The organism is Edwardsiella anguillarum ET080813 (assembly GCF_000264765.2).
GTDB lineage: Bacteria > Pseudomonadota > Gammaproteobacteria > Enterobacterales > Enterobacteriaceae > Edwardsiella > Edwardsiella anguillarum.
Genome location: NZ_CP006664.1, coordinates 2239331 through 2354141 on the forward strand (window position 1 = coordinate 2239331; position 114811 = coordinate 2354141).

103 protein-coding genes, 4 tRNA genes, 3 rRNA genes, 1 other RNA gene, 1 pseudogene, 1 riboswitch and 1 other annotated feature (2 of these 114 cut by a window edge) are annotated in these 114811 nt (G+C 60.2%); of the genes and pseudogenes, 56 read left to right on the forward strand and 56 right to left on the reverse strand.

What is annotated here, in order from left to right; genetic code table 11:
* On the forward strand, positions 1-79 hold the 3' portion of the coding sequence (gene folB / locus ETEE_RS10075; protein WP_034162833.1) for a bifunctional dihydroneopterin aldolase/7,8-dihydroneopterin epimerase. 287 nt of this gene lie to the left of the window's left edge; 79 of the gene's 366 nt are visible here — the last part of the coding sequence; its start codon lies beyond the left edge, outside the window; its stop codon occupies positions 77-79.
* 48 nt (positions 80-127) lie between these two features.
* Positions 128-946, forward strand: a complete 819-nt coding sequence (gene bacA, locus ETEE_RS10080) for an undecaprenyl-diphosphate phosphatase (RefSeq protein ID WP_034162831.1) — start codon at positions 128-130, stop codon at positions 944-946.
* A gap of 36 nt (positions 947-982) precedes the next feature.
* On the opposite strand, the gene ETEE_RS10085 is transcribed toward bacA, so the two are convergent.
* The 4 genes from ETEE_RS10085 to ETEE_RS10100 all read right to left on the reverse strand — a co-directional run bounded on the left by ETEE_RS10085 (position 983) and on the right by ETEE_RS10100 (position 5139).
* Positions 983-2227 carry a multifunctional CCA addition/repair protein gene (locus tag ETEE_RS10085; protein WP_034162830.1) on the reverse strand — a complete coding sequence of 415 codons (1245 nt, stop codon included), beginning with the start codon at positions 2225-2227 and terminating at the stop codon, positions 983-985.
* A 116-nt stretch (positions 2228-2343) separates the two neighbouring features.
* Entirely contained in the window at positions 2344-2961 is a 618-nt protein-coding gene (locus ETEE_RS10090; protein WP_034162829.1) for a TIGR04211 family SH3 domain-containing protein, read from the reverse strand.
* A gap of 209 nt (positions 2962-3170) precedes the next feature.
* Positions 3171-4436: an inorganic phosphate transporter gene (locus ETEE_RS10095; protein ID WP_034162828.1), complete on the reverse strand. Its 1266-nt coding sequence runs from the start codon at positions 4434-4436 to the stop codon at positions 3171-3173.
* Between the two features lie 22 nt (positions 4437-4458).
* Positions 4459-5139 (reverse strand): TIGR00153 family protein, encoded by a 681-nt coding sequence (locus tag ETEE_RS10100; RefSeq protein WP_034162826.1) that lies wholly within the window; start codon positions 5137-5139, stop codon positions 4459-4461.
* A 150-nt stretch (positions 5140-5289) separates the two neighbouring features.
* Here ETEE_RS10100 and ETEE_RS10105 point away from each other — a divergent pair, with 150 nt between their 5' ends.
* Positions 5290-6594 (forward strand): CYTH domain-containing protein, encoded by a 1305-nt coding sequence (locus ETEE_RS10105; protein WP_095666553.1) that lies wholly within the window; start codon positions 5290-5292, stop codon positions 6592-6594.
* Between the two features lie 79 nt (positions 6595-6673).
* On the forward strand, positions 6674-9511 hold the full coding sequence (gene glnE, locus ETEE_RS10110) for a bifunctional [glutamate--ammonia ligase]-adenylyl-L-tyrosine phosphorylase/[glutamate--ammonia-ligase] adenylyltransferase (protein WP_034162824.1): 2838 nt from the start codon (positions 6674-6676) through the stop codon (positions 9509-9511).
* Between the two features lie 10 nt (positions 9512-9521).
* Here the strand turns inward: glnE and ETEE_RS10115 are convergent, their stop codons facing one another.
* Positions 9522-10451: a Kdo(2)-lipid IV(A) acyltransferase gene (locus ETEE_RS10115; RefSeq protein ID WP_034162823.1), complete on the reverse strand. Its 930-nt coding sequence runs from the start codon at positions 10449-10451 to the stop codon at positions 9522-9524.
* 106 nt (positions 10452-10557) lie between these two features.
* On the opposite strand from ETEE_RS10115, the gene hldE reads away from it, so the two are divergent.
* Positions 10558-11991, forward strand: coding sequence for a bifunctional D-glycero-beta-D-manno-heptose-7-phosphate kinase/D-glycero-beta-D-manno-heptose 1-phosphate adenylyltransferase HldE (hldE, locus tag ETEE_RS10120; protein WP_034162821.1), 1434 nt, complete (start codon positions 10558-10560; stop codon positions 11989-11991).
* 31 nt (positions 11992-12022) lie between these two features.
* Positions 12023-13270, forward strand: a complete 1248-nt coding sequence (gene yjeH / locus ETEE_RS10125) for an L-methionine/branched-chain amino acid transporter (RefSeq protein ID WP_034162820.1) — start codon at positions 12023-12025, stop codon at positions 13268-13270.
* 20 nt (positions 13271-13290) lie between these two features.
* Here yjeH and ubiK read toward each other — a convergent pair whose 3' ends face one another.
* A complete protein-coding gene (gene ubiK / locus ETEE_RS10130; protein WP_034162818.1) occupies positions 13291-13557 on the reverse strand; it encodes a ubiquinone biosynthesis accessory factor UbiK in 267 nt (88 codons plus the stop codon).
* Positions 13558-13772: 215 nt separating this feature from the next.
* Positions 13773-13929: riboswitch (FMN riboswitch) on the forward strand.
* Positions 13930-14042: 113 nt separating this feature from the next.
* On the opposite strand from ubiK, the gene ribB reads away from it, so the two are divergent.
* Positions 14043-14702, forward strand: a complete 660-nt coding sequence (gene ribB, locus ETEE_RS10135) for a 3,4-dihydroxy-2-butanone-4-phosphate synthase (protein WP_034162977.1) — start codon at positions 14043-14045, stop codon at positions 14700-14702.
* Positions 14703-14767: 65 nt separating this feature from the next.
* On the opposite strand, the gene zupT is transcribed toward ribB, so the two are convergent.
* Positions 14768-15535 (reverse strand): zinc transporter ZupT, encoded by a 768-nt coding sequence (gene zupT / locus ETEE_RS10140; protein WP_034162817.1) that lies wholly within the window; start codon positions 15533-15535, stop codon positions 14768-14770.
* A 218-nt stretch (positions 15536-15753) separates the two neighbouring features.
* On the opposite strand from zupT, the gene ygiD reads away from it, so the two are divergent.
* Positions 15754-16539, forward strand: coding sequence for a 4,5-DOPA-extradiol-dioxygenase (ygiD, locus tag ETEE_RS10145; protein WP_034162815.1), 786 nt, complete (start codon positions 15754-15756; stop codon positions 16537-16539).
* 173 nt (positions 16540-16712) lie between these two features.
* On the opposite strand, the gene ETEE_RS10150 is transcribed toward ygiD, so the two are convergent.
* From ETEE_RS10150 to rsmC, 4 genes are all read right to left on the reverse strand, one after another.
* Positions 16713-16799, reverse strand: a tRNA-Leu gene (locus tag ETEE_RS10150).
* 33 nt (positions 16800-16832) lie between these two features.
* Positions 16833-16919, reverse strand: a tRNA-Leu gene (locus tag ETEE_RS10155).
* Between the two features lie 35 nt (positions 16920-16954).
* Positions 16955-17041, reverse strand: a tRNA-Leu gene (locus ETEE_RS10160).
* 176 nt (positions 17042-17217) lie between these two features.
* Positions 17218-18258 carry a 16S rRNA (guanine(1207)-N(2))-methyltransferase RsmC gene (rsmC, locus tag ETEE_RS10165; RefSeq protein ID WP_034162976.1) on the reverse strand — a complete coding sequence of 347 codons (1041 nt, stop codon included), beginning with the start codon at positions 18256-18258 and terminating at the stop codon, positions 17218-17220.
* Positions 18259-18453: 195 nt separating this feature from the next.
* Here rsmC and ETEE_RS10170 point away from each other — a divergent pair, with 195 nt between their 5' ends.
* From ETEE_RS10170 to ETEE_RS10195, 6 genes are all read left to right on the forward strand, one after another.
* Positions 18454-18864 carry a DNA polymerase III subunit psi gene (locus tag ETEE_RS10170; protein WP_034162814.1) on the forward strand — a complete coding sequence of 137 codons (411 nt, stop codon included), beginning with the start codon at positions 18454-18456 and terminating at the stop codon, positions 18862-18864.
* On the forward strand, positions 18824-19270 hold the full coding sequence (rimI, locus tag ETEE_RS10175; protein WP_034162813.1) for a ribosomal protein S18-alanine N-acetyltransferase: 447 nt from the start codon (positions 18824-18826) through the stop codon (positions 19268-19270). Before ETEE_RS10170 ends, rimI begins: the two co-directional genes overlap by 41 nt.
* A 194-nt stretch (positions 19271-19464) precedes the next feature.
* A complete protein-coding gene (gene prfC, locus ETEE_RS10180) occupies positions 19465-21054 on the forward strand; it encodes a peptide chain release factor 3 (protein WP_034162811.1) in 1590 nt (529 codons plus the stop codon).
* 222 nt (positions 21055-21276) lie between these two features.
* Positions 21277-22293, forward strand: coding sequence for a patatin-like phospholipase family protein (locus tag ETEE_RS10185; RefSeq protein ID WP_034162810.1), 1017 nt, complete (start codon positions 21277-21279; stop codon positions 22291-22293).
* Positions 22293-23081: a TatD family hydrolase gene (locus tag ETEE_RS10190; RefSeq protein ID WP_034162975.1), complete on the forward strand. Its 789-nt coding sequence runs from the start codon at positions 22293-22295 to the stop codon at positions 23079-23081. Before ETEE_RS10185 ends, ETEE_RS10190 begins: the two co-directional genes overlap by 1 nt.
* Before the next feature lie 260 nt (positions 23082-23341).
* A complete protein-coding gene (locus ETEE_RS10195; protein WP_174434948.1) occupies positions 23342-24607 on the forward strand; it encodes a NupC/NupG family nucleoside CNT transporter in 1266 nt (421 codons plus the stop codon).
* A 60-nt stretch (positions 24608-24667) separates the two neighbouring features.
* Here the strand turns inward: ETEE_RS10195 and ETEE_RS10200 are convergent, their stop codons facing one another.
* Both ETEE_RS10200 and ETEE_RS10205 read right to left on the reverse strand, forming a co-directional pair.
* Positions 24668-25531: a YjjW family glycine radical enzyme activase gene (locus ETEE_RS10200; RefSeq protein WP_034162808.1), complete on the reverse strand. Its 864-nt coding sequence runs from the start codon at positions 25529-25531 to the stop codon at positions 24668-24670.
* Positions 25503-27053: a YjjI family glycine radical enzyme gene (locus tag ETEE_RS10205; protein ID WP_034162807.1), complete on the reverse strand. Its 1551-nt coding sequence runs from the start codon at positions 27051-27053 to the stop codon at positions 25503-25505. The genes ETEE_RS10200 and ETEE_RS10205 overlap by 29 nt, the downstream gene beginning before the upstream one ends.
* A 473-nt stretch (positions 27054-27526) precedes the next feature.
* Between ETEE_RS10205 and deoC the strand changes: the two genes are divergently transcribed.
* The 6 genes from deoC to ETEE_RS10240 all read left to right on the forward strand — a co-directional run bounded on the left by deoC (position 27527) and on the right by ETEE_RS10240 (position 32927).
* Entirely contained in the window at positions 27527-28306 is a 780-nt protein-coding gene (gene deoC, locus ETEE_RS10215) for a deoxyribose-phosphate aldolase (protein WP_034162974.1), read from the forward strand.
* Between the two features lie 108 nt (positions 28307-28414).
* A complete protein-coding gene (gene deoA / locus ETEE_RS10220) occupies positions 28415-29737 on the forward strand; it encodes a thymidine phosphorylase (RefSeq protein WP_034162805.1) in 1323 nt (440 codons plus the stop codon).
* Positions 29738-29837: 100 nt separating this feature from the next.
* Entirely contained in the window at positions 29838-31061 is a 1224-nt protein-coding gene (deoB, locus tag ETEE_RS10225) for a phosphopentomutase (RefSeq protein ID WP_034162804.1), read from the forward strand.
* A 66-nt stretch (positions 31062-31127) separates the two neighbouring features.
* Complete coding sequence (gene deoD, locus ETEE_RS10230; protein ID WP_012847361.1) at positions 31128-31853, forward strand: purine-nucleoside phosphorylase; 726 nt, start codon at positions 31128-31130, stop codon at positions 31851-31853.
* A gap of 171 nt (positions 31854-32024) precedes the next feature.
* Positions 32025-32411: a cytochrome b562 gene (gene cybC / locus ETEE_RS10235; RefSeq protein ID WP_034162803.1), complete on the forward strand. Its 387-nt coding sequence runs from the start codon at positions 32025-32027 to the stop codon at positions 32409-32411.
* A 6-nt stretch (positions 32412-32417) separates the two neighbouring features.
* Positions 32418-32927: a cytochrome b/b6 domain-containing protein gene (locus ETEE_RS10240; RefSeq protein ID WP_034162802.1), complete on the forward strand. Its 510-nt coding sequence runs from the start codon at positions 32418-32420 to the stop codon at positions 32925-32927.
* Positions 32928-32963: 36 nt separating this feature from the next.
* Here the strand turns inward: ETEE_RS10240 and rnk are convergent, their stop codons facing one another.
* The 12 genes from rnk to ETEE_RS10300 form a co-directional block, all read right to left on the reverse strand.
* Positions 32964-33374, reverse strand: a complete 411-nt coding sequence (gene rnk / locus ETEE_RS10245; RefSeq protein ID WP_034162801.1) for a nucleoside diphosphate kinase regulator — start codon at positions 33372-33374, stop codon at positions 32964-32966.
* Between the two features lie 165 nt (positions 33375-33539).
* Positions 33540-33812, reverse strand: a complete 273-nt coding sequence (gene npr, locus ETEE_RS10250) for a PTS phosphocarrier protein NPr (protein WP_012847365.1) — start codon at positions 33810-33812, stop codon at positions 33540-33542.
* 7 nt (positions 33813-33819) lie between these two features.
* Positions 33820-34671: an RNase adapter RapZ gene (rapZ, locus tag ETEE_RS10255; protein WP_012847366.1), complete on the reverse strand. Its 852-nt coding sequence runs from the start codon at positions 34669-34671 to the stop codon at positions 33820-33822.
* 108 nt (positions 34672-34779) lie between these two features.
* Positions 34780-35244 (reverse strand): PTS IIA-like nitrogen regulatory protein PtsN, encoded by a 465-nt coding sequence (gene ptsN, locus ETEE_RS10260; protein WP_071844090.1) that lies wholly within the window; start codon positions 35242-35244, stop codon positions 34780-34782.
* 119 nt (positions 35245-35363) lie between these two features.
* Entirely contained in the window at positions 35364-35651 is a 288-nt protein-coding gene (hpf, locus tag ETEE_RS10265; protein ID WP_034162799.1) for a ribosome hibernation promoting factor, read from the reverse strand.
* A gap of 21 nt (positions 35652-35672) precedes the next feature.
* Complete coding sequence (rpoN, locus tag ETEE_RS10270; RefSeq protein ID WP_034162798.1) at positions 35673-37142, reverse strand: RNA polymerase factor sigma-54; 1470 nt, start codon at positions 37140-37142, stop codon at positions 35673-35675.
* 123 nt (positions 37143-37265) lie between these two features.
* On the reverse strand, positions 37266-37991 hold the full coding sequence (gene lptB, locus ETEE_RS10275) for an LPS export ABC transporter ATP-binding protein (protein ID WP_012847370.1): 726 nt from the start codon (positions 37989-37991) through the stop codon (positions 37266-37268).
* Positions 37992-37997: 6 nt separating this feature from the next.
* On the reverse strand, positions 37998-38555 hold the full coding sequence (gene lptA / locus ETEE_RS10280; protein ID WP_034162797.1) for a lipopolysaccharide ABC transporter substrate-binding protein LptA: 558 nt from the start codon (positions 38553-38555) through the stop codon (positions 37998-38000).
* Positions 38530-39102 (reverse strand): LPS export ABC transporter periplasmic protein LptC, encoded by a 573-nt coding sequence (gene lptC / locus ETEE_RS10285; protein WP_034162796.1) that lies wholly within the window; start codon positions 39100-39102, stop codon positions 38530-38532. The genes lptA and lptC overlap by 26 nt, the downstream gene beginning before the upstream one ends.
* Positions 39099-39665, reverse strand: coding sequence for a 3-deoxy-manno-octulosonate-8-phosphatase KdsC (gene kdsC, locus ETEE_RS10290; protein WP_034162795.1), 567 nt, complete (start codon positions 39663-39665; stop codon positions 39099-39101). Before kdsC ends, lptC begins: the two co-directional genes overlap by 4 nt.
* Positions 39666-39680: 15 nt before the next feature.
* The gene (kdsD, locus tag ETEE_RS10295; RefSeq protein ID WP_034162793.1) at positions 39681-40667 is read right to left on the reverse strand and encodes an arabinose-5-phosphate isomerase KdsD; all 987 of its coding nucleotides are present in this window, start codon (positions 40665-40667) and stop codon (positions 39681-39683) included.
* Between the two features lie 54 nt (positions 40668-40721).
* Positions 40722-41711, reverse strand: coding sequence for a calcium/sodium antiporter (locus tag ETEE_RS10300; protein WP_034162792.1), 990 nt, complete (start codon positions 41709-41711; stop codon positions 40722-40724).
* Positions 41712-41990: 279 nt separating this feature from the next.
* On the opposite strand from ETEE_RS10300, the gene mlaF reads away from it, so the two are divergent.
* The 7 genes from mlaF (at position 41991) to murA (ending at position 46828) form a co-directional block, all read left to right on the forward strand.
* Complete coding sequence (gene mlaF / locus ETEE_RS10305) at positions 41991-42821, forward strand: phospholipid ABC transporter ATP-binding protein MlaF (protein WP_034162791.1); 831 nt, start codon at positions 41991-41993, stop codon at positions 42819-42821.
* Entirely contained in the window at positions 42811-43593 is a 783-nt protein-coding gene (mlaE, locus tag ETEE_RS10310; protein WP_034162790.1) for a lipid asymmetry maintenance ABC transporter permease subunit MlaE, read from the forward strand. Before mlaF ends, mlaE begins: the two co-directional genes overlap by 11 nt.
* Positions 43594-43597: 4 nt before the next feature.
* Entirely contained in the window at positions 43598-44131 is a 534-nt protein-coding gene (mlaD, locus tag ETEE_RS10315) for an outer membrane lipid asymmetry maintenance protein MlaD (protein WP_034162789.1), read from the forward strand.
* A 20-nt stretch (positions 44132-44151) separates the two neighbouring features.
* Positions 44152-44802, forward strand: coding sequence for a phospholipid-binding protein MlaC (gene mlaC, locus ETEE_RS10320; RefSeq protein WP_034162788.1), 651 nt, complete (start codon positions 44152-44154; stop codon positions 44800-44802).
* Positions 44799-45113 (forward strand): lipid asymmetry maintenance protein MlaB, encoded by a 315-nt coding sequence (gene mlaB / locus ETEE_RS10325; RefSeq protein ID WP_034162787.1) that lies wholly within the window; start codon positions 44799-44801, stop codon positions 45111-45113. Before mlaC ends, mlaB begins: the two co-directional genes overlap by 4 nt.
* Before the next feature lie 140 nt (positions 45114-45253).
* Entirely contained in the window at positions 45254-45508 is a 255-nt protein-coding gene (gene ibaG / locus ETEE_RS10330) for a BolA family iron metabolism protein IbaG (protein ID WP_012847381.1), read from the forward strand.
* Between the two features lie 63 nt (positions 45509-45571).
* Complete coding sequence (gene murA, locus ETEE_RS10335) at positions 45572-46828, forward strand: UDP-N-acetylglucosamine 1-carboxyvinyltransferase (protein ID WP_034162785.1); 1257 nt, start codon at positions 45572-45574, stop codon at positions 46826-46828.
* 81 nt (positions 46829-46909) lie between these two features.
* Here murA and degS read toward each other — a convergent pair whose 3' ends face one another.
* The 3 genes from degS to zapG form a co-directional block, all read right to left on the reverse strand.
* Positions 46910-47971, reverse strand: coding sequence for an outer membrane-stress sensor serine endopeptidase DegS (gene degS / locus ETEE_RS10340; protein ID WP_034162784.1), 1062 nt, complete (start codon positions 47969-47971; stop codon positions 46910-46912).
* Between the two features lie 91 nt (positions 47972-48062).
* Positions 48063-49358, reverse strand: coding sequence for a Do family serine endopeptidase (locus ETEE_RS10345; RefSeq protein WP_034162782.1), 1296 nt, complete (start codon positions 49356-49358; stop codon positions 48063-48065).
* A 155-nt stretch (positions 49359-49513) separates the two neighbouring features.
* Positions 49514-49906 (reverse strand): Z-ring associated protein ZapG, encoded by a 393-nt coding sequence (zapG, locus tag ETEE_RS10350; protein ID WP_034162781.1) that lies wholly within the window; start codon positions 49904-49906, stop codon positions 49514-49516.
* A 215-nt stretch (positions 49907-50121) separates the two neighbouring features.
* Here zapG and zapE point away from each other — a divergent pair, with 215 nt between their 5' ends.
* The 5 genes from zapE (at position 50122) to sspB (ending at position 53803) form a co-directional block, all read left to right on the forward strand.
* On the forward strand, positions 50122-51237 hold the full coding sequence (gene zapE, locus ETEE_RS10355) for a cell division protein ZapE (RefSeq protein ID WP_174434949.1): 1116 nt from the start codon (positions 50122-50124) through the stop codon (positions 51235-51237).
* Positions 51238-51493: 256 nt separating this feature from the next.
* Positions 51494-51922: a 50S ribosomal protein L13 gene (gene rplM, locus ETEE_RS10360; protein WP_005281730.1), complete on the forward strand. Its 429-nt coding sequence runs from the start codon at positions 51494-51496 to the stop codon at positions 51920-51922.
* Positions 51923-51936: 14 nt separating this feature from the next.
* Positions 51937-52329: a 30S ribosomal protein S9 gene (gene rpsI, locus ETEE_RS10365; protein WP_005281735.1), complete on the forward strand. Its 393-nt coding sequence runs from the start codon at positions 51937-51939 to the stop codon at positions 52327-52329.
* Between the two features lie 335 nt (positions 52330-52664).
* Positions 52665-53306 carry a stringent starvation protein SspA gene (sspA, locus tag ETEE_RS10370; protein WP_012847388.1) on the forward strand — a complete coding sequence of 214 codons (642 nt, stop codon included), beginning with the start codon at positions 52665-52667 and terminating at the stop codon, positions 53304-53306.
* Positions 53307-53308: 2 nt separating this feature from the next.
* Positions 53309-53803: a ClpXP protease specificity-enhancing factor gene (gene sspB, locus ETEE_RS10375; RefSeq protein ID WP_034162779.1), complete on the forward strand. Its 495-nt coding sequence runs from the start codon at positions 53309-53311 to the stop codon at positions 53801-53803.
* A 214-nt stretch (positions 53804-54017) separates the two neighbouring features.
* Here the strand turns inward: sspB and nanQ are convergent, their stop codons facing one another.
* The 6 genes from nanQ to ETEE_RS10405 form a co-directional block, all read right to left on the reverse strand.
* On the reverse strand, positions 54018-54494 hold the full coding sequence (gene nanQ / locus ETEE_RS10380; protein ID WP_034162778.1) for an N-acetylneuraminate anomerase: 477 nt from the start codon (positions 54492-54494) through the stop codon (positions 54018-54020).
* Positions 54491-55366: an N-acetylmannosamine kinase gene (nanK, locus tag ETEE_RS10385; protein WP_034162777.1), complete on the reverse strand. Its 876-nt coding sequence runs from the start codon at positions 55364-55366 to the stop codon at positions 54491-54493. The genes nanQ and nanK overlap by 4 nt, the downstream gene beginning before the upstream one ends.
* Entirely contained in the window at positions 55347-56054 is a 708-nt protein-coding gene (locus ETEE_RS10390; RefSeq protein WP_034162776.1) for an N-acetylmannosamine-6-phosphate 2-epimerase, read from the reverse strand. The genes nanK and ETEE_RS10390 overlap by 20 nt, the downstream gene beginning before the upstream one ends.
* Positions 56055-56219: 165 nt before the next feature.
* On the reverse strand, positions 56220-56921 hold the full coding sequence (gene dsbI, locus ETEE_RS10395; protein WP_034162775.1) for a protein-disulfide oxidoreductase DsbI: 702 nt from the start codon (positions 56919-56921) through the stop codon (positions 56220-56222).
* Between the two features lie 16 nt (positions 56922-56937).
* Positions 56938-57609 (reverse strand): thiol:disulfide interchange protein DsbA/DsbL, encoded by a 672-nt coding sequence (locus ETEE_RS10400; protein ID WP_034162774.1) that lies wholly within the window; start codon positions 57607-57609, stop codon positions 56938-56940.
* 62 nt (positions 57610-57671) lie between these two features.
* Positions 57672-59468, reverse strand: a complete 1797-nt coding sequence (locus ETEE_RS10405) for an aryl-sulfate sulfotransferase (RefSeq protein WP_034162773.1) — start codon at positions 59466-59468, stop codon at positions 57672-57674.
* A gap of 396 nt (positions 59469-59864) precedes the next feature.
* Here ETEE_RS10405 and ETEE_RS10410 point away from each other — a divergent pair, with 396 nt between their 5' ends.
* A complete protein-coding gene (locus ETEE_RS10410; RefSeq protein WP_034162972.1) occupies positions 59865-60866 on the forward strand; it encodes a LysR family transcriptional regulator in 1002 nt (333 codons plus the stop codon).
* On the opposite strand, the gene ETEE_RS10415 is transcribed toward ETEE_RS10410, so the two are convergent.
* Complete coding sequence (locus ETEE_RS10415; protein ID WP_034162771.1) at positions 60851-62269, reverse strand: FAD-dependent oxidoreductase; 1419 nt, start codon at positions 62267-62269, stop codon at positions 60851-60853. The genes ETEE_RS10410 and ETEE_RS10415 overlap by 16 nt on opposite strands.
* Before the next feature lie 15 nt (positions 62270-62284).
* Positions 62285-66742, reverse strand: coding sequence for a glutamate synthase large subunit (gltB, locus tag ETEE_RS10420; RefSeq protein ID WP_034162770.1), 4458 nt, complete (start codon positions 66740-66742; stop codon positions 62285-62287).
* Between the two features lie 679 nt (positions 66743-67421).
* On the opposite strand from gltB, the gene mnmL reads away from it, so the two are divergent.
* From mnmL to mtgA, 4 genes are all read left to right on the forward strand, one after another.
* Positions 67422-68327, forward strand: a complete 906-nt coding sequence (gene mnmL, locus ETEE_RS10425; RefSeq protein ID WP_034162970.1) for a tRNA modification radical SAM protein MnmL/YtqA — start codon at positions 67422-67424, stop codon at positions 68325-68327.
* A gap of 150 nt (positions 68328-68477) precedes the next feature.
* Entirely contained in the window at positions 68478-70814 is a 2337-nt protein-coding gene (gene arcB / locus ETEE_RS10430; RefSeq protein ID WP_034162769.1) for an aerobic respiration two-component sensor histidine kinase ArcB, read from the forward strand.
* 375 nt (positions 70815-71189) lie between these two features.
* Positions 71190-71843 (forward strand): isoprenoid biosynthesis glyoxalase ElbB, encoded by a 654-nt coding sequence (gene elbB / locus ETEE_RS10435; RefSeq protein ID WP_034162768.1) that lies wholly within the window; start codon positions 71190-71192, stop codon positions 71841-71843.
* Complete coding sequence (gene mtgA / locus ETEE_RS10440) at positions 71840-72574, forward strand: monofunctional biosynthetic peptidoglycan transglycosylase (RefSeq protein WP_034162767.1); 735 nt, start codon at positions 71840-71842, stop codon at positions 72572-72574. The genes elbB and mtgA overlap by 4 nt, the downstream gene beginning before the upstream one ends.
* A 61-nt stretch (positions 72575-72635) precedes the next feature.
* Here mtgA and dolP read toward each other — a convergent pair whose 3' ends face one another.
* The 4 genes from dolP to ETEE_RS10460 are packed head-to-tail and all read right to left on the reverse strand — an operon-like array spanning position 72636 to position 76245.
* A complete protein-coding gene (gene dolP / locus ETEE_RS10445) occupies positions 72636-73226 on the reverse strand; it encodes a division/outer membrane stress-associated lipid-binding lipoprotein (protein WP_045425275.1) in 591 nt (196 codons plus the stop codon).
* Positions 73227-73236: 10 nt separating this feature from the next.
* Positions 73237-73827, reverse strand: coding sequence for a DnaA initiator-associating protein DiaA (diaA, locus tag ETEE_RS10450; protein ID WP_012847405.1), 591 nt, complete (start codon positions 73825-73827; stop codon positions 73237-73239).
* 46 nt (positions 73828-73873) lie between these two features.
* Entirely contained in the window at positions 73874-74260 is a 387-nt protein-coding gene (locus ETEE_RS10455) for a YraN family protein (protein WP_034162766.1), read from the reverse strand.
* Positions 74218-76245, reverse strand: coding sequence for a penicillin-binding protein activator (locus ETEE_RS10460; protein WP_034162765.1), 2028 nt, complete (start codon positions 76243-76245; stop codon positions 74218-74220). Before ETEE_RS10460 ends, ETEE_RS10455 begins: the two co-directional genes overlap by 43 nt.
* Positions 76246-76305: 60 nt before the next feature.
* Between ETEE_RS10460 and rsmI the strand changes: the two genes are divergently transcribed.
* Together rsmI and rnpB are read left to right on the forward strand one after the other, a co-directional pair.
* Positions 76306-77175 carry a 16S rRNA (cytidine(1402)-2'-O)-methyltransferase gene (gene rsmI, locus ETEE_RS10465; protein ID WP_034162764.1) on the forward strand — a complete coding sequence of 290 codons (870 nt, stop codon included), beginning with the start codon at positions 76306-76308 and terminating at the stop codon, positions 77173-77175.
* 25 nt (positions 77176-77200) lie between these two features.
* Positions 77201-77579: RNase P RNA component class A (gene rnpB / locus ETEE_RS19555), an RNA gene on the forward strand.
* 34 nt (positions 77580-77613) lie between these two features.
* Here the strand turns inward: rnpB and ETEE_RS10470 are convergent.
* Positions 77614-78294, reverse strand: a complete 681-nt coding sequence (locus ETEE_RS10470) for a YtjB family periplasmic protein (protein ID WP_034162763.1) — start codon at positions 78292-78294, stop codon at positions 77614-77616.
* A gap of 106 nt (positions 78295-78400) precedes the next feature.
* Between ETEE_RS10470 and serB the strand changes: the two genes are divergently transcribed.
* On the forward strand, positions 78401-79378 hold the full coding sequence (serB, locus tag ETEE_RS10475) for a phosphoserine phosphatase (protein ID WP_034162762.1): 978 nt from the start codon (positions 78401-78403) through the stop codon (positions 79376-79378).
* A gap of 54 nt (positions 79379-79432) precedes the next feature.
* Positions 79433-80821, forward strand: coding sequence for a DNA repair protein RadA (gene radA, locus ETEE_RS10480; RefSeq protein WP_034162761.1), 1389 nt, complete (start codon positions 79433-79435; stop codon positions 80819-80821).
* 62 nt (positions 80822-80883) lie between these two features.
* On the opposite strand, the gene ettA is transcribed toward radA, so the two are convergent.
* Positions 80884-82551 (reverse strand): energy-dependent translational throttle protein EttA, encoded by a 1668-nt coding sequence (gene ettA / locus ETEE_RS10485; RefSeq protein WP_015870044.1) that lies wholly within the window; start codon positions 82549-82551, stop codon positions 80884-80886.
* Positions 82552-82940: 389 nt separating this feature from the next.
* On the opposite strand from ettA, the gene sltY reads away from it, so the two are divergent.
* Both sltY and trpR read left to right on the forward strand, forming a co-directional pair.
* On the forward strand, positions 82941-84860 hold the full coding sequence (gene sltY / locus ETEE_RS10490) for a murein transglycosylase (RefSeq protein WP_174434950.1): 1920 nt from the start codon (positions 82941-82943) through the stop codon (positions 84858-84860).
* 85 nt (positions 84861-84945) lie between these two features.
* Complete coding sequence (gene trpR, locus ETEE_RS10495; protein WP_012847414.1) at positions 84946-85278, forward strand: trp operon repressor; 333 nt, start codon at positions 84946-84948, stop codon at positions 85276-85278.
* Here the strand turns inward: trpR and yjjX are convergent.
* Positions 85269-85805, reverse strand: coding sequence for an inosine/xanthosine triphosphatase (yjjX, locus tag ETEE_RS10500; protein ID WP_034162759.1), 537 nt, complete (start codon positions 85803-85805; stop codon positions 85269-85271). The genes trpR and yjjX overlap by 10 nt on opposite strands.
* 163 nt (positions 85806-85968) lie before the next feature.
* On the opposite strand from yjjX, the gene gpmB reads away from it, so the two are divergent.
* Positions 85969-86616 carry a 2,3-diphosphoglycerate-dependent phosphoglycerate mutase GpmB gene (gene gpmB, locus ETEE_RS10505; protein WP_034162757.1) on the forward strand — a complete coding sequence of 216 codons (648 nt, stop codon included), beginning with the start codon at positions 85969-85971 and terminating at the stop codon, positions 86614-86616.
* On the opposite strand, the gene robA is transcribed toward gpmB, so the two are convergent.
* Positions 86613-87503, reverse strand: coding sequence for an MDR efflux pump AcrAB transcriptional activator RobA (gene robA / locus ETEE_RS10510; protein WP_034162756.1), 891 nt, complete (start codon positions 87501-87503; stop codon positions 86613-86615). The two genes, gpmB and robA, sit on opposite strands and share 4 nt — an antisense overlap.
* Before the next feature lie 194 nt (positions 87504-87697).
* On the opposite strand from robA, the gene creA reads away from it, so the two are divergent.
* Positions 87698-88186 carry a protein CreA gene (gene creA / locus ETEE_RS10515; protein WP_034162755.1) on the forward strand — a complete coding sequence of 163 codons (489 nt, stop codon included), beginning with the start codon at positions 87698-87700 and terminating at the stop codon, positions 88184-88186.
* A 70-nt stretch (positions 88187-88256) separates the two neighbouring features.
* On the opposite strand, the gene proS is transcribed toward creA, so the two are convergent.
* From proS to metN, 6 genes are all read right to left on the reverse strand, one after another.
* Positions 88257-89975, reverse strand: coding sequence for a proline--tRNA ligase (gene proS / locus ETEE_RS10520; protein ID WP_034162754.1), 1719 nt, complete (start codon positions 89973-89975; stop codon positions 88257-88259).
* Positions 89976-90095: 120 nt separating this feature from the next.
* Positions 90096-90800: a tRNA (N6-threonylcarbamoyladenosine(37)-N6)-methyltransferase TrmO gene (gene tsaA, locus ETEE_RS10525; RefSeq protein ID WP_034162753.1), complete on the reverse strand. Its 705-nt coding sequence runs from the start codon at positions 90798-90800 to the stop codon at positions 90096-90098.
* Positions 90797-91219 (reverse strand): Rcs stress response system protein RcsF, encoded by a 423-nt coding sequence (gene rcsF / locus ETEE_RS10530; RefSeq protein ID WP_034162752.1) that lies wholly within the window; start codon positions 91217-91219, stop codon positions 90797-90799. Before rcsF ends, tsaA begins: the two co-directional genes overlap by 4 nt.
* A 110-nt stretch (positions 91220-91329) precedes the next feature.
* Positions 91330-92145, reverse strand: a complete 816-nt coding sequence (locus tag ETEE_RS10535) for a MetQ/NlpA family lipoprotein (protein ID WP_034162751.1) — start codon at positions 92143-92145, stop codon at positions 91330-91332.
* Positions 92146-92207: 62 nt separating this feature from the next.
* Positions 92208-92861 (reverse strand): methionine ABC transporter permease MetI, encoded by a 654-nt coding sequence (locus ETEE_RS10540; RefSeq protein WP_015460910.1) that lies wholly within the window; start codon positions 92859-92861, stop codon positions 92208-92210.
* Positions 92854-93885: a methionine ABC transporter ATP-binding protein MetN gene (metN, locus tag ETEE_RS10545; RefSeq protein ID WP_034162750.1), complete on the reverse strand. Its 1032-nt coding sequence runs from the start codon at positions 93883-93885 to the stop codon at positions 92854-92856. The genes ETEE_RS10540 and metN overlap by 8 nt, the downstream gene beginning before the upstream one ends.
* A 191-nt stretch (positions 93886-94076) precedes the next feature.
* Here metN and gmhB point away from each other — a divergent pair, with 191 nt between their 5' ends.
* The 5 genes from gmhB (at position 94077) to rrf (ending at position 100030) form a co-directional block, all read left to right on the forward strand.
* Entirely contained in the window at positions 94077-94640 is a 564-nt protein-coding gene (gene gmhB / locus ETEE_RS10550) for a D-glycero-beta-D-manno-heptose 1,7-bisphosphate 7-phosphatase (protein ID WP_034162749.1), read from the forward strand.
* 382 nt (positions 94641-95022) lie between these two features.
* Positions 95023-96566 (forward strand): 16S ribosomal RNA (locus ETEE_RS10555).
* An 83-nt stretch (positions 96567-96649) separates the two neighbouring features.
* Positions 96650-96725: transfer RNA gene (locus ETEE_RS10560), tRNA-Glu, on the forward strand.
* A 190-nt stretch (positions 96726-96915) separates the two neighbouring features.
* A 23S ribosomal RNA gene (locus ETEE_RS10565) occupies positions 96916-99823 on the forward strand.
* A 91-nt stretch (positions 99824-99914) separates the two neighbouring features.
* Positions 99915-100030 (forward strand): 5S ribosomal RNA (gene rrf / locus ETEE_RS10570).
* Together the 16S, 23S and 5S rRNA genes with 1 tRNA gene alongside form the textbook arrangement of a ribosomal RNA operon.
* A 424-nt stretch (positions 100031-100454) precedes the next feature.
* On the opposite strand, the gene ETEE_RS10575 is transcribed toward rrf, so the two are convergent.
* From ETEE_RS10575 to trxC, 5 genes are all read right to left on the reverse strand, one after another.
* Positions 100455-102101 carry a mechanosensitive ion channel family protein gene (locus tag ETEE_RS10575; protein WP_034163054.1) on the reverse strand — a complete coding sequence of 549 codons (1647 nt, stop codon included), beginning with the start codon at positions 102099-102101 and terminating at the stop codon, positions 100455-100457.
* A 108-nt stretch (positions 102102-102209) separates the two neighbouring features.
* The gene (pssA, locus tag ETEE_RS10580) at positions 102210-103565 is read right to left on the reverse strand and encodes a CDP-diacylglycerol--serine O-phosphatidyltransferase (protein WP_034163055.1); all 1356 of its coding nucleotides are present in this window, start codon (positions 103563-103565) and stop codon (positions 102210-102212) included.
* Positions 103566-103699: 134 nt separating this feature from the next.
* Positions 103700-106372: a bifunctional acetate--CoA ligase family protein/GNAT family N-acetyltransferase gene (locus ETEE_RS10585; RefSeq protein ID WP_034163056.1), complete on the reverse strand. Its 2673-nt coding sequence runs from the start codon at positions 106370-106372 to the stop codon at positions 103700-103702.
* Between the two features lie 72 nt (positions 106373-106444).
* Positions 106445-107134, reverse strand: coding sequence for a tRNA-uridine aminocarboxypropyltransferase (locus ETEE_RS10590; protein WP_034163057.1), 690 nt, complete (start codon positions 107132-107134; stop codon positions 106445-106447).
* A 101-nt stretch (positions 107135-107235) separates the two neighbouring features.
* Positions 107236-107667, reverse strand: a complete 432-nt coding sequence (gene trxC, locus ETEE_RS10595) for a thioredoxin TrxC (protein ID WP_034163058.1) — start codon at positions 107665-107667, stop codon at positions 107236-107238.
* A gap of 206 nt (positions 107668-107873) precedes the next feature.
* Between trxC and ETEE_RS10600 the strand changes: the two genes are divergently transcribed.
* Positions 107874-109022, forward strand: coding sequence for a tRNA/rRNA methyltransferase (locus tag ETEE_RS10600; protein ID WP_034163059.1), 1149 nt, complete (start codon positions 107874-107876; stop codon positions 109020-109022).
* A gap of 70 nt (positions 109023-109092) precedes the next feature.
* Here the strand turns inward: ETEE_RS10600 and arcA are convergent, their stop codons facing one another.
* Positions 109093-109809, reverse strand: coding sequence for a two-component system response regulator ArcA (arcA, locus tag ETEE_RS10605; protein ID WP_034163060.1), 717 nt, complete (start codon positions 109807-109809; stop codon positions 109093-109095).
* Positions 109810-109911: 102 nt separating this feature from the next.
* Here arcA and yjjY point away from each other — a divergent pair.
* From yjjY to thrB, 5 genes and pseudogenes are all read left to right on the forward strand, one after another.
* Positions 109912-110054 (forward strand): annotated as a pseudogene (yjjY, locus tag ETEE_RS21885) (YjjY family protein).
* Positions 110055-110457: 403 nt separating this feature from the next.
* Entirely contained in the window at positions 110458-111165 is a 708-nt protein-coding gene (locus ETEE_RS10610) for a tRNA/rRNA methyltransferase (protein ID WP_034163061.1), read from the forward strand.
* 216 nt (positions 111166-111381) lie between these two features.
* On the forward strand, positions 111382-111453 hold the full coding sequence (gene thrL / locus ETEE_RS22335) for a thr operon leader peptide (protein WP_071818548.1): 72 nt from the start codon (positions 111382-111384) through the stop codon (positions 111451-111453).
* Positions 111395-111511 (forward strand) — a sequence feature (Thr leader region). Its footprint overlaps the gene before it by 59 nt.
* A gap of 22 nt (positions 111512-111533) precedes the next feature.
* Positions 111534-113996, forward strand: a complete 2463-nt coding sequence (gene thrA / locus ETEE_RS10615; RefSeq protein WP_034163062.1) for a bifunctional aspartate kinase/homoserine dehydrogenase I — start codon at positions 111534-111536, stop codon at positions 113994-113996.
* A gap of 1 nt (position 113997) precedes the next feature.
* A protein-coding gene (gene thrB / locus ETEE_RS10620) for a homoserine kinase (protein ID WP_015460917.1) crosses the window boundary here: on the forward strand, positions 113998-114811 show its 5' portion. The gene runs 116 nt beyond the window's last position; 814 of the gene's 930 nt are visible here — the first part of the coding sequence; its start codon is at positions 113998-114000; its stop codon lies off the right edge, out of view.

The window sequence follows — 114811 nt, forward strand, 5'->3', positions numbered from 1 at the left end:
GAGCAAGCCGGGCGCGGTCGCCCAGGCGCACAGCGTCGGGGTGGTGATTGAGCGCGGTTGCCGCACGGCAGACATCTAACGTTTTACGGCCCACTGGCCGTCTGTACTAAGAAGAGAATGAGAGTATATGGATCTGCATACGCTGCTTAATGCGTTTATTCTGGGCGTCGTCGAGGGATTGACGGAGTTTTTACCGGTCTCCTCCACCGGCCATATGATTATTGTTGGCCACTGGCTGGGCTTTGAAGGGGATAAGGCGAAAACGTTTGAGGTGATTATCCAGCTGGGCTCGATCCTGGCGGTGGTGGTGATGTTCTGGCGCCGTCTGTTTGGGCTGATCGGGATCCACTTCGGTCGCCCGGTGGCGCGCGAAGGGCGCGGTCAGGGGCAGCTGACGCTGGGCCATATTGTGCTGGCGATGATCCCGGCGGTGGTGCTGGGGCTGCTGTTCCATGATTTTATCAAGAGTCTGTTTACCCCGTTGACGGTGGCCTATGCTCTGGTGGTGGGCGGTCTGCTGCTGCTGGCCGCTGAATGGCTAAAGCCGGCGCAGGCGCGGGCGGTCGGGCTGGATGACATCACCTATCGTCAGGCGTTTATGATTGGCTGCTTTCAGTGCCTGGCGCTGTGGCCTGGCTTCTCCCGCTCAGGGGCGACGATCTCTGGCGGCATGCTGATGGGCGTGAGCCGCTACGCAGCGTCAGAGTTCTCCTTTCTTCTGGCGGTGCCGATGATGATGGGCGCCAGCGCGCTGGAGCTGTACAAAAGCTTGCCCTATCTGTCGCTGGGCGATCTGCCGATGTTCAGCGTGGGATTTGTTACCGCGTTTGTGGTGGCGCTGATCGCCATCAAGACCTTCCTGAACGTGATAAAGCGGATCTCCTTTGTGCCTTTCGCCATTTATCGCTTTATCGTGGCGGCGGCGGTTTATCTGGTCTTCTGCTGATCTCGCGGGCGGATGCGCCCGCTGCCGTTTTCCCCGCTATTCCGCGTTTAAGGCCGCCTCCTGGGCGGCCTTCCAACTTTTGAGCACCTGTAGGCGCCGCGTCTGTAGCTCTTCGCGGATAGCCGCCCCCTGAAAACCGTCGGCGATGACCTCGCGAACGGCAACCTGGGCGACCCGATGGTAGGCGGCGCACAGATAGTCGGCCTGCGGGTAGGGTTGCGCCTCCAGACCGGTGCGTCCGCGGGCGTCGGCCTCGCTGCACAGAATCATTTGCTGCAGACGCTGGGGACGGCGCCAGACGTCAATGGTGTCGAGCAGCTTGAGCAGCGTCGCGGGGCGAAGGCGCTCCACCGTGTGGATCAGATCGTGATATTCGGCGACCAGCAGCGCCAGATCGCGCACCGGGTTTGGCGTGCGCAGGCGCAGGCACATCTCCCGCACCAGGCGCACGCCTGCCGGCCCATGGCCGTGATGGTGGGGCCAGAAATTGGGATTAGTCAGTCCCTTGCCCACATCGTGGGTCAGCGCGGCAAAGCGCACGGCGACGTCGTCGCTCAGATGGCTGGCCATGGCCAGGGTAAGCAGGGTATGGATGCCGGTGTCGATCTCCGGGTGCCACTTGGCGGGGGCCGGCACCCCGAACAGCCGATCGATCTCCGGGAACAGCACCGCCAGCGCGCCGCAGTCGCGCAGCACCTGGAAATAAACCTGTGGCGCGGGGCCGGACAGCGCTTTCTCCGTCTCTAGCCAGACCCGCTCCGGCGTCAGGTGGGCCAGCTCGCCCCGTTGGCTCATTCGCTGCATCAGCGCCAGAGTCGGAGCGGCGACCTCAAAGCCCAGCGGTGCGAAGCGGGCGGCAAAGCGGGCGACGCGCAGCACGCGCAGCGGATCTTCGACAAAGGCCTCGGAGACGTGGCGCAGCTGACGCTGCTGCAGATCCTGCAGGCCGCCGTAGGGATCGATCAGCTGACCCTCATCGTCTTCCGCCATCGCATTGATGGTCAGATCGCGCCGCAGCAGATCCTGCTCCAGGGTAACGTCCGGAGCGAAATAGGTGCTAAAGCCGGTGTAGCCCTGGCCCGCCTTGCGTTCGGTGCGCGCTAGGGCGTACTCCTCTTTGCTGCGCGGATGCAGAAATACCGGGAAGTCCTTACCGACCTGCTGGTAGCCCTGCGCCAACAGCGCCTGCGGCGTTGCGCCGACGACGACCCAGTCGCGATCCTGAGTGGGAAGCTGTAGATACTTGTCGCGCACGGCGCCACCGACCAGATATGTCTTCACGTGCCTACCTCGGTAGAGAGCCGATTAAATGTTAATCTTATGTTATCGCAAGCGTCCATGGACGGCAATCGGCCGCCCCAGAGAAAAAACGCCGCGGGCGGCGGCGTTGTGGGGGATCAGTTCATCCAGCGCTCTTTCCTGCGCCGGGGCAGCAGGCGCGGTAACAGCAGGCCCAGCAGCAGACCGGCACCGGCGACGCCGCCGCCGTACAGGAACCACTGCAGGATAATGGCCCGCTTTTTGTCATCCAGCTGCGAGTTGAGGGCACCGAGGCTTTTTTGTGCGCTGCCTAGCTGTTGACGCAGCTGCTGATTCTCCGCCTGCAGGCGGGCGATCGCATCGTCGCTGCCGGCAACTTTGTTCTGCATCTCCGCGGTTTTCTGCTGCCACTCGCCGTCGATATGGCTGAGCTTGGCCGTCAGGGCTGAGAGCTGAGCCTCCAGCGCCGGTACGCGCGTGCGCAGACTGGGCTGGTTGCTGAGCTGATCGAGGGGAAGCCAGACGCTGCGCCCTTTGGCATCGCGGATCTGGGCAAACTGGCTCTGTTGATTAATGCCCAGCAGCGTGACCGGATCGCCTGCGTTGATCGTGCCGACGATGCGGTACTGGTTACCCGGCCCGCTGTGTACGTAGGTACTGAGCGCATCGGAAATAAAGCGCTGTTCTTCGGCATGGCTCTGAAAGGCCAGACAGAGGCTGAGCAGGGGCAGGAGTAACCGGCGGAATAGGTGCATGGCGATAATCGGTTCGTTGGTTGAGGGAATTGGGCTGATAGTAAGGGGAAGTATAGGGTGAGGCAATGAAAAATCTTAAAATGAGAACTGTCCGAGCTATTTATCGCGTAGCCCCGGCGTCTGGCGCGGTGGCGGTTATCAAAAAACCGACCGCAGAGGGAGACTCTGCGACCGGTTTACTGTTACTTATTGGCGCGATGGGCAGATAATTAGCCGAAAATCGCCTGCAGCAGATAAAACAGGGCAATGGAGAGCGCGGCTCCCGCGGGCAGGGTCACAATCCATGACGCGACAATGTTACGTACCACGTTAAGGTTCAGCGCCGCAATACCGCGGGCAAAGCCGACGCCCAGCACGGCGCCGACCAGCGTCTGGGTGGTGGAGATCGGCAGGCCGGTACCGGAGGCGATCACTACCGTTGAGGCGGTGGCGAACTGGGCGGCAAAGCCGCGGCTCGGGGTTAGATCGGTAATGCCGGTCCCCACGGTTTCCATGACGCGACGTCCCATCAGCGCCAGACCCACGACGATACCGATACCGCCCAGCGGCAGGATCCACCAGACGATGGGGGAGGTGCCGGCCAGCACGCTCGGCTCGCGCACGATGGCGACGATGGCAGACAGCGGCCCAATGGCGTTGGCGACGTCGTTAGAGCCGTGGGCGAAGGCCATGGCGCAGGCGGTGATAACCATCAGCAGGCTGAATACCCGCTCAACGCCGCGGAAGTGATCCTGCTCGTCTGCGTCGTCGGTAAAGGATTTACGCGACAGGTACAGATAGCCGCCGAGCATGACCAGTAGGGAAACCAGCAGCGAAATCAGCCAGGTCTCGCCGTCCGTCAGGTGCAGGCCGACGTGCTTTAACCCTTTTTTGATGGTGACCAGCGAGATAACCAGCGCGGTCAGGAACATATACACCGGGCCAAAGCGGCGGGCGTTAGCGAAGGGGTTTTCGGTGTTAAAAATCAGCCGCTGGGCGCTGAGGAAAATGCCATAGGCCACCACCCCGGAGATCAGCGGTGTGATGATCCAGCTGCCGACGATCCCCTTTACACCGCCCCATTCGACCGCTTCGGGGCCGACGGATACGCAGGCAAAGCCGATGATGGCGCCGATGATGGAGTGAGTGGTGGAGACAGGCCAGCCCATCAGCGAGGCGACGATCAGCCAGATACCGGCGGCCAGCAGCGAGGCCATCATCCCGAAGACCAGCGTCTGGGGATGACCGGCGAAGGCATTGGTATCGATGATGCCGCTGCGGATGGTTTGGGTGACTTCACCGCCGGCCAGATAGGCGCCGGCGAATTCGAAGATCATGGCGATGACGATCGCCTGACGGATGGTGACGGCGCGGGCGCCAACGGAGGTGCCCATCGCGTTGGCGACGTCGTTGGCGCCGATGCCGATAGCCATCAGCAGGCCAAAGAAGGCCGCCACCATGATTAGTAATGAGCCGTGATTGGCAATGATTTCCATCTATTGTGTCCGGGTGTGGTGATTAACTACGGGCCAGCATCAGTTCCAGTCGGGAACCCACGCGCAGCGCTTTATCGGCAAGGCCGCCGACCCACTCAATGATTTGATAGAGAAACATGATGTCGACGGGGTTGAGCTGGTGCTCAAGGGAGAGCAGAGTCTGGCGTAACAGGATCTGCTGATGGTCGGTATCATCCTCAATATGATCCAGCTCCATCACCATCTGCTCGACCAGATCGGCTTCGCGGCCGCGAAAGCCGGTCTCCAGCAGTTCATCCATCTCGTGAATAACCTTGCTGGAGAGTGCGGTCGCATCCAGGCAGCGCTGTAGGTAGCTTACAAAGTCAGCCTGCATGACGGCGGGGATTTGCAACCGGCGGCCGATGACCCGCCCGGCGATGTCCTTGGCGCGATTGGCCAGACGATCCTGTTGGGTAACCAGCTCCAGCATGTCGCCGCGATCGACCGGCAGAAAAAGACCTCGTGGTAATTTCAGTCGGATTTCGCGCTTCAGCGTGTCAGCCTGCTTTTCCAGATTGGAGATCTGTTCACGGATCTTCTGCGCCTGATCCCACTGCTGCTGCGCGGTGGCGGCAAAGAAGGGAACCAGCAGGCTGCAGCATTCGTGCACGCGGCTGGCGTGCTCTTGAAGCGGTTTGAGCGGAGACTTGGCAAACAAGCCTAAAATAGTATTTACTGGCATCACTCATGCACCTTAAATTGATGGTTTTCTGCGCATAGTTCGTCAGAAAGGTGCGCATGGTAACTGATGTGCCCTGCATTGGACACCGTTTTTACATTTTTTACCGAGCAATGCTGAATACCTCGGTAAAACCTTAATATGACAGAAAAAATGACCGTGGAAATTGAACTGAAATTCATCGCCCTCCCCTCCGCTGTACACGCATTGCCCGCGAGCCTGGCCCGTTGGCCTCTTCAGCATACGCCCGCCCAGACGCTGAGCAATATCTATTATGAGACGGCGTGCCAGACTTTGCGCCGCCATGATATGGGACTGCGGATCCGCGGCGGCGAAGGCGCCTATGAGATGACCCTGAAAACCGCCGGTAGCGACGTCGGCGGCCTGCATCAGCGGCCGGAATACAACGTTGCGCTGGATGCGCCGCAGCTGGATCTCCGCCGCTTTCCGGCGCAGGTGTGGCCGGATGACTGCGATATCGATGCGCTGCAGACGGCGCTGCAGCCGCTGTTCTCGACCGACTTTCAGCGGGAGAGGTGGGTGGTGACGTACCGTGAGAGCCAGATTGAAGTGGCGCTTGATCGGGGCGATATTTGCGCCGAGGGGGTGCGTGAGGCGCTGCATGAAATCGAGCTGGAGCTGCTGCAGGGCGAACGGGGCGATCTGCTCGCTTTTGCCGAACAGTTGCTGACGCTGGATGGGATCCGGATGGGGGCCATGAGTAAGGCCGCCCGTGGCTACCGTCTGGCGGCGGGAAATGCCGCGCTGCGGCGGCGGGCGTTCCCGCTGCTGCGGCCCGCGGCCCGCACCAGCGTCGAACAGGGCATGTCTGCCGCGTTGGCGCAGATTCTGGCGCACTGGCAATACCACGAAGAGGCCTGGCTGCGGGGAGACGCGGAGTCCCGGGGCGGGATCCAGGAGGCGCTGGCGGCGCTGCGGCAGAGTCTGACCCTCTTCGGCGGCATCGTGCCGCGTAAGGCCAGCGCGGCGCTGCGCGCCGGCCTGAGCGCGCTGGAGGTGCAGATACAGCAGCCGGCGTGCGCGGCGCAGACGCTGTGCTACGGCCGAGACTCCCTGGCCACCCAGTGGGCACTCACTCGCTGGCTAGCCGAGTCCGGCTGGCGATCCTATCTCGATGCGGCGGGAAGCGCCAAGCTGTCCGGCTCGTTCAAGCGCTTTGCCGACATCATGCTGGGACGCTGCGGCGCTGAACTGAAGGCGCTGTTTGCCCAGGTACGTCATCCTCAGGAGTATCAGGACAAACTGCCGCGTCTGCAGCATCAGATTCTGGCGATACGCCTGCTGGGCGGCGCGTATGGCGAGGCGGCGGTAGACGATTACCTGGCGCCGTGGCAGACGCTGGCGCACGCCATTGCCCATCCCGCCGCGGCGACACCGGAGGCCGCCTGCGCACAGGCGTTGCATCAGCCGGCCTTTTGGCGCAACGGCGCGCATTAATTCGGTGATATCCCGCCGCGCGCGGGCGACGGTCTAACCCAGGCGGCTTTGGCGCCGCCGCATTCTGCAGGGAGTGAATATGTCTGAGACCCGGGCGCTGCCGGCGCTGCTGTACAGTCAGGGAGCGCGTCAGGCCGCGCGGCTGCAGGGCGCGACGTCGGCGGCGCTGCCAGCGCTGGCGCTGAGCGACTTTGCCGCCGACAGTCTGGCCGCTCACCCCGCATGGTGGCAGCAGCTGCAGCAGATGCCGCCGCAGGTGCAGGAGTGGCAGCAGTATGCCGGATGGCTGGCGGAGCGTCTGGCGCCGGTGCAGGATGAGGCGACGCTGATGCAGGCGCTGCGCCTGTTTCGCCGCCACATGCTGACGCGGATTGCCTGGATGCAGGCCAGCGACCAGGCCGACTGTCAGCAGACCCTGCTCCAGCTGAGCGCGCTGGCGGAGACGCTGGTTATCGGCGCGCGCGACTGGCTATACCTCCGCTGTTGTCAGGAGTGGGGCGTTCCCTGCAACGCCGCCGGTGAGGCCCAGCCGCTGCTGATCCTGGGGATGGGCAAACTGGGCGGCGGCGAGCTGAATTTTTCCTCGGATATCGATCTTATCTTTGTCTATCCGCAGTCCGGGGCCACCCGCGGCGGCCGCCGCGAGCTGGATAATGCTCAATTTTTTACCCGCCTCGGCCAGCGCCTGATTAAGGCGCTGGATCAGCCGACGGAGGATGGCTTTGTCTATCGGGTCGACATGCGTCTGCGCCCCTTCGGCGACAGCGGTCCTCTGGTGCTGAGCTTCTCCGCGCTGGAGGACTATTACCAAGAGCAGGGGCGCGATTGGGAGCGCTACGCCATGGTGAAGGCGCGTCTGCTGGGCGAAGGGCAGGATCGCGATGGGCAAGCGCTGTACCGTCTGCTGCGTCCGTTTGTGTTTCGCCGCTATATCGATTTCAGCGTGATCCAGTCGCTGCGCAATATGAAGGGCATGATAGCCCGAGAGGTGCGCCGGCGCGGGCTGAGGGAGAATATCAAGCTCGGCGCGGGCGGGATCCGCGAGATCGAGTTTATCACCCAGGTATTCCAGCTGATCCGCGGCGGACGCGAGCGCAGTCTACAGCAGCGTGCGCTGCTGCCCGCGCTGGCGGCGATCGGCGAGCTGGGACTGCTGACGTCGGCGCAGGTGGCGGCGCTGCGCGACGCCTATCTCTTTTTACGCCGTCTGGAGAATCTGCTGCAGGCGATTGACGATCAGCAGACGCAGACGCTGCCGTCGGACGATCTCAACCGGGCTCGCCTGGCCTATGGGATGGGGCTGACGGACTGGGCGGCGCTGCGCCGGGCGCTCCAGGCGTATATGGCGGCGGTACGCGCGATCTTCAATGCGCTGATTGGCGATGATGAACAGGATGAAGAGGAGGGCGGCGATGACGCGGCGCTGCGCTTTGCGCCGCTGTGGCAAGAGCGTTTGGACGAGAGCGAGCTGGCCGCACTGATGCCGCAGCTGGATCCGGCGCAGCGCCTCCGGCTGCAGCAGACGCTGGAGGCGTTCCGCCGCGACGTGGACAAACGCACTATCGGTCCGCGTGGGCGGGAGGTGCTGGCGATGCTGATGCCAGCGCTGCTGGCGCAGGTGTGCGTGCGTGATGACGCGCTGGTGCTGCAGCAGCGTCTGATGCCTCTGCTGCTCAACATCGTGACCCGCACGACCTATCTGGAACTGCTGATGGAGTTTCCGGCGGCGCTGCATCAGCTGATCCGTCTGTGTGCGGCCTCGCCGATGCTGGCCGAGCAGCTGGCCCGCTATCCGCTACTGCTCGATGAGCTGCTCGATCCTGTCACGCTGTATCGCCCGGTGGATCAGGCGTCCTACCGCGACGAGCTGCGTCAGTATCTGCTGCGTATTCCGGATGATGAAGAGCAACGCCTGGAGGCGCTACGCCAGTTTAAGCATGCGCAGCAGTTGCGCATTGCCGCCAGCGATATCGCCGGCGCGCTGCCGGTGATGAAGGTGAGCGATCACCTGACCTATCTGGCCGAGGCGGTGATCGATGCGGTGGTGCAGCAGGCCTGGGAGCAAATGGTGGCGCGCTACGGCCAGCCGACGCATCTGACTGACCATGGGCAGCGCGGGTTTGCGGTGATCGGCTACGGCAAGCTGGGGGGCTGGGAGCTGGGCTATGGCTCGGATCTGGATCTGGTGTTTCTGCTGGACTGTCCGGCAGAGGTGATGACCGACGGGCCACGCTGTATCGATGGACGCCAGTTTTACCTGCGTCTGGCGCAGCGCATTATGCACCTGTTTAGCGCCCGTACCGCCTCCGGCATTCTGTACGAGGTGGATGCTCGCCTGCGCCCCTCCGGCGCCGCCGGCATGCTGGTCAGCACCCTGACCGCCTTCGGCGACTATCAGCGCAGCGAGGCCTGGACCTGGGAGCATCAGGCGCTGGTGCGGGCGCGTCCGGTTTACGGCGACGCGCAGATGCATCGCCAGTTTGACGCCATTCGCCGCGAGATCCTGTGCCGCGGGCGCGATGCGGCGATGCTGCGGCGCGAGGTGGCCGAGATGCGTGAAAAGATGCGCTCCCATCTGGGCAGCCGTGACGCGGCACAGTTTGACATCAAGGCCGATCGCGGTGGCATCGTGGATATCGAATTTATCGCGCAGTATCTGGTGCTGCGCTACGGCGCTGAACAGCCGGGTCTGATCCGCTGGTCAGACAATGTACGCATCTTTGAGATGATGGCGCAATACGCGGTGATGCCGCAGGCTGAGGCCGATGCGCTGACCCATGCCTATGTGACGCTGCGTAATGCGCTGCACCATCTGGCGCTGCAGGCGCAGCCGGGGGTGGTGGAGAGCGCTCGCTTTGCTGATGAGCGGGCGCGGGTCTGCGAGAGCTGGCAGCGCTGGCTGGGGACGGCGCGCTGAGCGCCTGGCCTCAGTAGCGGGAGGCGACCCCCGGCGGGCAGGTTTTGAAGCGGCGGTGCAGCCACATGTACTGGGTCGGCGCCAGCATGATTTCACGCTCCACCACCCGATTCATATAGGCCGCCGTCGCAGTTTGGTCGTCCAGCGGAACGTCCTGCAGCATCGGCTGAATACGCAGGGTATAGCCGCTGCCGTCCGCGTTGCGCAGCGGCATAAAGGGGAGGATCGTCGGTTTGCCCATGCGGGCCAGGATATAGGTACCAGTGGTGGTCGCCGCCTGCTCTACGGCAAACAGTGGCACGAATACGCTGCTGCGCGGGCCGTAGTCATGATCCGGCGCGTACCAGACGATTTCACCCTCTTTCAGCGCTCGGATCATTCCCTTCACGTCGCGGCGATCGAGCATATATTTGTTGGAGCGCAGCCGGCCCCAGGTCTGTAGCCAGTCGAGAACCGGGTTATCGTTAGGGCGGTAGACGCCGACGCCCGGGTTGTGCATTCCGAAGATGCGCGCGCCCAGCTCCAGCGTAAGAAAGTGCATTCCAATCAATAAAATGCCTTTTCCTGTCTGCTTGGCCTGCCGCATGTTTTCCTCGCCTTCGACCCGGCACCAGCGATGGATGCGCCAGTCGGGCCAGAACCAGGCCATTCCGGTCTCGATCAGCGCCATGCCGACAGACTCGAAGTTCTGCCTGACCCACTCTTCGCGCTGCGCCACCGGCATCTGTGGGAAGCAGAGCGCCAGATTGCGCCGGGTCACCTCTACGCGCTTTTTCATAAAGCGCATCGCCGTTTTTCCCAGCATCTTGCCCAGGCGATAGAGCCAGGGATAGGGCAGCAGCATCACCAGGTAGAAGAGTCCGATGCCCAGCCAGGTCAGCCAATAGCGGGGATGCAGCATGCGGCGCTGAAACTGCGGATAAACGTGATTGTCAGACATGGTTATCGTTAATGTATTCTCGAAAATAGATTTAGATTGCTAGTGTAATTGATATCAGGACGATTGTGATAACATTGCGCCCATCTTGATATGTAGGAGTCTGGGGATGAAAGTAACCCTGCCTGATTTTCGCCGCGCCCAGGTGCTGGTGGTGGGCGATGTGATGCTGGATCGCTACTGGTATGGGCCGACTAGCCGGATTTCACCGGAGGCGCCGGTGCCGGTGGTGAAAGTGGAAACTATCGAAGAGCGTCCCGGCGGCGCGGCCAACGTGGCGATGAACATTGCCTCCCTGGGCGCCAACGCGCGCCTGGTCGGTCTGACCGGCGTCGATGACGCCGCCCGTGCGCTGAGCGCGCGCCTGGATGAGGTGCACGTCGAGTGTGACTTCGTTGCGATACCGACCCAGCCAACCATCACCAAGCTGCGCGTCCTATCGCGTAACCAGCAGTTGATCCGCCTGGACTTTGAAGAGGGGTTCGGTGGCGTCGATCCCGAGCCGATCCTGGCGCGAATTCGCCAGGCGCTGCCGCAGCTGGGGGCGATGATCCTCTCTGACTATGCCAAAGGGGCGTTGGCGTCGGTGCAGGCGATGATCCGCCTGGCGCGCGATGCCGGTGTGCCAGTGCTGATCGATCCCAAAGGAACCGACTTTGAGCGCTACCGCGGCGCGACCCTGCTGACGCCAAACCTGTCTGAGTTTGAAGCCGTGGTCGGGCGTTGTCACAGCGAACAGGATATCGTGGATCGCGGCCTGGCGCTGATGGATCGCTTCGATCTGACGGCGCTGCTGGTGACGCGCTCTGAGCAGGGAATGACGCTGCTGCAGCGCGGCATTGCGCCGCTGCATATGCCGACGCAGGCGCAGGAGGTCTATGACGTAACCGGCGCCGGCGATACGGTGATCGGGATGCTGGCGACGTCGATTGCCGCCGGAACGTCGCTGGACGAGGCCTGTTTCCTGGCCAACGCCGCTGCCGGCGTCGTCGTGGGTAAGCTGGGGACCTCGACCGTGTCACCCATCGAACTGGAGAATGCCATTCGTGGTCGCGCCGATACCGGCTTTGGCGTGATGAGCCAGCAGGAGCTGAAAACGGCGGTTCTTCAGGCGCGTCAGCGCGGCGAGAAGGTGGTGATGACTAACGGGGTCTTCGATATTCTGCACGCCGGCCACGTTTCCTACCTGGCCAATGCCCGCAAGCTGGGCGATCGCCTGATCGTGGCGGTGAACAGCGATGCCTCTACCAGCCGCCTTAAGGGGCCGGAGCGTCCGGTCAACCCATTGGCCCAGCGTATGCTGGTGCTGGCGGCACTGGAGTCGGTCGACTGGGTGATCCCGTTTGAGGAGGATACGCCGCAGCGGATTATTGCGGAGATCCTGCCTGACCTGCTGGTCAAGGGGGGCGACTACAGGCCAGAAGAGATCGCCGGGGGGAAAGAGGTGATCGCCGCTGGTGGTGACGTGCGAGTCCTGAACTTCGAGGATGGCTGCTCGACCACCAATATTATCAATACCATCCGTCAGGGTCAGAACGACTGAGCCGCCTATCGCGTCTTGGCAGGATAGGGCAGTGGCTACGTTAAAACAGGAGTTAGGGCTGGTGCAGGGGGTGGGAATGCTGTCCACCTCCCTGCTGGGGACCGGGGTCTTTGCGGTTCCGGCGCTGGCCGCTCAGGTCGCAGGCGACGATAGCCTGTGGGCCTGGCCATTATTGATCGTTCTGGTTTTTCCCATCGCTATCGGCTTCGCCGCGCTGGGGCGTCATTTCCCCAGCGCCGGCGGCGCCGCGCATTTTGTCGGCAAGGCCTTTGGCCCGCACATGGCGCGGGTTACCGGCTGGCTTTTTCTGTCGGTGATTCCGGTGGGACTGCCCGCGTCGCTGCAGATCGCCGCCGGCTTCTGGCAGGCGCTGTTCGGCTGGCAGGGCGCGCCCCTGCTGGCGGTTGAGCTGATTACGCTGCTGGCCGTATGGCTGCTGGGGACGCGGGGGGCAGGATCCAGCGCCAACCTGCAAACCCTGATCGCACTGCTGGTGGTACTGCTGATTGCCGCTGTCTGGTGGCGCGGCGGGATCTCACCGACGCAGATCCCTTGGCCTGCGCCGTCGCAGCTTTCGCTCTCGCCCCTGACGGGGGCGTTGGCGGTGATGTTTTGGTGCTTTGTCGGTCTCGAGGCCTTTGCCCATCTGGCGTCGGAGTTTCGTCATCCGCAGCGTGATTTCCCGCGGGCGTTGCTGCTGGGGCTGCTGTTGGCCGGGGCCGTCTACTGGGCCTGCAGCGTGGCGGTGCTCCACTTTCACGCCTTCGGCGATGGACGAGCGGCGGCGGCGTCGCTGCCGGGGATTGTGGTGCAGCTGTTTGGCCGCCATGCGCTGTGGGTAGCCTGCGTCATCGGTTATTTGGCCTGCTTTGCCAGCCTGAATGTTTATATCCAGAGCTTCGCCCGGCTGGTGTGGTCGCAGGCGCAGCGGCGACCGCGAAGCCGTCTGGCACAGCTCTCCGCCCGTCAGGCGCCGGTCAACGCGCTGACGGCGGTGATGCTGTGCTGTTTGCTGTGCTCGCTGCTGATTTTCCTCAGCGGCCTGTCGCTGGACGCGCTGATCGTGTATGCCAACGGCGTATTCATCATGATCTATCTGCTATGTATGCTGGCCGGATGCCGTCTGCTGCGCGGCCACGCCCGGCTGATGGCGCTAACGGGCAGCGTGCTGTGTCTGCTGCTGCTGGCGATGGTGGGGGGGAAGAGCCTATATGCGCTGGGGATGCTGCTGGTATTGTATCTCCTGCTGCCGCGCCGCGCGGCCTCGCACGGCGGGTGATCGTCGCGGGGAGGGCGGGATTATGCCTGCCCGTCCTCAGCCTTGCTCAGGCGCGCCTCCAGGGCGGCTACGCGCTGCTCCAGCAGCGCCAGCTTTTCGCGGGTGCGCAGCAGAACCTGCGTCTGGATCTCAAAATCCTCGCGGTTGACCAAGTCCAGCCGGCTGAGCTGTTGTTGGAGGATTTGGCGCACGCGCTTCTCCATATCATCACCGAACTCGCGCAGTCCTTTTGGCATGGATTGATGCACCTGGCGGGCAATCTGTTCAATTTTCTTGGGATCAATCATGGAGCGTTCCTTGGGCTTCAGAGCAGTTATGCGGTAGCAGATACGTTACCGTAGTGTCATGGCGGATGCCAGAGCGGGCCGTAATTATCCCTCCAGGCCGCGGCATAAGAATAAAAAATGCGCGATAACGAGCCTTGATGACCCTGTTTGTGAGCGAACGCCAATAATCGGCAATGATGATTGCCCGCTACCGGCTTTGGCGCTATAGTCGGTCTGCTTATTCTCAGGGCGGGGTGAAAGTCCCTACCGGCGGTAAATTGGTACGCTTCGGCGTCACCGAAAGCCCGCGAGCGCTCGTACGACCGTGCGGGGTCAGCAGATCTGGTGTAATTCCGGAGCCGACGGTTACAGTCCGGATGGGAGAGAGTAACGATATCTGCCGGGATTCACCCGCTCGCGTTATTTTGGCCGCGCCGCCGCGTGTGCCGCTCCTCAAATTTGCCCTGGTTCTGGTAATTCATACGATTATTGATGAGGTTTTTACCATGAATCAGATTCTGCTTTCCGATTTCGGTACCCCGATGGAGCGCGTAGAGCGCGCCTTGTCCGCCCTGCGCGATGGCCGTGGCGTCATGGTGCTGGATGATGAAAATCGTGAAAATGAAGGCGACATGATCTTTGCCGCCGAGAAGATGACCGTGGAGCAGATGGCGCTGACCATCCGCCACGGCAGCGGTATTGTCTGCCTGTGTATCACCGAAGCGCGTCGTCAGCAGCTGGATCTGCCGATGATGGTGAGCAATAACACCAGCCACTATGGCACCGCCTTCACCGTGACGATTGAAGCGGCGGAAGGAGTGACCACCGGGGTCTCTGCGCAGGATCGCCTGACCACGGTACGCGCGGCCATCGCCGACGGTGCCAAGCCGAGCGATCTTCATCGTCCCGGGCATGTCTTCCCGCTGCGCGCTCGCCCCGGCGGCGTACTGGCGCGCCGGGGTCATACCGAGGCGACCATCGATTTGGTTTCGCTGGCGGGTTTCCGCCCTGCCGGCGTGCTGTGTGAGCTGACCAATGATGACGGTACGATGGCACGTGCTCCGCAGGTGATGGCCTTTGCACGCCAGCATGAGATGCCGGTAGTGACCATTGAGGATCTGGTGGCCTATCGTCAGGCCCGTGAGCCGCAGGAGCAGGCCTGCTAATTCGGCAGTCTCAGCGGCTCGGACGTATATATAAAGGGGATAGCCAGCGGCTATCCCTTGCGTTTTTATAGCGGTGTCGCCTGCAGCAGGGCCAGACTCAGTCCCATAACGGTCATGCCGCATAGTACCCCGCGGCTGGGATTGCTGTGCGGATCGATCTCCCGCGCTAGCGGCATAAGCTCATCCACCGACAGCGCGACCATGATCCCGGCGACCAGCGCCATGATCGCAGCCATCCCGACCGGTGACACCGCTGGCCCCAGCAGGGTAAAGGCCAGCAGCCCACCGAGGATCTCCGCCACGCCCGACAGGCTGGCCCACCACAGCGCGCGCAGACGCGAGCCGCTGGCGGCATACACGGGGCCCGCGACGGCCAGCCCCTCTGGAATGTTATGAATGGCTACCGCCAGGGCGATGCCCATCCCCAGCTCCAGATCGGCGCTGGCGGTGACGTAGGTGGCGATACCCTCGGGGAAATTGTGCAGGCTGATACCCAGCGTAAGCAGCAGCGCGGTGCGTTTTAGGCTACGCGGCTTTCGATTCCCCAGTGCGACCATATCGTGGGCGTGCTGGTGGGGCAGCAGGCGATCCAGTAGAAAGTATCCGACCAGACCGAGAATAAACATCGCGTAGCCGAGTAGCGGCGGCATCTGCGGCGTATTCAGCGCCGCGGGCAGCATCTCCATCAGCGAAATCAGTAGCATGATCCCGGCGGCGAAGCCGAGCGAAAAGGCCAGTACGCGATTGGAGGGCTTTTGCCCGATGATGGCCAGCAGAGCCCCGACGGCGGTGGCTCCGCCGGCAAGCAGCGTCAGAAGCAGGGGAATGGACATGGACACGCCTCGTAGTTGATGATAATGATTTTCATTATTTATTAAGTGTGAGCAGAAGTAAATAAATGTGAGCGTGTTATATACAATTCCACCGATTGTCTGTGCCTATTCTATGCTTCTGACTATCAGGCGGGAGGCTGGCGCGTATTCCATGCGCGGAGCCGTTTTTTTATGACAGCCGCGGCGAGCGGCGGGCGATTACGGCGAGGCAATACACTATGAGCGAGGCGACGATGCCGGCGCTGTTTTTAGCGCACGGGAGTCCGATGAACGCCATCGAGGATAATCCGTTCAGCGCCCTGTGGCAGCGCCTGGGACGTGAACTGCCGCGGCCAAAGGCCGTGGTAGCGATCTCGGCCCACTGGTGTACCCAGGGGCTATGGGCAACGGCGATGGCGCAGCCGCGTACCCTGCATGACTTTGGCGGCTTTCCGCCGGCGCTCTCTGCGCTGCGCTATCCGGCGCCAGGTAGTCCTGCATTGGCCCGGGAACTGCAGTCTTTATTGGCGCCGCAGTATACGTTGTCGCTGGATGAGGGTGGCTGGGGACTGGACCATGGCGCGTGGAGCCTGCTGGTTCACCTGTATCCTCAGGCCGATATTCCGGTGATACAACTCAGCCTCGATCCGCGCCAGCCAGCGGCGTACCACTATCGATTGGGGCAGGCGCTCGCCCCGCTGCGGCAGCGCGACGTCCTGATCTTGGGCAGCGGTAACGTGGTGCATAACCTGCGTACGCTGCGCTGGGAGGCGGAGGCCGAACCTTATCCTTGGGCGCGGCGCTTTGAAGACGTTGTCCGCCAGGGGCTGCGTGAACGTGGTGAGGATGCCGCATTGCTGCGGTTTACCGATGATCCGGATGCTGCGCTGGCTAATCCGACGCCGGAGCACTTCCTGCCGCTGCTGCCGGTGCTGGGCTGCTGGGATGGCGCGGAGCCGCTGCGGGTGTTCGAGCAGGGGATCGTCATGGGATCGCTGAGCATGCTGTCGCTGCAGATAGGCTAAGCGTCACGTTGGGTCGGGATGAGGCATACGGGCGCGGCGTTATCGGCGATGAGCGACGAGCGCGATATATCGACGGCGTTGAGCGTCTGTCTGGATAGCGATAGCGGGATAGGTCAACTGCGGGAATCAAGCGGAAACAGAGAGAATGAAGAGATGCAGGACAAAAGCAAGAGTGGTGCGAAGAGAGGGACTTGAACCCTCACGTCCGTTAGGACACTAACACCTGAAGCTAGCGCGTCTACCAATTCCGCCACCTTCGCACACGGGTGTTGCTGATTGTCGCTCGTCGGCTTTGGTGCGAAGAGAGGGACTTGAACCCTCACGTCCGTTAAGACACTAACACCTGAAGCTAGCGCGTCTACCAATTCCGCCACCTTCGCAAGGTGCCGTCAAAGCGCAATCAATCGTGGTTATGTGGTGCGAAGAGAGGGACTTGAACCCTCACGTCCGTTAAGACACTAACACCTGAAGCTAGCGCGTCTACCAATTCCGCCACCTTCGCATACCGCTGCGTTACTGCTGGAGTAACGTAACCACGGAGGCGAATTCTAGAGATTTTCGTCGCGGCGTCAACAGTTATTTCCTGAATTTTCTGCGATCGGTGCAAATTTGGGCGCGTGAGGCGTAATTTAACCGTTTTGCGCTGAAAAAAAGGCCGACGCACGCCGGCCCCGGCGTCTATCGACGGCTGTGCTCCAGCGCCGCCCGGTCGAGAATGGCGGAGTACACCTTGAATTTCCCGGTCTGGGCCACGACCTCATGGCGACCGAATATGGCGTCCAGCACCTGCGGATAGGGCAGGAAGGCGTTGGCGACGATACGCAGCTCGCCGCCCAGCTGCAGGTGGCTGACGGCGCCGCGGATCAGGGTCTGCGCGGCCAGCAGGCTGGTCTGTATGCCATCATGGAACGGCGGGTTAGAGATGATCAGATCGAAGCGGCCGCTGATATCGGAGAAGACGTTACTGGCGAGCACCTCGCCGTCGATTTCATTCTGCGCCAGCGTTTGCCGGCTGGCGGTCAGGGCGGCGGCGTTCACATCGCTCAGGGTGAGATGGGTCTTCGGTGACATGCGGGCGATGGCGGCGGATAACACCCCGGCGCCGCAGCCGACGTCCAGGACTCGTCCTTCCAGGCCGTGGGGCAGCGAAGAGAGCAGCAGATGGCTGCCGATGTCCAGCCCGTCGCGGCTGAATACGCCCGGCAGCGTGGCGATGCGCAGGCTGCCGGTGTCATAGGACATCCACCAGTCGTTCAGATCGAAGCGGGGCGGCTGGGCCAGCTGACCGTGATATAGGCCGCAGCGGCGGGCGCTGTCTATCTTGTTCAGCGTTAGCATATCGGACGCCAGCTCTTCGGCGCTGCGGACGCCGGCGCGGTTTTCACCGACGATAAACACATCGCAGCCGACCGGCAGCTGCGAGAGTAGCTGAGTCAGCTGGAACAGCGCCTCTGGCTTACTCTTGGGCCAGAAGTAGATCAGGGTATCGACGCCGGCGGCGAACTCTGCCGTGATGGTCAGAGAGAACAGGCAGCGCTCGCCCATGGCGGGATGCAGCGCCTGCCAGTGATGGTACTGGGTGGTGTGGGCGCGGACTTCAACGGCGTTAAACTGCGCGGGCAGCGTATCCTGCAGATCGCCGGCGAACAGGACGCGGCGTGGCTCAAACTCTTCGCCGTGGCGAAGCACGACTTCGCTGGCCGGGGTAAAAGCGGACATGGCACAAAACTCCTCATTAGGCTGACCGGTGATTATAGAGCTTTCACCCGCGTTCTGAAACGCACCATTCACCGCGGCGCTGGCGATCCGCTGCACGGTGCGATGGTGCCGTCGCGACGGGTTTGTTAGCATAGTAGCGCAGACAGGTATCACTGGATTCCGCCGCGGCGGCGGCGCATAACCGACAGGGGCAGTATGACTTCGCGACGCGATCAACTTTTACAGCAGCTGGGGATAACCCAATGGGTCCTGCGTCGCCCGGCGCTACTGCGCGGCGAGGTCGCGATTACGCTGTCGGCGCAGACACGGCTGCTTATCGTGTCTGAGGCTCCCCTGTCGCCGGACGATCTGTTACTGTGCGATATTCTACGCGCGTTGTCGCTGACGGCGGAGCAAGCGGTGATCCTGACGCCGGAGCAGTATGAGATGCTCAGCGATCGCCAGCGTTACCTGTGTTGGTGGCTGGGGGAGTCTGCCTCCCCTGAGGTTTGCCTCCGCTCTCCGGCGCTCGGTGCGCTTTACCATAACCCCGGCGCCAAGCGCGCCCTGTGGCAGCAAATTTGTCATGAGCAACATCATTTCTTCTCTGACCCCGGCGGACACTGATGCCGCCTATGCCGTGGAGTGCGCCAGTCACGCATTTCCTTGGACTCATAGCACCTTTCTCAGCAATCAGGGCGAGCGTTACTATAACCTGAAGCTGGAATCTCAGGGGCAGCTGGCCGCCTTTGCCATTACGCAGGTGGTGCTGGATGAGGCGACGCTGTTCAACGTGGCCGTTGCCCCCGCCTATCAGCGTCAGGGGCTGGGGCGTACGCTGCTGCTGCGCCTGATTGACGATCTGACCGAGCGCGGCGTGGTGACGCTGTGGCTGGAGGTGCGGGACTCCAATCGGGCCGCCATCGCGTTGTATCATGCGCTGGGGTTCAATGAGGTATCGCTGAGGCGCGGCTACTATCCGACCGCGGACGGCCGTGAGGATGCTCGTATCATGGCGCTGCCGCTGGGGTAGCCGTCTTTTTCGCACGCCCGCGGCGCGATGGTATTCCCCTGCCCGCGGCAGGACGCCTGAAATTGCGCGTTGTCTAACCTGGATAAATCAGGGAAAATGGCGCGCTGATTACCCATTTACGCCTGTGTTGCCCGCCGATGGACGCCGTTTGCGCGCGTCCGCGGGCAGGGCAGCTCAATACAGAATAGAAAATCATGTCGCCAAGTGAATACGCCCGCGAAGTCGCCAAACGGCGCACCTTTGCCATTATTTCTCATCCGGATGCCGGTAAAACCACCATCACCGAAAAGGTGCTGCTATTCGGACAGGCGATCCAGGTCGCCGGAACGGTAAAAGGCCGTGGCTCCAGCCAGCATGCCAAGTCAGACTGGATGGAGATGGAGAAACAGCGCGGTATCTCCATTACCACCTCGGTGATGCAGTTTCCGTATCATGACTGTCTGGTCAACCTGTTGGATACCCCGGGGCACGAGGATTTCTCCGAGGATACCTACCGGACCCTGACGGCGGTGGACTGCTGCCTGATGGTGATCGATGCGGCTAAGGGGGTCGAGGATCGCACCCGCAAACTGATGGAAGTCACCCGCCTGCGCGATACGCCGATCCTGACCTTTATGAACAAACTCGACCGTGATATCCGCGATCCGATGGAGCTGCTGGATGAGGTGGAGAGCGAGCTGAGGATCGCCTGTGCGCCGATCACCTGGCCTATCGGCTGCGGTAAGCTGTTCAAGGGAGTCTACCACCTGTACAAGGATGAAACCTACCTGTACCAAAGCGGTAAGGGGCATACCATCCAAGAGGTTCGGGTGATTAAGGGGCTGGATAACCCGCAGCTGGACGCCGCGGTGGGCGAGGACTTGGCGGCCCAGCTGCGCGAGGAGCTGGAGCTGGTGCAGGGAGCATCTACCGAGTTTGAAGAGGAGGCCTTCCTCAACGGTCAGCTGACGCCGGTCTTTTTCGGTACCGCGCTGGGTAACTTTGGCGTGGATCATATGCTGGACGGCCTGGTGGCCTGGGCGCCGGCGCCGATGCCGCGGATGACCGATGTGCGCGAGGTCAGCGCCGACGAAGAAAAATTCAGCGGCTTTGTGTTTAAGATCCAGGCCAACATGGATCCGAAGCACCGCGACCGCGTCGCCTTCATGCGCGTGGTCTCCGGCCGCTATGACAAGGGGATGAAGCTACGCCAGGTTCGCACCGGTAAGGATGTGGTGATCGCCGATGCATTGACCTTCATGGCCGGCGACCGCGCCCACGTGGAGGAGGCCTACCCGGGCGATATCATCGGTCTGCACAACCACGGTACCATCCAGATCGGCGATACCTTTACCCAGGGCGAGGAGATGAAGTTCACCGGGATCCCCAACTTCGCCCCGGAACTGTTCCGCCGCATCCGCCTGCGCGATCCGCTTAAGCAGAAGCAGTTGCTGAAAGGGCTGGTGCAGCTGTCGGAAGAGGGGGCCGTACAGGTCTTCCGTCCGGTGGCCAATAACGATCTGATCGTCGGCGCGGTCGGCGTACTGCAGTTTGACGTGGTGGTGGCCCGCCTGAAGAGCGAATATAACGTTGAGGCGATCTACGAGTCGGTTAACGTGTCTACCGCGCGCTGGGTCGAATGTGACGACGCCAAGAAGTTCGATGAGTTTCAGCGTAAGAACGAGCTGCACCTGGCGCTGGACGGCGGCGACAACCTGGCCTATATCGCACCGACCATGGTGAACCTGAACCTGACCCAGGAGCGTTATCCTGAGGTGCGCTTCCGCAAGACGCGCGAACACTGATCGGTCTAGCCCCTTTTGGGCGTTGGCGGGACGATCGCGGCGGGCCTTTCGGCCCGCCGTCTTATTTGCGCCGCATCGTCCGTTAAAGCGGACAGAATGATAATATTTCCCTCCTGCGCTGGACTTATCCCAAAGCCTTATCCAAGGTATGCTTAATCCATGTGAGCCGCCCCGTTTGGCGGGGCAACATAGCGGCTGAGCGCGTTGTCATGAGGTTGTAGAGTGGGATACAGAATACCGATTACGCTGGGCAACATTGAGCCCCTGGCCTATAAACCCTACCATCCTGGCAACATCGCGCTGGTGTGCGAGGGCGGGGGACAGCGGGGTATTTTTACCGCCGGGGTGCTGGATGAGTTTCTGCGCGCGCGCTTCAACCCCTTCGATCTCTATTTGGGAACCTCCGCCGGAGCCCAGAACCTGTCGGCCTTTGTCTGTGGTCAGGCTGGCTATGCCCGGCGGGTGATCACCCGCTATACCACCCGCAGCGAGTTTTTTAACCCGCTGCGCTTTGTCCGCGGTGGGCATCTTATTGATCTGGATTGGCTGGTGGATTGCACCTACCGCGATATGCCGCTGGCTTTCGATCGCGCCGAGCGTATGCTGGGACAGCAGCGTCAGTTTTATATGGTCGCCAGCCGTAGCGATGACTTTAGCGCGGCCTATTTTCCGGCGCAGCGCGATAGCTGGCTGCAGGTGATCAAGGCCAGCAGCGCCATCCCCGGCTTTTACCGCAGCGGGGTGGAGCTGAACGGCGTGATCTACCAGGACGGCGGCATCGCAGACGCCGTGCCGGTGCGCGAGGCGTACCGGCTGGGCGCAGATACCATCGTGGTGATACGCACCGTGCCGTCTCAGATGTTCTACACGCCCCGCTGGGTGAAACGCATGGAGTCGCTGCTCAGTGAGAGCAGTCTGCAGCAGATGGTGCGGATGATGCAGCGCCATGAGAAGAGCTATCGTCGCACCCAGCGTTTTATTGAGCAGCCGCCGGGACGTCTGCGTATCTTTGAGATTTATCCGCCCAAACCGCTGGCGAGCCATGCCTTGGGCAGTACGGTGGCATCACTGAACACGGATTACCATCTGGGACGGCGCTGCGCCCGCTATTTTCTGGCGGCCGTTGGGCACTGGCTGCTGCCGCGTGACCTGCCGGCGCATGCCCATGGCCCGGCGAGGCCGTCCGTGCCGCCGCTGGCGCATGAAGCCGTGCGTCAGCCAGCGGGGGAGACGCTGTGATCGCCGCGGCGCTGATCGACACCCATTGCCATTTTGACTTCGCTCCCTTCTGCGGCGATGAGGCGGCAAGCCTGCGCCGCGCCCGGGCGGCGGGGATCTGCGACATCATTGTGCCCAGCATCGATGCCTCTCGTTTTGCGCCGGTGCTGGCGCTTGCCCATCGCTATCCGATGCTGCATGTGGCGCTGGGGCTGCATCCTCTATACATCGAGCACCATCGGGATACGGATATTGCAGCGCTGGATACGCTGCTGGCCCAGGCCGATCCGGCGGTGGTCGCGCTGGGCGAGATCGGGCTGGATCACTACGGTGACGTCCGCCAGCCGGCGCGTCAACTGAGTCTGCTGCAGGATCAGCTGACTCTAGCTCAGCGCTACGATCTGCCGGTGATCCTGCATTCACGTCGCAGCCACGATCTGCTGGCGAAGACGCTGCGCCAGCGGCGGCTAACGCGCACCGGCGTGGTGCACGGGTTTGCCGGCAGTCTGGCCCAGGCGCAGGCCTTCGTGCGTCTGGGGTATGCGATTGGCGTCGGTGGCACGATTACCTACGCACGGGCGAGCAAGACCCGCGCCGCGGTGGCGGCGCTGCCGCTGGAGGCGCTGCTGCTGGAGACCGATGCGCCGGATATGCCATTATCCGGTTACCAGGGCGCGCCCAATCGCCCGGAGCAGCTGACGCGGGTATTTGCGGCCCTGTGCGCACTGCGCAGTGAAACGCCTGCGCAGATAGCCCAGGCGCTGTATGACAACACGCACCGCCTATTTCACTTCCCCCCGCGCGCCTGACACGCGCCGAATCGCCGGTTTTTTACGCACGTAAACGATTAAGTGATGTGATATGCGTCACTTTTTAACAATTTAACTTGCTTCAAGTTGTATAAATTTGTGAGCAATGCGCGCAAACATCGCGGGAGCCCCGTTATAATCCGCCCGCCGGCGATGGACCCCTCCTGTTTTTTGCCTGGCACCAGGAGACGGCTTGCGCCATTGGGCGTGTAAGCCTTATTAAGACTCACACAACAGGGATAATAACCATGCAACTTTTAATGGGTGTTGTGGGAATGGTCACGCTGATCCTGCTCGGCGTACTGCTTTCCAACAACCGCCGCGCCATTAGGGTGCGTACCGTGGCCGGCGCCTTCGTCGTTCAGGTATGCCTTGGCGCCTTTGTTCTGTATGTGCCCGCTGGCCGCGATATGCTGGGCGCGATGTCTACCGGCGTAGCAAACGTTATCGCCTATGGTAATCAGGGCATTTCGTTCATGTTTGGCGGGCTGGTATCCGACAAGATGTTTGAGCTGTTCGGCGGCGGCGGGTTTGTCTTTGCCCTGCGCGTGTTGCCGGTGATCGTCTTCTTCTCGTCGCTGATTGCCGTGCTCTATTATCTGGGGATCATGCAGCTGGTGATCCGCGTGCTGGGCGGCGCGCTACACAAGCTGCTGGGCACCTCCCGTACCGAGTCGCTGTCGGCGACGGCCAATATCTTCGTCGGCCAGACCGAAGCGCCGCTGGTGGTACGCCCCTATATCGCCACCATGACTCAGTCGGAACTGTTCGCGGTCATGTGCGGTGGCCTGGCCTCCGTTGCCGGTTCGGTGCTGGCCGGCTATGCCCAGATGGGCGTGCCGCTGGAGTATCTGATCGCCGCTTCCTTTATGGCGGCGCCGGGCGGCCTGCTGTTTGCCAAGCTGATCGTGCCGGAAACCGAGCAGACCCACGATCGTGAAGATGCTACCACGCTGGTGGCGGTAGAGGATCGTCCGGCCAACGTGATTGACGCTGCGGCCTCCGGTGCAGCCTCTGGTCTGCAGCTGGCGCTGAACGTCGGTGCAATGCTGCTGGCGTTTATTGCCCTGATCGCGTTGCTGAATGGCATGCTGGGCGGGATTGGCGGTTGGTTTAACTACCCGCAGCTGTCGATGGAGCTGATCCTGGGCTGGGTATTCTCCCCGATCGCCTTCCTGATCGGTGTACCCTGGAGCGAGGCGCAGATTGCCGGCTCTTTCATCGGCCAGAAACTGATCGTTAACGAGTTCGTCGCCTATATGAACTTCGGTGAATACCTGAAGGCGGATGCCGACGTCGCGGCGGCCGGTCTGCAGGTGCTTTCCGGCCATACCAAGGCGATCATCTCTTTCGCGCTGTGCGGCTTTGCCAACCTTTCGTCGGTGGCGATCCTGCTGGGCGGGCTGGGCAGTATGGCGCCGAAGCGTCGTCATGAGATTGCCCGCTTCGGCCTGCGCGCCGTCGCGGCAGGAACCCTCTCCAACCTGATGAGCGCCACCATCGCCGGGTTCTTCCTGGCGCTGTAATCCTGCGCTGCACAAGGTGGTCACGCGCCCTCGCCGTCATTGGCCGGGGCGCGTTTTTATTTATAGGTAGAGCGCCGGGCGGATCACCGCGCCGACGCCGCGGCCCTCCAGCGCCTGGGCCACCCGTTCGATATCGGCCTCTGCGGCGGGTCGCCACGCTGACGCCGGGCCATAGACGCCGTGATGATGGAAGGCATTGAGGCGGACGGGCACATCGCCCAACGACAGGATAAATTCGGCCAGCGCATCGATGTGGGCCAGGTAGTCGCTGTGCTGCGGGATCACCAGCAGGCGCAGCTCCGCCAGGCGTCGCCGCCGTGCCAGCCAACGAATACTGTGCAGGATGCGCCGATTGCCGCGCCCGGTTAGCCAACGGTGGCGCTCGTCGTCCCAGGCCTTGAGATCGACCATCACGCCGTCGCACCACGGTATTAGCCGTGTCCAGCCAGGCTCTGACAGTTCACCGTTGCTGTCGACCAGAGAGTCGAGCGCCTGCAGCCCCGGATCGCGACGTATCGCCTGAAACAGCGCCAGCAGGAAAGGCAGCTGCAGCGTCGCCTCTCCCCCGCTGACGGTGATCCCCTTGATAAATGCCGCCTGACGGCGCAGTTGCATCAACACATCGTCGACGCTGAGGGATAGCGCCATTGGGCTCGCCCGACGTGGGCAACCCTGTAGACAGGTATCACACTGCCGGCAGGAGAGCGCATCCCAGAGCACCTTTCCCGCCTGCAGCGACAGCGCCTGATGCGGACAGGTCGCCACGCATTGGGCACAGTCGTCGCAGCGGCCAATGGTATAGGGGTTATGGCAGCTGCGGCAGCGCAGGTTGCAGCCCTGCAGGAACAGTACCAGACGACTGCCCGGCCCATCCACGCAGGAGAAGGGCAGCAGCTTACTGACTAAAGCGCGTCTGTTGTTCATGGCTTATCACGCGCGCCCGGCGCTCCAGCATACCCGTATTGCGCGCCGCCTCTTCCGCCAGCCAGGTGGTGTTCAGCCGCGATCCCTCCTGTCCATAGCGCGCCAGATCGGACAGGCGCACCATATAGCCGGTTACCCGCACCAGATCGTTGCCGCTGACGTTGGCCGTGAATTCACGCATTCCGGCGGAGAACGCGCCGAGGCACAGCTGCATCAGGGCCTGTGGGTTGCTTTTCACCGTGGGATCGAGGGTCAGGATGTCACTGATCCCGGCGGGATAATAGGCGTGGTGCGGCGCGACGGCCATCAGATGGCCGATCGGATCCGGCTCGCTGCCATAGGGAAGGCGGGCGCCGGGCGTCGTATCCCGATCGCTGCTGATCCCGGATTGGGCATGCAGCAGCGCGCGCTGCTGCCAGGCATGGGGGAGCGGGGTCGCGCGGACAAACGCATCCAGCCAGGCGCTGATCCGATAGCCTAAGGCGTTGGCCGTCTCATCCTGACCGTAGCGGGCGGCGCTGCCGCTTTGCTGACACAGAATATCGACCGCCTCTGCCAGGGCAAAGATGCCGAACATCGGCACAAAACGTTGGGCGTCGATCAGCCCTTCATGCACGAGGAAGCTCTGGCTGAAGAAATGGGAACGGGTGAACAGAAAGTCGCTGCGGGCGCGGAGAATGTCGGTCTGGCGCCGGCAATAGTCAGGCAGGGTGCGGGTAAAGAAGTCCTCTTCTCCCCGGCTGCGCAGGGCCACCTCTTTCAGGTTCATCCGGACCAGGGTGCTGCCGCCGCCGCCCAGCGGCAGCGCGTTGTAGCAGCTGACGATGCCGTAGCCGCCCGCTGTGAAAATATTATCATGCAGCGGCGCGTTGGCGATGTGCGGTTTACTGCAGGTACAGATGTTTTCAATGGCCTGCTGCAGGCGCTCTGTAGGTGTGATATCAGGGTGATAGAGGAAGGTCAGGTTGGGGACGACCTGAGCCAGCTCTGCGTCCGCGCGTAAAAATAGGCGTGTCAGGATGTTATCTGACGGCCCCAGGTTTGCGTGCATAAAGGCATCGGGAAAAGTGCGATCCAGATAACGCCAAAAGCGTTTTATGCGGATATATAATTCGTTCTCTGTTAAAATTCCAACATATGGAAGCAATAGTTGATCTAAATGCCCCAAAAATACCGGCATGGATGTGACGGATGGGACATGGTGATACAGGATGGTCAGCATGGAGAGGGCATCGTCAAAGCCCTGCGCCGGCTCCAGCTCCAGCCACTCAGAGCCGTTGGCCAAGAAGCGGGCGTAGTCCGGTAGCACGTAGCGGGGCTTATAGGGCGCATGGCCTTCAAACATATCGCAGATGACGCCGTCGTCCAGCGCCTGGCGAGCCGCTTCCGGTAGGGCGGGGTAAGGCAGATCGTTTTCTGCCTCCAGTGCAAGAAAGTGGCGTTTTTGCAGGGCGGAGAGATGGGGATCGCAGGCGATAGCCATACAGCGCTGGTGCAGTGCATTGGCAGAGGTTTCAGGCATGATCGTTGTCCTGGGCGATGAGAGCGATGATCAGGATGAGCGCAGGGCTGTGTCCTGTAACGGTATGGTATCCCGGCGTCGCGCCTGCGGGGTTCACCGGCGGACAGCGGAGATTGGCCAGTGTAATGCCGTGGCCTGCGCGCGTTTGCGCGTTAGCATCGATTTTGGCGATAGTTATGATTTATATGTGATGTAAATCACATAATGCGATCCTATGTTACATTCAGATTTTCATCTAATGTGACAGTGAACACAAATATGACGGAGGTTTTGTGTTCAAATAATCACACCAGAAGGGCTGTGTGCGGTGAGATGGATCTCAATGACATACCGGCGTGGCCGGATGTCTCTTCAGGGAACCAAGTCCGCTCGCCAACGTGTGGGATCGCTTTACGGCGCAGGCCGTTAAAACCTTCGTCCCGTTTTTTTTGATTGAACCGGCATGGGCCGCGTTCAGCCAGTTGGAGAGTATTATGACCGAGTTACAAACTGCCGCTCAGCGCGCACTGCGCCTGATGGATCTGACGACCCTGAATGACAACGATACCGACGAGAAAGTGATCGCCCTGTGTCATCAGGCAAAAAGCCCGGCGGGTGACACCGCTGCGGTGTGTATTTATCCCCGTTTTATCCCCATCGCCCGTAAAACCCTGCGTGAACAGGGTACGCCGGACGTACGCATTGCGACGGTGACCAACTTCCCGCACGGTAACGATGATATCGAGATCGCGCTGGTGGAAACCCGTGCGGCGATCGCCTACGGCGCGGATGAAGTGGATGTAGTCTTCCCGTACCGTGCCCTGATGGCGGGCAACGAGCAGGTGGGCTTCGATCTGGTGAAAGCCTGTAAAGAGGCCTGCGTCGCCGCCAATGTACTGCTGAAGGTGATTATTGAAACCGGTGAGCTGAAAGACGCTGCGCTGATCCGTAAGGCGTCTGAAATTTCAATTAAGGCCGGGGCTGATTTTATTAAGACCTCGACCGGTAAGGTGCCGGTTAACGCCACGCTGGAGAGCGCTGAAATCATGATGAGCGTGATCCGCGATATGGGCGTGGCGAAGCGCGTGGGCTTCAAGCCGGCCGGCGGCGTGCGTACGGCGGAGGATGCGGCGCAGTATCTGGCGCTGGCCGATCGTCTGCTGGGTGAAGGATGGGCGGATAGCCGTCACTTCCGCTTCGGCGCCTCCAGCCTGTTGGCTAGCCTGCTGCAGACCTTAGGCTATGACGCCAAGGGCACCGGCAGCAGCTACTGATGCGGGAACAGGCCGCCGCTGGGCGGCCTGACTGACGTCAAGGGCATTTACCTCTCACGGATCGCGCAGACGATCCTGGCCTAACAATCAGTTTAACAGGGGGTTACCTTGTTTCTGGCTCAAGAAATTATCCGCAAAAAGCGCGACGGTCATGCGCTGAGTGAAGAAGAGATTCGCTTTTTTATCAACGGGATACGGGATAACACAATCTCCGAGGGGCAGATCGCCGCGCTGGCGATGACGATCTTTTTCCATGACATGTCCATGCCGGAGCGCGTGGCGCTGACCATGGCGATGCGGGACTCCGGTACCGTGTTGGACTGGAAATCCCTGAATCTGAACGGGCCGATTGTCGATAAACATTCGACCGGCGGCGTGGGAGACGTTACCTCTCTGATGCTGGGGCCGATGGTCGCCGCCTGCGGCGGCTATGTGCCGATGATCTCCGGTCGCGGCCTCGGGCATACCGGCGGTACGCTGGATAAGCTAGAATCGATCCCTGGGTTCGATATTTTCCCGGATGACAGCCGTTTCCGCAGCATTATTGCCGATGTCGGCGTCGCCATTATCGGGCAAACCAGCTCGTTGGCGCCGGCGGATAAGCGTTTTTATGCGACGCGCGATATCACCGCGACGGTCGACTCCATCCCGCTGATCACCGCCTCCATTCTGGCCAAGAAGCTGGCCGAAGGGCTGGATGCGCTGGTGATGGATGTGAAGGTTGGCTCCGGCGCCTTTATGCCGACGTTCGAGCTGTCTGAGGCGCTGGCGCAGGCGATCGTTGGCGTGGCCAACGGCGCAGGCTGCCGCACCACGGCGCTGCTGACCGATATGAATCAGGTTCTGGCCTCCAGCGCCGGCAACGCGTTGGAAGTGCGCGAGGCGGTACAGTTCCTGACGGGCGAGGCGCGCAATCCGCGTCTGTTCGAGGTGACCATGGCGCTGTGCGTCGAGATGTTGATTTCCGGTAAACTGGCCGCAGATCAGACGGAGGCCCGCAGTAAACTGCAGGCGGTGCTCGACAACGGTAAGGCGGCAGAGATCTTTGGCCGGATGGTGGCGGCGCAGGGCGGTCCGCGTGACTTCGTTGAGCGCTATGACCACTATTTGCCACAGGCAGTGCTGTGCAAACCGGTATTTGCCGAACAAGCTGGTATTATCACAGCAATGGACACCCGTGCGCTGGGGATGTCCGTTGTCGGGCTGGGCGGCGGTCGCCGTCAGGCCAGCGATAGCATTGATTACAGCGTAGGGCTAACCGATATGGTTCGTCTGGGTGATTCGGTCGATGGGCAGCGTCCGCTGGCCGTGGTTCATGCCCGCGATGAAGCGAGCTGGCAGCAGGCCGCTGAGGCGGTGCGCGCCGCGGTGACGCTGGGAGAGCGTGCGCCTGAGCCGACGCCGGTGGTGTATCGCCGTATCATGCAGTAAGGGTTACGCCAATACCAAACCGAGTCTGATGATTTTGGCCCGTTCGCGCCGTCCCCGTGACGCCGTTCGGGCGCTTGGCGCGCAAGCGCGGGAGAGTAAGATGAAACGTGCATTTATCATGGTACTGGATTCCTTTGGCATCGGTGAGGCCAAGGATGCAAAAAGCTTTGGCGACGAAGGCGCCGATACCCTGGGTCATATTGCCCGTGCCTGTGCACGCGGTGAGGCTGACATCGGGCGCCAGGGGCCGCTGCATCTGCCGAACCTGAGCCGTCTGGGGCTGGGTAAAGCTGCATTGGAGTCGACCGGCCGTTTCCCGGAAGGGTTGGATGAAAACGCTGAGATTATCGGCGCCTATGGTTATGCCAACGAACTCTCCTCTGGTAAAGATACGCCGTCAGGCCACTGGGAAATCGCCGGTGTCCCGGTGCTGTTTGACTGGGGATATTTCCACGAGCATCAGAACAGCTTCCCGCAGGCGCTGCTGGATACGCTGGTCGAACGCGCCAATCTGCCGGGCTACCTGGGCAACTGTCACTCATCCGGCACGGTGATCCTCGATCAGCTGGGCGAAGAGCATATGAAGAGCGGCAAGCCGATTTTTTATACCTCCGCAGACTCGGTGTTCCAGATCGCCTGCCACGAAGAGACATTCGGGCTGGAAAGACTGTATGAATTGTGCGAGATTGCGCGCGATGAACTGAACAAGGGTGGCTATAACATCGGGCGCGTTATCGCCCGGCCGTTCGTCGGCGACAAAGCCGGTCATTTCCAGCGTACCGGTAACCGCCATGATCTCGCGGTAGAGCCGCCGGCACCGACCATGCTGAAGAAGTTGGTGGATGAAAAGCAGGGTGAAGTGGTGTCCATCGGTAAAATTGCCGATATCTATGCCAACGTTGGCATCACCAAGAAAGTGAAGGCGACCGGTATCGATGCGCTGTTTGACGCCACGCTGCAGGAGATGCGTCAGGCGGGGAATGACACCATTGTTTTTACTAACTTCGTCGACTTCGACTCCTCGTATGGCCACCGTCGCGATGTGGCTGGCTATGCCGCCGCGCTGGAGCTGTTCGACCGCCGTTTGCCGGAGATGCTGGCGCTGGTTAAAGAGGATGATATCCTGATCCTCACCGCGGACCACGGCTGCGATCCGACCTGGCATGGCAGCGATCATACCCGCGAACACATTCCGGTGCTGGTCTACGGGCCGAAGGTGAAGCCGGGCTCCCTGGGCGAGCGCGATACTTTCGCCGATATCGGCCAGACCGTCGCCCACTATTTCGGGCTGTCGCCGATGGCTTACGGTAAGCCGCTGTTCTGATTGTCAGCGCCATCCATGAGGATGGCGCTTTCTTGTCTATTGCGTTAAGAGAGAAGGATTAAAGTTATGGCTACGCCGCATATTAATGCCGAAATGGGTGATTTTGCCGATGTTGTTCTGATGCCGGGCGACCCGCTGCGTGCGAAACACATTGCAGAAACCTTTTTGCAGGATGTCCGCCAGGTCAACAACGTGCGCGGCATGCTGGGGTTCACCGGGACCTATAAGGGCCGTAAGATCTCCGTGATGGGCCATGGCATGGGGATCCCCTCCTGCTCCATCTATGCCAAAGAGCTGATCACCGACTTTGGCGTGAAGAAAATCATCCGCGTCGGTTCCTGCGGCGCCGTCCGTATGGACGTGAAGCTGCGTGACGTCGTGATCGGCATGGGCGCCTGCACCGACTCCAAGGTGAACCGCCTGCGCTTTAAAGACAACGACTTTGCCGCCATCGCCGACTTCGACATGGTGCGTAATGCGGCCGATGCCGCCAAGGCTAAAGGGATCGATGTCCGCGTAGGTAATCTGTTCTCCGCCGATCTGTTTTACTCTCCGGATCCGACTATGTTCGACGTGATGGAGAAATATGGCATTCTGGGCGTAGAGATGGAAGCCGCCGGGATCTACGGCGTAGCCGCGGAGTTTGGCGCGAAGGCGTTGACCATCTGCACCGTGTCTGACCATATCCGTACCCACGAGCAGACCACGGCCGCGGAGCGTCAGACGACGTTCAACGACATGATCGAAATCGCGCTGGAGTCTGTACTGCTGGGTGACCAGGAGCAGGCATAACGCATAGCGCGTTCGCCGCGAGCGTAAGGGGACCCTCGGGGTCCCCTTTTTATTTTGTACAACGATAGGTAATACCATCATCATTGCCCCGGTCAGGGACTTGCCAATGTTCCCTAGACTCTTTATGCTTATTAGCGTGATTAAATGTTAATGAATCGTGAGGGTGTAAGCATGCGTAAGAGCGTATTGGCATTGGCGGGTCTGGCGATGATGGCGGGCAGTGCCCTGGCACAGGCGGCCAGCGTAAGCGAAGATATGGATGTCATCAATCAAAGCTATCGACAGGCGCAGCAGGCAACGACGGCGCAGGATTTTAAGCAGGCGCTGACGGCAATGCGTGCGGCGACGACGGCGGCGAAGTCAGCGGTCCCCAGCAAGCTGCAGGGACAGGCCTCCGACAGCGCGGACATGAAGGACTATCGCCACGGTCTGGATCTGCTGATCGGCCAGATAGACAAGGTGGAGAAGCTGGCGGACGCCGGCCAGCTGGATCAGGCTAAGGCCGAGGCGCAGCAGATGCTGCAGACGCGCAACGTCTACCATAAAAAGTACCGTTAAGCATCGATGCATTGGGATGCCATAGTACGCCTGACGCACTGGAGCGTGGCGCTGGGCTTTCTGTGTAACCGCCTGTATCTGACGGCGCCCGGCAGTACGCCGCACCAGGCCATTGGCCTGACGGTTGCCGGGCTGGTGCTGTTACGCCTGCTGTGGGGCGTGACGTGGGCGCGTGGGGCGGCGCGCCTTTCGGCGTTTATTCCGACGCCAAGCGCGCTGATCCACCATCTGCATGAGCTGCGCACCCGTACGGTGCCGCCGGCGCTGCACCACAATCCGCTGGGGGCCCTCGGTATCTGGGCGACCTGGCTACTGCTGTTACTGATTGCGCTGACGGGCTGGGGGCAGGGGACCGACCTGGTTTTTCGCTGGCCGTTGGACGTCTGGCATGCCTGGTTGGTCGATGCGCTGACGTTGGTGGTCTGCGTGCATATAGCGGCGGTATTTGCGATGTCGTTTTGGCTGCGGCGGAATCTGATCAGCGCGATGCTGCCGGGGCGCCGCGGCGGGGAGTAGGGCCGCCGTAAACGCCCGCAGCGGCGGGCGTGAGCCTTAGCGCAGCAGCTCGCCAGCCGCCTCCGGCTGGTACAGCAGCGCCAGCACTTCAATATGAGTCTGATTGCCGTTGGGCAGCGTCCAGCGAATCGCATCGCCGACGCGCAGTCCCAGCAGCGCGGCGCCGATCGGCGCCATCACAGACAGGCCATCTCCGGCGCTATCCTGCAGGTGGGGGTATACCAGGGTACGGACATGCTCTTCACCGGTATTCAGATCGCGGAAGCGTACGCGGCTGTTCATGGTCACGACGTCGGCGGGCATCGCCGCCGGTGCCAGCAGTTGGGCGCGATCGAGCTCTTCATTCAGCGCCTGGGCGACGGGCTGGGCGGCAAAGGCTGGCCGCTCCAGCAGCCTGTCGAGGCGCTCAGCGTCCAATTCATTGATGATAATCGCTGGTCGGGACATTGTTCTCTCCATGGTATGACGCATGGCTGCGTCCTGTCTCGTCACAAAAGAAAACCCTCACCGTTCCGACATGGGCGGCGAGGGCTATTCATGATGCGATCATAGTAAGCCGATAGGGCTTTTAAAAGAGAGCTGGCTCACAAATTGGGGAGTCGCCGGCCAGGATCACTCTTCGTCAAAGCCGGCGTTGAACAGCGAGACGACGGCGTCCAGCGCCTGGCGCTCGTCTGGGCCGGTGGCCTGAATCTCTATCTGTCCCCCCTGCGCGGAGTCGAGCATCAGCAGGGCTATCACGCTGTTGGCTTCGGCCTCGATGCCGTTTTCATTGCGCAGAATGACGTCGGCATCGAAGGTTTGCACCAGCTCGAACAGCTTCATGGCGGGGCGGGCATGCATGCCCAGACGGTTTTTGATCTCTACGGTTTGCGTCACGCTCATGGTTGGCCTACCTGCGTTTTTCCAGGGTGCGGTGACGGGACTGCACGTTTTTTCCGCGCGAGCGGAAGTAGTCCGCCAGCTGCTCGGCGACGTAGACCGAGCGGTGTTTACCGCCGGTGCAGCCGATGGCTACCGTCAGGTAGCTACGGTTATTGTTCTCCAGCGCCGGCAGCCACTGCTCAAGGTAGCTGCGGGTCTGGTAGATAAAGTTGTGTACCTCGGTGTGGCGATCGAGGAACGCCGCCACCGGCTTATCCAGCCCGGTCATCGGACGCAGCTTGGGATCCCAGTGGGGATTGGGCAGGAAGCGGACATCGAAAACATAGTCGGCGTCGATGGGAATGCCGTGCTTAAAGCCGAAGGATTCGAATACCATGGTTAGCTCGCGTTCGCGCTTGCCCAGCAGACGGGCGCGCAGCATCTCCGCCAGCTCATGCACCGACATTTCCGATGTGTCGATAATGAGATCGGCGCGGGAACGCAGCGGCTCCAGCAGCTCGTTCTCCTGATCGATGGCGTTTTCCAGCGATAGGTTTTTGCTCGATAGAGGGTGTAGGCGCCGAGTATCGCTGTAGCGGCGGATCAGCGTATTGCGATCGGCATCAAGGAACAGCAGCTGCGGCGTAAAGCTCTCCGGCAGATGGTCCATCGCCGTCTCCAGCACCTCCGGCGATTCGGGCATGTTACGTACGTCAATGCTGACCGCCGCGGAGGTATCCCGGGTGGCCAGGGTGCGTGCCAGCTCCGGCAGCAGCTCGACCGGTAGGTTATCGACGCAGTAGAATCCCATATCTTCCAAGGCGCGCAAGGCCACGGATTTCCCTGAACCGGAACGGCCGCTGACAATCATCAGCACCATATCACCACTCCCCTGTTGTTATTGTTACGCGGGCCGGTATTGCCTGCCCGCTCATCATACTAGCAAGCCTGGATCGTCAGCGATAGCCTCGGATCGCGCGGGCGAGGATCATTCGGTGATGATCTGGTACAGATCTTCATCGCTTTGCGCCGCGCGCAGGCGGCGGCAAACGCCCTTATCCGAGAGCTTTTGCGCCATCAGCGATAGGGTTTGCAGGTGTGTTTTGCACTGATCTGCCGGTACCAGCAGGGCAAACAGCAGGTCGACCGGTTGATTGTCAATGGCGTCGAAGCTGATAGGCTGATCGAGGTGGATAAAGACGGCGATGGCGCGCAGGGTATCCTCTTCTAGCTTGCCGTGGGGGATGGCGATCCCGTTGCCGATCCCGGTACTGCCCATACGCTCCCGGGTCAGGATGGCGTCGAAGACGACCTGAGTCGGCAGGTTGAGCTGGGCGGCGGCCAGTTCGCTGATGATTTCCAGCACGCGCTTCTTGCTGGCGCAGTGGACGGCGTTGCGCGTGCATTCCGGAGTCAGCACGACGCTTAAGGGCATAGTTAAGTCATTACTCATGGTGTTTTTTCAAAAAGGCTGCTGTGTGCCGGCGACGCGAAGCCCCTAAGGCTTAAACGGCCCACCCTTGCAGGGTAGGCCGCCGGTCGGTAGGCTGGCGTGCCAGCCATAGGGCAATGTTAATGTTGTTTCAGTTTGTCTTTATGCTTGTTTAACTGGCGGGCCAGTTTGTCTATCAGGGCATCGATAGCGGCGTACATGTCTTCCTGCTGGGCCGAGGCGTGCAGCTCTCCTCCGTTGATAAACACCGTTGCTTCGGCGATATGATCGACCTTTTCAATACTGAGAGTGACGTTGACCTGATTGATCCGGTCAAAATACTGCTCAAGTTTGGCAAATTTCTCGCTGACAAACTGACGGATGGCGTCAGTAATTTCAAGATGGTGTCCAGTAATGTTGAGCTGCATCATGTCTTCCTTCTCGGTGTGTCACACCAGCTGTTTACGCTGGTTGGACGGTGGAATGGACAAAGACTCTCGGTATTTTGCAACGGTACGCCGGGCGACCATGATACCCTGATCTGCCAGCAGGGTGGTAAGTTTGCTGTCGCTCAGTGGCTTCGCCGGATTTTCCGCCGCTATCAGTTTCTTCACCAGTGCCCGGATCGCCGTGGAGGAGGCTTCGCCGCCATCCTCGGTATTGACGTGGCTGGAGAAGAAATACTTCAGTTCAAAGATCCCCCGCGGGCTGTGCAGGAACTTCTGCGTCGTCACCCGGGAAATCGTCGACTCATGCATCTCTACCTGCTGCGCGATGTCGGCCAGCACCATGGGCTTCATTGATTCTGCGCCGTGCTCGAAAAACGCCTGCTGCTGCTCGACGATGCAGCGGGATACCTTCAGCAGGGTATCGTTGCGGCTTTCCAGGCTCTTAATCAGCCACTTGGCCTCCTGCAGATTGCTGCGAATAAACTGACTATCGCTGTCGCTGCGTGCCTGGGCACCCAGCGCCGCGTAGCGCTGGTTAATGTGCAGGCGCGGGACGCTGTCCTGATTGAGCTCGACCACCCAGCGTCCCTGATGCTTATGGACCAGCACGTCGGGGATAACGTAGTCGGATTCGCCGGTATTAATCGAGAGCCCAGGCCGCGGGTCGAGGCTCTGAATGAGCTGCATCGCCTCCTTGAGCACCTCTTCCTTTAGCTTAGTCGAACGCATCAGATTTCGGAAATCGTGATTGCCCAGCAGATCGAGATGGCGATCGACAATGCCGCGCGCCTCGTTTAAATAGGGGGTATCTGGCGCAAACTGGGAGAGCTGTACTAGCAGGCAGTCCCGCAGATCGCGGGCGGCAACGCCGACGGGATCGAAACGCTGAATGCGCTTCAGGACAGCCTCAACCTCTTCCGGCAAGGCGTGCTCATCGCCGAGGCTTTCCAGAATCTCCTCCAGCGAGGCCGTGAGGTAGCCGGTGTCATCGACGGCATCCACGATGGCGGTCGCAATGGCCAGATCCGTCTCGCTGAAGGGGGTAAGCTCGACCTGCCACATCAGGTAATCTTGCAGGGTCTGGGTCGTTTCACCCTGAAACACCGGCAGCTCGTCGTCGTGGTAGTCCGTTCCTGTTCCTGAGGGGGTGCCGGCGGTGTAAATTTCATCCCAGCTGGCGTCCAGCGGCAGCTCATCCGGCATTTCGCGCTGTTCCAGCGCATCGCGGGTATCAAGCGGATCGTCGTCATCGCGTGCGTCGGCGTCATCCTGCACGCGGTCGTCGTCGGCGCTTTCGCCGTCGGCTTCGTCATTCGGCTCCAGTTGCTCCAGCAGCGGGTTACTTTCCAGCGCCTGCTGGATCTCTTGCTGTAGCTCCAGCGTAGAGAGCTGCAGCAGGCGGATTGCCTGTTGCAGCTGTGGCGTCATGGCCAGCTGCTGGCTGAGTCTGAGTTGCAAGCCTTGCTTCATAATCGCGCGTTCTGTTCCTTGATTGCTGACAGTGGTGGCCGGCGATGCGTAATGGAGCTCGCCGGCGAAAAACAAAGAGTCGGCATGGCAAGGCGCCCCTGGCGGACATGACGCCTAGCCTATTTACAGCCGGAACTCCTCACCCAGATAGACGCGTTTGACCTGCTCGTCGGCCAAGATCTCGTCGGGAGAGCCGTAGGCTATCAGATTACCCTGGCTGACGATGTAGGCTCGCTCGCACACGTCCAGCGTTTCACGCACGTTGTGGTCGGTGATCAGCACCCCGAGGCCACGATCGCGGAGGTGTTCGATAATTTTTTTGATATCGATAACGGAGATGGGATCCACCCCGGCAAAGGGCTCATCCAGCAGAATAAATTTGGGATTGGCGGCCAGCGCGCGGGCGATCTCCACCCGGCGCCGTTCACCGCCGGAGAGGGATTGCCCCAGGTTATCGCGCAGATGGGCGATATGAAACTCTTCCAGCAGCTCATCGGCCCGATCGGCGCGCTGCTCTGCGTTGAGATCGTCGCGGATCTCCAGCACGGCCATCAGGTTATCGTAAACGCTCAGGCGGCGGAAAATGGAGGCCTCCTGCGGCAGATAGCCGATGCCGCGGCGGGCGCGGGCGTGCAGCGGCAGCAGGCTGATGTCATCGTCATCGATGATGATGCGCCCGGCATCGCGCGGCACGATACCGACCACCATGTAGAAGGTGGTGGTTTTCCCGGCGCCGTTCGGGCCGAGCAGGCCGACGATCTCGCCGGAGTTTACCGTCAGACTGACGTTTTCTACGACCCTGCGCCCCTTATAGGACTTGGCCAGGTTTTCCGCAATTAATCTTGCCATAACGAATCAGTTACTCTTCTTCTGAGGCGCCGGTTTGGCGTTGCCTTTATCCTGCAGCTGGGACGGCAGCAGCACGGTCGTCACGCGTTTGCCTTTATCGCTGAAGGCCTCCATCTGCTGCTGCTTCACCAGATAGGTAATCCGATCGCCCTCGATGTTGCTGTCGAGCTGCTTCAGAAAGGCCTTCCCGGTCAGAATGACATAGTCTTTGGCCAGTTCATAGCGCAGCTGTTGGCTGTGGCCCTCTACCGGCTTTCCGTTATCCTGCATCTGATAGAAGGTGACCGGGTTACCGTAGGCCTCTACGATTTCGCTGCCCTGCTGTCCGTTAGGGCGGGTGACGACCACCTTATCGGCGGTGATCTTGATGGTGCCCTGGGTCACGATAACATCGCCGGTGAAGGTGGCGATGTTACCCTGCATATCCAGTGACTGCTGCATCGAGTTGATGTGAATCGGCTGATCGGTATCACCGGTAACGGCCAGCGCAGAGGCACTGGCGCTCAACAGGGCGCCGGCAAGGATCAGATCACGCAGTTTAAGGGTGCTTGCTTTGAATTTCATAATAGGTGTTTACCTTGTCAATCAACCGTGCGGTTTTATCCCGCATATTTCCGCGCATCTTCAACCCATGAGAGGTGAAATTGCTGCCGTACAGCGTCACCTCATCATCCGAGCTTATGTCCTGAGTAACCAGATTCACCTGCGCATTATCGGTGGTAATCCTTTCCAGTTGCGAGGTCGGCGTCAAACTATTGACCTCTACATTTCCATAGAGATACAACATGTTATCTTTCGTCAGCTTGGCCTTATCGGCGCGAACGGACCAGGTCGCCGCGGCCTGGGGATCGAAGGTCGTCAGCACCGGCCGGGTAAACCAGGTCACGCCCTGTTCGCTGTAGTGCTGTACATCCTGCGCCACCAGCTTATAGCTTAGCTTGCCGCTGGGATCGTAGACGACGGTCAGAGTGTGCTGGCTCTGGTAGTTCGGCGTATTGGGATCTAGCGTCGTCGGCGCGCCGTCGGGCGAGTTATCCGCCAGATTCCAGCCAATCAGCGCCAGCGCGATCAGGGTCAGCAGGATGATCACCCAGCGTTTGCTCGTACTCATATCGACAGCCCTTTGGCCTGTTCCAGGCTGCCCTGGGCCTGCAGGATTATGTCGCACAGCTCGCGCACCGCACCGCGACCGCCGGCGATGCGGGTGGTGTAGTGCGCGTTGGGCAACAGCAGCGGGTGCGCGTCCGCGACGGCGACGGACAGCCCGACGCGCGCCATCACCGGCCAGTCGATCAGGTCATCGCCGATATAGGCCGCCTGATGGGGGGCCAGCTGCAGATCGGACAGGATGCGCTCAAAGGCGATAAGCTTGTCGGACTGCCCCTGATACAGGTGCCGGATGCCCAGCGTGGCGGCCCTGTCGGCCACCAGCTGTGAACTGCGGCCGGTGATGATCGCCACGTCAATCCCCTGGGTGACCAGGCAGCGAATGCCATAGCCATCGCGGACGTTAAACGCCTTCAGCTCTTCACCCTGGTTGCCCATGTAGATCAGCCCGTCGGATAAGACGCCGTCCACGTCGCAGATCAGCAGGCGGGTCTGCGCGGCGCGCGCCATGACATCGGCGGAAACCGGTCCATAGCAGGTGGCAATCGGGGAGGTGTTCTGTTGCATGCAAGCTCCGTTTCTTCAGACTACGCCGGCGCGCAGCATATCATGCATATGCACCACGCCGATCAGCCGATCGTTTTCGGCGACCAGCAGCGAGGTGATGTGGCGATCCTGCATGAGGTTCAGGGCATCGACCGCCAGCGCCGTGGGACGAATGCGGATCCCCCCGCGGGTCATGACGTCGGCGATTTTGGCATTATTTAAATCAATGCCCATATCGAATATACGGCGCAGATCACCGTCGGTAAAGATCCCATCAATATGCGCATTGGGGCCGCAGATGACCGTCAGCCCCAGATTTTTGCGGGTGATCTCCAGCAGGGCGTCGCGCAGCGAGGCCGTTGGCGAGACCGTCGGCACCTCGTCTCCGCTGTGCATAATATCGCTGACGCGCAGCAGCAGCTTGCGGCCCAGCGCGCCGCCGGGGTGAGACAGGGCAAAATCCTGCGCGGTGAAGCCGCGCGCCTGCAGCAGCGCCACGGCTAGGGCATCGCCCATCACCAGGGTGGCGGTGGTGCTGGTCGTCGGAGCCAGACCCAGGGGGCAGGCCTCCTGCGGTACCCGGATGCACAGGTGGATATCGGCCGCGCGGCCCATGGCGCTGTCCGGATTGTTAGTCATGCAGATCAGCGTGACGCTCTGGCGCTTAAGGACCGGAATCAGCGCCTGGATCTCTTGGGATTCACCGGAGTTGGAGATGGCCAGCACGACGTCGCGCGGCTCTACCATGCCCAGGTCGCCATGGCTGGCTTCGCCCGGATGGACAAAAAAGGCGGAGGTGCCGGTACTGGCGAGGGTGGCGGCAATCTTACGCCCGATATGGCCCGATTTGCCCATCCCCATGACCACCACCTTACCGCTGCAGCGCAGCATGGCCTCACAGGCGCGGCTGAAGTCCTGGTTGATGAAATGGTCCAGCTGCGCAAGCCCTTCCCGCTCGATACGTAGGACATCTTTCCCCGCCTGCTGAAAATCAAAATCCGGCTGAAATTCCATATGTGACATTTTGTTTTCTCACGTCTCGCAAAACCACTGACTCGGCGGACCCTGCCCGGGGAGTCAATCCCAATACAACATCAGCGAAGGCTGCATATACAGCAGCCCGATATAGGCGATAAACGCACACAATAGCAGCGCGCCCGCGAGGCGGCCGATGCTGTGCCTACGCCGCAGGCACAGCAGGGTCAGCACCAGCGTAAAGGCCAGCATCACCCAGTAGTCGCGGGCGAACGCGGCGCCGTCGATGAGGGGATTGCGCGGGCCGATTAACGCCGGTATCCCCAGTACCACCAGAATATTGAAGGTATTGGAGCCAATGATATTCCCCAGTACAATATCATGCTCGCCCTTTATGGCGCCGGCGCAGGCCGTTGCCAGCTCCGGCAGGCTGGTGCCGACGGCGATCACCGTCAGGCCGATGATCAGTTCGCTGACGCCCAGATAGCGGGCTAGTACCGTGGCGTTGTCGATCACCATGCGCGAGGCCAGCGGCAGGATAATAAACCCGAGCGCCATCCACAGCAGGGCGACCGGTAGGCCGGTATCCCGCGGTAGCTCCGCGATCTGCTCACGGGCATAGCTATCCTGGCCGCCCGGCATTACCCTGTGGGCCATATTAAGCATTAACCATAAGAATGCGCCGAAAAAGGCCATTAAAATAGCACCATCAATACGATTAAGCTGATTGTCATACAGCAAAAAACCGCACAAGATAGTGGCCCCCAGGGTCAGGGGCAGTTCGCGCCGCAGGATATCGGAGCGCACGGATAGTGGGCGGATCAATGCCGCACAGCCAAGGATCAGCAAGATATTGGTGATGTTCGACCCCAGAACGTTACCAACGGCCGTATCTATTTGATTATGCAACGTAGCAGTCAGGGATATGGTCAATTCGGGCAGGGATGTCCCCATACTGACGATGGTCATGCCGATGACCAGCGGAGCCACGCCCAGCGCATGCGCAACGGCCGCTGCGCCGTACACTACACGGTCTGCGCCATACACTAAAAGTAGTAAACCGATGAGCATTAGCAGGGTGGCGAGCAGCATGCAGGATCCTTGGGTGAATGAAGTCCGGACCTCAGTGTCCGGCGACACAGTTCTAACGTCTAACTGAACGCGGTCAGTCGGCCACCGATACCGCTGGCAGTAAGTAGTTCACTTAATTTTGACGGTAGGCGGGATAAAAGTAAAACTTATGCTGCTATCAAGGCGGGAAATTCACTGTCTGAATGTCATAGTGACGAAAAAATAGCATTAATAACCTAGAAAAAGCACATGGCTGTGTTTTGCTTGAGTTAGCTTATCAATAACCAGGAATAATTGTGGATGAATCATCAGGAAAATAATCTGGTGGATATCCGTGGAATGAGCTTTAGCCGCGGAAATCGCCAGATTTTTACCGACATTAATCTGACCGTTCCGCGTGGGAAGGTGACGGCGATCATGGGGCCATCGGGGATCGGTAAAACCACCCTGCTGCGTCTGATCGGCGGCCAGCTACGCCCGGATTGCGGGGAGATTTGGTTCGATGGGGAGAATATTCCGGCGCTCTCCCGCGGCCGCCTGTTTGAAGCACGTAAGAAGATGAGCATGCTGTTTCAGTCCGGCGCGCTGTTTACCGATCTCAGCGTGTTTGACAACGTGGCCTTTCCACTGCGCGAGCATACGTGGCTGCCGGAGATCCTGCTGCGCACCACCGTGCTGATGAAGCTGGAGGCCGTGGGACTACGCGGTGCCGCCGATCTCATGCCATCAGAGCTGTCCGGCGGCATGGCACGCCGGGCGGCGTTGGCTAGGGCTATCGCGCTCGATCCGCAGATGATCCTGTTCGATGAGCCCTTTGTCGGCCAGGATCCGATCACCATGGGCGTGTTGGTGAAGCTGATCGATGAGCTGAATCACGCGCTGGGCATCACCTGCGTGGTGGTATCGCACGATGTCCCCGAGGTGCTGAGTATCGCCGACCACGCGTATATCGTGGCGGAGCAGCGCGTCATCGCGCACGGCGATCGGCAGTCGCTGCGTGCTAATCGGGATCCGCGGGTGCGCCAGTTCCTTGACGGCATCGCCGATGGGCCGGTGCCTTTCCGCTATCCGGCGGGTGACTATCGCCATGCGCTGCTGGCGTCGGGGGAGGGCTCATCACATGTTGCTTAATGGAGTGGCGGCCTTTGGACGCCGTGGAATCCGGGTCTGCGCCGCCTTTGGCCGCGCCGGGCTGATGCTCTTTAGCGCGCTGGTTGGCCGGCCAGAGCCGGGCAAGCAGTGGCCGCTGCTGCGCCGCCAGCTGTACAGCGTCGGGGTTCAGTCCCTGCTGATCATCATCGTCTCAGGGCTGTTTATCGGCATGGTGCTGGGACTACAGGGGTATCTGGTGCTGACGACCTACAGCGCCGAAGCCAGCCTGGGCATGATGGTGGCGCTGTCGCTGCTGCGCGAGCTGGGGCCGGTGGTGACCGCCCTGCTGTTCGCCGGCCGCGCCGGCTCGGCGCTGACCGCGGAAATCGGCCTGATGAAGGCGACGGAGCAGCTCTCTAGCCTGGAGATGATGGCGGTCGATCCGCTGCGGCGCGTGGTCGCGCCGCGCTTCTGGGCCGGGGTGATCAGCATGCCGCTGCTGACGGTGATCTTTGTCGCCGTGGGAATCTGGGGCGGCTCGGTGGTCGGCGTGGACTGGAAAGGCATCGACGCGGGCTTCTTCTGGTCGGCGATGCAGGGAGCGGTGGACTATCGCACCGATCTGCTGAACTGTCTGATCAAGAGCCTGGTCTTCGCCATAACGGTCATGTGGATCGCGCTGTTCAACGGCTATGATGCGGTCCCCACCTCGGCTGGGATCAGTCGTGCGACGACGCGTACCGTCGTGCACGCGTCGCTGGCGGTTTTAGGTTTGGATTTTGTGCTGACGGCACTGATGTTTGGGAATTGATGCAATGCAAACGAAAAAAGCTGAAGTGTGGGTCGGTCTGTTTATGCTGATCGCCCTGTGTGCCGCCGTTTTCCTCTGTCTACAGGTGGCCAACGTGAAATCGCTGGGGAGCGAGCCGACGTATCGTCTGTACGCTACGTTTGATAACGTCGGCGGTCTGAAGGCGCGCTCTCCGGTGCAAATCGGCGGCGTCGTGATTGGCCGGGTGGCGGAGATTTCGCTGGATCCTCAGACCTATCTGCCGCGGGTGGCGATGGACATTGACCAGCGCTACAACCATATTCCCGACACCAGCTCCCTGGCGATCCGGACCTCTGGCCTGCTGGGAGAGCAGTATCTGGCCCTCAACGTCGGGTTTGAAGATCCGGAGATGGGCACGGCCATTCTAAAAGACGGTGGCACTATTCAGGATACCAAGTCAGCCATCGTGCTGGAGGATTTGATCGGGCAGTTCCTGTATAAGAGCGGCGGCGAGAGCGGTAACGCCTCCGCCAGTACCGCTCCCGCCGGCAATACGCCGGCGCCTGTCGCACATTAATCACAGCGAGGATGTTGAACATGTTGAAACGTATTGTGATGGCCGCGCTGCTGTGCGTGGCGCCCTGGTTCTCCGCGCAGGTCAGCGCCGCGCCGACGCTGGACCAAAGCAACCCTTATACCCTGATGAATCAGGCCGCCGCCGCGACCTTTAGCCGCCTGAAGAGCGAGCAGCCGCGCATCAAACAGGACCCCGACTACCTACGTACGATCGTGCGTGAAGAGCTGATGCCCTATGTGCAGGTGAAGTATGCCGGTGCGCTGGTGCTGGGCCAGTATTACCGCGGTGCGACACCGGCGCAGCGCGACGCCTACTTTAAGGCGTTCCAGAGCTATCTGGAGCAGGTGTATGGCCAGGCGCTGGCGCTGTATCACGGCCAGCGCTATGAGGTGGCCGCGGAGCGCCCGCTGGGCGATGCCTCTATCGTGACTATCCGGGTCACGATCTTTGACAATCAGGGGCGTCCGCCGGTGCGTCTGGACTTCCAATGGCGCAAAAACACCCAGACCGGCCATTGGCAGGCGTTTGACATGATTGCCGAGGGGGTCAGCATGATCACCACCAAGCAGAACGAGTGGGCCGCCATTCTGCGTGAGAAAGGGGTTGATGGCCTGACGCAGCAGCTGATCGCCGTGGCCAAGCAGCCCATTACGCTGGACGCCAAGCAGTGACAGCGGGAGGTGAACTGCGCTGGCGGCGCGTCGATGCGACCCTGTACCTGCAGGGGACGCTGGAGTGCGATTCGCTGGACGCGCTCTGGCAGCAGCGCCAGACGCTGCTGACGGGCATCGCGTGTGTGGATATCAGCGAGCTGTCGCGGGTGGATTCGGCGGGGCTGGCTCTGCTGCTGCATGTGCAAAACCTGAGCCCGGAGGCGCCGATACCGCTGCGGGGCGTCAGTGAGCGCCTGCGCACCCTGATCACCCTGTATAACCTGCAGGATATCGTACTGTGCGCTGCGCCTTCGGCTAACCTTGCGTAATCCCTCGCAATAATCATCAAGCCCCCGTCAGCGGCGCCGATGGGGGCTTTTCACTGTTTAAGCCGACGCCACTTTCCTCTAATATGTACAGCCTATTCGCCTATTGCATAGGCTTGGTAACCCGAAAAGACTCGAACGCCATGAACAATGATCAAATCAAAGACGTGCTGATGAAGGCATTGGCCCTACAAGAGGTCCATGTCACCGGAGACGGTAGCCATTTTCAGGTTATCGTAGTGGGTGAGCTGTTTGCCGGGATGAGCCGGGTTAAGCAGCAGCAGGCGGTTTACGCCCCGCTGATGGAGTACATTGCGGACAACCGTATTCATGCGCTGACCATCAAAGCCTATACGCCTGACGAGTGGCAGCGCGACCGCAAGCTGAGCGGTCTGTGATTTTGCGCCGTCGGCCAACGGGCGGGCGGCGGTAGATAACTGATTAAGCGAGAACGCAATTAAATGGATAAATTTCGTTTGCAGGGGCCGACCCGTCTCGACGGTGAGGTGACGATTTCCGGCGCCAAGAACGCCGCCCTGCCGATCCTGTTTGCCGCGCTGCTGGCTGAAGAGCCGGTAGAGATCCAAAATGTCCCCAAGCTGCGCGACATTGATACCACCATGAAGCTGCTCAGTCAGCTGGGGGCCAAGGTTGAGCGTAACGGCTCGGTGCACGTCGACGCCAGCGGCGTCAACGAACTGTGTGCCCCCTATGAGTTGGTGAAGACCATGCGCGCCTCGATTTGGGCGCTGGGACCGCTGGTGGCGCGCTTTGGTCGCGGCCAGGTTTCGCTGCCGGGCGGCTGCGCCATCGGGGCTCGCCCGGTGGATCTGCACATCTCCGGTCTCGAGCAGCTGGGGGCGGAGATCCGCCTGGAAGAGGGCTACGTGAAAGCTTCCGTGCAGGGGCGTCTGCAGGGAGCGCATATCGTGATGGACAAGGTCAGCGTTGGCGCAACCGTGACCATCATGAGCGCCGCCACGCTGGCGCAGGGCACCACTGTGATTGAAAATGCCGCTCGCGAGCCAGAGATCGTCGATACCGCTGGTTTCCTGAATACGCTAGGTGCGAAGATCAGCGGCGCCGGCACCGATCGCATCATCATTGAAGGGGTCGAGCGTCTGGGCGGTGGGGTTTACCGCGTGTTGCCGGATCGCATCGAAACCGGGACGTTCCTGGTGGCCGCCGCGGTCTCACGCGGGCGCGTCGTCTGCCGTCACACCCGCCCGGATACCCTGGATGCGGTGCTGGCCAAGCTGCGTGAGGCCGGGGCGGATATCGAGGTGGGCGAAGACTGGATATCGCTGGATATGCACGGGCAGCGCCCGAAGGCGGTCACGGTGCGCACCGCGCCCCATCCGGGTTTCCCGACCGATATGCAGGCGCAGTTCAGCCTGCTGAACCTGGTGGCGGAAGGCACCGGGGTGATTACGGAAACCATCTTTGAAAACCGCTTTATGCACATCCCTGAGCTGATTCGTATGGGCGCGCACGCGGAGATCGAAGGCAATACTGCCATCTGCCACGGCGTTGAAACGCTCTCCGGCGCGCAGGTGATGGCGACGGATCTGCGCGCCTCCGCCAGCCTGGTGATCGCCGGGTGTATCGCGCAGGGCACCACGCTGGTAGACCGGATTTATCATATCGATCGCGGCTATGAGCGTATCGAAGACAAGCTGAGCGCCATGGGCGCCCAGATTGAGCGCGTGGGCGAGTAATCACCGCCGCTGCGCAAAAAAGCCCCCCGCCGTCAGGCCGGGGGCTTTTTTATGCGCTGAACGGCGCGCGGCGTCCCAGCCCTAGTCTACGTTGGGAAACTCGGCGATGGTCACGTTCAGCTTCAGGCGTTCGCCGTTACGCATGATGATGACTGGCACTTCGCTGCCTGGGCGGATTTCAGCCACCTGATCCATCGTTTCCGTGGCGCTGATCGCCGGTTTTCCGTTGACATTGAGGACGATATCGCCGGGGTGGATCCCTGCCAGGGCCGCCGGCCCGTTTGCGGCGACGCTATTGACGATAATCCCCTGAATACGCTCGGCGCTGGCCGGTTGATTACGCACCGGTACGATCTCCCGCCCGCCGATGCCGATGAAGCCGCGGATCACCCGGCCATCGCGGATCAGCTTACTCATGATCTTGGTGGCGAGGGCGGTGGGAATGGCGAAGCCGATGCCCTCTGGCGTCTCGCCGTCGTTGCTTTTATCCAGGGAGAGGGTATTGATGCCGACCAGCTCGCCGAGCGAGTTGACCAGCGCCCCGCCGGAGTTGCCGTGGTTAATGGAGGCATCGGTCTGTAGGAAGTTCTGGTGGCCGTAGGTGCTCAGGCCGACCCGCCCGGTGGCGCTGATGATCCCCTGGGTCGTGGTCTGCCCAATGTTATAGGGGTTACCGATGGCCAGCACCACGTCACCGATATGCGGTACCCGCTTGGGGTTAATGGTGATCACCGGCAGGTTACTGGCCTGGATCTTGAGCACCGCCAGATCCGTCAGGGTATCGGATCCGACCAGCATCGCCTCGAACCAGCGGCCATCCTGCAGGGCGACCACGATCTGATCGGCGGCGCTGACCACATGCTTATTGGTCAGGATATAGCCCTTTTCATCCATGATCACCCCAGAGCCCAGGGTTTTGATCGCCAGTCCGCTGTTGCTGCCGCTCATGCTGCCGTTATACACGTTGACCACCGCCGGCGCGGCGCGTCTGACCGCCGCATTATAGCTCACCGGCTGCTCCTCGAAGCTCGCCTTGCTGAACAGCGGTGTCAGGCCGTGGGGGCGCAGAGAGGGCAGAGCAATCATCAATACGATCGCCACAGCCAGACCGAGCAGGGTGGAGCGCAGCAGTTTTACCAGCATGGTTATCAACGTAGAGCGGAAAGGGTAATCGCAAGAATAACAGAGAAATGGGGAGTGGGGCAGCGCCCTCCCCCCGATTTTGTGCGGGCAATCAACGCAGCAGGAGGTACATGCCTTCGCCGCCGCGGATCAGATGCAGCGCGATAACCGGCGGGTCGCCGGCCAGCGCGCTGCGCAGGGTGGCGATATCGCGAGTACGCAGACGGTTGACGCCGATGATCAGATCCGCCTTATGCAGGCCGATCTGTGCCGCCGGCGATCCCTTCTCTAGCGTATCGATGCGGATCCCCGGCGTTCCCTGGACCTCTCCGGGGCTGAGGCTCGCCCCGGCAAGCGCCGGCGTCAGCGTCTCTCCCTGCACGCTGGCCAGCGCCCGGTTTTCCAGCGTAACGGTTACGCTCATCGGCTTGCCGTTACGCAGCAGCCCAATCTGCAGCGCGGTGCCGGGCGCGACGGATCCCACCTTGGCCCGCAGCGCAGCGAAGCTGGTGATCGGGGTGCCATTGAGAGAGAGCAGCACGTCTCCGGCTCGGATCCCGGCGCGGGCCGCGGCGGACTTGGGCAAGACCTCATTGACGAAGGTGCCGCGCGGGCTGTCCAGCTTGAAGGCGTTGGCCAGCTCGGCGGTCATATCACGGCCCCGGATACCCAGCACGCCGCGCTTGGCCTCACCGTATTTGATCAGCTGATCGCTCAGGCTACGCGCCATATTGCTGGGGATCGCAAAGCCGATACCGATGTTGCCGCCGGCGGGGGCCAGGATCGCGGTATTGAGCCCGATCAGTTCGCCCTTAAGGTTGACCAGCGCCCCGCCGGAGTTGCCGCTGTTGATGGCGGCGTCGGTCTGAATAAAGTTTTCCAGCCCCTCCAGATTGAGCCCGCTGCGCCCCAGCGCAGAGATGATACCGGCGGTGGCCGTCTGCCCCAACCCAAAGGGATTGCCGATGGCCACGGCAAAGTCGCCGACGCGCAGTTTATCGGAGTCGGCCAGGGGAATGGCCGTCAGATGACGGGCATCGATCAGCTGGAGCAGCGCGATGTCAGCGGCGGCATCGCGACCGATCAGCCGGGCTGGGTACTCCCGCCCGTCCTCCAGCTGCACTCGGATCGTTCGGGCATCGCGGATGACGTGGTTATTGGTCAGAACGTAGCCTTTATCCGCGTTAATGATTACGCCGGAGCCGAGTCCTTCCATGCGGCGCTGGCGCGGCGTCTGTCCGCCCTCGACATAGATACTGACCACGGCCGGCAGTACCCTGGCCAGCATGGGCGCCAGGCTGGGCAGCGGCTGGCCGTTCAGGGTCGCCGGCAGCGATGCCTGGACCGTGGGCAGCGCGCCGAGCGTCAGGCTCAGCGCGAGGAGAAGGGGAAGCGATCTGCGGGTCATGGCACCATCCTGCAATCTGTGGCGCAAGGGCTGCGACGGAGTAAGGGAAAAAAGAGGAAACAGCGGCGCCGCGCGCGATGACGCGCACCGCCGGAGGAAAGACTATCCAGGGTACGCGCAGAGCGCATCAGCGCCGTCGGGCGGCGCGTGATAGGTCAATCGTGGCGATCGGCGCGCAGCAGGCCGGAGGCGCCCTCGGAATAATCGCGCGGCGGGATCTCGACCGGCGCCTGATCGTTATCCGCTTCCGTCAGACGGTAGCGGAACGGATTATCATGCGCTGGCATATCCGGCAGCAGATTATTTGAGCTGGTCGCCATGTGCTGGTACAGCTGACGGTAATCTTTCGCCATGTTGTCGAGCAACTCGGCGCTGCGGGCAAAATGGTTGACCAGCTCCTGACGGTACTGATCCAGATCGGTTTTACTTTTCTCTAGCTCATCCTGCAGCGTTTTCTGCTGGCGCAGTTTCCGGTTGCCAAAGCGCATCGCCAGCGCACCGATGATGAGGCCGACAACCAAACCAATAAGCGCATACTCCCAAGTCATGGTGACTCCTATTGTCTGAACAATCCTGCTCGTGTGATTACGCAGTTACGGGACATCCCCTAATACCCACACTATAACCGCTAACCGAGCCAGAGTGGAATCCCGTCGCTATTTTGCATATGGTTATGACTCACTGAAGGGGATGACGCAGGCGGTTGCACCGTCGTCCATAATGCAGAATAAGGATACCCACGCCGATGTCCTCGCCCTATGCCCTGACGTACGATACGCCGCTGGCCCGCTACCGCACGGCCCTGGCCGCCGGTGACTATCAGCCGGACGCCGCTCAGCAGCGGGCGGTAGAGGCGCTGGATGAGATCCACCGTCGGTGGACGGCGCGCTGGCATACCGCCGGGCCTGCCGCGTGGCGAACTCGGCTGCCCCGCTGGCTCGGCGGGAGGCGAATCGCCGAGCCCATCGTTGGACTCTATCTGTGGGGGGGCGTTGGTCGGGGGAAAACCTGGCTGATGGATCTGTTTTTTGACACTCTGCCAGGGCAGCGCAAGCAGCGTCTGCACTTTCACCGATTCATGCTGTGGGTGCATGAGTCGCTGGCGGATAAACAGGGACAGGCCGATCCGCTGTCGGCGCTGGCGGATGCGCTGTCAGCACAGGCGGATGTGCTGTGCTTCGACGAGTTTTTTGTGACGGACATCGGCGACGCCATGCTGCTGGGCACTCTGCTGCCGGCGCTGTTTACGCGCGGGGTGACGCTGGTCGCCACGTCCAATATTCCTCCGGCGCAGCTCTACCCCAACGGCCTGCAGCGCGGCCGCTTTCTGCCCGCCATCGCCCAAATCCAGACGCACTGCCAGGTGCTGAACGTTGACGGGGGGACCGATTACCGCCTGCGGACCCTGACCCGAGCGCACCTGTACCTGACGCCGCTGGGGGCGGACACGGAGCAGGCCATGGACGCGCTGTTTCTGCGCTTGGCCGGTCAGGCGGGGCAGATCGGCGGTACGCTGACGATCAACCATCGTCCGCTGCCGGTGCTGCGGCGCGCAGAGGCGGTGGTGGCGCTGCATTTCTCTGCGCTGTGCGAGGCGCCCTGCAGCTCACGGGATTACATTGCGCTGGCCCAGCGCTATCATACGGTGCTGTTGTACGGGGTCAGCACGATGGGTGCCGACCGTGAAGCGTGCGCCCGGCGTTTTCTGGCGCTGGTGGATGAGTTCTATGAGCGCCGGGTGACGCTGATTATCAGCGCGGCCTGCGATATGTGCGAGCTTTATCGCGGCGAACGCCTGGCGTTTGAATATCAGCGCTGCCTGTCTCGTCTGCAGGAGATGCAGAGCGAAGCCTACCTGAGCCTGCCGCATCGGCCATGAGCGCGCACGGAGAGCATCGCCACGCGCGGGCAATAAATTCCGCCGTTGCGCGAAAAAGCGATCGATCTTTGAGGCCGACTTCTCTATAATCTCGCGACCCCACGTTACAACAAAGTTTTTTTCCCAAAAACTTTATGTGCCGGCATGGCTCTATTCGAAGGGGTAGGTTTGCTGGACGATGGTCGTGTGAACCTCAACACTGAAAATCGAAGCGTTGTGTTCACCAACGTGTAACTAAAAATTGGGTAAGCTTTTAATGAAAACTTTTACAGCTAAACCAGAAACCGTAAAACGCGACTGGTATGTTGTTGATGCTACCGGCAAAACTTTAGGCCGTTTGGCAACTGAACTGGCTCGTCGCCTGCGCGGCAAGCACAAGGCGGAGTATACCCCGCATGTGGATACTGGTGATTACATCATCGTCCTGAACGCAGAAAAAGTTGCCGTAACCGGTAACAAGCGCCTGGACAAGAAGTATTTCCACCATACTGGCCACATCGGCGGTATCAAAGAAGCGACCTTTGAAGAGATGATTGCTCGCCATCCTGAGCGTGTAATTGAAATCGCGGTTAAAGGCATGCTGCCGAAAGGCCCGCTGGGTCGTGCAATGTTCCGTAAACTGAAAGTTTACGCGGGCAACGAGCACAATCACGCGGCGCAGCAACCGCAGGTTCTGGACATTTAATCGGGATATAGGCAATGGCTGAAAATCAATACTACGGCACTGGTCGCCGCAAAAGCTCCGCCGCTCGCGTATTTATCAAACCGGGTAGCGGTAAAATCGTTATCAACCAGCGTTCTCTGGAACAGTACTTCGGTCGCGAAACTGCCCGCATGGTAGTTCGTCAGCCGCTGGAACTGGTCGACATGGTTGAAAAACTGGATCTGTACATCACTGTTAAAGGTGGTGGTATCTCTGGTCAGGCAGGTGCGATCCGTCACGGTATCACCCGCGCTCTGATGGAGTACGATGAAACTCTGCGCTCTGAACTGCGTAAAGCTGGCTTCGTCACTCGTGACGCTCGTCAGGTTGAACGTAAGAAAGTCGGTCTGCGCAAAGCACGTCGTCGTCCGCAGTTCTCCAAGCGTTAATGGGTTTCTGCTTCGGCAGATCCTTAATGCTAAAAAACCCGGCCTGGCCGGGTTTTTTTATTTCCGTACGGCGTTGGTTTATTCGCTGTAAAGGATTTTATCCATGAAATCATTATCTGCCCCCCACAAGTACGCCAATTTCTGGTAAACTAGCATTCACTTTTGTCTCCTGTTGCAACGTATAAAATTTGAGCGCCGCAGGTCGGGATAAGTCAATGTTTTCGTTGTCTTGCCTTTTTGCGCCCGTAACCGTGCAACAGGCGCTGCGCGTCTCTCTGTGTAGAGCCTGACGGGCACCTGTTCATACCGTTTTCTAGATAAACTTGGAGGTTTTCATGGCTGTCGCTGCCAACAAACGTTCGGTAATGACGCTGTTTTCCGGGCCGACCGACATCTTTAGCCATCAAGTGCGCATTGTCCTGGCTGAGAAGGGTGTCAGCGTCGAGATCGAGCAGGTGGATATGGACAATCTGCCGCAGGATCTGATCGACCTCAACCCCTACCGCACGGTGCCGACGCTGGTTGACCGCGAGCTGACGCTGTATGAATCTCGCATCATCATGGAATACCTTGATGAGCGCTTCCCGCATCCACCGCTGATGCCGGTCTACCCGGTTGCCCGCGGCGAGAGCCGCCTGTTTATGCACCAGATCGAGCGTGACTGGTACTCTCTGCTGTACAAGATCGAAAAAGGCAGCGCTCAGGAGGCGGACGCCGCCCGCAAACAGCTGCGTGAAGAGCTGCTGGCTATCGCGCCGGTCTTCGCCCAGAAACCGTACTTTATGAGCGATGAGTTCAGCCTGGTGGACTGCTATCTGGCGCCGCTGCTGTGGCGTCTGCCGGTGCTGGGCATCGAGCTGAGCGGCGCGGGTGCCAAAGAGCTGAAAGGCTATATGACGCGTGTCTTTGAGCGTGATGCTTTCTTGGCCTCGCTGACCGAGGCTGAGCGTGAAATGCGTCTGCATACCCGGGGCTGATGATGGAGCTGTCGCAAATGTCACCGCGTCGTCCCTTCCTGCTGCGCGCCTTCTATGACTGGCTGCTGGATAATCAGCTGACGCCGCATCTGGTGGTGGATGTACACTGCGCCGACGTGATGGTGCCGATGGAGTACGCGCGCGATGGGCAGATTGTCCTGAATATCGCGCCACGCGCCGTTGGTGGGCTAGAGCTGGCGGATGATGCGGTGCGCTTTAACGCCCGCTTCGGCGGCGTACCGCGTCAGGTATATGTGCCCATGGCGGCGGTGATGGCTATCTATGCGCGTGAAAACGGCGCCGGTACGATGTTTGAGCCCGAGGCCGCCTATGACCAGGATGGCGATGAGACGCGCGCCGAGATGGAAAGCGATGAGCCGGCCATGACGCTGATCGACGGCGATCGCTCGCCGGATAACCCCACGCCCGCAGACGAGGATGACGGCGGCGATGAGCCTCCGCCGCGCGGCCGTCCGGCCCTACGCGTGGTAAAATAACGCGAACGTTAATAGAGACCGGGATTTGATCCCGGTTTTTTTCTGTTGAACCCCCCCTGCCTAGCAGGGGGTTTTGTTTTGTTCTCGCGTGGCCCGTGGGGAAAAGAGAAAAAAGTGTGATGCCCCGCATAGGGGGAGCAGGGCGATCACACGTCAAAGAGGATGGCGGACATCGCCGGCAGGGGTATGCCGGGAGCCATGGCCAGAACCGTTGTTATTTCTCTTCCTTAAGACAGTCGCGGTGCAGCTTGACGACGACTTTCCTAATGGGGTCTGACGTCCGGCTGATACAGCCGGGCTTATGGGGCTCTCCGGGGAGAAAGACGGCAAACATCCCCGGCGTCATGATCAGGCGCTGCGGCTGCGCCATGGCGGCACACAGCTGATAGTCTCCCTCCTGCTGGTAGGCTTGGCATTCGCGCGCCTGGCCTGCCAGGGCGAAGTCGATGCGCTCCTCGCCCTGCAGCACCAGCTGAATATCCAGATAGTCGCGGTGTATCTCGCCCAGTTTTTCCTCCGCCTCCTGTGGCGTCAGCGTCATGACATTCATGTACAGCCGCTCGCCGTCGATGGGGTGAGTACCGTTTTCCTGCTGCGCTGCGCCGGCTTCCAGCGCGCGCTGCAGCGCACGGCGAATAGGGTTCGGCAGGTCGCTGCGCTGGGCTAAATCATCAATATGTCCAAGTATCATGTCGTTTCTCTCCGACTCCAGAGTGCCGCGCCGATCAGGCCGGCATCGCGTTGATGGCGGGCTGAATACAGCGTGGCGTGGTAAGCGTGCGGCATCTGCCGCAGAAAATGCTGAACCTGAGCCAGATAGCCTGGAGCCAGGCCGACGCTGCCGCCGATCACCGCGCACTGAATATCCAGCGTCGCCCGCAGATCGGCGATCAGCTGAGCGATCGCCTGGGCCGAGCGGGCGATGAGCCGCTGTGCCTGGGCATCGCCGGCGGCGGCCCGTTGAAAAATAGCGCGGGCATCGAGGCCAGCCAGATCGCCCTGCGCCGCCGCGGCGATAGCCCGCCCTGAGGCGATGGACTCTACGCAGCCGCTACGCCCGCAGCCGCAGCGTGGTCCCGCCGGATCGGCCAGTGTATGGCCAATGTGGCCAGCGAAGGCAGCGCGCCCGATCTGAAGGCGGCCGTTGAGCACCAGCCCGCCGCCGACGCCGGTCGATACCGTAATGAACGCCATATCCTGACCGCTGGGGGTCAGGGCAAGATACTCAGCCCAGGCCGCGGCCTGGGCATCGTTGAGAAGGTGGCAGGGCAGCGCGCTGAGCCTCTCAACGCACGCCTGCAGCGGAAAACGGTTCAGTCCGCCCAGGTTATCGGGATTCAGGGCGCTGAGGATCCCCTGATGGATAATGCCGGTAGAGGCGACGGCAACCCTGTCTGCCATTCCTCGATAGTGGGTGATTAGCTGGGAGAGCGCCTGCGTTAGGGCCTCCGGGTCACCGCTGACCGGCGTGGCGACCTCGCAGCGTTGGCTGAGCTGGCCGTTGGTATCGACCAGCGCTGCTGCCAGCTTGGTTCCGCCCAGATCAATGGCCAGCGTATTCATGATGCGCCTCCGCCTGGAGAGCCTGGCAATACCACTGACAGATGTGCTCAATGCGGGTGATGGCCGAGCCGACGGTGACGGCCCAGGCCCCTTGGGATAACGCCTGCGCCGCCTGCGCAGGCGTGTTGTAGCGCCCTTCGGCAATCACCCTGCACCCGGCATTGCTCAGCGCGTGCACCAGTGCAAAATCGGGCTCGCAGGGCGTCTCACCCTGGGTATAGCCGGAGAGCGTGGTACCGATAAAATCGCAGCCGAGGCGCTGACAGTACAGCCCATCTTCCAGCGAGGAGCAGTCGGCCATCGCCAGACGCCCATGGTGCTGTATGCGCGCCAGCAGGGCCTCCCGCCGCTCCGGGCGAGGACGCTGGGTGCCATCAAAGGCGATGATATCGGCGCCGGCCTGAACCAGATCGTCAATATCGCGCAGGAAGGGGGTAATGCGTACCGGCGAGTCATCCAGATCGCGTTTGATGATCCCGATAATCGGCAGGGTGACGCGCGGGCGCACCGCCTGCAGGTTGGCCACGCCCTCGATACGCAGCGCGGCGGCTCCCGCCTGGGCCGCGGCCGCGGCCATGGCGGCGACGATCTCCGGGTTATCCATCGGGCTACCCGGCACCGGTTGGCAGGAGACGATCAGGGCACCGTTGCGTTGAATATGCTGTTGCAGAGTGGTGAATACAGACATGACACCTCACCTTGATTACGCTTTAAAATTGAACTCCATATGAATTTATATTATGGAGCAATACTCCATCAAGGTAAAATGCAGCAAAGCGTGAGTAGGGTCAAACTATCGTTGGTGAGCGTACCACAGGGGAAAGCGGTGGCGGAGTTAAACTCCGCCAGCGATTTAGCGGGGGGTAGAGGCGGTATGGTCCGCGGGCATCGCGCGACGGCGCAGCAGATGGATAGCCCAGGCGACGCTCATGATCACTAGGATCGCAAAGCACAGCGCAAAGGCCAGGAAACAGGCCTGCGCCATATTCATAAACTGCATGGAGGGGATCAGATACCAGCCCTCAGCCTGCACGTATATGTCGATAAACCACTGCTGTACGCTGTCCAGCGCCACCCCCTGTGGTACCACCGGTGCATCATAACCGCAGTCGCCGGTCGGCTTAAACCAAGAGGGTGACCACTCGGCCAGGGGCAGTCCAAAGGGAAAGTGGGGATCGGTGGAGCATCCCTGTACGCCAAACAGCGCGTCCGGGCTGTGCACCGCATGATGGATCCCGTTCAGTTTGATGGAGTATCCCATGCCGATGATGGCGCCATAGAAGGCGGCGATACAGCCGAACAGCTTCAGCGCCAGATTGCGTGGGTTGATCGCCGCGACCAGTCCGCCGATAACCATGATCAGCATGGCAAAGCGGATATAGACGCACTGTTCACAGGGGGCCATGTACAGATAGATCTGAAAAAAGGCATGCGCCAGGACGATCAGTCCGCCCATGACCAGGGCCATCAGCAGCCAGAGAAAGCGCCGCTCCTGCCAGCGAACCAGCGTTTCGACCGGATTTTGGCGCAGGTCACTCCACATCTTTGCAAACATAGCGATCATCCTTAGGCTACTTGGCAGCCAGTTCTTTGACTAAATCGGCCATGGAGTCGACGGATTTGATGCTCTTGGTCATGATCAGATATTTACCGTTGACTACATAGGCCGGTACGCCCTGGATCTTGGCTACGTCGTAGGCGGAGGCCTTCCATTCACCCAGGGTCTTTTGTACCGCGGGATCCTTCAGCCCCTCCTCCAGATCGGCGTGGCTCAGGCCAGCGGCGTCCAGCCCGGTTTGGGTAAAGGCAGCCGGATCCTTGCCATCCTTCCAGCGCTCTTTTTTATCGTGGTAGGCCGCGTAGTAGGCAAACTTGGCCTTTTTGAACTGAGAGGCATCGTCGAAGATGGAGACACCGGCGGCGCGATCCTTATTGAGCAGCACGGCGAGAATTTCGCTGCCCTGTGGTCCATAGACACCTTTGGTATCCAGGTGGTACGGCTCGAAGCGTACGACATCCTTAACCTTTTCGCTGACGGGGCCGGTGACCGCCTTATCATACTTGTAGCAGAAGGGGCAGTCGTAGCTGAAGACCTTGATCAGAGTCTTCTGGGCGTTGGGAATCGGCTTTTCCAACACCACGTAGTCCGTGCCTTCGCTAAAGGCGGCCGCGCCGAAGGCGCAGGTCAGCAGTGTGGCGCCCAGTAGGGCTTTCAGGTGTGTTTTACCCAGCGTTAAATGCATAGTGGAGACTCCTTTCCTAAAGCGATACGGAATGGGCGTATCCAGGGATACGCCCATGGACGTTACAGGAACAGCCCCTGCGGCCGGATCAGCGCCGCACGGTAATGGGTTTGGTTAGCCTTGTCGGACAGCACGTCCAGCTCGACCTTGACGTCTTTGGTCTTGTAGTCGATTTCATTTAGGCGACCGGTGGTCGGCTGGCCCGGCTCAAACAGATTGGTGGAGCCGCCGAAGCTGAACATGGTGTCGCGATCCGGCTGGTATTCGACGATCGAAGTGATCGGGTTATACCATTCATAGCCTCGATCCTTGCCATACTCCCAGAGCTGCTGCACGGTCATATTCTTTTCATCGATCTTGTACTCCACGATGCGTGAATATTTCATGGTGGGCAGCGCCGGCTGCTCCAGGTGGCGGCCATCGCCATTGTCGAAGACCGTCAGGGTGCCCTTGGGCGATAGCCAGGCGGTGTGCTGGGTATAAGTGAAATCGAAATCGCTGTTTTCGCAGACGCCCTTGGCGCTGCAGTTCAGTGGTTTATTCTGCGCATCAACCGGCTTGAGCAGCTTGGCGGAGAGCTTCTCGTTCCAGCCCTCAGCCGGTGCCAGGATCCACTTCACCTGCTTGTCGCGGCCAATTTTGATGACTCCCTGGTGACGGGAGGAGAGGATGATGCTGTCGTCTTTAGGATCGTAGGCGATGGAGTTGACGTGGGCCCAGTTACGCCCTGGGCCGACGCCCAGTGCATCGCCAAACGGCGTATCCGGCTCCAGCTTGGCCTGTTTGCCCGCGTGGTCCAGATCGACGTTAACGCAGACGGCGCCGGCGTCGAGCGCGCCGAGTAGGCTGTCGCGCAGCGGATCGAGGATCAGGTTAAGATCCCAGACGTCGACCACCCGTCCGGCCTTGTCCACCTCCAGAATATGGTCGCGGATGGTGTGTACGCGCTGCCCATCGTCGCGCAGGTAGTTGCGTTTGCCGACGCGCAGCATTACGTTGCCGTTAGGGATCTCGATCGACTCATGGGTGGCGTCGAGGTAGCCGCGCGGTAGACGGTGATTATTCAAGATCTGGCCCATCATGTCGAACTCGTACCAGCGCTGCCCTTGCACGGCGGTAAAGGTTCCGCGCGGCGTTTCCCGGATCCCCATCAGATAGCCGCGCTGGTTGATGTCAACATCATGGCCGTTATAGAGCGTATCTTGATTCAGCCACCAGCGATATTCACCCTGGGTGTCGACAACAAAGGTAAAGGGCGCGATATCGAATGGCAGGGATCCGGTCGCCGGGCTCGCATCCAGCAGACCGGCATTTTTATCTTTTTCGCCGCTCCAGTGCAGATCAGATCCCTGCGAGGTAAAGGTATGGGTATTGACTAAATAGAGACGGTCCTCAAACCCTTTGGCAACTTTAACCGGTTTCACCTGCTGTAAATCGGTGAGTGAGCGGTTATCCATATATTTATTGACGATGGCAGAGGTTCGGATGGTATAGGCATCTTTTTTGAGTTTTCCACCCTCCTTATATTCAACTGTGACCTGGTTATCATGTTTTTGATACAGGCCAAAGATAGGAATGCCATCGTAGGTTAACAGGGATGATTTGCCGACGGGATAACTGACGGCAACGCCATTTTTTCCTTTCCCTTGCACGGTGACTTTAACATCGGAGATGGTGTGTCCATTCAGGTTGATTAATGCCGTGAGCGGTGAGTTGCCATAGGGGTCAACCACGACGGAGCCGAGATTACCGACGGCTGGGGCTGCCGGCATGCCGGCGGCGTGAACGGTGGGAGAGACGGCGCCGATGGCGAATGCAATGGCACCTGCGACCAGCGTTTTTCTGGTTGTGCTGAGCATGGTATTCTCCTGACTTTGCAATAAATCCATTTTTATCATCAGTGGACAGCCCACGTTGGGTTGCATGCCGTCCGCGCTATCCCAAAAGGGGAATTCGGTATCTGCTACGCCGCAGGGCGCAGCATAAATAGGGCGATGATGAGCAATGATGGATGGTTATCATTGTCGTGATAAACCAAGATATTACGCAGGTGAATATATATTGTTGAATTTAATCTTGCTTGAATTATTTTTATTTATTATTAATTGATGTGTTTGATGATGCGTATATGTTTGACGGCGCCATAATATTATTATTTGATACGTATCACGTAATTAACCGCAGGCTTTATTTCTTTTATACCGATATTAGGTTATCTCTATTCGGAGATAAATGCTTATTTCCGGATAATGATCATGCGTAAAATGAATAATGTGGCCGTAGACAGTGAGCGACTGGCTCTGTTCCGCGCGCTGGCGGAAACCGGCTCTTTGACGCAGGCCGCAGGCCGGGTTGGCCTGAGTCAGGCGGCGGCGAGCCGGGCGTTGAGTAAGCTGCGCGCCGTCTTTCAGGATCAGCTGTTTGTGAAGGGGGGCTATGGTATGCAGGCCACGCCACGTGCCCGAGAGCTGATGCCGCGGGTCACCGCTGCGCTGCAGGCGCTGGATCATTTGACGATGCCCTATGAGTTCGAGCCGCAGGCGCTGCGGCGTACCATGTACTTGGGCGCGGTGGACAACGGTGTCTGGATGATCTTTTCACGGGTCGTGAAGTCATTGTTCCAGCAAGCGCCCAATGCGCGAATCGAGATCTTGCCCATCGGTGACGATCTGTTTTCTAGCCTGAAGTTCGGCCGCATGGATCTGGCTATCTATCCGCTGATCGACATTCCGGCCGATTTTCACGAGGCCAATCTGTTTAAGACCACCTTTTCCTGCCTGGTGCGTCAGGGGCATCCGCTGGCGCGTCAGATGCTGCGTGGGGAGACGCCGACCTTAGCGCAGATCAACGCCTATCGTCGGCTGCAGGTGAGCCTGCACGACGGCCAGCCTGGCGCCACGGTGGGTAACGCGGTTCATCGTCAGGGAAAAGACTATGATGTCGCCATGTCAGTGCCCTATTTTTTGGCGGCACCGATGATCCTGGCGCAGACCGACTTTGTCCTGACCTTGCCCACCCAGACCGCCCGCCATTTCTCCCAGATGGCCAACCTGGCGATCCTACCCTATCCCGATGGTGAGACCGCCTTCTATACACGGCTGATCTGGCATCATCGGGTACACCATGATCCGGTGATCCAGTGGCTACGGGCGCTGTTTTTGCGCTTTGTCTCGGAGGAGGCGGCGCTGGAGAGGGGACGGGATAACGCCGACGCCGCGGGAGGCCGCGCCGGCGCAGAGTGCTACACGCAGAGATAGCTTAGGATACCCTGAGCCGCGCGGCGTCCCTCTGCGATGGCGGTCACCACCAGATCGGATCCGCGTACCGCATCGCCGCCGGCGAAAATCTGCGGGTTACTGGTCTGATGGGGATAGTCGCCGTGGTCTGCGGCGATGATGCGCCCTTGGGCATCGAGATCCACGCCGTGCTCCGCCAGCCATGTCATGGCGTGCGGGCGGAAACCGAACGCCAGTATCACCGCATCGGCTGCCAGCGTGACCTCGGCGTTGGGCACGAGACGCACGGCGCGTCGGCCGGCGGCATCGGGATCCGCCAGCGCTGTTTGTGCCATGCGAACGCCGCACACCCGCCCGGCGGCGTTGGTTTCAATGGCCAGCGGCTGCAGGTTGAAACGAAACGCAGCGCCCTCTTCGCGGGCGTTTTTCACTTCGCGCCGGGAGCCGGGCATATTGTCCTCATCGCGGCGATAGGCGCAGGTGACCTGGGTGGCCCCCTGGCGCAGGGCGCTGCGTACGCAGTCCATGGCGGTGTCTCCCCCGCCGAGCACCACCACCCGTTTGCCATGCATGGAGACGTGGGGGGTCTGAGGATCCTCGGGGTAGCCCATCAGATGGCGGGCAGTGGCGATAAGGTAGGGCAGGGCGGAGTGTACGCCGCTGGCCTCCTCCTGCTCCAGTCCACCGGGGAGGGCCTGGTAGGTGCCAACGCCGAGAAAGACTGCGTCAAACTGGCTCAGCAGACTCTCCAGCGTGATATCGCGTCCGATCTCGGTATTCAGATGGAAACGGATCCCCATGGCGCTGAAAATCTCGCGCCGGCGGACCATAACCTGCTTTTCCAATTTAAACGCGGGAATGCCAAAGGTGAGCAGTCCGCCGATCTCCGGGTGGCGATCGAAGAGTTCGGCCTGTACGCCGCTGCGGGCCAGCACGTCGGCACAGGCAAGGCCCGCGGGGCCGGCGCCGACGATGGCGACCCGTTTCCCGGTGGGCTGTACGCCGCTGAGATCCGGCGTCCACCCCTCGGCCAGCGCTTTGTCGGTAATGTAGCGCTCTACGCTGCCGATCGTGACGGCGCCGAACTCATCATGCAGCGTGCAGGCGCTTTCGCATAGGCGATCCTGCGGGCAGACCCGGCCGCACACCTCCGGCAGGCTGTTGGTCTGATGGCTGAGCGTCGCCGCATCCCAAATACGTCCTTCGTTGGCCAGCTTCAGCCAGTTAGGAATGTAATTATGCAGCGGGCAGCGCCATTCGCAGTAGGGGTTACCGCAGGAGAGACAGCGATCGGCCTGCGCTTGCGCCTGGCCGTCGGAGAAGGGTTCATAGATCTCGATAAATTCGCCCTGGCGCTGCTTTAGCGGCTTTTTCGGCGGATCGATACGCTGTAGGTCGATAAACTGATAGACATTCTGACTCATGATTTCTCCGCCCCCTTATTGTGCCTGCACGCGCAGCTCGGCTGCGGAGCGGCTACGGTGTCCCAGTAGCGCTTTCACGTCGCTGGATTTCGGCTTGATCAAGACAAAGCGCGCGGCCCACTGTGGCCAGTCGGCTAGGATGGCCTCTGCGCGCCCGGATCCCGTCAGCCGGACGTGCTCGGTGATCAGCCCGCGCAGGTGCTCCTCGTGGATGGGCAGCGCCGCCATGTCCAGCACCTCAACCAGCTCGGCGTTGACGCGCTGGCGGAACTCGCCGTCTTCATCGAGCACATAGGCAAACCCACCGGTCATGCCCGCGCCGAAGTTGATACCGGTGCGGCCTAACACGCAGACGATACCGCCGGTCATGTATTCACAGCCGTTATCCCCGATCCCCTCAACTACGGTGAGGGCGCCGGAGTTACGCACGGCAAAGCGCTCGCCGGCACGCCCGGCGGCGAACAGCCTGCCACCGGTGGCGCCGTACAGACAGGTGTTGCCGATGATGCTGGCCTCATGGCTGCGGAAGGCGGAGCCGACCGGCGGTCGGATGACGATACGGCCGCCCGCCATGCCCTTACCGACATAGTCGTTGGCATCGCCGGTCAGGGTTAGCTCGAGGCCCGCGGCATTCCACACGCCAAAGCTCTGACCTGCGGTACCGCTAAACTGGATCTTCAGCGGTGAGGCGGCCATGCCCTGCTCACCGTAGCGTTCGGCGATGGCTCCGGAAAGCGAGGCGCCCACCGAACGATCCGTGTTATGGATGTCGCAGAACAGCGTGCGCCCCTGACGGGCCGCGATATTCTCCTGTAGCTGAGACAGCAGGCTTTGGTTGAGCTGCCCCGAATCGAAGGGGGGGTTGCCTTCGCTGCAGTGCAGTCCCTTGCCCGGATGCGGCGTGGCCGTATGTAGCAGAGGCGCGAGATCCAGGCGGCTCTGCTTGGCGGTCTCTCCTTCCAGTACCGTCAGCAGATCGGTGCGACCGATCAGGTCGACCAAGCGGCTGACGCCCAGCTGTGCCATCAGCTCGCGGGTTTCCCGCGCAATAAAGTGGAAGTAGTGGGTCACGCGCAGCGGCAGGCCGTGGAAGTGGTCGCGGCGCAGCTTTTCATCCTGGGTGGCGACGCCGGTTGCGCAGTTATTGAGGTGGCAGATCCGCAGATACTTGCAGCCCAGCGCCACCATGGGACCGGTGCCGAAGCCGAAGCTTTCCGCGCCGAGGATCGCGGCTTTGATGATATCGGCGCCGCTCTTCAGGCCACCGTCCACCTGCAGACGGATTTTATGGCGCAGCCCGTTGGCTACCAGCGCCTGCTGGGTCTCTACCAGGCCGAGCTCCCAGGGACACCCCGCGTGTTTCACGGAGGAGAGCGGGCTCGCGCCGGTGCCGCCGTCATAGCCCGCGATGGTGATCAGGTCGGCATAGGCCTTGGCGACCCCGGTCGCGATGGTGCCCACGCCTGGTTCAGAGACCAGCTTAACGGAGATCAGCGCCCGCGGATTGACCTGTTTGAGATCGAAGATCAGCTGCGCCAGGTCTTCGATAGAGTAGATATCGTGGTGTGGCGGGGGAGAGATCAGCGTGACGCCGGGCACCGAATAGCGCAGTCGGGCAATGTACGGGGTCACCTTATCGCCGGGCAGCTGACCCCCTTCGCCCGGCTTGGCGCCCTGCGCCACTTTAATCTGGATCACATCGGCGTTGACCAGATAGGCGGGCGTGACGCCGAAGCGCCCGGAGGCGACCTGTTTGATACGTGAGGCTTTATCGGTGTTGTAGCGCGCCGGATCCTCTCCGCCTTCGCCGGAGTTGGAGAAGCCGCCCAGGCCGTTCATCGCCTGGGCCAGCGCCTCATGGGCCTCGGGGCTCAGCGCGCCGATGGACATGGCCGCCGTATCGAAGCGTTGGAACAGGGCGCTTTCCGCCTCAACCTGCTCCAGCGCCAAGGGCTGCGCGACGGGGCGCAGCGCCAGCAGATCGCGCAGGGTGGTGATCGGGCGCCGGTTGACCAGGCTAGCGTAACGCTGGTAGTCGCGATAGTCGCCGCTCTGGACCGCCTGCTGTAGAGCCTGCACCACATCGGGGTTATAAGCGTGGTACTCACCGTCGTGGACATATTTCAGCAGTCCCCCCTGATCCAAGGGCTGGCGCGGCAGCCAGGCTCGGCGGGACAGATTGTGCAGATCCTGCTGGAAGTCGCTGAAGGTCGCTCCACCGATGCGGCTGACGACCCCGGGGAAGCACAGATCGCAGATCGCGGGGTGGAGGCCGACGGCCTCAAACAGCTTGGAGCAGCGGTAAGAGGCCACCGTGGAGATGCCCATTTTGGACATGATCTTGTACAGCCCTTTATTAATCCCGTTGCGGTAGTTCAGCATCACCTGGCGGTAGCTGCGCGCGATGGCTCCGCTGTCCACCAGCTTGGCCAGGGTTTCATAGGCCAGATAGGGGTAGATTGCGGTGGCGCCAAAGCCAAGCAGCACGGCAAAGTGATGCGGGTCGCGGGCGCTGGCGGTTTCGACAATGATGTTGGCGTCGCAGCGCAGGCTCTGTTCGACCAGGCGCCGCTGCACCGCCCCGACGGCCATCGGCGCCGGGATCGGCAAACGCTGGGCGCCGATGGCGCGATCGGACAGAACCAGCAGCACCGCGCCGCGGCGCACCTGGGCTTCGGCCTCGTCGCACAGGGCGGCGAGGGCCAGTTGCAGATCCTGCTGCCCGGGATCGAAGGTGATATCCAGGGTTTCGGCGCGATAGTGCTCTTTTTCCTGCCCGATCAGCTGGGCGAAGTCAGAGTAGAGCAGCACCGGCGACTTAAAATTAAGGCGGTGCGCCTGTCCCTCGGCTTCACAGAAGACGTTCATTTCGCGCCCGATGCTGGTGGAGAGCGACATGACGTGGGCTTCGCGCAGCGGATCGATCGGCGGATTGGTGACCTGGGCGAACTGCTGGCGGAAGTAATCATAGATGAGGCGCGGGCGGCTGGAGAGGACGGCAAAGGGCGTATCGTCGCCCATTGAGCCGGTCGCTTCCTGGCCGTTCTCCCCTAGCACCCGCAGGGTCTGGTCGATCTCTTCCTGACTGTAGGCAAACTGTTTTTGGTAAGTGAGCAGCGCCGCATCGTCCAGCGTACGGCTGCCGACCCGCTCATCGGGCAGATCCTCAAAGGGGATCAGGCGCCGGACATTTTTCTCCATCCATTCGCGATAGGGGTGGCGGCTTTTCAGATCGTCGTCGGTTTCCCGCGAGTGCAGGATCTGCCCGGCGCGGGTGTCGATCACCATCAGTTCGCCGGGGCCGACGCGCCCTTTCTCCACCACTTCATCCGGCTGATAGTCCCAAATTCCTACCTCTGAGGCGCAGGTGATCAGCCTGTCTTTGGTTATCACATAGCGCGCGGGACGCAGGCCGTTGCGATCTAGGTTACAGGCGGCGAAACGTCCGTCTGACATCACGATGCCGGCCGGGCCATCCCAGGGTTCCATATGCATCGAATTAAAGTCGAAGAAGGCGCGTAGGTCGGGATCCATGTCCGGGTTGTTCTGCCAGGCCGGCGGCACCAGCAGACGCATGGCGCGCACAATATCCATCCCCCCGCTTAACAGCAGCTCCAGCATGTTGTCGAGAGAGCTGGAGTCAGAGCCGGTTTCGTTGACAAAGGGGGCGGCGTCCTGCAGATCGGGGATCAGCGGCGTCTTAAATTTGTAGGTTCGTGCCCGTGCCCACTGACGATTACCGGTGATGGTGTTGATTTCACCGTTGTGTGCCAGATAACGAAACGGCTGCGCCAGCGGCCAGCGTGGTACGGTGTTGGTCGAGAAGCGCTGGTGGAACAGGCAGATGGCCGACTCCATGCGCAGGTCAGCCAAATCGTGGTAAAAGCGCGGCAGGTCGGCGGGCATGCACAGCCCTTTGTAGATGGTAACCAGATTCGAGAGGCTGCAGACATAGAAATCCGGATCCTCGATGCGCTTTTCTATGCGCCGACGGGCGATAAACAGACGGCGCTCCAGATCCCGCGGGCGCCATCCGGCCGGGGCATTGATGAAGATTTGCGCAATGTGCGGCATAGAGGAGAGCGCGATGTCGCCCAGCACCTCTTGGTTGACGGGGACGTCGCGCCACCCCACGATGGAGAGGGTCTCGTTCTGTAGCTCCTCCTCAACGATGCGCCGGGCGGCTCCTGCTCGCTCTTCGTCGCGGCTGAGGAACAGCATACCGACGGCATAGTTCTTGGCCAGTCGCCAGCCACGCTCTTCTGCCACCATGCGCAGGAAGCGATCGGGCTTTTGTAGCAGCAGGCCGCAGCCGTCGCCGGTTTTGCCGTCGGCCAGGATGGCGCCGCGGTGCTGCATGCGCGCCAGCGCATGAATGGCGGTACGCACGACTTTGTGACTCGGTTCGCCTTCTATATGGGCAATCAGGCCGAAGCCGCAGTTGTCCCGTTCATGGGATGCATCGTACAACATATTCAGTGAACCTCCCCAAGCTCTGCGCGGCCCCCACCGCCGGGCGCAGCGGCCTGTGGCTGGCAGGTTCTCGGTCGTTTGACCGGAGGCGCCCGTCGGGCAGCCGCCTGCATCAGTATTCACAAGCACACTGTCACGCGTTGCGCGGGGATCGTAACTAACTGGATAACTATGATGTGATGTTGTGTCCATCCGGAAGGGTGTTGTTTTTATTTCCGGCGGCTTTTCAACTTATCGGGAAAGATTTCGCAGGTCAAATGTGGGCTATATCACAGTTTATCGGGGCGTGTTTTGTGATACAGGATTGATTTTTAATGAAAATATATAAAAAAGTGCCTTGATGTGTCGCGAGAAGCGGACCGGCGGTGCCTACCGGGTAACACTGTCAAATTAGCCTGTTTGTTATTTTGTATGCTATTTAAACAAGTTAATTAAGACTAATATGTCGTATATAAAGAAGATGTTGATAATTAATTTTGTTTTTTCATCGCAGACTCATTCCGGTGCGGATCGTCGCAGAGCGCGGCGCTGTTTCGTGTGTAACAGTGAATTTAAAGTCATTTAATATGAATTGTGATGCGATGGTGGCGCGAGGGGATCGCCGTTGGCGCGTAAAAAAGCGGCATGGAGTATAATGGCGGAACTTGCCAGCGGGTTATATAAGGCCTCTTTTACTATTATGCAGTTGCAGCAATTGGTCAATATGTTCGGCGCCGACCTACAGCGCCGCTATGGGGAAAAAATTCATAAGCTCACGCTGCACGGCGGATTTAGCTGCCCTAACCGCGATGGAACGCTGGGCCGCGGCGGCTGTACGTTTTGCAACGTGGCCTCCTTTGCCGATGAACAGATGCAGCGGCGCAGCATCGCCGAACAGCTGGAGGCGCAGGCGCGCAAAGTTAACCGGGCGCGACGCTATCTGGCCTATTTTCAGGCCTATACCAGCACCTATGCCGAGGTCTGCATCCTGCGGGATATGTATCGGGAGGCTCTGCAGCAGGCCGATATGGTCGGCCTGTGCGTCGGGACCCGTCCCGACTGCGTACCGGAGAGCGTGCTTGATCTGCTGGCGGAGTACCGTGAACAGGGTTACGAGGTGTGGCTGGAGCTCGGGCTGCAGAGCGCCAACGATAAGACGCTGCGCCGGATTAACCGCGGACATGATTTCGCCTGCTATCAGCGTACGACCCGCGCCGCCCGGGCACGTGGACTGAAAGTATGCAGCCATCTGATCGTTGGACTGCCCGGAGAGGCGCACGCGGACAGTCTCAGCACGCTGCAGCGGGTGGTGGAGACCGGCGTCGAGGGGATCAAGCTGCATCCGCTGCATATTGTGACCGGCAGCGTACTGGCCAAGGCCTGGCAGGCTGGGCGCCTGCAGGATCTGGCGTTAGATAGCTATGTCCACACCGCCGGAGAGATGATCCGCCACACGCCGCCAGAGGTCATCTATCACCGGATTTCCGCCAGCGCTCGCCGTCCCACGCTGCTAGCCCCCCAGTGGTGCGAGAACCGCTGGACCGGGATGGTCGCCATTAATAACTATCTGCTGGAGTGCGGCGGCCAGGCTTCGGCGCTGTCGTAGCCTGCCCTCCTGCGCGGATTTTACGGTATGATTAATAACTTATCCTATTAAGCGACCGGCGTCGCCGTACGGGGCGCGCCGCCGTTGGCTCCCGTCATGACATCCGCCGGGGATAGGTTTACACCGAGATAATTGCCGGGGGAGTGCAAGATGAAACAAATTCGGGTATTGGCCCAGTATTACGTTGATTTAATGGTAAAACTTGGGCTGGTGCGCTTCTCCATCCTACTGGCATCGGCGCTGGTGCTGCTGGCCATGGTGGTGCAGATGGCGGTGACTATGCTTCTGCGTGGTCAGGTGGACAGCATCGACGTGGTGCGCTCGGTCTTCTTCGGCCTGTTGATCACCCCCTGGGCCGTCTATTTTCTGTCGGTGGTGGTGGAACAGCTGGAGGAGTCGCGTCAGCGCCTGAGCAAGCTGGTGAATAAGCTGGAGGAGATGCGTCACCGCGATCTGAAGCTGAACCAGCAGCTCAAGGACAATATCAGCCAGCTTAACCAAGAGATTGCCGATCGCGTCAAGGCCGAAGAGGCCCGCCTGCAGGTACTGGATACCCTGCAGCACGAGATCGATCAGCGCGAGCTGGCGCAGGTAGAGCTGGAGCAGCAGTCGGCGCTGCTACGCTCATTCCTCGACTCCTCTCCGGATCTGGTCTACTACCGCAATGAGAACGGTGAGTTTTCCGGCTGCAATCGGGCGATGGAGCTGCTGACCGGCAAGAGTGAAAAGCAGCTGATCGGACTGACGCCGCGCGATGTGTACGATCCGGATATCGCCCAGAAGGTTATCGAGACCGATGAAAAGGTTTTCCGCCATAATGTTTCCCTCACCTACGAGCAGTGGCTGGTCTATCCCGACGGGCGTAAGGCCTGCTTTGAGCTGCGCAAGGTGCCCTTCTATGATCGGGTGGGCAAGCGCCACGGCCTGATGGGCTTTGGGCGCGATATCACCGAGCGCAAGCGCTATCAGGATGCCCTGGAGAACGCAAGCCGTGAAAAAACCACCTTTATCTCGACCATCAGCCATGAGCTGCGTACCCCGCTGAACGGGATCGTCGGCCTCAGCCGTATCCTGTTGGATACCGAGCTGAATGAGGAGCAGTTGAAATACCTGAAGACCATCCACGTCAGCGCGATAGCGCTGGGGAATATTTTCAATGACATCATTGAGATGGATAAACTTGAGCGGCGCAAGGTACAGCTGGATAACCAGGCCATCGATTTTACCGGCTTTCTGACGGATCTGGAGAATCTGTCCGGGCTATTGGTGCAGCCGAAGGGGCTGAGCTTTACGCTGACGTCGGATCCCGCGCTGCCGCATAAGGTGATAGCGGACGGAACGCGCCTGCGCCAGATCCTGTGGAACCTGATCGGCAACGCCGTCAAGTTTACTCAGCGCGGCGGTGTCAGCGTTCGCGTCTGGCGTGAGCAGCAGGATAAGCTGCTGTTTGAGGTGCGCGATACCGGCATCGGTATTCCTCCGGAGGAGCAGGATAAGATCTTCGCCATGTACTATCAGGTGAAAGATATGCATGGCGGCAAACCGGCCACCGGCACTGGCATTGGCCTGGCGGTCTCCAAGCGTCTGGCGCAGACCATGGGCGGCGATATCGTGGTGAGCAGCGTGGCGGGAGAGGGAGCCTGTTTTACCCTCAGCATCCGGGCGCCGGTCGTCGAGGAGGCGTTGAGCGAGCCGCCCGAGGAGGAGGAGATGCCGCTGCCGGCGCTGCACGTCCTGCTGGTTGAGGATATTGAGTTGAACGTGATCGTCGCACGTTCGGTGCTGGAGAAGATGGGGAACAGCGTTGATGTGGCGATGAGCGGCGCCGAGGCGCTGGCCATGTTTGCACCGCAGGAGTATGACCTGGTGTTGCTGGATATTCAGCTGCCGGATATGACCGGCCTGGATATCGCCCGCACGCTGTGCCAGCGCTATGGAAAACCAGCGCTGCCGCCGCTGGTGGCGTTGACGGCGAATGTATTGAAAGATAAGAAAGAGTATCTGGACGCAGGGATGGATGATGTGCTGAGCAAGCCGCTGGCCGTGCCGGCGCTGACGGCGGTGATCCGCCGCTTCTGGGACAGCGCCCCGGCGACGGCGCTCGAGGCGGGAGAGTCCCATGCGCACGATCTCTGTGAGCTGCTGGATACCGAGATGCTGCAGCAGTATCTGGATCTGGTCGGGCCGCAGCTGATCGATCAGAGTCTGGCGGTATTCGAGAAGATGATGCCGGGCTATCTGTCGGTGCTGGAGTCCAATATGACCGCGCGCGATCAGAAGGGGATTACCGAAGAGGGACACAAGATTAAAGGCGCCGCAGGCTCCGTGGGACTGCGTCATTTACAGCAGCTGGCGCAGCAGATCCAGACGCCGACGCTGCCGGCCTGGTGGGATAATGTGCAGGAGTGGATCGACGAGCTGAAACAGGAGTGGCGCCACGACGTGCAGATTTTACGCGACTGGGTTGCGCAGGCTAATAAAAAATGACCCCGACGGAGTCGGGGTGCGCAACGACTGCGCCAACACCAGGGAAAACGAACATTTACGCATAGTTGATGAAAGAAATTATCAAGAAAAAGTTTGCGTAAATGGATCTAATCGGTTCGACGCACAGCGTCATCAACATACCAATAAGTTGGTTATGGATGTTAGTTCATTCAGTTAAATGTGTGATGTGTTCGTTTTTTTGCCAATACAAAGCCGTAGGGTGTTGACTTCCCCTAAAGTAGTTACTAATGCACAGGGCGCAGGAACGGCACGGATGCAGCGTAAAAAGCGAATAGTTAAGCGTGGTTAATTCTTTGGCGTTCTCCTTGCCGTCCGCGGGATGGGGAGCCTATTCACCGATAATGAGGAGAGGCGATGAAACGAGTCGGCGTAGTACTCAGCGGCTGCGGAGTCTTTGATGGGAGTGAGATCCACGAGGCGGTATTAACGCTGCTGGCGCTGTCCCGCGCCGGGACTCAGGCGGTGTGTTTGGCGCCGGATCGGGAGCAGGCGCAGGTGATCGATCACCTGCGCGGAGAGCCGACGGCGGAGCGGCGTAATATTTTGGTGGAGGCGGCGCGGATTGCCCGCGGCGATGTGACGCCGCTGGCGCAGGCGGATGCCAGCCAGCTGGATGCGCTGATCGTGCCCGGTGGATTTGGCGCGGCTAAAAATCTCAGTAGCTTTGCGACGGATGGCGCGGAATGCAGCATTGATCCGGCGCTGCAGCATCTGGTGACGCGTATGCACCGCGACGGCAAGCCGCTGGGGTTCATTTGCATTGCGCCGGCGCTACTGCCCAGGCTGCTGGGGGGGCCCGTGCGGGTGACCATCGGTAACGATGCCGCCACGGCCGCCGCGATTGCGGCGATGGGCGGGGAGCACGTGGCCTGTGCGGTGAATGACATCGTGGTCGACGAGGCGCAGCGGGTCGTGACGACGCCGGCCTACATGCTGGCCAACACTATCGCCGAGGCGGCTGAGGGGATCGATAAGCTGGTCGCACAGGTGCTGGATATGACCCGATGAGTCAAACGGCAGCGTCGCGTCGGGTGCTTCAGCGCATCAGGTGTTGGGGGAGCCGCCTGGTGCTCGCGCTGCTGGGGGCGTGGATCGCCGCGCTGCTGATATTCGCTGTGCTGCCGGTGCCCTATTCCACGGTGATGGTACAGCGACAAATCGGGGCCTGGTTACACGGTGATTTTAGCTATGTTGCCCACCAGACCTGGCGGCCAATGTCGCAGATAGCGCCACAGATGGCGCTGGCCGCGATCGCCGCGGAGGATCAGAAGTTTCCCCAGCACTGGGGGTTTGATCTCACTGCTATCGGGCAGGCATTGGACAGCGCGGATGAGGGGGGAGGCCCGCTGCGCGGTGCCTCGACGCTGTCGCAGCAAACCATGAAAAACCTGCTACTGTGGGACGGTCGCAGCTGGCTACGCAAAGGGCTCGAAGCGCCACTGACGCTGGCGGAAGAGCTGGTGTGGAGCAAGCGGCGTATTTTAACGGTGTACCTGAACATCGCGGAGTTTGGCCCCGGCGTCTTCGGGGTTGAAGAGGCCGCCCAGCGCTATTTCCACAAGTCGGCCAGCCGGCTGACGGCGGGAGAAGCGGCGCTGCTGGCGGCGGTATTGCCTAATCCACATCGCTTCAGCGTACGGGCACCCTCGCGCTATGTGCTGCAGCGTCAGCGCTGGATCCTACGCCAGATGCGCCAGCTGGGCGGAGAGGCTTTTTTACAGCGCTACGATCTGCGTTAGCCGCCGATAGACATCAAACATCCCCGCCGCGGCGGGGATGTTTGGCTATTGCGTTGCGGCTTTACTTCAGCAGCGAGAAGGCGGTGGTGACATGTTTCACCCCGCTGACTTTACTGGCCGTTTGCGCGGCGGCCTGTCCCTCTTTGGGCGTCACTAACCCCAGCAGGAAGACCTCGCCATTTTCGGTGGTCACCTTCACATTGGTGGATTTCACCTGATCGCTGGCCAGTAGCTGGGAGCGTACCTTGGTGGTGATCCAGGCATCGGCCGAGGCCGTGCCCAGGCTGACCGGCTGGCCTAAACGGATCTCATTATAGATCGCCTTAGTGCCTTCAACGCCCATCGCGATCTGCTTAGCGCGGCTAATCAGCGCCTGGCTTGGCGCCTGACCGGTCAGCAGCACCTGCCCCTGATAGGCGGTTACCACGACGCGCGCCTCTTTCTTCAGCTGGGCGTCTTTGCTCAGGGCGTTGGAGATACGGGCCTCCAGGGTGCCATCGTCGACCTGGGTACCCACGCTGCGGGGATCGCTGGCCGCCTGGGTTGCCATAGTCGCACTGCCGATCACGGCGGCGACGCAGCCTTGCAGCAGCAGGGCACTGAGGACGACCAGCGCGGGAAAACATCGGGTTAAGGGAAAACGCATCGTCATGACGACTCCTTCAGTCAGCCTGGTGAGGAAACAGGGTATTATCAATTAAATCGCACAGGCAGTTTACGGTCAGCATATGCATCTCTTGGATACGGGTGCTGCGGTGCGACGGGATGCGGATCTCCACATCCTGCTGCCCCAGCAGACCGGCCAGCTCGCCGCCGTCATAGCCGGTCAGCGCCACGATCGTCATATCGCGGGTAACCGCCGCCTCGACTGCCTTGACGATATCACGGCTATTGCCCCGGGTTGAGATAGCCAGCAGTACGTCTCCCGCATGGCCCAGGGCACGTACCTGCTTGGCGTAGATCTCATCGTGCAGGCGATCGTTGCCTATGGCGGTTAAGACCACGCTATCGGCGTTTAGTGCGATGGCCGGCAGGCTTGGACGCTCGGTTTCAAAGCGATTGATCAGCGTCGCGGCGAAATGCTGGGCATTGGCGCCGGAGGCGCCGTTGCCGCAGCTCAGAATTTTATTGCCGTTCAGCAGTGACTGCACCAGCGTCATTGCCGCGCGGGAAATGGCATCGGGCAGGGCTTCCGCTGCGGCAATTTGCGTTTGTATGCTTTCAGTAAAACAGCCTTTAATTCTTTCCAGCACGGTAAGTGTCCATTTATTTGGAAAAGCCTGAACAGCGTTATGCGCTTCAGACAAATGCATTGGGCAGCCATTGTAACTGGCCGCCGGTGATTGCCAAAACGTCAAAACGACAATCGGCTGTCTCTATACTCTGATTTTGCGTCGCCAGCCAGCGGGCCGCGCAGCACTGTAGACGCTGGCGTTTACGGCGATCAATGCTGGCGGCCGCGCCGCCGTAGCAGGCGTTTTTTCGGTAGCGCACCTCGACAAAGACCCAGGTGGCACCGTCGCGCATAATCAGATCGATCTCACCGCCGCGCAGGCGTACGTTTGCGGCGTGAAAACGCAGCCCGGCCTGCTCCAGATAGCGGCGCGCCCGCTGTTCATGGTGCGCGCCGATCTGGTGAGCGGTTATTGAACCGGGACGATGCTGCCTTTCTGGTACTGCAGCCACGGCAGTTTCCGCTGGATGACGCAGTTGTCGTTGGCGCTCAGCGTCCCGGTCGCGCCCTGAACCTGGAAGCCGGGGATCTGGCGCAGCTGGGCGAAGTGGTTGGCCAGCGTCCAGGCATCAGCGCCCATGGCATACAGCCGCATCAGCGAATAGTCGTTGCGGTACTGGGCCGGCGCCTGCTGCAGCATGGCCGGATCGCTGCCGGCCAACAGCGGAATATCGCTGAACTGAATGCCCTCCATTTCCAAGCGGAAATCGGGACCGGCGCCCGCTTGATAGCTGCGTGAGCTGGCATATAGACCGATGCCGTTATGGGTGCCGTTGGCCAGATCGATCATCGGCTTGATCAGGGTGATCTCGGCCGGCGTCGCAATGATATAGACGGCGTCCACGCCGCCGCCGCTGGCTACCGGCGGCTGCACCGGCGCCGGGATGGTCAGGCCGGCAATCGTCACCGAGGCCGACGGGGCCGGTGCGACGCTGACCGGCTGGCCGGTCAGGCGGATCCCGGTGCCGCCGTTGATGGTGCTGCGCAGCTCGGCGCTGGAGCCGAAGGTTTGCTGCAGCACGCTGCCGCCGCCCAACGACTGCCATTCGGTGGCAAAGGCCTTCGCGACGCGATCGCCCAGCGGGCTGCGCGGGATCAGCAGCAGCGGGGTACGCTTACCCTGAGTCCAGATATGCCGCGCGGCATCGCGCGCTTCATCTTCCGGTGACAGCGCGAAATAGCAGATGTTGGGATGGTTCTGCACCTGCTCGGGCTGGTTGAGCGCCAGAATATTCAGCGGCGTAGAAAGGGTATTGAGTTGATCCACGTTGTTTTTCAGCAGCGGACCGACGACCAGGCTGGCGCCGGTTTGCTGCGCCTGGCTCAGCAGCGCGGGCAGCGGCTGGCTGCTGGTGTCATAGACCTGAATATGCGCGTCGGGATTGCCCGGGCTGACGCCGGGCGCGATCGGATCGCCAGCGGCGTCCAGCGGCGGCAGGGCAGCGCTATCGTTAGGGGCCGCGGGCGCCGCGGCGTCCGCCCCCTGGGCGCTGGGGCTGACGGCGCCGGCGGCGTTAACGTCGGCCGGCGCAGACGGGGTCGCCGTCGCTGCCGGGGCGCTGTTCGGGGTAAACGCGCCGTTTTTCGCGGCGTTGAAACCGGCCTCAATGGCGTCAGAGAAGACCTTGGCCTGACCGTTCAGGGGTAGCAGCAGCGCAATGCTGGCGGTAGAGGCCGACTGCAGGTGCAGGATATTGTCCAGTGCGCTGGGCAGCAGCGTCGCCGCCGGGTTATTGGGGTAGCGGGTCTGCCAATCTTTGATCGCCGCCTTGAGCAGCGCCGGATCCTGACGGTTATCCTGGTACAGCCGCAGCAGATCCAGCCAGCCGCGCAGAATATCTTCGTTGGCGTTGATCACCATGCCGTTGAGATCGGCCGGGCTCAGGGTGCTCAGCGCGGCCCAGGTGGCGTCAATGTTGGCCTTGCGCTGCTTCTCCTGCGTCAGCAGCGGCTGCAGCGCGATATAGGCGCGGATCTGCGCCAGGGTGGTTTTCCCCTGCGCGGCGGCGATCACCGTCTGATAGTAGCGCAGCTGCTGCGCCTGACTGAGCTGGGCGACGTCCAGGTTGGCCAGGATGGTCTGCGCCTGCGCCGGGGCGTGCCGTGCGATCTCCAGCTCGGCGCTGACCAGGCGCTGCTCCAGTTGCTGAGCCTCGCTTAGCTGCGACGGCAGCTGGCCGAGCAGGTCGGCCGCCTGAGGTAGCTTTCCCTCCCGCAGCAGTGCACGAATGGCAAGTAATTGCCAGTCAGCCTTGCTATCATCGCTACTCTGCTGCATCTGCTGCAGATAGTAGTCGGCAGAAGCGGTGGCTTCGCTCTGTACGGGGGCCGGTGGCGTGGTAGATATGCGCCCGGAACAGGCGGCCAGCAGTGTGGCGGCCAAAACCAGCGGGATAAGGCGTCCGGACTTGGTGCGGACAGTGATTGAGGAAAGCATACTGTACCCAGTAAATTTTTTCAGAATGCTCAATATTAAATCGACAAACCGGATGAAACAATGAATCAAAACGATCATGCTGCCATTTCTGCGGCGACGCTGTACGTGGTGCCGACGCCTATCGGTAACCTCGGAGACATTACCCAGCGGGCGTTGGAGACGCTGAAAGCGGTCGATTTGATAGCGGCGGAAGATACCCGTCATACGGGAATGCTGTTACAACATTTTGCCATAAATGCGCGCTTCTTTGCATTGCATGACCACAATGAGCAGCAAAAAGCGGATCAGCTACTGGCGAAGCTGCGCGAGGGACAGAGTATTGCGCTGGTCTCCGACGCCGGTACGCCGCTGATTAACGATCCCGGCTATCACCTGGTGCGCCGCTGTCGCGAGGCCGGGATTCGCGTGGTGCCGCTGCCGGGTGCCTGTGCGGCGATCACGGCGCTGTGCGCGGCGGGCGTGGCGTCGGATCGCTTCTGCTACGAGGGCTTTTTACCCGCCAAGGGGAAAGCGCGGCGCGATCGGCTGCGCGATCTGCAGCAGGAGGCCCGTACGCTGATCTTCTACGAGTCGACCCATCGCCTGCTGGAGAGTTTGGCGGATATGGTCAGTGAACTGGGCGCCGAGCGCTATGTGGTGCTGGCGCGTGAGTTGACCAAAACCTGGGAGAGTATCCACGGCGCGCCGGTGGCTGAGCTGCTGGCCTGGGTGCAGCAGGATGAGAATCGGCGTAAGGGTGAAATGGTGCTGATCGTCGAGGGATACCAGGCGGATGAAGAGGCGCTGTCGCCCGAGGCGCTGCGCACCCTGGCGCTGCTGCAGGCAGAGCTACCGCTGAAAAAGGCGGCGGCGCTGGCGGCGGAAATTCACGGCGTGAAGAAGAATGCGCTGTATAAATACGCACTCGCGCAGCAATCAGGTGACAAGTGAGGCGGAATAGCCTATCATCCGCGCCGGAGTTGACTAGACAGTCGCCGCTGTGTCGTCGTCCTTTCGGGGAGACGGGCGCAGGGGAGGAAAGTCCGGGCTCCATAGGGCAGGGTGCCAGGTAACGCCTGGGGGGCGTAAGCCCACGACAAGTGCAACAGAGAGCAAACCGCCGATGGCCCGCTGCAAAGCGGGATCAGGTAAGGGTGAAAGGGTGCGGTAAGAGCGCACCGCGCGGCTGGCAACAGACCGTGGCACGGTAAACTCCACCCGGAGCAAGGCCAAATAGGGGTTCACAAGGTACGGCCCGTACTGAACCCGGGTAGGCTGCTTGAGCCAGTGAGCGATTGCTGGCCTAGACGAATGACTGTCCACGACAGAACCCGGCTTACCGGTCAACTCCCTTTATCTAAAAACCCCGCCTCGGCGGGGTTTTGCTTTTTAGGACGTTGGCGGCGGCGGCGATGCGCTATGCTCCTGCGCTGACGCCTCGCGTTCGCTCTCCTCCGCCAGCGGAGCATTGGCGGTCAGCAGGTAGGAGGATTGTTGCCAGCGACTGCGCCGCGCCTGCAGCAGTGTGCGTGCCAAAATGATGCCAATCGCCAGCGCTAGCAGCATCATCAGGCGCAGCAGGCTGGTGGTGTTGTCTACCTGCTGTGATTCGGTTGCCAGAACGTGGGTGTCCAGCGTCAGGCGCAGGAAGCCGAGGGGGCCATCGCGGCCGTCGATCGGCTGGACTATCTGGTGGTTAAAATAGCTGCCGGCGCGCTGGCCATCCAGCGCCAGCCGATCGCGCACCTCCACCCGTTCGCCGGCCTGGGCGATCAACGACCCGTCCAGCGCATAGACGCTGGCATCCAGGATACGGCTGTGGCGGGTCAGCGTTTCCAGGATGGGGGCGATTTTTTTGGTATCCGGCGTATCGTCATTGATGAGCGGGGAGAGGCGGGCGGCAACCTGCTGAGCCAGGGTTTGCGCCAGCTCGCCGACCTGATCGAGCCGCGCCCGCTGATGACTGAGGCTGAAATAGGACGCCCCCTGCATCAGAATGACCAATAATGCCAGACATATCAGCACGATGGCTGTTCTGTGCAGGCGGAAGCGAAGCGTAGCCTTAACCATTGGGGATCCTTTGCGCCGGTAATGACTTTATGTTGCCAGAAGCCTTGACGATAGGATAGCTTGAGGCACAGTTTTGACGCCGGGATGGCGTTTTTAAGGAGTGGTTATGCCCAACAGTCTTACCTTTTGCGATCTGCCCGCCGAGATTTATCGCTGGCCCGGCCTGCCGCTGTCGCTGAGCGGTGATGAGGTAATGCCTTTGGACTATCGCGCCGGTCATACTGGCTGGTTGCTGTATGGACGTCATCTGGATAAGGCGGCGCTGCAGGCGTTCCAGCGCCGCTTGGCGGCGCCGCTGGTGGTGGTGGCCGCGTGGTGCATCGAGGACTACCAGGTGGTGCGCCTGGCCGGCGGTATGCCCGCCAGGGCCGCCAGGCTTGCCAATGAGCAGGGCATCGATACCGCGGTCTTGGGGCGTCTGCCGCACCTGCGCTCGCCGGGGCTGCTGGTGATGGATATGGACTCGACGGCCATTACCATCGAGTGCATTGACGAGATCGCGCGTCTGGCCGGGGTCGGCGGAGAGGTGGCCGCGGTGACCGAGCGCGCCATGCGCGGCGAGCTGGACTTTGCCGCCAGCCTGCGCCAGCGCGTGGCGGCGCTGGAGGGGGCCGACGCCGCCATCCTGCAGCAGGTCAGGGATGCTCTGCCGCTGATGCCGGGGTTAACCAGCCTGGTGCGCAAGCTGCAGGCGTTTGACTGGCATGTGGCGATTGCCTCCGGTGGTTTTACCTACTTTGCCGATCACCTGCGCACGCGCCTGAATTTGAGCGCCGCGGTGGCCAACGCGCTGGAGGTGCACAACGGGCGTCTGACCGGACGGCTCACGGGGCGGATCGTGGATGCGCAGTGCAAAGAGGATACCCTGTGCGAGCTGGCGCAGCGGCTGAATATCCCATTGGCCCAGACCGTCGCCATCGGCGATGGCGCGAACGATCTGAAGATGATCCAGCGTGCCGGGTTGGGGATCGCATTCCATGCCAAGCCCTGCGTCTACGATCGGGCGCCGCTGGCGATTCGTCATGCGGATCTCATCGGTGTCCTGTGCGTGTTGAGCGCGACGTTAAAGCATGAAGAGCGTTAGGGCGTATCCGCGCGGAGCGGCGGCGCCGGGCAGTCATCAGAAAGGAGGTCGGCAGTGGCAAAGGCGGTGAAACGGGCGTTTGTCTGTAATGAGTGTGGGGCGGACTATCCGCGCTGGCAGGGGCAGTGCTCGGCCTGTCAGGCCTGGAATAGCATCAGCGAGGTACGCCTGGCGGCGGCGCCGGCGGCGGGGCGTAGCGCGCGTCTGTCTGGCTATGCCGGCGATGCAGGAAGCCTGAGCAAGGTACAGAAGCTGTCGGAGATTAGCCTGGAGGCGCTGCCGCGTTTTTCGACCGGTTTTACCGAGTTTGACCGGGTGCTGGGCGGCGGCGTAGTGCCCGGAAGCGCCATTTTGATCGGCGGAAATCCCGGCGCAGGCAAGAGTACGCTGCTGCTGCAGACCCTGTGCCGCCTGTCACAGCAGATGAAGACCCTGTATGTGACCGGTGAGGAGTCGCTGCAGCAGGTGGCGATGCGCGCCCATCGCCTTGGCCTGCCGACGGAGGGGCTGAATATGCTGTCGGAGACCAGTATTGAGCAGATTTGCCTGATCGCCGAGCAAGAACAGCCGAAGCTGATGGTGATCGACTCGATCCAGGTGATGCATATGGCCGATATTCAGTCTTCGCCCGGCAGCGTAGCGCAGGTGCGTGAAACGGCGGCCTATCTGACGCGCTTTGCCAAGACGCGCGGCGTAGCGATCGTTATGGTCGGCCACGTCACCAAGGATGGCTCTCTGGCCGGTCCCAAGGTGCTGGAGCACTGCATCGACTGCTCTGTGCTGCTCGACGGCGACGCCGACTCGCGCTTTCGTACCCTGCGCAGCCATAAAAACCGCTTCGGCGCGGTCAATGAGCTGGGGGTCTTCGCCATGACCGAGCAGGGGCTGCGCGAGGTCAGCAACCCGTCGGCCATCTTCCTCAGCCGCGGCGAGGAGATCACCGCCGGCAGTTCGGTGATGGTAGTGTGGGAGGGGACCCGCCCGCTGCTGGTGGAGATCCAAGCGCTGGTGGATACCTCCATGATGTCCAATCCGCGGCGGGTTGCCGTGGGGCTGGAGCAGAACCGTCTGGCGATTCTGCTGGCGGTGCTGCATCGTCACGGTGGGCTGCAGATGGCCGATCAGGATGTGTTTGTCAACGTGGTCGGCGGGGTAAAGGTCAGCGAGACCAGCGCGGATCTGGCGCTGCTGATGTCGCTGGTGTCCAGCCTGCGCGACCGGCCGCTGCCGCAGGATCTGGTGATCTTTGGCGAGGTGGGGCTGGCGGGCGAGGTGCGTCCGGTTGCCAGCGGTCAGGAGCGTATTATTGAGGCGGCCAAGCACGGCTTCCGGCGGGCGATAGTCCCCCATGCCAACGTGCCGAAGAAGGTGATCCCCACTATGACGGTGTACGGCGTGAAGAAGCTGTCGGACGCGCTGGATATTCTGCAGGATCTGGCATGATGCGGATGCCAACCTGACGTTAAAAAGGCTCCCGAGGGAGCCTTTTTCGTAGCATGACGCGCTTATTTGGCGATCTTCTTGTATTTGATACGGTGCGGCTGCAGGGCTTCGGCGCCCTGGGTGCGCTTCTTGTACTCTTCGTACTCGCTGAAGTTCCCCTCGAAGAATTCGACGCGTCCCTCATCCTGATAGTCGAGGATATGGGTGGCGATACGGTCGAGGAACCAGCGGTCATGGGATATGACCATGGCGCAGCCCGGGAACTCCAGCAGGGCGTTCTCCAGTGCGCGCAGGGTTTCAACGTCCAGATCGTTGGTCGGTTCGTCGAGCAGTAGCATATTGCCACCGACCTGCAGCAGCTTGGCCAGATGCAGACGGCCACGCTCCCCGCCGGAGAGCTCGCCGACGCGTTTGCCCTGATCGGTGCCTTTAAAGTTGAAGCGGCCGACATAGGCGCGGCTGGCGATCTCAAAGTTACCGATACGCATGATGTCCTGCCCGCCGGAGACCTCTTCCCAGACGCTTTTCTTATCGTCCATGGCATCGCGGAACTGGTCGACGGAGGCCAGGGTCACGGTGTCGCCCAGCGTGATGCTACCGCTGTCCGGCTGCTCCTGGCCGGAGATCATGCGGAACAGGGTGGACTTACCGGCGCCGTTCGGGCCGATGATGCCGACGATAGCCCCTTTCGGGATGCTGAATGAGAGCGCATCGATCAGCAGGCGATCGCCGTAGGATTTGGATAGGTTGCTGACCTCCAGCACTTTGTCGCCCAGGCGCGGTCCCGGCGGAATGAATAGCTCGCTGGTCTCGTTACGCTTTTGGTAATCGGTATTATTGAGCTCTTCAAAGCGGGCCAGGCGGGCCTTGCCCTTCGACTGACGCCCCTTGGCGCCCTGACGCACCCACTCCAGCTCTTTCTCAATGGATTTACGGCGGGCGGCTTCAGCAGAGGCCTCCTGCGCCAGGCGCTGATCCTTTTGCTCAAGCCAGGAGGAGTAGTTACCCTCCCACGGGATCCCCTCGCCGCGGTCCAGCTCGAGGATCCAGCCGGCGACGTTGTCCAGGAAGTAGCGGTCGTGGGTGATGGCGACGACGGTGCCCTCATAGTCGTGGAGGAAGCGCTCCAGCCAGGCGACGGATTCGGCGTCCAGGTGGTTGGTTGGCTCGTCGAGCAGCAGCATATCCGGTTTTTCCAGCAGCAGACGACAGATAGCCACACGGCGACGCTCACCGCCGGAGAGATTGGCGATCTTGGCATCCCAGGCTGGCAGGCGCAGCGCATCGGCGGCGCGCTCCAGCTGGTTATCCAGATTGTGGCCATCGTGGGACTGGATGATCGCCTCCAGTTCTCCCTGCTCTTTGGCCAGCTTGTCAAAGTCGGCGTCCGGATCGGCGTACAGGGCGTACACCTCATCCAGACGGGTCAGCGCCTGCTTAACCTCGCCCACGGCCTCTTCCACCGCCTCGCGGACAGTCTGCTCCAGATTGAGCTTCGGCTCCTGCGGCAGGTAGCCGATCTTAATCCCTGGCTGCGGACGTGCCTCGCCTTCGATATCGGTATCAACGCCGGCCATAATGCGCAGCAGGGTGGATTTCCCCGCGCCGTTTAAACCCAGCACGCCGATTTTGGCACCCGGGAAGAAACTGAGGGAAATATCTTTCAGGATGTGACGCTTCGGCGGGACGATTTTGCCGACGCGGTTCATGGTATAGACGTATTGAGCCACGTTGCTCTGAGCCTCTTGTTATCGGATGAATATGCTGCGGATCGATAGTGGATGCGGAGTGTAGCCCGTTCATCCACGGATAACAACGACCCGCGGGCAGGGGGTGGACAAAGCGCGAGTATAGCGTGCCATCGCGCTTTTTCCTTGCGATCTCTGTCGGTTCCAGGTGAATTCTCCCCGATTGAGTGCGTAAAGGATAAAAGGGATGGCGACAGGCCGTAGGCAACGTGTAAATGCGTGCAAGAAAAGCTGGATACGGGGAATGCTTTGCTAAAATCACTGTCATAGAATTTCAGACGGTTAGCCAACGCTCTACGCGGAGCGATGGAGATCATTCGGTGGACGCGCGGGGCGCGAGGGTCAGTAAAGGAAAGAGACACATGGTCATGGTGGGCAAATGGCGCTATTGGAGCGTCGGGCTGTGCCTGGCGCTGAGCGCGGCGGCGGCCTCGGCAGATTCGCTCGATGCGCAGCGCACGCGCTATCAACAGATTAAGCAGGCGTGGGACGGCAACCGGATGGACAGCGTCAATCAGCTGATGCCGACGCTGCGAGACTATCCGCTGTACCCCTATCTGGCCTATCGGGCGCTGACGCAGGATATGTCCCAGGTTAACGCGCAGCAGATTAAGGCCTTTTTGCAGCAGTATCCGACGCTGCCGCCGGCGCGCAGCCTGACGTCGCGCTATGTCAATGAGCTGGCGCGGCGCGAGGATTGGATAGGTCTGCTCGCCTTCAGTCCCCAGCCGCCGCAGCCGGTGGCGGCGCGCTGTAACTATTACTACGCCCAGTATGCCACGGGGCATGCGGAGGCGGCGTGGCGCGGCGCGCAGGCGGTCTGGATGAGCGGTCAGTCGCTGCCCGCCAGCTGTGATAGGCTGTTCGATGCCTGGAGGGGGGCCGGTGGGCTACGGGATCAGGCGGTGCTGGCCCGCCTGCGTCTGGCGCTGGAGAAAGGCAACGCAGGGTTGGTGAGATATCTGCAGCAGCAGCTGCCGACGAACTACCAGACCCTGAATACAGCGCTGACGGCGCTGCAGGCCAATCCGCGCAGCGTAGAGGCCTTTGCCCGCAGCGTCGCGCCGAGCGATTTTACCCGCGATATCGTGGGGGTCGCCTTTGCCTCGCTGGCGCGCCAGGATGCGGATGCCGCGCGGGCGATGTTGCCTACGCTGGTGCGACTGCAGCATATTCCGTCGAGTCAGCGGCAGGCTATGGAGGAGACCATTGCCTGGCGCCTGATGGGCAGTGATGCCAGCGCCGACGATCGCCGCTGGCGCGACGGCGTGATCCGCCGCAGCCATAATGCGGCGTTGCTGGAGCGACGCCTGCGCATGGCGCTGGGCGAGGGCAACCCGGCACAGGTGCGCGAATGGCTGGGACGTCTGCCGCCGTCGGTGCGCGATAAGGATGAATGGCGCTATTGGCAAGCGGTGGCGCTGATGGATGAGGGGAAGCGCAGCGAGGGGCAGGCGATTCTGCGGGCGCTGATCACGCAGCGCGGCTTTTATCCCATGGTGGCCGCCCAACGGCTGGGTATTCCCTATCCGCTGCAGGTGATGCGCGCGGTACGCCCGGATGCCGCCCTGGCGCAGGAGCCGGCGATCGCCCGGGTGCGCGAGCTGATGTACTGGAACATGGATAATACCGCGCGCAGTGAGTGGAGCGCGCTGGTTGCCAGCAAGCCTCGTCCCCAGCAGGAGGCGCTGGCGCGCTATGCCCTGGATCAGGGGTGGGCCGATCTGAGCGTGCAGGCGACGATTGTGGCTAAGCTGTGGGATCATCTACAGGAGCGCTTCCCGCTGGCCTGGCCGCAGGAGTTTCGCAGTGCAACGGAGGATAAGGGGATCACGCCAAGCTATGCCATGGCTATCGCCCGCCAGGAGAGCGCCTGGAATCCAGAGGCGCGCTCATCGGTCGGCGCCAGCGGCCTGATGCAGCTGATGCCGAAGACGGCGGAGCACACGGCCAAGATGTTCAGCCTGAGTCACTATCAGAACAGCAGCCAGCTGTTCGATCCCAAAACTAATATCGATATCGGTACCCGTTACCTGGAGTATGTCTACCAGAGCCTGGGGCGTAACCGTATTCTGGCGAGCGCGGCGTACAATGCGGGGCCGTCGCGGGTGAATACCTGGCTCGGCAACAGCGGCGGACGGGTCGATGCGGTGGCGTTTATCGAGAGCATTCCGTTTTCGGAGACGCGTGGCTATGTGAAGAACGTATTAGCCTACGATGCCTACTATCGCTATTTCATGCATCGCCCGGACCAGATACTGACGGATGCCGAGTGGGCGCGCCGCTACTAGCGCGCCGCGGCCTACATCCTGCGCGGGGTCTATGGTATGCTTGTACTCGTTGAATAGTTCAGCCGTAGGCAAGGTAGATCAGACGATGCAAAAGACAACGCCCGCGCCGGATCAGGCTCCCGCAGAGCCTGATGACTGGCAACGCTTCATTCAGCTCTTACAGCAGGCCTATCAAGAGGGGTGTCAGGAGCCGATGCTACAGCTGTTTCTGACGCCGGATGAGCGCGATGCATTAGCAACCCGGGTGCGCATCATTGAAGAGTTGCTGAAGGGGGAGATGAGCCAGCGTGAGCTGAAGAGTCAGCTGGGCGCCGGTATCGCCACGATAACCCGAGGCTCAAACAGCCTAAAAATGGCGTCGCCTGACTTTAAGCGCTGGCTGGTGCGTCAACTGTTGCCATCGACGCCTCAGGCGTAATGGGGCGGTGGCTCGCGGTGGTAGCCGGGCTCCAGCGCCGCCAGGGCTAACAGCAGTGCCTGGTAATACACGCTGGTGCGGCTGAGTCGCCCCTGGGTAAAGATGCCGATGGCGCCCTCCCGCCGATTAATATCCTCGATACCGCTCAGGCGTTGCATCTCATGTCCCAGCGTCTCTCCCTGTCGGATACCGTCCATGACGCGGTCCGGCAGCGTTAGGCTGGCGGAGCGGGATTCGCCGCGGTGGCAGCGGTTTTCCACCGACATCCAGGCAAAGGTCATATTATCCTCAATTCCCGCCTCAATGCCGACCCAAAAGTCTGCCTCTGGCCGCAGCTGACGGGCGCAGATGACGCGGTGACGCGCTCCGCTGCGCGTTTGCGTGCTGCCCAAGGGCTGCTCCGGCACGCCGCTATCGACGTCTATCCCTTCAATGCGGTATTGTCCGGCGCCAAAGGCCGCGTCAAATGCCAGCGTAATGGCCTGAATTTTTGCCGGATTGGTGGTCGCGGCGACAACATGGTACATACGGTTCCGGTTTCCTTTAAACGAGTGGGTATCGCGACTGTCCGGAGCGCAGCCGACGGCTGCGCGTGCGCGGCAGCGGGGCTCCGTGTAGCGATTCGGCCGGGAATATCCGGTCAGTAAGCATAGCAGTGGCTGAAGACAGCCCAGTATAGGTAAAAAAGAGATGAGACAGGTATATCTTATTCGTCACGGCGAAACGGAGTGGAACGTACAGCGGCGCATTCAGGGACAGTCGAACAGCCCGCTGACCGTGATGGGCGAACGGCAGGCGCGGCAGGTCGGCGCGCGCTTAGGCCAGATGGGCATTACCCACGTGATCGCCAGCGATCTGGGGCGCACCCAGCAGACGGGGGAGATCATCGCCGCGGCCTGCCGCTGTCCGCTGACGCTGGATGCCCGCCTGCGCGAGCTGAGCATGGGGGTGCTGGAGTCGCGTCTGTTGGCCTCGCTGTCGCCGCAGGAGGAGCAGTGGCGCCTGAGCATGCTGGATGGTTCGCCGCAGGGCTGTATTCCGCAGGGGGAGACCATGGCGCAGCTGGCTGAGCGCATGCAGCAGGCGCTGAACGATTGCCTGGCGCTACCGCCGGGGAGCCGTCCGGTGCTGGTAAGTCATGGCATTGCCCTGGGCTGCCTGCTCTCCACGGTGCTGGGGCTGCCGCCGTACGCTGAGCGCCGCCTGCGCCTGCGCAACTGCTCGCTGTCGCGGGTGGACTATCAGCAGAGCGCATGGCTGGCGAGCGGGTGGGTGGTCGAAACGGCGGGCGATGTGCAGCATCTGGCCCAGCCGTCGATGGATGAAGTGTTACGTTAGGACGACGGCGTGTGTCGGATGGGGATCAGGTACTCACAGCGCAGATTTTTTGGCGGGCGCTGGGTGGAGTCTATTAGGGGATAGAAACGCTCCACATCATAGCCGCGGCGACGGGTCAGATTCAGGGTCGGCAGGGCACTGTTATACAGGCTCATAATGAAGGCCTGGAAGTGCTCGGTCGGGCCCTGATAGCTGAATTTGGCATATTCACCGCCGGCCAGCTCGATAGACTGCACTTCGCGGGTGACCTGCTTGGGCAGCAGGTGCGGCTCCAGGGCCGTGGTATACATGATCGACTGCTCATCATCCTTGTCCGGGTTCGGATGAGAATGGTGCAGCCCATACAGCACCGGCGGAATATCGCGGATATCCTGCACCGCGTGTAAAAAATCGCGCCAGAACTGCGTGCGCAGCTCGGTACGTACGCGGCAGATCTGCTCCAAGGTACAGGTGTAGCTCTGGGTGACGCCGACCAGCGATAGGCTAGGCAGCGTGATGAACTCTGGCGTAGGGATAGTGTAATCCCCCAGACGGATCGGCGGGCGCATACCGTAGGCATGCCACTCCTCCGCCCTGCGATATAGCGCTGGTGTTTTGTTAAACTGCTTTTTGAAGGCGCGTGTGAACGTCTGCTGAGAGTCAAAGCGGTATTGCAGCGCGATATCCAGAATGGGCCGGCTGGTCAGGCGCAGCGCCGCCGCCGCGTTAGAGAGGCGGCGGGCGCGAATATAGGCGCCGATGGCCTGTCCGGTGACATCTTTGAACATGCGCTGTAAATGCCATTTGGAGTAGCCTGCCTTGGCCGCGACGTTGTCGAGGGTAAGAGGGTGATCGAGGTGTCCTTCTAACCAATTTAGCAGGTCATGAATAATATCGGCCTGATCCATAAAGCGTCCTTAATGCGGTGGTATACATAGGCTGCATACAATGTGCAGGGAAGCAACCATGATCCGACGAAACGTGCTGATTGCAATACGAACTTAAGGGCAAGCAGTATAATAAAAAAATGGCTTGTTATCTTTTCTATTCAACGTCGGCAAAGTAGTAACGACTGTTATTATAAAATTTCAGAGGTAAAGTAGTGAATAAATATTTTGTTGGCTTATGTGTCTCGCTGACGGCCCTGTGGGGTGCCTCGGTCCACGCCGAGGAGATCGGCTCTGTCGACACGGTATTTAAGCTGTTTGGCCCAGATCATAAGATTGTGGTCGATGCCTTTGACGATCCCGACGTGGAAAATGTGACCTGCTACGTCAGCCGGGCGAAAACCGGCGGAATCAAAGGCGGTCTGGGGTTGGCAGAGGATACCTCGGATGCGGCGATCTCCTGCCAGCAGGTGGGACCGATCGCGCTGAGTGAAAAAATTCGTAACAAAAAATCGGATGGCGAGGTGGTGTTTCGTAAGCGTACCTCGCTGGTATTTAAGAAGCTACAGGTCGTGCGCTTTTATGACAGCAAGCGCAATGTGCTGATCTATCTCTCCTATTCTGATCGGGTCGTGGAGGGATCGCCGAAGAACGCGATCAGCGCGGTGCCGGTGATGCCGTGGAGCGCGGCGCCGCAGGGGTAACATCGCATTCAAGCAAAAAAAAACAGGCCGACAGCGTCGGCCTGTTTGTTAACGATCAAGCGCGGCGCGATCAGTGTGCGATCTGCGCCTGCAGGAAGGCGGCGATCTCATCGACGCTGATCATCAGCTTCTCACCGCTGCGGCGATACTTGTACTCGATCTCGTTGTTATCGAGGTTACGATCGCCGATGACGACGGTATGCGGAATCCCGATCAGCTCCATATCGGCAAACATCACGCCCGGGCGCTCTTTGCGATCGTCCAGCAGGACCTCAATGCCCTTGGCGCGCAGCTCGTCGTACAGACGCTCGGCCACCTCTCTTACCCGGAACGACTTGTGCATGTTCATCGGCAGGATGGCGACCTGGAACGGTGCGATGGCGTCCGGCCAGATGATACCGCGCTCATCGTGGTTCTGCTCGATCGCCGCGGCGACGACGCGGGTGACCCCGATACCGTAGCAGCCCATGGTCATCAGCTGATTGCGGCCATCTTCGCCCTGTACGGTGGCGCTGAGCGCCTCGGTGTACTTGGTGCCTAGCTGGAAGATGTGCCCCACTTCGATGCCGCGTTTGATGAGCAGCGTCCCCTTACCATCCGGGCTGGGATCGCCTTCGACTACGTTACGGATATCGGCGACCTGCGGCAGCGCGGCGTCACGCTCCCAGTTGATGCCAAAGTAGTGTTTGCCATCGATATTGGCGCCGGCGCCAAAATCGCTCATCACCGCAACGGCGCGGTCGGCCACGACCGGCAGCGGCAGATTGACCGGCCCCAGGGAGCCCGGCCCGGCGTTAACCAGCGCACGGATTTCCGCTTCGTTGGCGAAGCTCAGCGGGCTAGCAACCAGCGTTAGCTTCTCGGCCTTCACCTCGTTCAGTTCGTGATCGCCGCGTACCAGCAGGGCAACCAGCGTATGGCCGCTCTCCTCGCTGGCGTGAACCAGCAGAGTCTTCACGGTTTTTTCGATCGGCAGGCCATGCTGTTCAACCAGCTCCGCGATGGTCTTGGCATTCGGGGTGTCCACCAGTTGCATAGGCTGGGTTGCCGCTGCACGACCGGTGGCCGGTGCCAGGGCCTCGGCCAGCTCGATATTGGCGGCATAGTCAGAGGCGGTAGAGAAGACGATGTCGTCCTCCCCGCTCTGGGCCAGCACCTGGAACTCATGGGAGGCGTTACCGCCGATGGAGCCGGTGTCGGCCTGTACGGCGCGGAAGTCCAGACCCATGCGGCTAAAGATGCGGCTGTAGGCGGCATACATGGCCTCATAGGTCTCCTGCAGGGACTCCTGAGTGGTGTGGAAGGAGTAGGCGTCCTTCATCAGGAATTCGCGGGAGCGCATTACGCCGAAGCGTGGGCGTACTTCATCGCGGAATTTGGTCTGGATCTGGTAGAAGTTCAGCGGCAGCTGCTTATAAGAGCTGATTTCATTGCGTACCAGATCGGTAATGACCTCTTCATGGGTTGGACCGAGCACAAACGGGCGATCGCCGCGGTCGACAAAGCGCAGCAGCTCGGGACCATACTGCTCCCAGCGCCCGCTCTCCAGCCACAGATCGGCCGGCTGCACCACGGGCATGGATACCTCGATCGCACCGGCGTAGTTCATCTCTTCTCGCACGATGTTTTCGACTTTGTTCAGAACACGCAAGCCGGTCGGCAGCCAGGTATACAGGCCGGACGCCAGCTTGCGGATCATCCCGGCGCGCAGCATCAGCTGGTGGCTGACGACTTCCGCGTCGGCGGGTGTCTCCTTGAGGGTGGAGAGCAGATATTGGCTAGTACGCATGAGTATGGTTCCGTTCGAACGAGCAAAAAAAAAGTAGTCTAGTTTACCAGTGCCTGCGAGGTGTCAAAAGAGAGCCGCAGGATTTTTTAGGCGCGGTGCCGTTACGATCGCAGGCGCCGCCTAGCGCGGATCGAGTCCCAGCACTTCGCAGACGCCGTTTTTTACCTGCCAGCGCAGGTTGAAATCCAGCAGGTGCACCGCATAAACCCGGCCATCCTCTTCCGCATGGCGGTAGGCTGGACGAGGATCCTGCGCCAGAACCTGGCGGATAAAGCGCGTCAGATGCGGGTAGTCCCGCTGCCGCAGGGCGATGTGCGCCTGTGCTTCGGAGCTGAAGACGACGGGCATATCGGCCGGCGGCGCCTGCTGGGCAAACCCTGCGCGCGCCTGCGGTTGGCTCTCGGCGAAGGGCAGGTAGGGCTTAATGTCCAGTACCGGAGTCCCGTCTACCAGATCCAGGCTGCCGAGCTGGAGTCGCACACCGTTGCGCGTCTCAATGCCGTGCAGTTCGACCAGAGACATTCCGATCGGGTTGGGACGGAAGGTGGAGCGGGTAGCGAAAACGCCCACGCGCGCGTTACCCCCGAGGCGCGGCGGACGCACCGTGGGGCGCCAGCCACCGTCCATGGTTTGGTGAAAGACAAAGATGACCCACAGATGGCTAAAGCTCTCCAGCCCGCGTACGGCATCCGGCTGATTATAGGGGGGCAAGAGCTCCAGCGTTCCTCCGCCGTCGCAGATCAGCCCCGGCTGACGCGGGATAGCGAATTTTTCCTTATAGGGTGAGCGGATGACGCCTATCGGCGCAAACTGAAAGTGGCTCATTGGGCTGAGGTTGCGATGCTAAGGGCGGAGCCGGTACAGGTGGCTTGGCGATAGCAGCCATGGCTCTGGCTAAGGATCTGGCAGCTGTGCAGCAGTACGGCGTTCGCCTTTAGCTGAGCGGCCTTATATAGCATGCGCTTACGCGCGGTAGTCAGGCTAGGGGCGCTATGGTGGGGGCGGGTCTGACAAACGCTGCCGCTGACTTCGCCGAGATCGCGAAAGGGTTTGCCGATCAGATCTTCAGCGCTCTCATACAGCGTAATCGGCGTCTGACGCGGCGCTACGGCGCGTGGCTTGGCGACGGTTTCCGGCGTTTTGTCTGCGGGCAGGGGCTTGATCGGGGCAGCCGGGCGAGACAGCAGAGAGCAGCCGCCCAGCGCAAGACTGGCCGTAAGCAGGCATAACGGTAATGCACGCATGGAAAATGTCCTGGGATTAATGGAATTGAGGAGTATTGAAACAATCTATAGCGCAAATGACAAGATGGGCAGAACGCCCATCTGGTCAAGCGGAGGGAGACTGCAAGAAATTACCAGCCTTTTACTGCCCCACCGTTAAAGATTTTGTTTGCTGCGTTATACACTTCATCAGACTGATAGGCCTGAACGAATTTTTTTACGTTCTCAGCATCTTTATTGTCTTCACGCGTGACGATCAGGTTAACGTAGGGGGAGTCTTTCCCTTCGACAAAGATCCCGTCCTTCGCCGGCGTCAGGCCAATCTGGCTGGCATAGGTGGTGTTAATGACGGCCAGTGCGATCTGATTATCGTCCAGGGAACGCGGCAGCTGGGGCGCTTCCAGCTCAACCAGCTTCAGATGCTTCGGGTTTTCAGTGATATCCAGCACCGTCGGCAGTAGGCCGATGCCATCCTTCAGCTTAATCAATCCTACGCTTTGCAGCAGCAGCAGGGAGCGACCCAGGTTGGTCGGATCGTTCGGAATGGCGATTTGAGCGCCGTCCTGAAGCTGGTCCAGTGACTTAATCTTTTTAGAATAGCCGGCGATCGGGTACACGAAGGTATTGCCGACCGCGACCAGCTTATAGCCTCGATCTTTAATCTGCTGATCGAGGTAGGGTTTATGCTGGAAGGCGTTGGCGTCAATATCGCCTTTGTTCAGCGCTTCGTTGGGCAGGACGTAGTCGTTAAAGGTCACCAGCTCGACGTTCAAACCGTATTTATCTTTGGCCACCTTCTGGGCGACTTCGGCAACCTGCTGCTCTGCGCCGACGATAACGCCGACCTTGATATGGTTAGGATCTTTCTCTTCCTGTCCACAGCCAGCCAGCGCCAGCGTGCCGAGTAATGTACCGACCAGTGCCAGGGACTTGAATTTCGTTGACATAGCATATCCTTCCGTATGTGATGTTGTGCTCTGCACGCTTGATTCTTTATTGTTTCCGTTGCTTATTTACGACTGATCGCCTTGACGATACGGTCACCGCTGAACTGGATCAAATACACTAAAACGACCAGCAATACTAATACCGTATTCATTACCGTCGCGTTGTAACCGATATAACCGTACTGGTAGCCGATCTGCCCGAGGCCACCGGCGCCGACTGCTCCCCCCATCGCCGAGTAGCCGACCAGCGTGATCAGCGTAATGGTCGCCGCGTTAATCAGCCCCGGCAGCGCCTCCGGCAACAGGATCTTGTTGACGATCTGCATCGGGGTCGCTCCCATTGCCCGCGCCGCTTCAATCAGGCCGCTTGGGATCTCCAGCAGGCTGTTTTCCACCATTCGGGCAATGAAGGGCGCAGCGCCGATGGTCAGGGGAACCAGCGCCGCCTGCAGGCCGATAGAGGTGCCAACGATCAGGCGAGTAAACGGAATCATCCAGACCAGTAGGATGATAAATGGGATGGAGCGAAAGATATTCACCAGCGCGGACAGCAGCTTATACAGCCGAGCATTTTCCAGAATTTGCCCCGGGCGCGAGGTGTACAGCAGTACGCCGACCGGCAGTCCGATGACAAAGCCAAAGAAACCGGAGACCAGAGTCATGACGACGGTTTCCCAGATGCCGCGAACCATTAACCACATCATTGCCTCAGACATAACCCAGTACCTCAACTTTCACGTGATGCTGTTCAAAAAAGGCGATAGCGGCTCGGGCATCGGCATCGTCGCCGTGTACTTCGGCCAACATAACGCCAAACTTCACTCCGCCGGCATAATCCATCTGGGAGCTGAGAATGCTGATGTCGACATTGAAACGCCGCACCGCCTGTGAAATCAGCGGCGCATCGACCGACTGGCCGGTAAACTCCAGGCGTAGCAACGGCTGGCTATCGGCGCCGCGGGTGGGCGTCATCCGCTTGGCGAAGTCATCCGGGATATCCAGATGCAGCGTGGCGTGGATAAACTGCTGGGCCAGCGGCGTCTTGGGATGCGAGAACACCTCGCCGACGCTGCCCTGTTCGATCAGCTTTCCCTGACTGATGACGGCAACCTGATCGCAGATACGCTTGACCACGTCCATCTCATGGGTGATCAGCAGAATGGTCAGCCCCAGGCGGCGGTTGATATCTTTCAACAGCTCCAGAATCGCGCGGGTGGTAGCCGGATCCAGCGCACTGGTGGCTTCGTCGCATAGCAGCACTTTGGGGTTACTGGCCAATGCTCGGGCGATAGCCACGCGCTGTTTCTGACCGCCGGAGAGGTTAGCGGGGTAAGCATCGCGCTTGTCTGCTAGACCGACCAATGCCAGCAGTTCGGTAACCCGGCGCGCGATCTCATCGCGCGGTACGCGATCCAGCTCCAGCGGCAAGGCGACGTTGCCATAGACCGTTCGCGAGGAGAGTAAATTGAAGTGCTGGAAAATCATGCCGATTTGGCGGCGCGTACGCGTCAGCTGTCCGGTGCTCATCGCCGTCAGATCCTGGCCGTCGACGCAAACCTGCCCCTGCGTTGGACGCTCGAGTAAATTGACGCAGCGGATCAGGGTGCTTTTACCCGCGCCGGATGAGCCGATTACGCCGTAAATCTGTCCGGCGGGCACGTGCAGCGACACATCGTCCAGCGCGCTGATACGGCGCTGTCCCTGCTGGAATACCTTGGTGATATGAGTGAGTTTGATCATTTTTATATTTTTTCTTCGCCGTGGCCTGGGCCGTCATCATCAGTGATTTGAGTCACGTTATACGCTGGAGTGGATGTTAAGGCGTCTAGACGTCTAAGTCAACCGGTGAACGGTCAGTATGGCACGCTCTTTTTTCCGTGGAAACGTGCGATACTGTGCGCCGATTTCTCGTTTTAAGGAGTAATAGGTAAATGGCCCAGCAGATTCCTGCCATTTTTCTCGATCGTGACGGCACGATGAACGTCGATCACGGCTATGTACACGACAGCGACGACTTTCAGTTTATTGATGGCGTGATTGACGCCATGCGCGAACTGAAGGCGATGGGGTTTGCCCTGGTGATGGTGACCAACCAGTCCGGCATCGCCCGCGGGATGTTTACGGAGGATCAGTTTATGCACCTGACTGAGTGGATGGACTGGTCACTGGCCGATCGCGGCGTGGATCTGGACGGTATCTACTATTGTCCGCATCACCCGCAGGGTACGGTGCCCGAATACACACAGGCGTGCGACTGCCGTAAACCCCAGCCAGGCATGCTGCTGGAGGCACAGCGTTTTCTGCATATAGATATGGCGGCCTCATATATGGTCGGCGATAAGCTGGAGGATTTACAGGCGGCGCAGGCGGCCGGCGTGGGAACCAAGGTTCTCGTGCGCAGCGGTAAACCCCTGAGTGCGGACGGCGAGGCGTTGGCGGACATTGTGTTGGATAGCCTGGCGCAGCTACCGCAGGCGATTAAAGCCCGCCAGTAGTCGTTTATTTCTCCGCTTTGGTCGAAAATGGTGCAGGTGATAAAAAAGTTGAAATTAAGACTTGTCTCGTCGCGAGAAGTCCCTATAATGCGCCTCCACTGACCGGGAACAACGACCAACTCGTCGCCCAGTCAGGCAGAGAAAGCAAAAATAAATGCTTGACTCTGCGGGTGAAAAGCGTAATATGCGCAGCCCACGCCGGTGATAACTCAACGGGTTTTCACGGCGACGCTCTTTAACAAATTATCAGACAATCTGTGTGGGCACTCGCAAGATTCGTATTAAGCATTCCTCGGAATGCCAAAATATTTAAAGTCTTGAAGAGTGACAGCAGTTAATTCATTGCGAATAAACAGTTTAATTTCTTTGAGCATCAAGCTTTTAATTGAAGAGTTTGATCATGGCTCAGATTGAACGCTGGCGGCAGGCTTAACACATGCAAGTCGAGCGGTAGCAGGGAGAAAGCTTGCTTTCTCCGCTGACGAGCGGCGGACGGGTGAGTAATGTCTGGGGATCTGCCTGATGGAGGGGGATAACTACTGGAAACGGTAGCTAATACCGCATAACGTCGCAAGACCAAAGTGGGGGACCTTCGGGCCTCATGCCATCAGATGAACCCAGATGGGATTAGCTAGTAGGTGGGGTAATGGCTCACCTAGGCGACGATCCCTAGCTGGTCTGAGAGGATGACCAGCCACACTGGAACTGAGACACGGTCCAGACTCCTACGGGAGGCAGCAGTGGGGAATATTGCACAATGGGCGCAAGCCTGATGCAGCCATGCCGCGTGTATGAAGAAGGCCTTCGGGTTGTAAAGTACTTTCAGTAGGGAGGAAGGTGTGAACGTTAATAGCGTTCACAATTGACGTTACCTACAGAAGAAGCACCGGCTAACTCCGTGCCAGCAGCCGCGGTAATACGGAGGGTGCAAGCGTTAATCGGAATTACTGGGCGTAAAGCGCACGCAGGCGGTTTGTTAAGTTGGATGTGAAATCCCCGGGCTTAACCTGGGAACTGCATCCAAGACTGGCAAGCTAGAGTCTCGTAGAGGGAGGTAGAATTCCAGGTGTAGCGGTGAAATGCGTAGAGATCTGGAGGAATACCGGTGGCGAAGGCGGCCTCCTGGACGAAGACTGACGCTCAGGTGCGAAAGCGTGGGGAGCAAACAGGATTAGATACCCTGGTAGTCCACGCTGTAAACGATGTCGATTTGGAGGTTGTGCCCTTGAGGCGTGGCTTCCGAAGCTAACGCGTTAAATCGACCGCCTGGGGAGTACGGCCGCAAGGTTAAAACTCAAATGAATTGACGGGGGCCCGCACAAGCGGTGGAGCATGTGGTTTAATTCGATGCAACGCGAAGAACCTTACCTACTCTTGACATCCAGCGAATCCTGTAGAGATACGGGAGTGCCTTCGGGAACGCTGAGACAGGTGCTGCATGGCTGTCGTCAGCTCGTGTTGTGAAATGTTGGGTTAAGTCCCGCAACGAGCGCAACCCTTATCCTTTGTTGCCAGCGGTTCGGCCGGGAACTCAAAGGAGACTGCCAGTGATAAACTGGAGGAAGGTGGGGATGACGTCAAGTCATCATGGCCCTTACGAGTAGGGCTACACACGTGCTACAATGGCGTATACAAAGAGAAGCGACCTCGCGAGAGCAAGCGGACCTCATAAAGTACGTCGTAGTCCGGATTGGAGTCTGCAACTCGACTCCATGAAGTCGGAATCGCTAGTAATCGTGGATCAGAATGCCACGGTGAATACGTTCCCGGGCCTTGTACACACCGCCCGTCACACCATGGGAGTGGGTTGCAAAAGAAGTAGGTAGCTTAACCTTCGGGAGGGCGCTTACCACTTTGTGATTCATGACTGGGGTGAAGTCGTAACAAGGTAACCGTAGGGGAACCTGCGGTTGGATCACCTCCTTACCTGAAAATACGAAATTGTGTAGTGCTCACACAGATTGTCTGATAGATGTTCGAGCAAACGCGTCTGCGAAGCCGACCCTTGTGTCCCCTTCGTCTAGAGGCCTAGGACACCGCCCTTTCACGGCGGTAACAGGGGTTCGAATCCCCTAGGGGACGCCATTTGCGGTATCGGGTGAAAGACGGTGCCAACAGTATTGCAAAACGGACTTACGAGTCATGTTTGCAATATTTTGCTCTTTAACAATCTGGAACAAGCTGAAAATTCGAAAACAATCGAATTGCTTTTAATAAGTGATTCGAGAGTCTCTCAAATGCTTACAGCACGAAGTGAAACATCTTCGGGTTGTGAGGTTAAGTGACTAAGCGTACACGGTGGATGCCTAGGCAGTCAGAGGCGATGAAGGACGTGCTAATCTGCGATAAGCGTCGGTGAGCTGATATGAAGCATTATTAGCCGGCGATGTCCGAATGGGGAAACCCAGTGCAATCCGTTGCACTATCGTTAAGTGAATACATAGCTTAACGAGGCGAACCAGGGGAACTGAAACATCTAAGTACCCTGAGGAAAAGAAATCAACCGAGATTCCCCTAGTAGCGGCGAGCGAACGGGGAAGAGCCCAGAACCTGAATCAGTTTGTGCATTAGTGGAAGCGTCTGGAAAGTCGCGCGATACAGGGTGATAGCCCCGTACACGAAGGTGCACAGCTGTGAGTTCGATGAGTAGGGCGGGACACGTGTTATCCTGTCTGAATATGGGGGGACCATCCTCCAAGGCTAAATACTCCTGACTGACCGATAGTGAACCAGTACCGTGAGGGAAAGGCGAAAAGAACCCCGGCGAGGGGAGTGAAATAGAACCTGAAACCGTGTACGTACAAGCAGTGGGAGCATCCTTCGGGGTGTGACTGCGTACCTTTTGTATAATGGGTCAGCGACTTATATTTTGTAGCAAGGTTAACCGAATAGGGGAGCCGTAGGGAAACCGAGTCTTAACTGGGCGTCTAGTTGCAAGGTATAGACCCGAAACCCGGTGATCTAGCCATGGGCAGGTTGAAGGTTGGGTAACACTAACTGGAGGACCGAACCGACTAATGTTGAAAAATTAGCGGATGACTTGTGGCTGGGGGTGAAAGGCCAATCAAACCGGGAGATAGCTGGTTCTCCCCGAAAGCTATTTAGGTAGCGCCTCGTGAACTCATCTTCGGGGGTAGAGCACTGTTTCGGCTAGGGGGTCATCCCGACTTACCAACCCGATGCAAACTACGAATACCGAAGAATGTTATCACGGGAGACACACGGCGGGTGCTAACGTCCGTCGTGAAGAGGGAAACAACCCAGACCGCCAGCTAAGGTCCCAAAGTCATGGTTAAGTGGGAAACGATGTGGGAAGGCATAGACAGCCAGGATGTTGGCTTAGAAGCAGCCATCATTTAAAGAAAGCGTAATAGCTCACTGGTCGAGTCGGCCTGCGCGGAAGATGTAACGGGGCTAAACCATGCACCGAAGCTGCGGCAGCGACGCTTAGGCGTTGTTGGGTAGGGGAGCGTTCTGTAAGCCGTTGAAGGTGGCCTGTGAGGGCTGCTGGAGGTATCAGAAGTGCGAATGCTGACATAAGTAACGATAAAGCGGGTGAAAAGCCCGCTCGCCGGAAGACCAAGGGTTCCTGTCCAACGTTAATCGGGGCAGGGTAAGTCGACCCCTAAGGCGAGGCCGAAAGGCGTAGTCGATGGGAAACAGGTTAATATTCCTGTACTTGGTGTTATTGCGAAGGGGGGACGGAGAAGGCTAGACCGGCCGGGCGACGGTTGTCCCGGTTTAAGCGTGTAGGTGTGATGACCTGGCAAATCCGGTCATCTTTAACACTGAGGCGTGATGACGAGGCACTACGGTGCTGAAGTGGTTAATGCCCTGCTTCCAGGAAAAGCCTCTAAGCTCCAGATAACACTGAATCGTACCCCAAACCGACACAGGTGGTCAGGTAGAGAATACCAAGGCGCTTGAGAGAACTCGGGTGAAGGAACTAGGCAAAATGGTGCCGTAACTTCGGGAGAAGGCACGCTGGCATGTAGGTGAAGTCCCTTGCGGATGGAGCCGAAGCCAGTCGAAGATACCAGCTGGCTGCAACTGTTTAATAAAAACACAGCACTCTGCAAACACGAAAGTGGACGTATAGGGTGTGACGCCTGCCCGGTGCTGGAAGGTTAATTGATGGGGTCAGCCGTAAGGCGAAGCTCTTGATCGAAGCCCCAGTAAACGGCGGCCGTAACTATAACGGTCCTAAGGTAGCGAAATTCCTTGTCGGGTAAGTTCCGACCTGCACGAATGGCGTAATGATGGCCAGGCTGTCTCCACCCGAGACTCAGTGAAATTGAACTCGCTGTGAAGATGCAGTGTACCCGCGGCAAGACGGAAAGACCCCGTGAACCTTTACTATAGCTTGACACTGAACATTGAACCTTGATGTGTAGGATAGGTGGGAGGCTTTGAAGTGTGGACGCCAGTCTGCATGGAGCCGACCTTGAAATACCACCCTTTAATGTTTGATGTTCTAACCTGGCCCCGTGATCCGGGGTAGGGACAGTGTCTGGTGGGTAGTTTGACTGGGGCGGTCTCCTCCCAAAGAGTAACGGAGGAGCACGAAGGTTAGCTAATCCTGGTCGGACATCAGGAGGTTAGTGCAAAGGCATAAGCTAGCTTGACTGCGAGAGTGACGGCTCGAGCAGGTGCGAAAGCAGGTCTTAGTGATCCGGTGGTTCTGAATGGAAGGGCCATCGCTCAACGGATAAAAGGTACTCCGGGGATAACAGGCTGATACCGCCCAAGAGTTCATATCGACGGCGGTGTTTGGCACCTCGATGTCGGCTCATCACATCCTGGGGCTGAAGTAGGTCCCAAGGGTATGGCTGTTCGCCATTTAAAGTGGTACGCGAGCTGGGTTTAGAACGTCGTGAGACAGTTCGGTCCCTATCTGCCGTGGGCGTTGGAAGATTGAGAGGGGCTGCTCCTAGTACGAGAGGACCGGAGTGGACGCACCGCTGGTGTTCGGGTTGTGATGCCAATTGCATTGCCCGGTAGCTACGTGCGGAAAAGATAAGCGCTGAAAGCATCTAAGCGCGAAACTTGCCTCGAGATGAGTCTTCCCTTGGACCTTGAGTCCACTGAAGGAACGTTTAAGACTAAGACGTTGATAGGCTGGGTGTGTAAGCGTAGCGATACGTTGAGCTAACCAGTACTAATGATCCGTGAGACTTAACCTTACAACACCGAAGGTGTTTTTAGAGAGACGAATTTAGCTTGTTCAAGATTGGAACCGATGGCCAGTGATGGCGGTTGGTGAAACAGAATTTGCCTGGCGGCGATAGCGCGGTGGTCCCACCTGACCCCATGCCGAACTCAGAAGTGAAACGCCGTAGCGCCGATGGTAGTGTGGGGTCTCCCCATGCGAGAGTAGGGAACTGCCAGGCATCAAACAAACGGAAAGACCCCATGCGCAAGCATGGGGTCTTTTTGTTTATCTATCGTTTTATAGCCTAATCCCGCTGCACGATGTTAGATGCGCTTATCGTAAATGGCAGCATACTAAGTTATATGGATGTCAGAATTTAAGCCTCAGTAGGTTATCGATGTGGTTCGCCGATGGGGAAGACGGTGCAGTTCGCTACGCGAAAGAGAGTAGGATAAACGCGTTAGCGTTTGAACGTCGCGAGCGACGGCCCGCAGGGTGGTTCACTTAGTGAACCATAAACTGCCAGGCATCAAATAGACGGAAAGATCCCATGCGTAAGCATGAGGTCTTTTGTTTATCGGGCTGTTGTCGGGCAGTGGGCGACTCCCGAGGCGAACCGCGGCGCCGGCCGTGTATCTGAATGCCGCATGCGCTGGCCCGCCTTAAGGGATCTTCTTATCGCCGCCGTTTTCTGCAGGTGCGGATGGCGTAGGAGATTGTGCCGGAGGGCTAAACCATTTCTCCTGGCTGACCCATATCGCCTCCTTAGGCTGCATGACAAAGTGCGGAGACATAATTTGGACGCCAAAGCGGTTAAATACATCCAGAATATGGCCGTGCAGCGTGCTTTTTACCTGTGCCGGCGTCGCTCCCGCGACAATCTCTGCCCGTAGCTCATAGCTGACATACCAGTCCTGCAATTCGTTCTGCCGGATCGCGGGTTCGACATCGTGCTGTATTCCCTCGGTTTGCTGCAGCGCCAGTAGCAGCATGGCGTGAACTTGACGCCAGGGAACATCGTAGCCGATGGTGACCCCGGTACTGATAATAATCCCGCCGTGAGCGGCGTGGGTACTGAGATTGACGATCTTGCCGCTGGCGACGACGGCGTTGGGGATCGTGACGTCAAAGCCTTCGCGGGTTTTCAGCTTGGTCGCCAGTATGCCAATATCATCAACAAAGCCGTCATACTCCCCTATGCGAACATAGTCCCCCTGGTGCAGGGCGCGTGAATAGATCAGGACCAGGCCGCTCATGGCATGGCTGACCAGACCCGCCGAGCCCAGCGTGATCATCAGTCCAAAAAAGACGCTGACGCCCTTGAACGCCAAGGTATCGGCGCCGGGGAAGAACGGGTAGGCCATCGACAGGGCGAACATCCAGATGATGACGCTGAGTAGGCGGCGGGTAGCCTTGATGGTATCCGGGTAGAGTCCCGGCAGCCTGAGGCGCCCGCTCTCCACCTGGCGGAACAGCAGGCGCAACAGGCGCTGGATCAGTAGCGCGATCGCGGCGATCGCGGCCAGGCTCAACAGATCCGGCAGCGCGGCGATCAGATCCTGTAACAGCTGTGCCGCCGCTGCCAGGCTAAAGCGATGAAGCGAGTAGCCCCAGTAGCGCGTGGCGGGAAATAGTTTTAAGGCCCATACCAGCCAGATATAGCTCGCAATGGCGCATCCCAGCAGCAGGAGTGCCGCTGATATGCGGCGCTCAAGGCTGCCAACGTAGCTGCGTAGGCGATAGGGAACCCAGCCGCGATGCTGCATGATGAGGATATCGAAATGGCTGCGGATCCGTTTTTGCACTCGCCGCGCTAGCCACAGCAGCGCCAATAGCAGCGCACTGCCGCCGGCGAATCGCAGCGCCGCGAGCGCCAGATAGTGCGTCGAATGCTGCTCTATCAACGCCCCGCGCAGATTTTCCAGCCGCTGCTGTATGCGCTCTGCCGCCTGATCCAACGACAGGTCGTCGCCAACGTCCAGATCCTGCTGGGCTAGCAGCAGCAGCGGTTTTCCATTGATAGAGAACAGGCGCACCGGCTGACCATAGCGCTGAGTCGGGGTGATCTGCACCGGCGACAGCAGATCGCCCGGCGCGATCTTCTGCAGATCTTGCGCCGCCTGTTTGACCCGCTCCTCCGGCGTCGCCAGGCCAAAGTGAGCCTGCAGCATCACGATCGGCTGCTGTAGGATAGTGACGGTGCGGGCCTGCTCGGCCTCGTCCGGCGCCAGGCGTGGCTCGGCGGCGCTAAGGGCTGCGCCCCACATTAGTGACAACAGCGGCAGGATAACGCGCAGGAGACGAACCATCGCATCTATCTCGGTGACGTTCAGATGCTATGAGTATAAGCGCGGCCTGTGCAAAGCGTGCGGCGGGAGATAAAAAGGCCTCCGGAGTGGGAGGCCATGAGATGGGCGTTACAGAATGCGGCTGATGAGGCGATCGACGCGAATACGGCGCAGGCGGCGGATCAGCTTGCGCACTTTCAGCGGATATTGCTGGATGGTTTCCAGATCCTCATAGCTACGCACGGCCTGGGTATGACGGCGGATACACTCCAGTTCGTGCTGACGCTGATGCTGGATCTCGCCCTGCGGATCGTGGATTAAAATCGCATTCTCCAGATCCAGACGCCAGGCGCGCGGATTGAGATTGTTGCCGGTGATCAGCTGCCAGCGATCGTCGACCCACATGCCTTTCAGATGATAGGTATTGTCATCGTCGCGCCACAGGCGCACGGTCAGCTGCCCGTTATCGAGGTAGGGCTGGAGCCGGCTGATAAAGCGCCGCAGGTTGATCTCATACAGATAGGGCAGTGCGCCGATGATCTTGAATGGCTCTTCTTCCGGAATAAAGAAGTCATTGGCCTTCTTGTCCCCGACGATGATTTCAACCTGTTTTCCCTGGCGCAGCAGAAAGATAATATCGCGCACCAGCGGGGCTGGCAGGTTGAAATAGGGAGTACACAGCGTGAGCGTCCGCTCAGTGCTGCAGATAAGGTGGTGAATGGTCTTATTCAGGATATTCTGCTTACCCAGACCGGCCAACGGCGTCACCGCCAGCTCTTCGTTCCCAGCCTCTGCCGGCACCTGATAGCCACTATCGCGCAGCGCATGGCGGAACTGGCGGGTTTCATTACGGATCTCCGGGCTTTTGGGGCGATCGCAGCGATCCAGACGCTGTACCGCGGGGTTGCTCAGCAAGGTGGACTGAACAAATTGGCACATAACCCCGGCCAGGCGCGGATTTTGGATAAAGTGGTAGCGATCGTAGCGGTACTTGTCATGACGGTGCAGGTAGACATCGTTCAGGCTGGCGCCGCTGTAGATCACCCGATCGTCGATGATAAAACCTTTTAGATGCAGTACTCCCAGAGCCTCGCGCGTGTTGACCGGCACGCCATAGATCGGCACGATGACATCAGGGTATTCGCTGGCCATCCGGCAGTACCAGTCAGCATTGGTGTTGCTGGCCTCTGCGCCGATGCGGCCGCGCTGTGCCCGGTGCCAATCGACCAGAACGAAAATCTCCAGCTGCGGACGCTGCCGTTTAGCCTGATAGAGCGCATTTAACACGTCCCGGCCGCCATCGTCATTTTCCAGGTACAGCGCTACCAGATAGATCCGCTGAGTTGCCTGGCCGATGGCCTCCAGCAGCGCCTGACGGAATGCCGCTGGCGAAAACAGCGTTTCTACCTCACCGACCTGTTGCGGGAGTTTGGGCAGTTGAGCAAGGTGTTGTTGATGTTTGGCTCGCTTAAATTTGGACAACATCACAGTGCGCTTCTTCTCTTGTCGTAGTGCAGCGCGGGCGGTTGCACACGCTCAGTTTAACCAACGGAATCGGACGATAATAACACTAGTTTTATCCCGTTGCGTATGTTTTGCCACGATTTGTCGAAATTGTCTCAGCATTTTTCGCTGTCTGGCAGCGTACTGTCCGACAGCGATAGTGAAAGATTGACTATCCCGTCCTCCAGCAGAATTTCCACCTGAAAGCCGATTTTACGCGCCAGCGCGATCATGCCGCGGTTGGTTGGCATGGTGATGCCCTGTAGACGTCGTAGCTGGCGCTGACGCGCATAGCGGATCAGTTTATCCAGCAGGATAGAGCCTAAGCCCAGGCCGTGACGATCGCTGCGCACCAGCACGGCGAATTCTGCGTCGGTATTATCGGGGTCGATCAGCGCGCGGGTGACGCCGAGGATCTCCTCGCCCTGCGGCGTGGACTGTACCGCGACGAATGCCATCTCCCGCTCGTAGTCGATCTGGGTCATCTTAGCGAGATCTTCATGGGTAAACTCATTGATCTCACTGAAGTAACGATAGTAGAGGTCCTCTTTGCTGACGCGCTGGATAAACTGCTGAAGCAGGGGCTCATCCTCCGGGAGGATCGGGCGCAGCAGGGCGTCGCCGCCGTTTTTTAGCCGGATGGACTCCTTAAGCCGGTACGGATAAGGACAGATGGCAAGCCGGGTTGGTGCCGCGTGCCGATCGAGTAGCTGCAGTGAGACATCCAATAGGGTGAAGGTGCTCCCGCAGGCCAGCAGCGGATGAATTTCCAGACGCTGGATCGTTGGACAGTCGACGATCAGGTGGGATACCTGCACTAGCACCTGACTGAGCCCGGCGATATCCAGATCGGCCAGCGGCGCGCGCCGCCGAATATGGCCGCGCTTTTGCGCCTGGACTATCAGGTAACGGGCTAGGTTCATATTCAGCGGGGGGAGCGCCGCCGCGGCATCCCGCTGGGCATCCCACTCGGCGCCGCCTTCACCCAGCAAAATCAGCGGGCCGAAGACGGCGTCGTTCTCCACGCAGATACGTAGCTCCTGCGCCCCGATACGGTTGGCCGTACCCTGTACCAGAAGCCCTAAGATCCGCGCCTGGGGATAGGCCTGACGGGCTCGGTCGAAGATCGCATTGGCGGCCTGCTCGACCTCACGCGCGTTGCGCAGATAGAGCATGACGCCCTGAACATCCGAGTTATGGGCGATATCGGGGGAGCGCAGCTTAAGGGCGACGGGATAACCGATGCGCTCGGCGATATGCACCGCTTCGGTACTGTCGTTGGCTATCCAGCCCGGCAGGGTATCCAGGCCGTAGCAGGCCAGAATATCGCGCACCTCATGGGTATCGAGGCGGGTGACGCCGTCGGCCTGCGCCTGTGCCAGCAGACGATGAGCCAGCGCGGTATTGGCCGGCAGACTGGCGGGCAGGGCCGGGGTTTCCATCAGCTGCCGCTGGTTGCGCCGGTATTCAACCATGTGCATAAAGGCGGTGACCGCCCCCTCGGGGGTGCGATAGGTCGGAATGCCCGCCTCGCTGAAGAGACGGCGGGCCTCTTGAGAAGTGTTTTCTCCGCTCCAGTTGGTCATCAGCGTCACATGGCGGGCTCGCGGGTGTGCGCTCAGCGTTTCGATCAGGGCGCGAGCGGTTTCGGTTGCCGGCGCAGTCGCGCTGGGTGCGTGCTGGATCAGCAGCGCATCGTAACAGCGGCTGTCGAGCAGGCGCTGTAGCGCGGCCTGGTAGCGGGCCGGCGTAGCATCGTCGCGCAGATCGATCGGACCCTGTAGGTAGGTCTCTGCCGGCAGCGCCGCGCACAGCGCGCTGTGCAGCGCATCATCGCACGGGGCGGGATGGCCACCGCGGCGCTGTAGCTCATCCAGCGCCATGGCGATCGGGGCGGCGCCGTTGCCGACGATCAGCAGCCGCTCTCCGCGCAGGGGATGCATATGGCTGAGGGTTTCTACCGCGGAAAACAGCTCGTGGGTATTTTGCACCCGCAGCAGCCCGGCGCGCTGAATGGCGGCGTCGTAGGCGATATCGAGCCCCGCCGCCTCGCCTAGCACGCGTCGCGCCTGCGGAGTACGCCCGCTTTTAATCACCAGGATCGGTTTGTTGCGCGCCGCGCTGCGCGCGGCCGACAGGAAGCGCCGCGCATCGTGCAGGTGTTCGAGATAGAGCAGGATCGCACTAGTTTTAGCATCCCGCGCCAGATAGTCCAGCAGCTCGTCGACGTCGGTGTCCAGGCTATCGCCTAGCGCTACAAAGAGAGAGAAGCCGATCTCACGCTGGCGAGCCCAGTCGAGAATGGTGTTAGATACCGCCGCTGACTGGGAGATAAAGGCCAGGCGCCCTGGCAGGATCGGTACCGGGGAGAAGCTGGCGTTAAGCTTTTGCCAGGGCGCCAGCAGCCCCAGGCTGTTGGGGCCCAGCAGTCGTACACCGTAGCGTAAGGCGAGGCTGCGTAGCGCGTCGGCCTGTGAGGCTGGGGAGGCGATGACGATGGCGGCTCGGCAGCCTTTCGTGCCCAGTTCGGCGATCAGGGCCGGGGTTCGCTGGGCGTTGGTACATAGGATGGCCAAATCCGGCACACAGGGTAAGTCGGCGATCGTCGGGTAGGCCAGCACGCCGCAGACGGCCTGATAGCGCGGTGTCACCGGCATTATCGGGCCGGGGAATCCTCCATTGAGCAGATTCAGCATAACCAGATGGCCGTTGCGTCCCGGCTGATTGGAGGCGCCGATGACGGCGATGGATTTGGGGCGTAACAGGGATTCGAGACTGCGTTGGCTCATGCCATCCTCCTGTGCGGTTTACCCAGCGGCTGATCGCGGCGAAATGCGCCAGATGGCATGATTCTAGAGGCTTTACTCCACGGCTGCAGCGACGGGCACCTGAGGGTGCGATTTACCTAGCAAATATTGCTGACGGAAATGGTGAAAGTGCTGCAGCAGTCCCTGCGATGCCAGCCGATCGTCCGCCAGCGCCAGCAGCGCAGCGGCGACTTCGGCGGTGCAGTACTGTTCTGGGCGATGAGCTTCCCGTAGAAGATAGCCGGGTGCCTGTGCCATGTTGATGGAGAAGACCGGGAACCTGTCCAGATAGGGGCTTTTGCGGAACATTTTGCGCGCCTCCGGCCAGGTGCCGTCCAGCATGATAAACAGCGGGCGGCGCTCATCGTGTCGTACCTCGGTGACGACGCGCTCTGGCTCAGCGTAGCTTCCCGGGAAGACCACGTATGGCTGGTAGGCAGGGTCATCGAGCAGCTGCAGCAGCTGCGGATCCGGCTGCGTCCTGGACCAGCCGTAGGCCAGGGTATCCGGCAGGACATCGGCGATCAGACGCCCGGTATTGCTGGGCTTCAGCGGCTCGGTATCATACATCATCAGGCAAAAGCGGCTATGGGCCGGGTAGCTGGCCAGCGTATCGCACAGGCAGTGGATCTGCGGTAGCAGGCAGCGCTGGCAGCGCTGCACGCGGCAGCCGCGTGCGTGAAATGGACGGGTTGACTGGCTCAGGCGCGCGGTGCGTAGGCGCAGTACGGCATTGGCGGACATGGTGTTCTCAGGGGTGAGCAAAACCGCTATTTTAAACAAGCCTCGTCACCGGGTACAGCGTCAAACGGCCCCGCGCGTGGGCCGTTTGGTTGATCTTGGGATCAGGCCTGCTTGGCCAGCTGCTCATCCAGCCAGGCTTCAAACGGCGCCTGGGGCATCGCGCCATTGAGCATATCTACGCGTTGGCCGTTGCGGTATAGCATGATGGTCGGGATGCTACGAATGCGGAAACGGCTGCTCAGCGCCGGCTGATCCTCGGTATTCACCTTGATACAGCGCACTTCGCCAGCCCGCGCCGCGGCGACGGCGGCGAAGACGGGGGCGAATCCCTGGCAGGGGCCGCACCACGGCGCCCAGAAGTCGATCAGTACCGGCAGGTCATCCTGCAACAGTTTATCCAGCGTCTCTTCGCTGGCGTTGACGATGGCGCCGTCAAACAGGGCATGGCTGCAGCGGCCACACTTTGCCTGTTCGCTGCGGCGATCGTCGGGAATACGGTTGGTTGTATGACAGGCGGGACAGACAGTGTTCATGATTATCCTCAGACATAAAACGGCGAAACTACAGTCGGGACATCCTCTGGCGTTTCAGCTAGGTTAAACATTATTGTGCTGTATGATGGGGACCACAATCAGATTTACCCAATGACTATAATAGATAGCAGCTTTTATGCTTGGCATATGGCAACGCGTACTCACATCAGGTAATCTTCGCGCCTTGCGCGTAGGTGGAGAAAGTAATGAGCGACTCTTTGAATGGTAAAAACGGTAAAGTAAAAGTGATGTATGTTCGCGACTCGGACGCTGCCGATGATCGTCAGTCGCGTGCCCCCGCGAAGGGTCGTCCGGGTGCGCGCGGCGACCGCAGCCGCAGCGATCGTAATGACCGTGGCGATCGCAGCCGCAGCGATCGTAATGACCGTGGCGATCGCAGCCGCAGCGATCGTAATGACCGCGGCGACCGCAGCCGCAGCGATCGCAGTGACCGCGGCGATCGCGCAGCCCGTCCGGCGCGCAGTGAGAAGGGCGGCGGTGATCGTTCACCGTGGCGTACGGTCTCTCTGGGCGATAACGGTGGCGTAGGCGCTGAAAGCGATCACGGCGGTATCAGCGGTAAAAGCTTTATCGATCCGGAACAACTGCGTCGTCAGCGCGCCGAAGAGACGCGAGTATATGGCGAGAATGCCTGCCAGGCACTGTTTGCGAGCCGTCCGGAGGCCATCGTTCGTGCCTGGTTCCTGCAGGCCGTAACGCCGCGTTTCCGGGATGCCCTGCGCTGGATGGCGGCTAACCGCAAGGCTTACCATGTGGTGGACGATGCCGAGCTGACCAAGGCGTCGGGGACCGATCATCACGGCGGCGTGTGTTTCCTGATTAAAAAGCGTCGCTCTCTTGATGCGCAGCAGTATCTGGCCAATCAGGCAGAGGATGCTGTGGACTGCGTGCTGGCGTTGGAGAATGTGGCCAACCCTCATAACCTGGGCGGCATTATGCGCACCTGTGCGCACTTTGGCATCCGCGGGATCATTGCCCCGGAGAGCGCTGCGCTGGAGTCTGGCGCAGCCGTTCGTACCGCCGAGGGCGGCGCGGAGCACGTACAGGCGATCGACGCTGAGGATTTTTCTGCGACGCTGGATACCTTCCGTCGCGCCGGCTATACCATTGTGACGACCTCCAGCCATAAGGGGACGACGCAGCTGCACCGTGCGACGCTGCCGGCGAAAATCGTGCTGGTGGTAGGGCATGAAGGCGATGGCTTGTCTGACGGCACGCTGCAGCAGGGCGATCTGAGCATCTCTATCGGTGGCACTGGCAGCGTTGAAAGCCTGAATGTGTCAGTTGCCACGGGGATTATGTTGGCCGAATGGTGGCGACAGAATGCGCGTTAATTGACGTGACCTGCATAAAAAAGGCCGGATATTCCGGCCTTTTTTCTTGGTTTGCGATGAGTTGCGACGCTTACTCTTCCAGATCGCCGCAGAAGCGGTAGCCTTCGCCGTGGATAGTGGCGATGATCTCCGGTGTGTCCGGCGTGGATTCGAAGTGCTTGCGAATACGGCGGATCGTGACGTCGACCGTACGATCGTGCGGCTTCAGCTCACGGCCGGTCATCTTCTTCAGCAGCTCGGCGCGAGACTGAATCTTGCCCGGATTCTCGCAGAAGTGCAGCATGGCGCGGAACTCGCTGCGTGGCAGCTTGTACTGCTCGCCATCGGGGCTGACCAGCGAGCGGCTGTTGATGTCCAGCTCCCAGCCGTTAAAGCGATAGAGCTCAACGCTTTTACGCTCTTCGGTTCCGCTGCCCAGGTTCATGGTGCGGGAGAGCAGGTTACGGGCACGGATGGTCAGTTCACGGGGGTTAAACGGTTTGGTGATGTAATCATCGGCGCCGATTTCCAGGCCGAGAATTTTGTCCACTTCGTTATCGCGACCGGTCAGGAACATCAGCGCGACATTTGCCTGTTCACGCAGTTCGCGCGCCAGTAACAGGCCGTTTTTCCCAGGCAGGTTGATGTCCATGATGACCAGATTGATGTCGAACTCAGACAGAATCTGATGCATCTCGGCACCATCATTGGCTTCATGAACGATATAACCTTCCGCTTCGAAAATACTTTTTAACGTATTACGAGTGACGAGTTCGTCCTCGACGATCAGAATGTGCGGGGTCTGCATGTTTTGCTACCTAAAATTGCCAACAAATAGAAAAATAGGGGGTGTACAGCAGTCCGGGAACCCAGAACACCAAATTATGGGCGGCTTAACCGCGGGGCTCTAGTGACTACGGTACGTAAACTCGTTCTTGATGCACTTTCCATCAACGTCAACAACATCGCTAGGTTGGTCAGGGGGTGTCACTCCCTACAGCCCCGGTGGTGCCAAAAGCGGCGCACATCCTAACCCTATTAACAGCAATATAACAGCGCATGCGTCAAATGCCACCTAACAAAACTATCCTTTGTTGACATATATCAAGTCCAATTGTAGCACGTTAACAGATTTGTGAAAAACACTTACAAGTTTGCGTGCTTAATGACTATCTCCCGGAGATCTTCTCCCCTTGCTGCCCGCACGGCGGTGATAGCGTATTCGCGGCTATTTTTAATTTTTATTGTAGCTTAACTGTATGAATATAATGATAATGCTGCAGCGTTTTCTGCGAAATTTACGTTTGGCCATCAATTGCTGGAAATTTTTAAGAAGAACGTTATTTAACAAACTGAAACGTTATTTTTTGTTAAAAATGTGTAACTAAAAGCGGCGTGGAAAAATGATGTCTCGCGGGGTAGAGTGTGCGCCTAAGTAACAAAATGGGCTCTAAGCATGCAAATTCATATCGTCCTGGTCGCTCCGGCCAGAGCTGAAAACGTGGGGGCTGCGGCGCGCGCGATGAAAACCATGGGGTTTACCTCGCTGCGCATCGTGGACAGTCAGGTGGACGGCGAACCGGCGGCGCGCTGGGTTGCGCACGGCGCCGGTGATATTCTGGACGGTGCTCGCCACTTTGATACCTTGGCGCAGGCGCTGGAGGATGTTGACTTTAGCGTCGCGTCGACGGCCCGCAGCCGCGCGCGCTTTCACTACTATTGCACGCCGCAGGAGCTCTGCACGATCTTGCAGGAGAAGCAGCGCTGGATGGCCAGCTGCGCGCTGGTGTTTGGCCGCGAGGACTCCGGCCTGACCAACGATGAGCTGGCGCTGGTGGACTTGCTGACCGGGGTGCCGATGGCGGCGGATTATCCGTCGCTCAACCTGGGGCAGGCGGTGATGGTGTTTTGCTATCAGCTCTCCTCGCTGATGCAGGTACAGGCGGCCCAGGCTCCTGCGGCGCAGGAGGAGCAGTTGGCCGCGCTGCGCGCCCGTACCGATCGTCTGCTGACGACGCTGGGCGTCGACGGGGATACCAAGCTGAGCGACTGGCTGGATCAGCGCATCGGTCTGTTGGCCCAGCGCGATACCGCAATGCTGCACCGTCTGCTGCATGATATCGAATCCGCGCTGGAAAGGTCCGTGCCAGGTAAGAAAATGTAAAAAGGGTAATAATGGGAAGTTATGGCCATTTTTTATTGTTATATCGTGATGATCTGGCGAACCCCCATTGTTTTATTCTTTGAATTTCTATTATTTAGATATTCATGCTGTATAAAATTGACTGAGATCGGTGTCGCAAAATAGAAAACGATTGACTCCGCGCTGGCTTTGCTTTAACCAATATAGGGCAGACACAGGAATTTAATTGGACAGACGATGCGTAACTTCAGCCTGAATATCACCACAACAATTACCACCACCGGAACCACAGGTAACGGGGCGGGCTGACGCATACAGAAAAGTGAAAACGAAAAAGCCCGCACCTCACAGTGCGGGCTTTTTTTTCGGCCAAATTCGGAGAGAGTCAGATGAGAGTATTAAAATTCGGTGGCACGTCGGTCGCCAACGCGGAGCGGGTCTTCAGCGTTGCCGATATTTTGGAGAGTAAGGCCTCACAGGGACAGGTCGCCGCCGTGCTTTCCGCCCCGGCCCGTATCACCAACCATCTGGTTGCGCTGATTGAACGCACCATCGCTGGGCAAGATATCCAGCCGATACTCGGCGACGCCGAGAAGATTTTTAGCGATCTGATCGATGGCTTAGCCCTGGCGCAGCCGGGCTTCGACGCCGCGCCGCTGCGTCTGCGGGTGTCCCAGGAGTTTGGCCAGATCCGTCAGGTGCTGCACGGCATCGCCCTGCTGGGTCAGTGTCCGGACGGCGTCAACGCGGCGCTGATTTGCCGCGGAGAGGCGCTCTCCATCGCGATCATGGCGGCGCTGCTGCGGGCGCGCGGACGTCCGGTGACCGTGATCGATCCGGTCAACAGCCTGCTGGCCCGCGGTGGCTATCTGGAGTCCAGCGTCGATATCGCGGAGTCCGCCCGCCGTATTGCCGCCCAGGTGATCCCGACCGACAGCCTGATCCTGATGGCGGGCTTCACCGCCGGTAACGAGCGCGGCGAGCTGGTGGTGCTGGGGCGCAACGGCTCAGACTATTCGGCGGCGGTGTTGGCCGCCTGCCTGCGCGCAGAGTGCTGTGAGATCTGGACGGACGTTGACGGCGTCTATACCTGCGATCCGCGTCTGGTTCCAGACGCCCGTCTGCTGGAGTCGATGTCCTACCAAGAGGCGATGGAGCTCTCCTACTTTGGCGCCAAGGTGCTGCACCCGCGCACCATTGCACCGATCGCCCAGTTTCAAATCCCCTGCCTGATCAAAAATACTGCCAATCCACAGGCGCCCGGCACCCTGATCGGCGCGCAGCGCCGCGCCGACGACGCGCTGCCGGTGAAGGGGATCACCCATCTGAACCATATGGCGATGCTCAACGTCTCGGGCCCGGGGATGAAGGGGATGGTCGGCATGGCGGCGCGGGTCTTCGCTGTGATGTCGCGCAGCGGTATTTCCGTGGTGTTGATAACCCAGTCCTCCTCTGAATACAGCATCAGCTTTTGTGTACCGCAGGGGGAGCTGGCGCGGGCCTGCCAGGCGCTGCAGGATGAGTTCTTCCTGGAGCTTAAGGATGGCCTGCTGGAGCCGCTGGATGTTATCGAGCATCTGGCGATCATCTCGGTGGTCGGCGACGGTATGCGGACCCAGCGCGGCATCTCGGCCAAGTTCTTTTCGGCTCTGGCGCGGGCGAACATCAACATTGTCGCGATTGCGCAGGGCTCCTCTGAGCGCTCGATCTCCGTCGTGGTGAACAATGATGCGGCGACGACCGCCGTGCGTGTGACGCACCAGATGCTGTTCAACACCGATCAGGTGATCGAGGTGTTTGTTATCGGCGTGGGCGGCGTGGGGGGCGCGCTGCTGGCGCAGATTGAGCGTCAGCAGGCCTGGCTAAAAAGTAAGCATATCGATCTGCGGGTGTGCGGCATCGCGAACTCCCGAGCGCTGCTGACCCATGTACACGGTATCGATATGGCGAACTGGCGCGGGGCGCTGGAGCAGGCCTCGCAGCCGTTTAACCTGGGGCGCCTGATGCGCCTGGTGAACGAGTATCACCTGCTGAATCCGGTGATCGTCGACTGTACCTCCAGCCAGGCGTTGGCCGATCAGTACGCTGACTTCCTCGGTAATGGTTTTCACGTGGTGACGCCGAATAAAAAGGCCAATACGGCTTCCCTGGATTATTACCGCCTGCTGCGTCAGAAGGCGGCGGGCAGCCAGCGCAAGTTTCTCTACGATACCAACGTCGGGGCCGGGCTGCCGGTGATTGAAAACCTGCAAAATCTGCTGAGCGCCGGCGATGAGCTGCAGCGGTTCTGCGGCATTCTCTCCGGTTCGCTGTCGTTTATCTTTGGCCGCTTGGAGGAGGGGGCGACCTTCTCACAGGCAACCCGTGAAGCGCGTCAGCTGGGCTATACCGAACCGGATCCGCGTGACGATCTCTCCGGCATGGACGTGGCGCGCAAGCTGCTGATCCTGGCACGTGAGGCGGGATATGCCCTGGAGCTGGACGATATCTGCGTCGAGCCGGTGCTGCCGGCGGCGTTCGATGCCCGCGGTGACGTCGATACGTTCCTCGCCAATCTGGCGCAGGCGGATGACGCGTTTAGCGCGAGGGTCGCCGCTGCGCAAGCGCGTGGCTGCGTGCTGCGCTACGTCGGCGAGATCGATCAGGGGCGCTGCGCGGTGCGCATTGCGGAGGTGGACAGCGATGATGCGCTGTATAAGGTTAAAAATGGCGAAAACGCCCTGACGTTTTACAGCCGTTACTATCAGCCGCTGCCGATGGTGCTACGCGGCTATGGCGCGGGTAACGATGTCACCGCCGCCGGCGTCTTTGCCGATCTGCTGCGGACCTTGTCATGGAAGCTGGGAGTTTAACATGGTGAAAATATATGCGCCGGCCTCCATCGGCAACGTCAGCGTCGGTTTTGACGTCCTGGGCGCCGCGGTAACGCCGCTGGACGGCACGCTGCTGGGCGACTGCGTCAGCGTGGAGGCCAGCGACCGTTTTGCGCTGCACTGCCGCGGACGCTTCGTCGACAGTCTGCCGGCAGCCGCTCAGGAGAACATTGTCTATCAGTGCTGGCAGCGCTTCTGTGAGGTGACGGGGCGCGAGCTCGCCGTCGAGATGGTGTTGGAAAAGAACATGCCGATAGGCTCAGGCCTCGGCTCGAGCGCCTGCTCCGTGGTGGCGGCGCTGGCGGCGCTGAACCGTTTTGCCGGCGATCCGCTGGATGCCCAGCGGCTGTTGACGCTGATGGGAGAGCTGGAGGGGCGTATTTCCGGCAGCGTCCACTATGACAACGTCGCGCCCTGCTATCTGGGCGGTCTGCAGCTGATGCTGGAGGCGCAGGGGATCATCAGCCAGCCCGTGCCCTGCTTTGACGACTGGCTGTGGGTGATGGCGTATCCCGGGATCAAGGTCTCTACCGCCGAGGCGCGCGCCATCCTACCGCCGCACTACTCACGCGGCGACTGCGTGCGCCACGGCCGCCATTTGGCGGGGTTCATTCATGCCTGCCATACCCGCCAGCCGTCGCTGGCCGCGGCGCTGATGCAGGATGTGATCGCCGAACCCTACCGCTGTGGCCTGCTGCCGGGCTTTGCCGATGCCCGCCGGGCCGCCGGTGAGCTGGGCGCGTTGGCCTGCGGGATCTCGGGCTCCGGCCCGACGCTGTTTGCCGTCTGCGATG

Excerpts from the sequence above, each read along its gene's own strand:
- bacA (WP_034162831.1), top strand. The coding sequence starts at position 128 with ATGGATCTGCATACGCTGCTTAATGCGTTTATTCTGGGCGTCGTCGAG.
- ETEE_RS10090 (WP_034162829.1), bottom strand. The coding sequence starts at position 2,961 with ATGCACCTATTCCGCCGGTTACTCCTGCCCCTGCTCAGCCTCTGTCTG.
- ETEE_RS10095 (WP_034162828.1), bottom strand. The coding sequence starts at position 4,436 with ATGGAAATCATTGCCAATCACGGCTCATTACTAATCATGGTGGCGGCC.
- ETEE_RS10100 (WP_034162826.1), bottom strand. The coding sequence starts at position 5,139 with ATGCCAGTAAATACTATTTTAGGCTTGTTTGCCAAGTCTCCGCTCAAA.
- ETEE_RS10105 (WP_095666553.1), top strand. The coding sequence starts at position 5,290 with ATGACCGTGGAAATTGAACTGAAATTCATCGCCCTCCCCTCCGCTGTA.
- glnE (WP_034162824.1), top strand. The coding sequence starts at position 6,674 with ATGTCTGAGACCCGGGCGCTGCCGGCGCTGCTGTACAGTCAGGGAGCG.
- ETEE_RS10115 (WP_034162823.1), bottom strand. The coding sequence starts at position 10,451 with ATGTCTGACAATCACGTTTATCCGCAGTTTCAGCGCCGCATGCTGCAT.
- hldE (WP_034162821.1), top strand. The coding sequence starts at position 10,558 with ATGAAAGTAACCCTGCCTGATTTTCGCCGCGCCCAGGTGCTGGTGGTG.
- ubiK (WP_034162818.1), bottom strand. The coding sequence starts at position 13,557 with ATGATTGATCCCAAGAAAATTGAACAGATTGCCCGCCAGGTGCATCAA.
- ribB (WP_034162977.1), top strand. The coding sequence starts at position 14,043 with ATGAATCAGATTCTGCTTTCCGATTTCGGTACCCCGATGGAGCGCGTA.
- zupT (WP_034162817.1), bottom strand. The coding sequence starts at position 15,535 with ATGTCCATTCCCCTGCTTCTGACGCTGCTTGCCGGCGGAGCCACCGCC.
- ygiD (WP_034162815.1), top strand. The coding sequence starts at position 15,754 with ATGAGCGAGGCGACGATGCCGGCGCTGTTTTTAGCGCACGGGAGTCCG.
- rsmC (WP_034162976.1), bottom strand. The coding sequence starts at position 18,258 with ATGTCCGCTTTTACCCCGGCCAGCGAAGTCGTGCTTCGCCACGGCGAA.
- ETEE_RS10170 (WP_034162814.1), top strand. The coding sequence starts at position 18,454 with ATGACTTCGCGACGCGATCAACTTTTACAGCAGCTGGGGATAACCCAA.
- rimI (WP_034162813.1), top strand. The coding sequence starts at position 18,824 with ATGAGCAACATCATTTCTTCTCTGACCCCGGCGGACACTGATGCCGCC.
- prfC (WP_034162811.1), top strand. The coding sequence starts at position 19,465 with ATGTCGCCAAGTGAATACGCCCGCGAAGTCGCCAAACGGCGCACCTTT.
- ETEE_RS10195 (WP_174434948.1), top strand. The coding sequence starts at position 23,342 with ATGGGTGTTGTGGGAATGGTCACGCTGATCCTGCTCGGCGTACTGCTT.
- ETEE_RS10200 (WP_034162808.1), bottom strand. The coding sequence starts at position 25,531 with ATGAACAACAGACGCGCTTTAGTCAGTAAGCTGCTGCCCTTCTCCTGC.
- ETEE_RS10205 (WP_034162807.1), bottom strand. The coding sequence starts at position 27,053 with ATGCCTGAAACCTCTGCCAATGCACTGCACCAGCGCTGTATGGCTATC.
- deoC (WP_034162974.1), top strand. The coding sequence starts at position 27,527 with ATGACCGAGTTACAAACTGCCGCTCAGCGCGCACTGCGCCTGATGGAT.
- deoB (WP_034162804.1), top strand. The coding sequence starts at position 29,838 with ATGAAACGTGCATTTATCATGGTACTGGATTCCTTTGGCATCGGTGAG.
- deoD (WP_012847361.1), top strand. The coding sequence starts at position 31,128 with ATGGCTACGCCGCATATTAATGCCGAAATGGGTGATTTTGCCGATGTT.
- cybC (WP_034162803.1), top strand. The coding sequence starts at position 32,025 with ATGCGTAAGAGCGTATTGGCATTGGCGGGTCTGGCGATGATGGCGGGC.
- ETEE_RS10240 (WP_034162802.1), top strand. The coding sequence starts at position 32,418 with ATGCATTGGGATGCCATAGTACGCCTGACGCACTGGAGCGTGGCGCTG.
- rnk (WP_034162801.1), bottom strand. The coding sequence starts at position 33,374 with ATGTCCCGACCAGCGATTATCATCAATGAATTGGACGCTGAGCGCCTC.
- npr (WP_012847365.1), bottom strand. The coding sequence starts at position 33,812 with ATGAGCGTGACGCAAACCGTAGAGATCAAAAACCGTCTGGGCATGCAT.
- rapZ (WP_012847366.1), bottom strand. The coding sequence starts at position 34,671 with ATGGTGCTGATGATTGTCAGCGGCCGTTCCGGTTCAGGGAAATCCGTG.
- ptsN (WP_071844090.1), bottom strand. The coding sequence starts at position 35,244 with ATGAGTAATGACTTAACTATGCCCTTAAGCGTCGTGCTGACTCCGGAA.
- hpf (WP_034162799.1), bottom strand. The coding sequence starts at position 35,651 with ATGCAGCTCAACATTACTGGACACCATCTTGAAATTACTGACGCCATC.
- rpoN (WP_034162798.1), bottom strand. The coding sequence starts at position 37,142 with ATGAAGCAAGGCTTGCAACTCAGACTCAGCCAGCAGCTGGCCATGACG.
- lptB (WP_012847370.1), bottom strand. The coding sequence starts at position 37,991 with ATGGCAAGATTAATTGCGGAAAACCTGGCCAAGTCCTATAAGGGGCGC.
- lptA (WP_034162797.1), bottom strand. The coding sequence starts at position 38,555 with ATGAAATTCAAAGCAAGCACCCTTAAACTGCGTGATCTGATCCTTGCC.
- lptC (WP_034162796.1), bottom strand. The coding sequence starts at position 39,102 with ATGAGTACGAGCAAACGCTGGGTGATCATCCTGCTGACCCTGATCGCG.
- kdsC (WP_034162795.1), bottom strand. The coding sequence starts at position 39,665 with ATGCAACAGAACACCTCCCCGATTGCCACCTGCTATGGACCGGTTTCC.
- kdsD (WP_034162793.1), bottom strand. The coding sequence starts at position 40,667 with ATGTCACATATGGAATTTCAGCCGGATTTTGATTTTCAGCAGGCGGGG.
- ETEE_RS10300 (WP_034162792.1), bottom strand. The coding sequence starts at position 41,711 with ATGCTGCTCGCCACCCTGCTAATGCTCATCGGTTTACTACTTTTAGTG.
- mlaF (WP_034162791.1), top strand. The coding sequence starts at position 41,991 with ATGAATCATCAGGAAAATAATCTGGTGGATATCCGTGGAATGAGCTTT.
- mlaE (WP_034162790.1), top strand. The coding sequence starts at position 42,811 with ATGTTGCTTAATGGAGTGGCGGCCTTTGGACGCCGTGGAATCCGGGTC.
- mlaD (WP_034162789.1), top strand. The coding sequence starts at position 43,598 with ATGCAAACGAAAAAAGCTGAAGTGTGGGTCGGTCTGTTTATGCTGATC.
- mlaC (WP_034162788.1), top strand. The coding sequence starts at position 44,152 with ATGTTGAAACGTATTGTGATGGCCGCGCTGCTGTGCGTGGCGCCCTGG.
- ibaG (WP_012847381.1), top strand. The coding sequence starts at position 45,254 with ATGAACAATGATCAAATCAAAGACGTGCTGATGAAGGCATTGGCCCTA.
- murA (WP_034162785.1), top strand. The coding sequence starts at position 45,572 with ATGGATAAATTTCGTTTGCAGGGGCCGACCCGTCTCGACGGTGAGGTG.
- degS (WP_034162784.1), bottom strand. The coding sequence starts at position 47,971 with ATGCTGGTAAAACTGCTGCGCTCCACCCTGCTCGGTCTGGCTGTGGCG.
- ETEE_RS10345 (WP_034162782.1), bottom strand. The coding sequence starts at position 49,358 with ATGACCCGCAGATCGCTTCCCCTTCTCCTCGCGCTGAGCCTGACGCTC.
- zapG (WP_034162781.1), bottom strand. The coding sequence starts at position 49,906 with ATGACTTGGGAGTATGCGCTTATTGGTTTGGTTGTCGGCCTCATCATC.
- rplM (WP_005281730.1), top strand. The coding sequence starts at position 51,494 with ATGAAAACTTTTACAGCTAAACCAGAAACCGTAAAACGCGACTGGTAT.
- rpsI (WP_005281735.1), top strand. The coding sequence starts at position 51,937 with ATGGCTGAAAATCAATACTACGGCACTGGTCGCCGCAAAAGCTCCGCC.
- sspA (WP_012847388.1), top strand. The coding sequence starts at position 52,665 with ATGGCTGTCGCTGCCAACAAACGTTCGGTAATGACGCTGTTTTCCGGG.
- sspB (WP_034162779.1), top strand. The coding sequence starts at position 53,309 with ATGGAGCTGTCGCAAATGTCACCGCGTCGTCCCTTCCTGCTGCGCGCC.
- nanQ (WP_034162778.1), bottom strand. The coding sequence starts at position 54,494 with ATGATACTTGGACATATTGATGATTTAGCCCAGCGCAGCGACCTGCCG.
- nanK (WP_034162777.1), bottom strand. The coding sequence starts at position 55,366 with ATGAATACGCTGGCCATTGATCTGGGCGGAACCAAGCTGGCAGCAGCG.
- ETEE_RS10390 (WP_034162776.1), bottom strand. The coding sequence starts at position 56,054 with ATGTCTGTATTCACCACTCTGCAACAGCATATTCAACGCAACGGTGCC.
- dsbI (WP_034162775.1), bottom strand. The coding sequence starts at position 56,921 with ATGTTTGCAAAGATGTGGAGTGACCTGCGCCAAAATCCGGTCGAAACG.
- ETEE_RS10400 (WP_034162774.1), bottom strand. The coding sequence starts at position 57,609 with ATGCATTTAACGCTGGGTAAAACACACCTGAAAGCCCTACTGGGCGCC.
- ETEE_RS10405 (WP_034162773.1), bottom strand. The coding sequence starts at position 59,468 with ATGCTCAGCACAACCAGAAAAACGCTGGTCGCAGGTGCCATTGCATTC.
- ETEE_RS10410 (WP_034162972.1), top strand. The coding sequence starts at position 59,865 with ATGCGTAAAATGAATAATGTGGCCGTAGACAGTGAGCGACTGGCTCTG.
- ETEE_RS10415 (WP_034162771.1), bottom strand. The coding sequence starts at position 62,269 with ATGAGTCAGAATGTCTATCAGTTTATCGACCTACAGCGTATCGATCCG.
- gltB (WP_034162770.1), bottom strand. The coding sequence starts at position 66,742 with ATGTTGTACGATGCATCCCATGAACGGGACAACTGCGGCTTCGGCCTG.
- mnmL (WP_034162970.1), top strand. The coding sequence starts at position 67,422 with ATGCAGTTGCAGCAATTGGTCAATATGTTCGGCGCCGACCTACAGCGC.
- arcB (WP_034162769.1), top strand. The coding sequence starts at position 68,478 with ATGAAACAAATTCGGGTATTGGCCCAGTATTACGTTGATTTAATGGTA.
- elbB (WP_034162768.1), top strand. The coding sequence starts at position 71,190 with ATGAAACGAGTCGGCGTAGTACTCAGCGGCTGCGGAGTCTTTGATGGG.
- mtgA (WP_034162767.1), top strand. The coding sequence starts at position 71,840 with ATGAGTCAAACGGCAGCGTCGCGTCGGGTGCTTCAGCGCATCAGGTGT.
- dolP (WP_045425275.1), bottom strand. The coding sequence starts at position 73,226 with ATGACGATGCGTTTTCCCTTAACCCGATGTTTTCCCGCGCTGGTCGTC.
- ETEE_RS10460 (WP_034162765.1), bottom strand. The coding sequence starts at position 76,245 with ATGCTTTCCTCAATCACTGTCCGCACCAAGTCCGGACGCCTTATCCCG.
- rsmI (WP_034162764.1), top strand. The coding sequence starts at position 76,306 with ATGAATCAAAACGATCATGCTGCCATTTCTGCGGCGACGCTGTACGTG.
- ETEE_RS10470 (WP_034162763.1), bottom strand. The coding sequence starts at position 78,294 with ATGGTTAAGGCTACGCTTCGCTTCCGCCTGCACAGAACAGCCATCGTG.
- serB (WP_034162762.1), top strand. The coding sequence starts at position 78,401 with ATGCCCAACAGTCTTACCTTTTGCGATCTGCCCGCCGAGATTTATCGC.
- trpR (WP_012847414.1), top strand. The coding sequence starts at position 84,946 with ATGCAAAAGACAACGCCCGCGCCGGATCAGGCTCCCGCAGAGCCTGAT.
- yjjX (WP_034162759.1), bottom strand. The coding sequence starts at position 85,805 with ATGTACCATGTTGTCGCCGCGACCACCAATCCGGCAAAAATTCAGGCC.
- gpmB (WP_034162757.1), top strand. The coding sequence starts at position 85,969 with ATGAGACAGGTATATCTTATTCGTCACGGCGAAACGGAGTGGAACGTA.
- robA (WP_034162756.1), bottom strand. The coding sequence starts at position 87,503 with ATGGATCAGGCCGATATTATTCATGACCTGCTAAATTGGTTAGAAGGA.
- proS (WP_034162754.1), bottom strand. The coding sequence starts at position 89,975 with ATGCGTACTAGCCAATATCTGCTCTCCACCCTCAAGGAGACACCCGCC.
- tsaA (WP_034162753.1), bottom strand. The coding sequence starts at position 90,800 with ATGAGCCACTTTCAGTTTGCGCCGATAGGCGTCATCCGCTCACCCTAT.
- rcsF (WP_034162752.1), bottom strand. The coding sequence starts at position 91,219 with ATGCGTGCATTACCGTTATGCCTGCTTACGGCCAGTCTTGCGCTGGGC.
- ETEE_RS10535 (WP_034162751.1), bottom strand. The coding sequence starts at position 92,145 with ATGTCAACGAAATTCAAGTCCCTGGCACTGGTCGGTACATTACTCGGC.
- ETEE_RS10540 (WP_015460910.1), bottom strand. The coding sequence starts at position 92,861 with ATGTCTGAGGCAATGATGTGGTTAATGGTTCGCGGCATCTGGGAAACC.
- metN (WP_034162750.1), bottom strand. The coding sequence starts at position 93,885 with ATGATCAAACTCACTCATATCACCAAGGTATTCCAGCAGGGACAGCGC.
- gmhB (WP_034162749.1), top strand. The coding sequence starts at position 94,077 with ATGGCCCAGCAGATTCCTGCCATTTTTCTCGATCGTGACGGCACGATG.
- ETEE_RS10575 (WP_034163054.1), bottom strand. The coding sequence starts at position 102,101 with ATGGTTCGTCTCCTGCGCGTTATCCTGCCGCTGTTGTCACTAATGTGG.
- pssA (WP_034163055.1), bottom strand. The coding sequence starts at position 103,565 with ATGTTGTCCAAATTTAAGCGAGCCAAACATCAACAACACCTTGCTCAA.
- ETEE_RS10585 (WP_034163056.1), bottom strand. The coding sequence starts at position 106,372 with ATGAGCCAACGCAGTCTCGAATCCCTGTTACGCCCCAAATCCATCGCC.
- ETEE_RS10590 (WP_034163057.1), bottom strand. The coding sequence starts at position 107,134 with ATGTCCGCCAATGCCGTACTGCGCCTACGCACCGCGCGCCTGAGCCAG.
- trxC (WP_034163058.1), bottom strand. The coding sequence starts at position 107,667 with ATGAACACTGTCTGTCCCGCCTGTCATACAACCAACCGTATTCCCGAC.
- ETEE_RS10600 (WP_034163059.1), top strand. The coding sequence starts at position 107,874 with ATGAGCGACTCTTTGAATGGTAAAAACGGTAAAGTAAAAGTGATGTAT.
- arcA (WP_034163060.1), bottom strand. The coding sequence starts at position 109,809 with ATGCAGACCCCGCACATTCTGATCGTCGAGGACGAACTCGTCACTCGT.
- ETEE_RS10610 (WP_034163061.1), top strand. The coding sequence starts at position 110,458 with ATGCAAATTCATATCGTCCTGGTCGCTCCGGCCAGAGCTGAAAACGTG.
- thrA (WP_034163062.1), top strand. The coding sequence starts at position 111,534 with ATGAGAGTATTAAAATTCGGTGGCACGTCGGTCGCCAACGCGGAGCGG.